A 115343-nucleotide genomic window follows, 5' to 3' on the forward strand; every position below is an offset into this window, starting at 1 on the left:
GGCGGCCTTAACGATCACACCTGGAGCGTCATCGCAGACCCGAGCAGCACTAATCTCGGCAGCCTCGCTATTGACGAAAACACCGGTGAGTGGACATACGAGATCGACAACGGCGAGAGCCAGGTACAGCAGCTCGGTGTCGGCGAGACCTTCGAAGAAGAATTTACCGTCCAGGTCGATGACGGCCAAGGCGGCATCACCACTGAAACGGTCACCATTACCATCACCGGCACCAACGATGCCCCTATCATTGACGGCGGTGTAAACACGGGTGAACTGTCGTATCGTGAAGAGCGTGTCAGCGGCGAAGAAGCAACCAGTGGCAACAACGCCCACTTTGCCTCGGTCAGCGCCCAACTTAGCGCCAGTGACGTCGACCTTGATGACGAAGCTAGCCTGAGCTGGTCTGTCACTGACCCTAATGGCAGCTACGGCACACTCAGTATTGACAGCAATGGCGTCTGGACTTACGACGTCAACAACGATACCGCCAGCAAGAATGCACTGCGGAACCTGAAAGAAGGTGAGACACGGACCGAAACCTTCACGGTAGAGGTAAGTGATGGTCATGGCGGCAGCGACACTCAAACGGTAAACGTCACTATTGTCGGTACCAACGACATCCCTAATATTACGCCTGTGTCTGCTAAAAAGAATATCAGCGAAGATGGCGACAGCATCTCCAAGACCATCAATGTCAAAGACTACGACCAAAGTAGTGGCGTTAATCATGACTTCGCACTGCAGGACAGCCAACAAGTCGGCGCGAGTAAGAACTACGTTGTGCAAGGACAGTTTGGCACCCTGACGCTCAACAGCGAAACAGGTAAGTGGACTTACAAGCTCGATGGTGAGCCCGGTAACCGTGACGCCGATAGAATCAATGAAGGCAGTTCTGTTACTGAGAAATTCCCCTTCACAGTCACCGATGAAATGGGTGGAACTTCAAAATATGAGATCAAGGTCACCGTTAAGGGCTCTAACGATGCGCCCGAGCTAAGCGGCTTTGAGTCGGCGATTGACGCCAACGTTACCGAAGACACCGCTGATAGTGCCAACGGCAACTTCAGCGTCAGCGACGTTGATCATCAGGATGTCTCGACCTTTAAGGTTAATGGCCAGTCCCTAGCCAACAGCGGCGACACTACGATCGATGGCCAATACGGCGTGCTGACCATCTCTGCAGCAGATGGCACCTGGTCTTACCAACTCTATCAGCCTGGCGATGCCGGCTACGACCGCGTGCAGGCACTTAGCCTCGGCGACACCCCTGTCCAAGAACACTTCGACATCGTTGCAACCGATAAGAAAGGAGGCACCGATAGCGATACCCTAACGATCACCATCGAAGGCACCAACGACGCACCGATTATTACCGGTACAACAACCGCTGAGCTGACCGAAGATCACGCCAACAGCCAGGCATCAGGAAACCTGAACGATGGTGATGTCGATCTATCCGATAGTCATAGCTGGGCTGTTGAGCAAGCCGACGGCAGTTTCGCCACTAACGGTGAGGGCCAATACGGTTCGATTTCAATCGATGCCGACGGCAACTGGAGCTACAACCTCGACAACGGCAAGGCCAGCACCCAGAGCCTTAGTCAAGGTCAAGTCGAAACCGATAGCTTCAAGATTCAGGTTACCGATAACCACGGCGCGACTTCTACCATTACAGTCACCGTCACCATCACCGGCACCAACGATGCACCGTCGATTACCGCGGCCAGCGATACCCAGGGCAGCGTGACAGAAGACAGTGCCACTGGCGGTTCCGCAATCACCGATAGCGGCCAGCTCTTCGATGGCGATGTCGACCAAGACGCGTCACTCAGCTGGAAGGTGCTCAACCCTAACGGTCAGCTCGGCAGCCTGTCGATCGACGGCGACGGGGAATGGACTTTTACTCTCGATAACAGCGCGGCGCAGTATCTTGCCGAGGGTGAGAAAGCCGTCGACAACTTCCGTGTACAAGTCACAGACCAATACGGCACTCGCTCCGAGGTTACCGTTTCTGTCGATATTATCGGCACCAACGACGTGCCAAATATCGCCGGTAAAACCGTTGGTTCAGTGGTCGAAAGCTACGACAACAGCGAAACGGGCATCGCCAGCGGCAAGCTCAAAGCCATCGATGCCGATATCGCAGACAGCCACCAGTGGCAATTCAAAGACGGTGCTACTGCTCTCGGTCTCGCAACTCAGGGTACCTACGGTAGTATTTCCATCGATCCCGATACTGGTCGCTGGCAGTACGACCTGGATGATAGCGACAGTGACACCCAGCAGCTGGCTGCAGGTGAGAAGGCGCAAGAGACCTTTACTGTTGAGGTAAGCGATGGTCACGGTGGTTTCCGAGAAGAAACCATCACTATCAATATCGCCGGCAGTAACAGTGGGCCAACCGCCACCAACAGTAGGGGCGAAGTGACAGAGAACAGTGCTCGCCACACCTCTGGCACCATGGACCCCGGTGATGCCGACTCGATCGACAACCACTATTGGAGCCTCAACGGCACAGACAGTACCGGCCGTTATGGTGAGTTAACGCTCAACGTTGATGGCACTTGGAGCTACCTGCTCAACAACAGCTATGCGACCAACAGCCTAAAACAAGGTGAGACCGTCGACGAAGTGTTCACCGTCACGGTAACCGATGAGAAGGGGCTCTCCTGCGAGCAGAGCATCACCATCACTATCACCGGCACCAACGACGCGCCGAGAATCACCGGTGAACTGTCGAAGTCACTTTCCGAAGATGGTGCCGTTAATGGCGCAGGTAAGTTGGCGGCCGGCGGTACTGTGTTCGATAGCGATATTGATCACGGCTCAAGCCTTACGCTTTCCTCAAATGCCGACAGTGGCAATATCGGCCAGTTTACCTTTAATGCTACAACCGGCGTTTGGGGCTATCAGGTCGATCCCGCCGATGTGCAACAATTGGCCCCCGGCGAAAGTATCACTGACACCCTCTGGGTCACCACAACCGACGAGCACGGTGCCACGACCACCCGCCCTGTCGAAGTACAGATCAACGGCAGCAACGATGCGCCGACCATCAGTGGCGGCCAAAATAACGGCCAACCTTGGGAGATTTCGGAGGGCGCCGCTAGCCTCAACGGTACACTCGTTGCCAACGATATCGATAATGGTGATACCCCCGAGTTTGTCCCGACGGTCTATCAAGGAAGCTTCGGCCAATTTGTCCTGCAGAGCGATGGCCAGTGGGAGTACCAACTCGACAATAGCCTCAAATCAACCGAGCAACTCGCCGAGGGCGAGGCGCGCCACGAGAGCTTTACCGTCATTGCTGTCGACGACTATGGTAAGACAACCACACAGGTCGTCGAAGTCACCGTAATCGGTACCAACGATGCACCGATCCTCTCGGGCAAGAGCGAAGCTGCCGTCGCAGAAACGCTCTACGAAACGACCTCCGGTAAAGTCTTCAGCAAAGATATCGATCATGGCGACGACATTGAAAGCTGGAATGTCAGCAACACCGTCGACAATGTTGATCAGAGCCAAACGAGCGTTGCCGGGAGCGCCCTGGTCATTCAAGGCACTTACGGTACGCTGACGCTTCAGCCTGACGGTAGCTGGCATTACCGCCTGGATCACAATGATCAAGACCTCAAGAACCTGCAGCCTGGTGAGCAGGCTGTCGAGTCCTTCGTGGTCACTGCCAACGACGGTAGTGATAATTCCGAGCCACACACCATCAACATCAACGTCACCGGAACCGAAAACCGAGGCGCAGGTGGTGGCGGTGATGGTGAGCCTGGTGACGTCACACACAATATCGTCCAAGACAATACAGAAGAAGGGGTCAAGACACAGACCGGCGAGAGCAGCCTACTGATCAACGGCATCAGCAATGTCGACGACGCCAATGTTGTCATCAACAAGGGGGGTGCCTTCGGTCGCATTGAGTTTGATCTCAATAGCAATACCTGGAAGTACGTGCTCAACGACAGCCTGTTGGTCGAGAGTCTCAACGACGGCGATGTCATCGTCGAGCGCTACACCATTAAAGTCAATGACGGCACTCAGATCCACGACATCCCGATCGAGATCACCATCACCGGTACCGCCGACCAGCCATCTATCGAGTCGGTCAATGGGCTTGAGGGTGATGTCACCGAAGACAGTAACTTAAGCACCAGCGGTCAAGTATTCAGCAACGATGTTGACTCAGCGGATAGCAGCCAGTGGGCATTCAAGACGGATGCTGGCAACGTCAGCACCGCCTCTGGTACTTACGGCGAAATCACCATTGGCAGCAACGGTAAATGGCAATATACCCTCACCGATAACGACAACCCTGCGATTCAGGCATTAGACCCTGGCCAGCAAATGACCGAGATTTTCACGGTCATTGTGACTGACGGTAATAACAATCAGTCTGAGCAGACAATCACCGTTGTGATCAACGGTAGCAAAGACCCCATCATCACCGATGACCTCAGCTCTGTTATCGAAGCTAACGTTGTTGAAGACGGTAGCATTGTTCAGACAGGTATTATCGACCTGCCCGTCAAAGCCAGTGCCGCACAATACACGGTTGAAGATAGCCATTCTGAATACGGTAATTTCACCTTCAACCCGGACGATAATAGCTGGAGCTACACACTCGACAACAACGACAACCGTATCCAGTCCCTCGGCGAAGGTGAATCGCTCTCAGAAACCTTCCGTGTCTACTTGATCGATGAGTTCGGTCAGCGAGTACTCGATAAAAATGGTGACGAGCTCTACCACGATATCGCTGTGGAGATTGAGGGTAGTAACGATCTCCCTGTCGTCAATGGCACTAGCACGGCCAGCTTCGGCGTGGATAACCGCAGTGTAGGAGGTGAGGTTAAGGCAACTGATGTCGACACTACCGATCAACTCAGCTGGTTTACCGACACTAACAATGGCAACACAGCCCTAGGCAACCACGGCCAGCTAACTCTCGGTAGCAACGGTCAGTGGAGCTATACACTGAATCCTGGAGCGCTAAGCGGCCTAGGCCAAGGTGAGTCAGAAACCGAGACCTTTACCGTCTACGTCAGTGATGGCAGCAAAGATGGTAGCGGTAATACCGTCTATGTCAGTAAGGAAATTGAGGTCACCGTCGTAGGCGACAACAAGGTGCCTGTGATTGTCGGTGACGCTGGCGATGCAAGCAACTTTAGCGGTGCCGTCTTCGAGGATGCCAACGGCTCCAGCCAGAGCACTATCGCTAACGGTAAGGTCGTTCTACAGGACCAAAACGACAACGATGTACTCAGCTTCAATCCCGCTAGCACCAAAGGCACCTTTGGTACCTTCAGCATCTCTGCTAATGGTGAGTGGGAGTTTGTTCTCGATGCGGGTAGCGAGCACGTCAACGCGCTGAGAGAAGGCGAGATAAAAACCGAAACCTTCATTGTTCGAGGGCAAGACGACAAAGGTGCCACCACCAGCGAAACCATCACAATCACCATCACCGGTAGCAACGATGCGCCAGAGGTTAGCGGTGAAAGCAGCGCCTTGATCAGTGAACACGACGGCGCGGGTATCAACGGTACGCTAATTGTCTCTGACCCCGACAACAACGACACTGCCAACTGGAGTGTTAGTGATGCCGGAGAATACGGTATCGTCAGCGTTGATAGCAATGGCACTTGGCACTATGAGATTAATCCAGACCATGCTGTACCCAATGGCCTAGCTAAAGGTGAGACATTACAAGACACAATTACCATCAAGGTCACTGATGGTTCTGGCGAGAGCGTTGAGCACAGCATCGTCGTCACTATCACGGGTAACAACGATGCGCCCGATATTACTGGCGTGCTTACCGGTACTATCAATGAAGATGCCGGTACCATTACAGGCCAGCTCGATAACGGCGACAAAGATATCAACGACACCGGTGACCTCTGGGTCATCAATGACACCCCCGCTAACAGCGACTGGGGGACAATCAGCATCGATGATAACGGCAAGTGGGCGTTTACCGTTGACAACGATCATGCTCAACAGCTCGGCGAGGGCGAAACCAAAGTCTTAAACTACTCCGTGTCGGTAACTGACCCACACGGCCTTACCAGCACCAAGACTGTCTCTGTCACCATTACCGGCAGTAACGATGGCGCAATAATCGCGGGCGATGATAGCGGCAACGTGCAAGAGGACACTGGCTTAGCCGAGACGAAGCTACAGGCAACTGGTCAACTCACCATCACGGATGCCGATAGCGGCCAAGCTGTGTTTAATACCACCGTCGCGAACACGGGTAGTTATGGAAACATCACCATCGGCGAGAACGGTGATTGGACTTACCTAGCCGACAACAGCCAAGCTGCGATTCAGCAGCTTGCCGAAGGTGAAGAGTTAACCGATACTGTCACCGTACTCTCTGCCGACGGCACCGAGCACACCATCACCGTGACGATCATCGGCAGCAACGATAGCGCTATCATCGAGGGCGAAAATAGCGCCAGCGTACAAGAGGACACTGGCTTAGCCGGGGCGCAGCTACAGGCAACTGGCCAACTCACCATTCAGGATGCCGATAACGGTCAAGCTGTGTTTAATACCACCGTCACGAACACGGGTAGTTATGGAAACATCACCATCGGCGAGAACGGTGATTGGACTTACCTAGCCGACAACAACCAAGCTGCGATTCAGCAGCTTGCCGAAGGTGAAGAGTTAACCGATACCGTCACCGTACTCTCTGCCGACGGCACCGAGCACACCATCACCGTGACGATCATCGGCAGCAACGATAGCGCTATCATAGAGGGCGAAAATAGCGCCAGCGTACAAGAGGACACTGGCTTAGCCGGGGCGCAGCTACAGGCAACTGGCCAACTCACCATTCAGGATGCCGATAACGGTCAAGCTGTGTTTAATACCACCGTCACGAACACGGGTAGTTATGGAAACATCACCATCGGCGAGAACGGTGATTGGACTTACCTAGCCGACAACAACCAAGCTGCGATTCAGCAGCTTGCCGAAGGTGAAGAGTTAACCGATACCGTCACCGTACTCTCTGCCGACGGCACCGAGCACACCATCACCGTGACGATCATCGGCAGCAACGATAGCGCTATCATCGAGGGCGAAAATAGCGCCAGCGTGCAAGAAGACACTGGCCTAACCGGGACACAGTTACAAGCAACCGGACAACTCACCATCTCCGATGCCGATAGCGGTCAAGCTGTGTTTAATACCACCGTCGCGAACACGGGTAGTTATGGAAACATCACCATCGGCGAGAACGGTGATTGGACTTACCTAGCCGACAACAACCAAGCTGCGATTCAGCAGCTTGCCGAAGGTGAGGAGTTAACCGATACCGTCACCGTACTCTCTGCCGACGGCACCGAGCACAGCATCACCGTGACGATCATCGGCAGCAACGATAGCGCTATCATCGAGGGCGAAGATAGCGCCAGCGTGCAAGAAGACACTGGCCTAACCGGGACACAGTTACAAGCAACCGGACAACTCACCATCTCCGATGCCGATAGCGGTCAAGCTGTGTTTAATACCACCGTCGCGAACACGGGTAGTTATGGAAACATCACCATCGGCGAGAACGGTGATTGGACTTACCTAGCCGACAACAACCAAGCTGCGATTCAGCAGCTTGCCGAAGGTGAGGAGTTAACCGATACCGTCACCGTACTCTCTGCCGACGGCACCGAGCACAGCATCACCGTGACGATCATCGGCAGCAACGACATTGCCACTATCGGCGGTGATACCCGCGCAGAGGTGCAGGAAGATAATGACGCCAGCACCCTTGAGCTCACCACCTCTGGCACCCTAAGCATCAACGATGACGATGTTCGTAACGGTGTTAGTGAGGCGCGATTTAACCCGCTGGATATCACCACCAGCCTAGGGGTTTTCATTCTACAAGCGGATGGTAGCTGGAACTATACCGCGGACAACAACCAAGCCGCCATTCAGGCACTGGGGGAAGACGATAGTATAGAAGAGCGCTTCACCGCCGTCAGCATGGATGGTACTGAGCAAGAAATCGTTATCACTATCAACGGCAGTAACGACGCTGCCAGCTTCAGTGTGAGCCAAAGCCACAGCACCCTTCTTGAAGACAGCAACCTCGATAGCGGCAACTTGACCACCGAGGGCGTGATAAGCGTCAGCGATGAAGACAGTGACGAAGCACAGATGCGTGCCGAAACTTATCAAGGTCGCTACGGTAAATTAAGCATGGAAGCCGACGGCCAATGGCGCTACGAGGCTGACAATACGCAAGCCGACATCGCCGCACTTGGCAACAACCAACAACTCAATGACAGCATCAAGGTACTCAGTGCCGATGGCAGTGAGTTTACAATCGACATTCTCATAGAGGGGAGCAACGACGCCCCTGAGATCAGCGCTATCAGCCAACAGACACTCAACCTGAGCGGCCTAGTGGGTGGCGACGATACATTGACAGGTCAGCTGGAGGTCAATGACGCGGAATCGGATACCCTCTCCTACAGCTTGGACGACCAAGGGGCGCAGGTAATCGACGGGCAATATGGTCAACTGAGCATCGACAACAGTGGCGCTTGGAACTATACCGCCTACAGTGATACTAACGACACTGGCAGCGCACAGACCTTCGATAGCGAGGTATTTACCATTTCGGTTTCCGATGGCACCGATACCAATAGCGTTGAGCTAGAGATTCAGTTAATCGACAGTACACCGGTCAATTCGCTGAAGCTGAACGGTTTCAATGCCGAACAGAGCACAGCGGCCGATGACAATGCCACTCTGCCGAGTCAAAAGCTGCTCAACCCGATGGTCGATGACGAAGACAATCTCGATGATTTATTAAGCGGTTTCGCCACCCCATCCGAAAGCATGGATAACGGCGATACCAGCGCGACAAACCAGGGTGGTGCGGACGACATAGGTTATGTCGATCTCAGCCTCACTCTACCTGAGGAGGACAATAACCTTATTTAACAATGCGCGATCAGCCGAGCGTGAGTCTCTCATCGCCGGCTGACATTATTGAAATTTGGTTGGAACTAGTTACCCAATGAATGACGCCTTAGAAAATTCTCACAATAGCGACAACAGCTGGCGCGTACCGCCACAGCTTGGTGGGGAGGATTATTTGCTCGATGGGATTTTAGCTCTCTGTAAGCTATATGGTCTCAGTGCCTCTGCCCAACGTCTCACCGAGGGCCTCCCCCTCGTCGATGGACGCCTTAACCTCGAGCTCACCGCACGTGCCGCCAAGCGCGCCGGCCTCGGTATGCGACTGATGAAGCGGCAGCTCGCTGCTATCGATCACCGTACCCTGCCAACAATGCTACTCATGCGCGATGGTACCACCGCTATATTGACCGCTATTGATGACAAGGGGCCGACAGTACTCGACCCCGTCACTCAGGGTAGAATCGAGATCGACCTCGAAACACTCACAGAGCAATACAGCGGTTACTTCTTTGCGACACGCACCCTGTTCGAATATAAGTCGCATGCCGACAGTGTCGCCAAGCAACAGCATCAACACTGGTTCTGGAGCACAATCGCAAGCTCCTGGCGCATCTACCGTGATGTCATCATCGCGACTATTCTGATTAATTTCTTCGTGCTGGCCAGCCCACTGTTTGTGATGAACGTCTACGATCGCGTGGTGCCAAATAATGCCATCGATACGCTGTGGACCTTTGCCATTGGTGCCACCATCATTTTTAGTTTTGACTTCCTGTTAAAACTGTTACGTACCTACTGTATCGATATCGCCGGAAAAAAAGCCGACGTACTGCTCTCTGCGCGTATCTTCGAGCAGGTGCAATCGATCAAACTCAGCCATGGCCCACAATCTACCGGCTCCTTCGCCAAGAATCTCGCCGACTTCGAGAGCGTCCGTGACTTTGTTACCTCAGCAACGATTACTACGCTGATCGACCTGCCTTTTGCCCTCATGTTTCTCATCATCATCGGCCTCTTGTCGGGCTCGTTAGTCTGGGTGCCGATCGCCGCCATCGCGATGATTCTACTCTACTCGGCTATTATCACCCCGACCTTACAGCAGTCGATCCAGAAGACCTACGGTGCTTCTGCAGAGAAGAATGGTCTACTAATCGAGACCCTATCTAACCTGGAAAATATCAAACTGCAGCAACTCTCTAGTCATCACCAACAACGCTGGGAGCAGGCCAGCGGCGACATCGCACACTGGAGTATGCGCTCACGTTTTCTCGGCCAATCAGCCTCCACCGTGGTCAGCTTCATCACTCAGATGTGTACCGTGGTAATCGTGCTCTGTGGCGTCTACTTTATTTCCGATGGTGACCTATCAATGGGCGGACTGATCGCCGCCGTGATGCTCGCCGGCCGCGCCATTTCACCGATGGGGCAGATATCCGGCCTCATCACCCGCTACCAGCAGGCAAAGACATCGTATAAAGGGCTCTCCGATATCATGGCGATGCCGCGAGAGAGCAGTGACGACGCAGCTTATGTCAGCCACCCTAGTCTGAGCGGCCAGATCGAGTTGAAACAGGTGTTTTTCAACTTCCCAAATCAACCGCAACCCTTCCTACATGACCTCAACATCAGCTTTGCAGCCGGCAGTAAGACCGCGGTCATCGGACAAATCGGTTCAGGTAAGTCGACCTTGATGCGCTTACTCACCGGCCTCTACGAAGCCTCCGCCGGCAGTATCATGCTCGATGAGCTTAGCATCGACCAGATCTCTCCGTCAGACCTACGCAGTGGCATGGGTTGCATGACGCAACAGAGCGAACTGTTCAGTGGCAGTATCCGCGATAACATTGTCGCCGGGCATCGTCACGTCGACGACGAAGAAATTTTACGCGTCGCAGCACTGGCTGGCGTCACCCGCTTCACCGCAGAGGGTGCCTCCGGTCTCGAACGCCCAGTCGGTGAGCGAGGCGCCCTACTTTCCGGCGGCCAACGACAGTGCGTCAACCTCGCCAGAGCGCTACTCAACGACCCCAACATCCTTATTCTCGATGAGCCAACTGCGGGCTTGGATAATCACAGCACTGCTGCCTTGATTAACAATTTAGAGCAGGCAGCAGTGAATAAAACACTTATTTTATTCACCCATAATATGTCGCTATTACGCCTAGTGGATAACATTATCGTGCTCGACCGAGGTCGTGTCGCCATCAGCGGGCCCAAACATCAAGTGCTCAAGCAACTCAAAGGGGAGGCTGACAATGTTTAACCGACTAAAACGCTCTCCCAATCAGCAGAGCGCCTTTGATCAAGACTTACCTTATATGTCGCAGTCGAGTGCCGCTGTCTTGATTAAGACACCTCGTGGCGGTCGCTGGATCCTCTACTGTATCGCACTCATGTGCGTCGTCTTAATCATCTGGGCCGCCTGCACTCAGGTGGATGAGGTAACTCGCGCTGAAGGTAAGGTCATCCCCTCCTCAAGGGTGCAGGTTATCCAAAATCTCGAAGGGGGTATCCTCGACGAGCTTTATGTTCGCGAAGGGCAGCACGTCAAGAAAGGCACGCCGCTACTCAACATTGAGGACTCCCGTGCCGAAGCCGCGGTTATTGAATCAAACGTTGAGTATGAGGCGTTGATTGCCGCCGCCGCAAGATTAGTCGGCGAGGCCAACAATACGCCTCCCTCCTACCCAAGTGGCGACAACCCTCGTCTACAAGGCTATGTTCACGCCGAAAAGCAGCTCTATAGAATCCATCAAAGAGAGCTCGCTAACGAAAAGATCATCGTACAACACGCCATCGATCAAAAGCAGTTTGAGATTGAATCGACCCAGCAAACCATTCAAGACTTAACCACGCAGCTGAATTTATTACATGAACAGAAGCGTATTAATAAACCGCTTGTGGCCATCGGCGCTGTTCCTCGCCTAGAGTTACTCACCCTAGAGCAACAAATCAGCAGCCTTCGCGGTGAGTTGAACCGAGCTAAAAATGCTATTCCAAGCCTCAGCTCAGCGCTCAAGGGCGAAAAAGAAAAACTCAACGGTGTCGAGGTCAGGTTCCAAGAGCAAGCGCAAGAAGAACTGACACAGATACGTGCCAAAGTCGCTATCGCTCTTGCTGGACAGACGTCACATCAAGATCGGATTGCACGCACCTCGATTAGCGCTCCCTTAGACGGTACAATTAAAAAAATCCACATCACGACGCTTGGCGGTGTTATTCAGCCTGGTATGACGCTGATAGAAATTGTTCCCGATGGCAAAGATATAATTGTAGAGGCGCATGTTAAACCATCCGATATTGGTTTTGTTCACCCCGGCCTTGCTGCGCGTATCAAGATCAGCGCTTATGACTTTGCCACCTACGGCGCACTCGACGCTGTTGTTGAGCATGTCAGCGCCGATACCATCGTGGATGAACAAGGCAATAGTTTCTACATTATTCGCTTGCGAGTGGCCAACAACACGATGATGAATAGCGATGGCAACCTACCGATCATCCCTGGTATGCAGGCCACGATCGGTATCAATATCGCCAACCGCAGTTTGCTAAGCTATATATTTAAACCTGTTTTACGGATGTTAAAATGAGTTATTCCCTTGCACCCAAGGTGCTTGCGACATTAAAGAACCTCGGTAAAGCCCTCACCATCGCGGCTCCCTGCCTGCTGGCAATGAATAGTAGCCAAGCCAACACACTGGAAGAGGTGGTTTACTATACACTGGTCAGCAACCCCGAAGTCAGGCAGCACTTCTTCAGCTACAAGAGCGCCGTCGACGAGGTAAACATCGCCAAGGGTGGGTTACTGCCAACCCTCGACCTGATCGCCACCGGCGGTTATGAATCAACCAATAATGATGACCGCCCCGACGACCTCAATCAGGACCGCAACAACCTCACCCTGCGTTTAGTTCAGCCGATTTGGCATGGCGGTGAAAACTACCACAACATCGACCGCACCACTGCCGACGCGCTGGCCGAGCGCTACAACCTCATTGCCGAAGCAGAGCAAACTGCGCTGAAGGTCGCCGAAGCCTATCTCAACGTCTTAGAGGCAAACGAGAACGTGGTTTTGGCAGAGCAAAACCTGGCTTTGCACAAGGTCACCGCCAAACTGGTTAAAGATAAGTACACCGCTGGCGCTGGTGATCGCGCTGACCTGATTCAGATTGAGGGCCGTATACGTCGAGCTGAAGCCAACTTAACCACTTCCAACAACTTATTGATGAACGCCCGCTCCGACTATCTCGCCTTGGTCGGTGACTTCCCCATCAACCTCACTATGCCGGCTCAGAACATCAACTACCTGCCTAGCGAGCGTATCGAGGCGATTAAAATCGCCATCGACAACAACCCGCTAATTAAGCTTTCTCACTACGATGTGAAGGCCGCGGAAGCCCAACTAGCAGCGCAAAAAGCCCGTTACTACCCTAGCTTTGATCTTGTTGCCGAGGCCAATCATAACTATCAAAACAACGGTTACTCTGGCCGAGAAAATGATCAACGTGTTCTCGTCGAGATGCGCTGGAATCTGTTTAATGGCCTGCGCGATCGCAACGGTGTCAGCGCCGCCAAGTCGAAACGACAAACTGCCGAGTTAATTAGCAACTCTGCCCGCAGACAGGTCATTCAACAAATCGAGCAAAGCTGGGCCAGCTACGTCACAACGCAAAAAAATAGACGCTCACTGAAAGATTATGTCGTTTCCGCTAAAGAGACAGAGCAGCTTTACAACGAACAATTCAAAGTGAATCGACGCACCTTGATCGACCTACTCGACAGTCAGAACGAGCTATACGCCTCTCGACAAAGTTATCTCGCCGCGGATTTCGATAATAAGAAGTCAATCTACCGCATCATGTCGGCACTGGGCGTCTTATTGGAGTCACTAAATATTAATGCCGAACAAAGCATCAACGCAGAGGTCTCTGAGAATGAGCAGTAAACTTCTTTTAGGTCTTTCGCTGTTTCTTCTTGCCAGCTGTGCCGAGCACATTGTGCCCGAAGATTATCAACCTGCAGAAGATTATGGTGTACGCGGCCTACCAAATAGCGATCAGCCAATTCGTCGTCCATATAGTGTAGGTAAGATACTCCCACCACAAAACGCCCTAGCCGATGATGACAGCGACGGCGTCATCAACGGCCGAGACCAGTGTGCCAACACGAGCATGAGCGTGCAGATCACCAATAACGGCTGCGACCTCTTCGACCATACACTCTACCAAGCCAAGTACTCGGCAAATTTCAACACTGCGCAGGCAAGCCTCTCCACCTCCGATGCCAAACGGCTGAAGAGTGTCGCCGAGGAATTCAACGATAGCAGTTCTCAATTCATTTTGGTGGTCGGCCATACCGATGCTAGTGGGCACTCGGCAAGCAACCAGACATTGTCGATAAAACGTGCTGTTGCCATCGCTGAGGTGCTGCATAATCGCTATCACGTCCCACGCCAACAGATACTCATTTCTGGGCAAGGCAACAAGATGAATATCGCCACGAACGACACAGAGGCTGACCGGGCAAAAAATCGCCGGGCCGACGTCCTGTTTACCGACCACAAAAACCTTGAGCGCTTTAAGTGGGACATATGGTCCGTCGACAATCAAAGCTTATATGACACCAGTGTCGATAGTGACCAGCAACAATATAATGTCATCACCTTTGATGAGGCAGCACAATAATGTTTCGACAGCTATATCTATACCCTCTCCTACTTGCCCTCACTCTGTTAAGCCAAAATAGCCTAGCAGGCACCACCCTGCGTATTGGCTACCACAATTACGATGAACAGCGTCTGATGGGAGCCATTAGCAAAGAACAGTTTCGCAGCGAGGGTATTAAGGTCAGGCTCGTCCCCTTTCAAACTTATCATGATTTACGTGATGCGATGTTTGCAGATGAAATCGATATGTACTGGGGATATACCGGGCAAACAGCGATCAACGACCTTTATATGCCCCCCCCTTACGATCAAAATCAGGTGTACCAGGCTGTAAAAGAATTTGATAGCCATAGCGGCTTCACCTGGCTCATCCCCTCTCAACTCGACAACCATTTCACCTTGCTGGTGCGGAACACCAACAACAAGACAAACGATATCACCACCATTAGTGACTTGGCGAAAAAAGCTAATAAAAAGAGGCTTGATATCAACGTCAGCTACACTTTCCTCGAAAAGCGTATCGACAGCTTAGAGTACTTAGCAGATTTTTACGGCAGCAACATCAATCGCTTCAATAGTAAGGCCTTCGATAACGTCGACGAAATTTATACCCAACTACGCGATAGCGTCACCGATATCGGCCTGGGCTACAACAGCTCTTTTCAGCTGGATTTCTACTCGTTGCGTGCGCTTCGAGATGATAAAGGCTTCTTCCCGCCTTACCAAATGGCACCCGTGATCAAAGCTGACTTTCTAAAGGCCCACCCAGAGGTCGAAGTACCGTTAGACGACATCAGCCAACGCATGAACACCCACTTGATGCGCTATCTGCTACAGCGCTGGAAAGTTGATCAAATAGGCCTCCGATCCACCGCAAAAGAGTTCGTTTACGCCGATGATATTTACCCCAACGCGGGTAGAGGCACTGCAAGCTCGCGCCAATAGTAACCCCTCTCCTCCTTACCCCCACCGTAAAGGTGGGGGAGAAAAACTCGTGCCAATTTAACCCAATCGGCCTCTCACAACTTACAAAAAAACATAAAAATAATGCTAGATTTAACGCTTACCCAATATATCCTTATCGGTCTCGTCTTCATGTGGAGTGGATTTGTCCGCTCCGGCCTCGGCTTCGGCGGTGCGGTATTAGCACTGCCCTTTTTACTTCTAATCGATGACCGCCCCCTCGTCTACTTGCCACTGATCGCCGTACACCTTCTAGTCTTCTCCGCGGCAACGGTGATCATTCGACACTTCAAGAAAAATAAAATAATGATGGGCAATACCGCTAACGCTTCCGAGGGCAACATAGACTGGAACTACTTAAAGTTTGCCTTCTCAATCATCATTATTCCCAAATTGATTGGTGTTTTCGGACTGATCACACTCCCCAGTACGGTCATGAGCTTGATCATCTTCGTTATCGTCTGCTGCTATTCTTTGAGTTATCTATTCAATAAACCGCTTGCAAGTCACAACCGTTGGCTTGATATTCTCTTTCTCATGCTAGGCGGTTATATCAGCGGCACTAGCTTAATTGGCGCTCCCTTGATCATTGCAGTCATCGCCAATCACGTTAATAAATACCAGCTACGCGATACCTTGTTTGTGCTCTGGTTTGCTCTCGTCTCCATAAAAATGTCGATGTTCATCTATCTGGGCGTCGACCTTCATTTAATACAGCACCTTTGGTTACTGCCCTGCACACTCGTAGGCCACTGTATCGGCCTACACTTCCATCAACGCTTATTAGAAGGCAATCAAGTTGTCTTCTACCGCGTCTTAGGCAGCGTCCTGCTGGTTATCAGCCTCATCGGTATTTACCAGCTATCTGTCAGTAACGCACTGGGGGCATAGAAAGGTTACAAGGCGCGCTAGGATGGCAACAAAAAGCCGACATTATCGTCGGCTTTTTATCATTGCTGAATTGAGCGAGTCGTTAATATTACGAACTCGTGTCAACGGTCACCACGACACGGCGATTCTTCTTACGATTTTCAGAGCTGTCGTTTGGTACAATCGGATCAGACTCACCAACACCTGAGGCATCCATTCTGGAGGCATCAACACCGTAGTTCTCGGTGAGATAATCTGCAACCGCCTGCGCTCGTTGCTCAGATAATGTCTGGTTAAACGCCGCTGCACCCGAATCATCGGTATGACCGACTAACGTCACTTCAGCATCAGGATGCTCCTGCAATAAGGCACCAAGCTCAGCGATCTCACTACTGTAATCATGCTTGATCTTACTTGAGGAAAGCTCGAACTCCACGTTGAGCGACATCACAATAGGCTCAGGCGGCACATCACAACCCGTACTATCAACCACGGCACCCGGCGCCGAGTCTAAGCACTGGTCGACCGAGTTGGCCACACCATCCATGTCGTCATCACCATCAACGACCGGCTCTGCCTTAGGGCTCTGACCAAACAGATAACCCAAGCTTAACGTAGCCGCAGTATCGACCACACCACCACGAGCATCAAAAGCACGTGCATCAGCACGCATAAAGAAGCCAGGTGTAAAGAAGTATTTAGCACCTAGACCCAAGTTTATTTGCTCATCACGATCCTCACCGCCAACCTCATAGTCGTAACCATGATCACCGACACCAGCAGAGACATAAGGCTGAAAAGCGCCATTTGAGAAATAATAGAGTCCATCAAGCCGATAGTTATCGAGATCAGCATCGCCCCCCCAACCATCACCGTCGCCATCTTGAGAGCTCTTAAGATAGTTTAACTCCGCCTCCCAGCTCTCATTGAAGCGATAGCCTAAACCTACATTATAATGCTTATCATGATCGAGATAGCGGTCACTATCAGCAGAATAAAGACCGCCACCAGCTGACACGCTGACGCCTGCAGTTGAGGCAATCTCGGCATGGGCCTGCAGCGCAAGACACAACATGTTTGTTGCCACAGCTGTGGCTAGTAATAATTTATTCAACGTTAACACCCCTTCTCAATAAAGTAGAAGGTCTTGGGTTGCGCCAGCTTTGGCTACAACTCAACACCCACGATCTAGCACTGTGCGCCCACTACATCAACAACGATGAGCGTATCGATCAAGTTCCTCCATAGGCGTTAAAAATTGATCAATTTTTACGCACAACTACAGCGCCCAACGAAAAGTTAAGTACAGTTTTAATAAATCGTCAACTTATCACCGAAGGTTCTATGGCATTTAGGCGAAGAAAGAGCATAAATGACTATATGAGTAGCTTGATACTCACCAGATAAGGGGATAAAAAAAAGCCCGATCTCCTGCTGAGAGATCACTAACACAGTCATCCTTGAGACTTGTTTTGTTACAAACAAAAAAGCCGCTCCCTTACGGAAGCGGCTTTTTAAGCTTTAAAACAGCTTGATCTATACGATTAGATCGAAGATTCTGCAGTACCGCTAGCGTCAACAGTGACAATAACACGGCGATTTAGCTTACGGCCTTCAGCGGTGTCATTAGACGCTACAGGGTTAGATTCACCCTTACCAACAGTGGTAATACGTGATTCATCGATACCGTAGTCACTGACAAGCTTGTTGGCTAATGCATCAGCACGCTGCTTAGAAAGCTTCTGGTTGAAAGCTGCCGCGCCTTTAGAATCAGTATGACCTTCAATAACGATGTTACCGGTAGGGTAAGCTTTCATGACAGAGGCTAGATGCTCAATCTGACCATCGTACTCAGGGTTGATTACATCCGATCCGAAGCCAAACTCCATCTGGATATCTTGGATAATTGGCGTATCTGAAGCAACAGCACAACCGTGCTCATCAACACTCAACTCTGCTGGTGTATTCGGGCAGTTATCAGCATCGTTTACAACACCGTCGTTGTCATCATCTAGTGGAGCAACAGCTACTGGTGCTGGCTCAACGTAAGTAGACTTAGCTTCTTGGCCAAATAGGTAACCAACACTCAAAGTCGCCGCTGTATCAACAACACCGCCACGGGCGTCAAAAGCACGAGCGTCAGCACGTACGAATAGGCCTGGAGTGAAGAAGTACTTAGCACCTACACCAACGTTGATTTGCTCGTCTTTATCCTTGCTGATGTCTTTGTAGTCATAGGTGTTCTCGCCTACACCAGCAGATAGGTATGGCTGGAAGCGGCCGTTTGAAAGATAGTAGATACCATCAAGGCGGTAGTTGCTTACATCGGCACTGCCTCCGTCAAAGTTACCCTTACCATCATGCGAAGACTGCATATAGTTTAACTCGGCTTCCCAGCTCTCATTGAAGCGGTAACCTAAACCTAGGTTGTACTCTGTATCGCTGTGGAGCATGCGCTCTTTGTCAGTAGAGTAAATACCAACACCGCCAGAAACAGTGACACCAGCATCAGACGCAATATTGTCTGCCATTGCACCTGCGGACATTGCGATTACATTGGCACCAATTACAGCTGCTAAAATTGACTTTTTCAAACTTCTTCTCCATGGATACATCATCGTTATGATAGAGCACCGAACAAAAATCCAGACTCGGTAAACTTTATGGGCGTTACGTTAGCAAAAATTAATAATAATTACATGTTTGAAATCAACTTCACGATGGATGCAGTGAACTTTCTGGTTTAACTAAGTTTTCCATTCAGAGAGGTAAATAAAAAGCAATAGGGCAGGCACTACTGCGTAGATGAATAGTGGTTTTCACCTACAAAAATAGACAGACGGTGTTTCAAAGTTTGACAAGAAATCAATATTTATATTTAAACTATAATTTCTAGAGAGACCACGAAACACCATTAGTAGAAAAAAGAAGCGAAAGTTGAGAGCGAGAGTAGCGTAGGCTCTCTGCTCTGTACATCGGCGGTGCTTCGAGGCTAACACCAAGCATACTGTTAGCGATTAAGTTTCAATAGCGCCAACCCCATCACCACCTTTAAGGTGTCAACTAGCAGCTCTAAGAGCTCATCTGGGATACCGCTTCCCAGTCACGCCAAAAAGCAGAAGTCAGCCTTATCTTACGGCCAATATCTTCTATAACCCCCCCCTGCTTAAGCTCATACACTGCCTTGTCCGCTATCTCGCTCTGCACTGCATCCGGTTTTATACCGCGTTGACGAAAGGCCGTCTCAATACGCTCTGATGGCAGATGCGGCCCGGGTTTATTCAACATATCAAGTACAAGACATCGACAATAATCATCATGTAGCTGCCAACGATCGGTAAAGCTGGCAGTGAATGACTTAATTTCAGCTGTCTCATGGCTCAAGGCAAAATAATCAACATAATCTTCACAGTCAGTCAGATTAAAATCACCCGACAGCACTGAGCGAATTTTTTCCGTTGCCGATATATCGAGCGTTAGCTGGTGTAACCAAGGCTCTAAAGATTTTAATAAGCAATAAACATCATGTTCTCTTGCCGTCAACTCTAAGGTGGACGAAGGCAAATAGGGCTTTAGTGCCTCATGATCGAGAAAATCCTCAGCCCCTAGTGCAAAGTTCACTAAAACAGGCTGATCATGGCAGACAATATTATGCGGGCAAATACCACCGTGAAAGATCCCCTGAGAGTGTACATAACCTAACGCTGAAAGTAGCGCTTTATACCATTCAAGGATGATCGCAGGCGACAAATTGCGATCCACTTGCGCAAGGCTCGTAGCATCAATCCAAACACGAGTAATGTAGAAGCTACCCTCATTATCCAAACGATCAAAATCGATGACTCGCTCAATATTCGGATGATAGATACCCAGAAGAAGCCTATATTGCTGCTCCAAGTGCGCCTGATACTCGTCGGCACTCTTGTAGATATTCATGCCACAATTAAACCGCCCCATCATGTGCTGCGCCTGCCAGAACTCCGTGTTGTTGCCCACAGCCAGCTTCTCACATAGACGATAGCGGTGATCGACAACACTGCCTGGCTCCAGCATTAGCACTTGCTCGCGTAAATCAACCGACTGGCCTGTTATCGCTGCCGCTAGATATAGCCTTAGCTCATCAAGCGATTCACTGTCACTGACAAACCACTGACCGACCTTACGCACACCATTTAACAACTCACCAAAGACCTGGCGAAAGCCTGCCAGATCCTGCGCATAAGTGGCGTTATTGTGAATAGTAAGGAACTCAACTTCGCCGTCTTCTGAGATAAATATTTCCGAGGCCTGCCAACAGCCAACTGTGCAGCCTCGATGATGAATTTGTTGCAACGCACTAGCCGCACTACGCACAACCTCCATTCGGTATTGTGGCTCGGCGAGAATCAGCTGCTCTAACGACTTCCCTCGAGGCATACGAATGGGTAGCACCAGCTGCTCACCATCATCTAATAAAGGGGCGCAATACGGTACACCGCTGGTGCCCGCCAGCTTCTGTAAAGTATTAAACTCTTGCTTAATACGCAGCTCTACTCGATTGCGCTCCACGCTGTCAGCAAACTCAGAGCGCACCACAATTTTCAGAAGCCAAGGCAACTCCAAATTATCATTAGGGTAGTCCGCCAACCATACTTGAAAGCCCTCTTGCTGAAACAGCTGACTCTTCTTTGAAAAGTCTTGTACCTGCTGATTTCGCTGTTTCACTAGATCAATCTGACCAATCATCTCCAACACTCGCCGGCGTTGACTCTCATTAATACGATGCTGGTACTGACTGTTCACCCCTTCAGCCGCGGTCAAACTCGCGACAACATCATCGATGCTATAAACGGCATAGTCTGAAGGCTTTATTAATTCAATACCCGCCCCCTCATGGCCGGTAACAAAAACACCACCTTGGCACCAAGGCGCATGCGCTCCATAGGGCATCTTTTTCTTTAAGCGGCCAGCCAATACCCGAGCAATATAGGAGGCCTTAGATAAATAATTTTCACTACTCCGACCATCCAGCAGCCAAACATGATGGCCTACCTCTAACGTACCAACATAGCCCTTAACATCGATGACGTAGATAGCCCATTCGCCGACGATCAGCGCATCAACCTCCATAATTTGACCGTTACGCGTCGGGATATCAATATTGGTCATCACGATATAGCTCGCAGGCAACTGCGCAGCCAAGTACTCAAACGCCCATTTTTCAGAGGCGTTGACGGGCTTTCCAAACTCTATATGCTGGGCCAAAGTAAACCTCTATCTTATTGTTATCATTTATAATCTAGCGGAGGACAAGAAATTATTCCTGCATCAACCGTAAGTTCATATCAAAAGTAACACCCAGCAAGATAAAAAGAAACTCAAGGTAGTGAAGTTATCAAAAGAGTTATTACTTTAGCCATAAAAAAGCCCCGTACACGCCGTGTACGGGGCTTATTAATACGCCAGATACTAGTCTAACTTTATACCTAAGCGTTCAAATACAGCCTTATCCGGAAAGCCATCAGCAATTAACCCCACACTGGCTTGATAATTTCTGACCGCCTTACGTGTTCCTGGCCCCATCACACCATCGATACCGTTAGTATCAAACCCTTTGGTCGTTAATTTGCGCTGTAGAGCCTCTATGGCACTAATTTTGATCACTGCATCCTTCGCAGGCGGGTGCACCAGATCGCCCCCCCCAACAATGCGGTCAGCCATATGCCCCACAGACAGAGCATAAAACTCTGAGCGGTTCCATTTCATAATGATATCGAAATTCTTATACAGCAAAAAAGCGGGGCCAGTGTGGCTAGCAGGTACAATCAAGAAGGCTTGCAGCTCCGTATCTGAGAGCGCTTTTCCATTACTCATGGTCAAACCCAACTTTGACCATTGCTCTACACTGCGAGCATACTTGCGACCTGCCAACCGGTAGTCAAAATCTTTCGGGAGCAGAACTTCTCTCCCCCAAGGTTGCTGAGGCTGCCAACCCAACCCATTTAAGAAGTTTGCTGCCGAGGTCAATGCGTCAGGCACACTATTCCACAAATCGACCTTACCATCGCCATCGCCGTCGACACCGTAATTAACATAGGCGGAGGGCATGAATTGGGTATTACCCATCGCCCCAGCCCATGACCCGCGCATCTGCTCTGGTGGAATATTAAACTTATCCATCAATTTTAGCGCCTGCATAAGCTCATCACCAAAATAGCGACTACGCCGAGGGTTGCACGCCAAGGTCGCAAGAGAATCAATAATGGGCATCTTCCCTAGGTAACCACCATAGTTGGTTTCCAACCCCCAAAAAGCAATAATATATTGCCCTGGGACACCGTAACGTACAGTCAGCTCACTCAATAACTTACGGTGTTCACGGTAAAGGTCTATTCCTTTCGTAAGCCGTGTATTATTCACTCTCCCATAAAGGTAGCCATTAAAACTCTGGGTAAACTCCGGTTGCTTCTTATCGAGTTTGATAACCCGCTCTACGTGTTTTGCCTTACCCAAGGTCGCATCAATCAATTCAGCACTATAGCCTTCATGGGCCGCCCGTTGAGAGTACTGATCAATACAAGAGGCAAAATTATCATTCGCGAGCACTGTTCCTGCCGATGCCAATAGCAGGGCTGTCGAACCCAGAGCAGTCAGTATTTTTGATGGTAACACCTTAACAAACATCTAAAATAAAACCTCTATTATCAAAATCTTGTATAAGCTTTGAAATCACTATCTCATGTTAATCATGGGTAAAGAAATCCCACGACATTCGCTTAGGCTATCATATACAGCCACCACTCTTGACGCTACGCTGACGATTATCCGATTCCTATCAGACTCACCTCCAATGACTTGACGCAAGTTAAGGTAAGATCCGTTATCAACTATTGTAAAAACTTAGCCACATACCGACAGCTAGCGCAGGACTGATAGCCCTCCGCTCTCGACCATGCTAACCCAACCTCTACCAGAAGTTCTGCATACCCCTTCCCACGCATTGAAAAAGGCACGTAAGTGTGATGAAAGTCACAGCGATTATTAGTCAGCAAAGAATACTGCAACTCCGCCACCTTGGAGCCATCGATAATAACAAATCGCTGTTCCTCTGGCCGATGCTCAACCCTCATCAAGTGCCCTGAATCAGTCTTCGAATCACTCATCAAAAACTCATACTCTCTCAGTTAAGATCAATTTCTCTGCTTAAATCACCACACCATGCTGCAATAAGCGCTCTGTCAGCACTTTGTCGATATTATCTAGGTCACTTTTATCCAACTCGATTAGAGCTAATTGATGCTTTTCATAACACGCCTTCTTCTCCATCTTAACCAACATCGCCTGACTACTTCGTTGATCTCCCCAGAACTCCAAGTAAAGGTGGTACGCAGGCAAATAAAAATCACTCAAGATCTCCTCCCCTCCCTGCACCGACAACGGTCGACCAACCGCATGAGCGAGCCCTGAAAGATATAGCCAGTTATCGATAATGGCATAATCACTGTTAGCCATTGAGTGACCGTCCATCGCAGTGCACGGGCTTGCCTGATACCGGGCTGGAGCAAGCGCCTCTAGCGACTTAATAAAGAGAGGGTGCTGCCTTATTTCACCTGGCCACAAGACATAGAGACCTTGTTTACTGGTTTTCTGCTCCGCGCCTAATTGACGCCCGAGTGCTGTTGGCTGCCAACCGGCATCGTGTTTTTTTAGCCAATTTAGCTCATGCAGCAAGCTATTAATCTGCTTGCCACTAAGACCGCTTTCGCCGGCCAATCTTGTCGCACTAAACCGCCGTTCATCCTGAAAGCGTGCCAACGTAGGATGATCAATCATTTTTTTCGGCCACACCACATACTGACCGTACTTTTCACTTTGTCGATAATGACCGCCTTGAAACTCCCCTTTGGCAGTTAGCTGCCAGTGCTCTCCCTCACGTTTAAGCCAGCCCTTCTCTAATAACAATGCAAATAGCTCTCGTGACTCCACGCCCAGCATCGCGGCCAGCTTCGATGTCGATAACACCTCGCTCTGAGACGTATCAGCCTTAATACCTCCCTTGTCTCCCACTGAATCTACCATCGCCCCCCCTTCATACTGCCAGCATCCCTTATCAGATACTGACTATAAACCCTGCAAGCCAAAACAGACTATGCTCATTGATACAATATCACCGAAATAGTAGGTGCCGTAAAATTTGACTTCATGGGACACTCGCCTATTATGCGCCAATCATCCTCAACAGGACTCAATACCAATGAAGAAGCTTGCCCTTATTCTAGCCCTTAGTTGTGCTATCACCGCCTGCGAGCAGGAAAAGGCGCCCGCTAGCAGCCTCGAGATAGGAGGACTAATAGCACCTGCGCCAAACTTCCAACTCGAAGCGGGGGATAACATCGTTGTTACGGTACAGGATATCAGCATCGCTGATAAAAAAGCGATCAAGCTCGACCAACAACATATTAACAATATTACTAGCTGGCCGGTGCAATATAACCTAACTATCAATAGTGAGCTTCTACACGAAGATCATAATTATAGTGTTTCCGCGCGTATCACCAATAAAGATAACCAGCTCGTCGGTATTACAGACAGCAACTGGTCGGTTACAGCAGAAAAGCCTCAACGAGATGTCACCGTCATCCCTATCGCAACCCGTAACAGCGCTACGCAAGAGAAGCGTAAGTTCCACGCCGAGTGTGCAAACAGCAACCTAATCACTTCTTTTGGTGATAACTTTGTCATTCTTTATAATGAGGGAACACCGATCATTCTCAAACAGGTACGCTCAGCTTCCGGTGCTCGTTATGCAAACAATGATAACGAGCTGTGGAATAAGGCCGACAAAGCGACGATCACGCTCTCTGGTACAGAGCTCGGCGAGTGCACACTTGAACCTGTAGAGTAATAGCTCCTGCACATAACAACAGCGATAAGCCCTTCGCTGTTGCCCTCCTCCCAGCATATCAATATTTCCTGCCAGTCTTTTAGCATCAATAGGTGACAGCTCAGCTGTTTGCAACACCATAAACTTTGCTTAAATGGAGCGAGTGTTTAAGGTAGACACATGCCCTACCACTACAAATTATATTGCCGAAAGAATTTTCATTAAGGACTGATCATGAGTAATGCCATCCTCGCCCAACAAGCCAGCCAGAAATCAATGCAACACGTACAAGCAAAAGACAAGTCTGCCTGGCTTTCATTATTTACTCACGATGCCGTTGTTGAAGACCCTGTCGGTAAATCTCCCCTAGACCCCAGCGGAGAAGGACAGCAGGGCATCGAGGCTATCGCATCATTCTGGGACAATATTATTGCGCATGGCGATATTCGATTAGAAATCAAGCATTCTATCCCTGCTGGTGATGAGTGCGCGAACTTTGTGCATATTGAAAAAACAATGGGAGATCTGCATATAAGCAATGACATGATCGTCGTCTACCGGGCCAATGCAGCGGGGAAAATATGTTCGCTCAAAGCATACTGGGAATACGCTGCCGTCGAGCAACAAATCATCGAGAAAATGGCGGAGCATTAACTTAAGAATATTCATATATTACTGCACTTGCAAGCCAATGAGGTGCAGTTTTTACAAATTAAACTCTCCCTTTACAAAAACTCTAAACTGTCACATCATTGTCATAGGTTTAGTTAAATAATAACCATAAATAACAAACCAAGCGTCTACCGGTGTAAACGCAATAACAGAGGAGGAGAAAAGCGAGGCTGCTGAGAAATCGAATACTATAGACCACTATTCTGGGGATTAGATCTATGGCTAAACGAGCCCATGCAAAGCGCAACCACCAACGTCACAACACCGCCCACTCAACACAGGAATCACGCCGTAAGAGCCACCGACGCAATAATAACATCGTCGAGTTACATGCTTCCAACATCAATACCGCTTACAGCCCGCAGCGCAGTGATAGCCCACTCACTCCACGCACACTCGCGCAACAGCAATACATCAAAGCAATTCATCGCAACACCCTGACTTTTGGCACCGGCCCAGCAGGTACCGGAAAGTCATACTGCGCTGGCGCGCTAGCGGCGCAAGCATTAGATACAGGTCAAGTTGAACGTATTATCATCACACGCCCGGCAATTGAAGCAGGCGAGCAACTCGGTTTTCTGCCCGGTACTGCCGATGATAAGTTCTCCGTGTATATTGATGCCTTCCGCGATATTCTCAACGAACGACTCGGTGCAGGCACCGTCGACTACTGCCTACGGCATGGCCGTATTGTCGCCGCACCACTTGCTTATATGCGCGGAAAAACCTTCGATGAAAACAGCTTCGTCATTCTCGACGAAGCGCAAAACACCACTCCCGCTCAAATGAAAATGTTTCTCAGTCGTATCGGAGAGGGCTGCAAAGTTGTCGTTAACGGTGATATCGCCCAGAGCGATATTCGCGGCCTATCTGGCTTGGCCGACGCTGTACGGCGGCTTAATGGCGTCGCTAACGTAGCCACTCATCAGTTTAGCCGCGATGATATTGTCCGCAGCGGCTTAGTTCGCGATATCATCGACAGCTACGAAGACTAACCCTAACGGCGCCGCCTATGGCGGCGCCAAACAGAATAAAACAGCCCCATTACTCCCCTTCTTTTTCTCCCCCCCTTTCTGCTGAGAGAAGATTAATAGCACAAGATATTTGTAATATTTCAGCTATTATTTTATCTTGTGAATTGTTAACTTATTTACAGAAAGACTAACGATAAAATCGAGGCTTAAGCATGGCTGACCGAGCTCTCCGGCAATTAATTCGCCACCTTGACCTACATCGCATTAATGCCAACCTCTACTCAAGTACAGGTAACGATGACAGCCTCGGCCGCCTCTATGGCGGTGAAATCCTCGCGCAAGCTCTAGCCGCCGCAGATCAAAGCGTCGATGGCGACCTCAACTGTCACTCTCTCCATGGCCACTTTCTGCACCTCGGAAAGCCCGGCATACCGGTGCAGTATCACATAGAGAGACTACGCGACAGCCGAAGCTTCAGCACCCGCCGTGTCACAGCCAAACAAAGTGGTCGCGCTATTTTTAGCGCTATGATTTCCTACCAAATACCTCAACAAGGCTTTGAGCACCAAACCGCCATCGACATCGAAGACTACCCTCAGCCAGAGGGCTTAGCCAGCTGTGAAGAACGTTATCAAAGCGCCCTACCTGAAGAGTTCCAAGGCATCTATGGCTGGCCAATGGAGTTCAGGCAAGTTAACCCCGTGGACCTTCTCAAACCTAACGCAGCCACAACACAGCATGCAGTATGGTTCAAGGCTCCTGTCAGTAATAACACCCCGCCCGCCCTACACCGACAACTTATGCTTTATGCCTCAGACAACCCCTTATTACTGACGGCTCTGCGACCGCACGGACAGACCAACTGGTCTCCTAACATGCAGGTTGCCAGTCTTGATCACGCCATTTGGTTTCACCAACCTTGTCGTGCCGACCAATGGTTATTATTCGTATTAGATAGCCCACGAGCATGCGCAGGCAGAGGTCTCGCCCAAGGCCATATATACAATCAGGCCGGCATGTTAATTGCCTCAGTCGCTCAGGAAGGTGTTATGCGCCATATCGAATAATAAGCAGACTTTGATCAAGATTAAATAAACATAAGCCTTCCCTATATTGATTTATGAGCCGTTAACACTAACAATGCCGCTATTGTAAACCAGTCTCTTCAATCACTATATCAAGGTCGCTATCGATGCTTTCACAAACAATGATCGATTCACTGAACAAGCAAATCAACCTAGAGTTCTACTCTTCTAATCTTTACCTGCAAATGAGCGCTTGGTGTGAAGATCAAGGCTACGAAGGTGCAGCACTGTTCATGCGTGCCCACGCCGATGAAGAGATGGGACACATGCGCCGTCTATTCACCTACATTAGTGAAACTGGTGGCATGCCAATATTAGGCTCTATTGAAGCCGCTCCCAGCCAGTTCGAGTCACTGAGCAATCTCTTTCAGCTCACTTATGAGCACGAGTGTATGATCACGCAAGAGATCAATGACTTAGCGCACACAGCTTTCACTAGCCGTGATTATTCAACGTTTAACTTCCTGCAGTGGTATGTCTCCGAACAGCATGAAGAAGAGAAGCTCTTCAAGTCAATCGTCGACAAAATAGCCCTAGTCGGCGAAGACGGAAAGGCGCTATTCCTTGTCGATAAAGACCTAGCGGAACTTGCCAGCTCTGGTAGTGATAGCATCATGACCGCAGCCTAAACTAAAGTCCTGCAAGCTTTAAAGCGACAAAAACGGCTGCTTCTGCAGCCGTTTTTGTTTTTGCTAGTAGCCAATACTAGCGAATATGATCATTATATGCCCAGTGCCTGACAGCGACTGAGAAGGATATTATTAACATTTGTCTGCAGCTGCTCGATCCTTCGTCCACGCTCGCATTCCCACTTCGTCACCGGATATTGCTTATCCCAGGCCGACATCATTTGTCGCTGCCTCCTACTCATATTATACCTAGGGTAAGCCTGTTCCATGTAAAGGTAGCTTCTGGCAATAACACCACGTGAGGCTTCTGGTGGCTGCACCTTACGCTTGTTGATGCGCATATCACAACTGCCGAAACGGCTATTAATCGTCGGCAGCATTTCAAAATTATAGTTAGAGCGCGTTGCATTGACAGCTCCCACTGCTGGATAGAGGTTATACATATCCGCTTGCATATACCGATACTCTTCACTCATCTTCGAAGCACACTTCCGCCCTTTGAATAACTTCCCTTTACTATTGACACACTGCGCATCTCCCTCACGCCATTCACTAAAACTGCGACCAAAGTTCTCCGCGGGAACCACGTGCTCCCACTCTACTCGTGTTGCGCGCTTGCGATGTTTTATCGTAGTAAATCCTTTTGGTAATTTAATATTTTTCTTCGAATCAAAGGGCGCATCACAATATATAGTCCGCCGCTCCGCCGAGCGCTTATAAATCTCCCTCTCAAGGCTCTTCTTGGCTTTATTAAATGATTGATTAACAGTGTTACCATGTCCAGCCATGGCTAATGGTGTGGAAACGCTAAAGACAACAACTATTAAAGATAACAATGATACACGGGGTTTAACTACCTTCTGTCCAGCCATACAACTTCTAATCGCTATAATAGATAAAAAATCATATTATAACGAAATATATATAGCGCGATAAGAGATAGCGTGACTAGATCACATTTGAAAGAATTAGCTAATCATCGTCGTAGAGCTACAACGATAAGAGCTTAAAGATAGCAGGGGTTAGAGACCGTCAAGATCCCCTTTATTCGCTATATCTGCTCGCTCCCTGATCAACAGATAATCCTCATATAAATTCTCTAAATTAAATAGGCTACGCCCTGCATCATCAACATGCGGCCAAAATACCGCATACAACTCTGCCTGTGGATTAAATAAATACAGTGACATACCATGACTAACATTATAGCTATTTTCCGGGCCATCGTTGGATATTACAACCTTCATAGCTAAACTACGCTCAAACGCAGCCTTGCTCCCATCCGAATCCACTCCTTCTGGCGCCCTCAATCCGACTATATCCGCACCAAAATGGGCAACAAATCTCGCCATCTTTTCCACGCTATCACGCTCTGGGTCAACACTATAAAAAAGCACACCTACATCATCATACTCCTCGCGATCAACAAGACGTTGCTTAAGGCTTTTTATCACTGCTAATGACGATGGGCAAAGATCAGGACAATGTATGAAACCATAAGAAAGTATGTTCCAACGTCCTAATAAATCTGCGTGGTCGAAACGATTACCCCGGTGATCTTCGAGAGTAAATTGCTGTAAACTCATCGGAGATGAAAGAAGGCGCCCGCTACTTAATGACAAGGGCGAAGATGACAACACATTCATTAGGGGGGCAGAAAGCAGCAGCAAAAAAATGATCATAGCGAGCGTAATAAGTGCTGTTTCTCTACCAAGCATAACTCCCCCTAATGACAAGATAAGAATGAGCTATCAACAGTAATAGCGATAGTTCGTCCCTACGAGAAACTTATATTCGTTAAGGAGATGCGAGGAACAGTAAACGGTTTACGAAAGTATAATCTGCCTCAATCGCCATCATGCCGATAAAGATAACGATGGCTAGCAATGGCAAAATCAACATGACTTTTACCGCTAACCGCTCCCACTTAACATGCATAAATACAATCACAATCAAGCCGGCCTTTAACAGCATAAAAAATAATATTAACGTCCACCTCAAGCCGCCTTGCAAGTGGTAATAGTCAACCAAATATGACAGGGTGCTCAAAAAAAACAATAGCACCCAAACCTTTAAATAAAGGCCTATCGAATGCTGTTTCGCAACCCGTTCTGGTTGGCTAGACATTTTTCACCTCACTGTTACCAGAGATAAAAGAGCGCAAAAATAAATACCCATACTAAATCGACAAAATGCCAATATAGACCAACTATTTCTACGATAGAATAACCCTTTTCTTCATAATGGCCTGTCGCAACTCTTCTTGCGACAAAAAGCAAATAGAGAACCCCAGCACTGACATGTAATCCATGAAAGCCCGTGATCATAAAAAAGGTCGCACCAAACTGCTCTGCGCCCATTGGGTTACTCCATGGGCGAACCCCCTCATCCACAATAAGCTTCGACCACTCAAAAACTTGCATACCTACAAAAGAAGCGCCTAAAAGTGCCGTCACTAACATCAAGACAGTTGTTTTCTTACGGTCACCACGATAGGCATAGTTAACTGCCATCGCCATACTGCCGCTACTACTAATTAAGATGAATGTCATGATAGCAATCAACAGCAATGGGATATGCTGCCCCGCAACCAACAAAGAGAATACCTCGCTGCTCTGTGGCCAAGGAGCAACGGTCGACATACGCACATTCATATAACCAATAAGAAAAACACTAAAAATAAAGGTATCACTCAGCAAAAAGACCCACATCATCAACTTGCCCCACGGCATGTTGAAAACTCGGCGATCTGCAGACCAGTCCTCTACGACGCCTGGCCACCCCTCTTCTTTCGCAGGCGGTGATGCCTCATCACTATCTTCAATATTCATGCGAGCTCCTAAAAACCACACCAGGCAGCAATTCTATTGTAAGTCTCGGGATCGGCTGTTAACAGAGTAAATAGAAATAGCCACAACAGTAAGAGATAATGCCAATACCAAGCACACAATTTTAATTTTAATGACAATACTTCACGACCTTCCGCATGCCCGGTAAGAAACAGCACGCGCAGCAAAGCCAGCAGCCCCCCAATTAAGTGCAAGGCATGCAACGCTGTTAATAAATAAAAATAACTATTTGCAGGGTTAGATTCAATAAAAAAACCCTGCCCTATTAAGAGCAACCAAACCTGCCACTGGCCGAGTACAAATAACAATGTACAGAAGATAGCAGCACACAATAAGAACAACAGTTCCCCCTCCGCGGCCACTAATGCGCGCCTTGCTGTCAGATGTAAGAGCAAGCTCGCGAGCATGAGTAGCCCGCAATTCACCCACAACAGAAAAGAGTCACTCAACGGCGACCACGGATCTGCTGCCAAAGCTTGAAAGTCGCCATACTGCGAGCGCGATAAATAAGTAATCGTCAAGAGGAAAAACACGACACTAACGACAGTGATAAAGAACATTAACGCAGTACGAGCAGATCTAAACCATTGACCATCAGTACTCTGATTCGCCGCTATCGACTGATCGAGCCAAGGCTTTTCAAATAACGCTTTAAATATCAGCACCTGTCGCCTCCATTATTAACCTTCGGCCTTCATCTGTGCTCCCCCCATCATACTGCCATCGTCCATCTCAACCTCCTCACGCGGTAGGTTTTGCGGTATAAAGTCAGCCTTCACCCCTGGGACACTATAATCATAGGCCCATCGATACACGATAGGAGAGGCTACCCCCCAGTTTCCATGCCGCGGTGGAGTAAACTCAGTCTGCCACTCCAACGTTGTCGCCCCCCATGGATTAGCACCTGCCTTACGCCCCCTTGATAAGCTATAAATGATATTAACGATAAATATTAGCTGCGCTAGACCAACAATTAATGCTGAAACAGTAATATTGGCATTCAAGGCAGCAGCCGAGTCGGGAATAAAATCCGTTGCCCCCATAGCATAGTAACGACGTGGCACACCAAGAAAGCCTAGGTAGTGCATCGGTAAATATATTGCGTAAGCCCCTAAAAAAGTGATCCAGAAATGAACTTTGCCTAGACCAGCATGCAAAAACCTACCACTAACCTTAGGAAACCAGTGATAAAGTGCCGCAAATAGCACCATAACCGGGGAAACGCCCATAACCATATGAAAATGCGCTACGACAAAGTATGTATCAGACAAGGGCAGGTCAACAACCACATTACCAAGGAACAAGCCTGTCAGCCCGCCATGCGTAAAGGTAAATATAAAACCGATAGAAAACAACATTGGAGTTGTTAAATGAATATTGCCCTGCCACAAAGTCAGTACCCAGTTATACACTTTCAAGGCAGTTGGCACCGCTATAATTAGCGTCGTCGTAGCAAAAAAGAAACCAAAATAGGGGTTCATACCGCTCACATACATATGGTGTGCCCAGACAACGAAACTCAAGCCACCAATAGCAACAATAGCCCAAACCATCATACGGTAACCAAAGATATTTTTTCTCGCATGCACGGAGATAATGTCTGAAACCATACCGAAAGCAGGGAGAGCTACAATATAGACTTCTGGGTGACCAAAAAACCAAAACAAGTGCTGAAACAGCACGGGACTACCACCACTATAATCCAGAGATTCTCCAAGTGACACGATGGCAGGCATAAAGAAACTCGTTCCTAGCGTCTTATCTAACATCATCATAATGGCACTAACCAATAGCGCAGGGAATGCTAACAGGCCTAGAATAGTCGCAACAAAAATACCCCAGATGGTTAACGGCATTCGCATTAAAGTCATCCCTTCGGTGCGAGCCTGCAAAACCGTTGTGACATAATTAAGCCCTCCCATGGTAAAGGCAACGATAAAAACAGCCAACGATAGCAACATAAACACAATCCCAAGATCATTACCCGGCGTACCGGGTAATATTGCCTGCGGAGGGTATAGTGTCCATCCTGCACCAGAGGGCCCCCCCGTGACGAAAAATCCAGCCACGAGAATTATTACTGCTAATAAATATGTCCAGTAGCTCAGCATATTCAGGAAGGGAAAAACCATATCCCTGGCACCAATCATCAGCGGTATTAAATAGTTGCCAAAACCACCAAGCAATAAAGCAGTCAGCAGGTAAATCACCATAATCATGCCGTGCATAGTGACAAACTGTAGGTATGCACTGGGCTCTATAAACGAGAAAGTATTAGGAAAGCCTAATTGCAGTCTCATCATTCCCGATAAGACAAGCGCTATTAGCCCGACCATTATCGCAGTGATCGAGTATTGAATAGCGATCACCTTATGATCTTGGCTCCAAATGTATTTTGCTGCGAAGCTTTTATGAGTATTGGCGTCATCGCTGCTACTGCGCACCGGCTTATCGCTCATCTCACCTCCCCGACATTAACCGCGTCATTTGGTAAAAGGACAACCTTCTTTCTTGACTGCTGTACAGAAAAAACATCTTCATCCTTTGTGACGACAGGCAGTGTTGTAATATAGGCCACCACATCGTTGATCGATTCTATCGTTCGCAATGTCTGAGCCATCAGCACCATTTGATGCCCAAAGACATCGCCCTCTTGACTCCCTCTAACGCCGTTTTTAAAATGCAGAAGCTGTCGTTTAAGGTAGTCACCATGCTGACCGGATAGTCTCGGTGCTCGCAAGGCTACCCGCCCCTCGCCTGTACGACCATGACAGTCACTGCAATTACGGAATAAAGAACGTCCCTTAGCGATATCTCCAGGGCTATGTAACACAGCGGCCTGCGTTGGCAACGAGCTGATATAGGCCGACACATCATTGATATCTTTCTCCGCCGTCAATATTGCTGCCATCGCTGCCATCTGCCGCCCATAACTGTCTCGCTCATCATTACCGCGAATATGCTGACGATAATAGCGAAGCTGCCTCTTCAAATAAGCTACCGACTGGCCTGCTAATTGTGGCGCCATCAGCGCAGGATTGCCCTCACCTCTTTCCCCGTGGCACGCCATACATGCCGCATATATCAGTTGCCCTTTCTCTCTATCGGCATCCCTCTCAGCAAACACTTGACGGCGATACTGTGCAAATGTCGGTTGCTCACTTAGCCAGCGCCGATACCCCTCTTCTGAATCAACGACAATGTGTCCACGCATTGTATAGTGAGCCATACCACATAACTCTTCACACAACAGCTCAAAGCGCCCTAAGCGAGTCGGTGTAAACCACAGGTAGGTGGATATGCCGGGCACCAAATCCATCTTCACGCGAAACTGTGGCACAGCAAAGTTATGCAATACATCCTTAGAGCGTAATAGCACCTTCACCGGCTGACCGAGCAATACGTGCAACTCGTTACTCAAAATAAGCACATCGTCTTGACCGTTGGCATCCTCTTCATCAATACCAAACGGATTACTCTCATCGATAAAGGCAATAGCTGTCTTACCGAGCAAACCATCCTTTCCCGGAAGCCGAAACCCCCAGTGCCATTGCTGCCCAAGCGCCTCAACAACTTTTGCCTCTTTAGGTACACTGACAAACTGCTGCCAAACCCATAAGCCCGGCGCCAACATGACAGCAATGCCCAGAGCTGTGATAACGGTTAGCCAACCTTCTAGTTTTTTATTCTCAGGCTCATAGTGCGACCGACGCGCTTTATTAAAGCGAAACTTATATACGACATAGGCAAGAAAACAATTAACTGCAACAAAGACAACGCCCGTCACCCAAAGTGTAATGTTAATCGTGTCATCAATGGCGCCCCAGTTTGAGGCTATCGGCGTCAACCACCACGGGCTAAGGTAGTGAAATATGAGCGATACGAATACTAGCAACAGAATCACAATGGCTATCGCCATGGTATCCTTCCTCTAGGCCTGCGTAGAAATAAGCAGCTAAACGTTATCCTGCCCTGTGCCACAATAAAGTGATAAAGGCAGAAAATTTATTGCCAGCTGAGGGTTAATAAAAAAATTATGGGGAGATAAAAATCATTTATTTCTCAGCTTCTATTAACATAGACTACTATAGCGAATACCTCCTCATCACCTGGGCGCATTTATCCAAGTCAAGGTTCTCTATATACAATATAAAACCTCTTGTTAAAAATACTAAGGGCTAATAAATTACAGGAATCATAGTGGCTGATCTTCTTTATAGTGTTTTTAGATACTCAATCATTGACAGGCACTGCTGCTCACTAAACGCCTCTCCTATGACGCCGTTGTCCTGCTGATAATAGGGTTTATCAGGGCGGTACTGCTCACTAAAGACATGCCCGGTATTACGGTTCCCCGAAATCATCGTATCAAGAATAAAAAATCCATCCTCATCGTAGTGCTCATTACGAGTAAGTGTTCGTTGACCACGCTCAGCAATGTCTTTCGGCTGCATTAGCCCCACGCTCTTCTCATCAAAGCGCAGCCCTCCTAGCTGAACAAACCTTGGCCGCTCACCACCCGCCGGGCATAACAAGTCACGTAACGACGCCACTGAACCGTTATGTAGATAAGGTGCCGTTGCCCAGATACCGTCAAGCGGTCGAGCTTTATATTGCATCTTCGCCTGTAAACAGTTGGGCCGCTCCCCAGACCACTTTAATTTTAACTCAGGGTCTGTAATTACCTCACGGCGATACCAAGCCTCAATTGTCTGCTCAACCAGCGAACCTAATGCGAGCGCAAAGCTGATATTGCCACCGTCATTCAAGGTAAAAAATACATTCTCACCTTTTTTACGCTCCCACCAGGGCTGCTCAACTTCTCCCACCAACAATGTTGCCGGCTCTGGTGTGCACAGTTGATGTTTAAGGCCGAGAGCTGGCAACTGCTCCATCGCACCTACCTTTTCGGTACCTGCCGTATCAACATTTCGCTCGACTAACACCCTTGCCGTTTCAGCATCCGTACCCAACTGAGCTGTTTCAATCATTTTCAACTGTAAAACGCTATGATTTGTAACCTTCAATCGCCCGTCTTGACGATAACGAATAGGCGAAAAGTACTCTTCATTCCAGAGACTAGGATCAGACAGCACCGGCAAATGACATTCTTGGCAGCGTTCAATATAAAGCTGCCTTCCCTCTGCCAGCTTTTCTTCATCTATATCGCCCAACGGCCATCGCGGATGCCGCAAGCCACTAAAGCCCTTCTCCTTGCTGGGCTCAGCTCCCGACAAGCGTTGCTCAATCCAGATGATGTTATCCATAGCCACTGACGAGTCGAAGCGGTTTTCTGCCATCGATGATGTCACGTCTTGGTAGGCCCCCACCCCCAATGCCTCACCAACATTACGCACCAGCGGTTGCATAATAGAGCCATTATATTGCGCCCAGTTGAACCAAGACGTTGTCCATATGTGCGGAAAATTGACTGGAGCTACAATAGGTTGGTAATTAAAGGGACGATGAATATTACGCGAAAAAACCTTATTGCCAATACGATTCAAGGCATCCAGCCGACCAAAACCTTCTTCCACCTGAATAATATCTTTAGTTGTTTTTAACTCGCCGACAACTGCCACCAGCTGTCGGGCTAATGCCAATCGAGTCGCCGGGCGATCTTGTTGCTTTAACACCTTAGACGCAAAGCGCTCGAAGCGCGCACTACCGTAAGGGTACAGTTTGCTCGACAACGCCGTCTGACCCAAAGCTGCGCCAATGCTTTGCCTCAACAGACCTAAATCAACATTGCTACCGGCCCCTTCGATGACGAACTCAACACGTCCATTACCATCATCTGCAACAATATGGCCGGTATGGCAGGCCGCACAAGTGAAACCTACCGCCTCTGTCCGAAGCTCCAACCCTGGCAGTCGCTGTGAGGAAACCTTGGCAAAGCCTATCGGTAAGCCATCGGGGTTATGCTCAACATGTTCTGGACTGCGAATAAAACCTAAGCGGAGCAAGTAGTCATCGGCAGCTAGACGCGGCTGCTCAGCCCACAGTAACGAAAACGGTGAGTCTGCCGCTACCTCTAAGTGAATAAACCAATCATAGGGTATCGGTAACGAACGAGTACCTTGGCTAAGGTGGTGGTAACGGCGAGTATTCACGTTGGCCTGGTCAGGTTCATGATTCCAATTTTGCTCCAGCCAACGCTGTTCGATCCAAGCGCCATCCTCTGCCACCACATCCAAGGCAGGCAATCGCGGCGGCGTTAACCCCTGGATCACAGCCTGCGTAGCATCGCTACGATAATAAATAAAAGCTAACACAACGAAAGTAAATAATACGACGACTAATAACAGACAACACAGTCTGCTGTAATTAGCTGCTTGAACGCCACTCATCCTAAGCTCCAACACTGAATCCCTATCATTCTTCTTATTCTATTACGCGGCACTTGGCCGCATTATCACCACTATCTTTTGGCGTTAGAATGCCACGGGCAAGTCTAGCCCATCTTCACACGGAGGCAAACTAGCCAAGGCAATTTAAAAGCACTATATTGGCTTCTCACGGTCGGTTGATGAACTCGACCCCTCCTGCCATAGATTCACTGCTAGGTTAGCTATGAAACTTGATCGAACCGACAAAAAAATCCTTCAGCTGATGCAAAGTAGTGGTCGTATCTCAAATCTTGAGCTAGCCGATAAGGTTGGGCTTTCTGCCTCCCCTTGCTCTCGACGCGTCAAGCAGCTCGAAGACAGCGGTTTCATCGACCGACATGTCACACTATTGGACAGTAATAAACTCGGGCTCAAGCTAACTGCAATGGTGAGCATTAGCATGGACAAACATACGCCTGAACGCTTCGAAAACTTCGAGCAACATATCCATCAATACCCCGAAGTGATTGAATGCGCACTAATTACCGGCCAATCTGCCGACTATCTACTCAAAGTTGTCGTGCCTGATATGGACTTTTACCAACAATTTCTACTGGGCAAGCTGACACGTATTGAAGGGGTCACCGGCGTACAATCTAGCTTCGTCATGCGCAAAATAAAGTCGACGACTGAACTTCCCCTCGATCACGTCACATAAAACAGCAGCCCCTAGAGCTTTAGCTCGTCGCCAGTAAAAAATGTGTTCGCGCGGTAGCAATGGGCTTGTCTCGTGTCTGCTGCCAAGTCGTAATACTAACGTTCACCACCTTGCGCCCCTGGCGGACCAAAACACACTCGGCAAAACTATCCTCATTGCGCCCTGGACGCAGGTAATCCAATGAGAAATCGACAACTTTTGGCGTATACGGCGTCTTCACTTTAAACATCACACAGAGTTGTGCCGCGACTTCCATAAAGCCACCAATAACACCGCCATGGATTGCCGGCAACATCGGGTTACCAATATTGTCCTCGCTGGCAGGCAGATGAAATAACATCTCATCCCCCATTTGAATACAGCGGACTCCCAACAGTTTGGCATAGGGTGACTGATCAATTAGCTTATTAATATCGCCTTCGGACAAAGCTTCGAGGATCGCAGTAGAGGCAGCAGAAAGAGCGCTCATGACTTGGCCTCCCCTGCGGCTTCTAGGTGTTTATAATCAGCACGCATAAAGGTGGCAGATGTGTGCGCAATAGGCCGCTCCTCCTCCCCGGGGTGATAAGCGATGCCTCTGCAAAACAGCAGCTCATTCGTGTCTCGATACACTTCCGCCGCCCCAATAATGTCTAAACCCGGTGTTGCTGCTCCCATATAATCGATACGCAAGTCGAGAGTCGGACATATCGCCTGGCCTTCAACGCCTAACATCGCCGCAAAGCCACAAGCACTATCCATTAACGTTGTTAATGTCCCACCGTGAACCACGCCAGATTTGGGATCGCCGACCATCTCTTTCAAATAAGGCATGCGTAATACCAGCAAACCAAAATCGGCATCTTCCACTGTCATTCCAAGCACCATACAGTGACGTATATGGGGGAATAACTCCTCTATCATCTGCCTATATTTATTCATCTTTTACTTCCGTCATACATCAGCTTCAACCATCTATAGCGACAAAGCCACACAGTCGAGCAAATACAGATCTATTGTTTAATGACACTTAGCATAGTGACAACACTCGCAAATGTATACAGAGACAACACTAGGTGAAAGCGTTCATGGTGTTTTCCGTGCCATTCTAGCCTACAATAGCCCAATCAAACCGCTGTCTGAGTGTTTAAAAATGCCTAAAAGATTAACGACTAGTCCTATAAACAGGCGCCGCCTAGCGCCGATCTGCTTAGCTTCTGCAATAACACTATTAGGTACTGGCTGCGCTGATTATAGCTTTACGGTTAACGATAATGTGGTTTACACCCCCCCCACACTGTTCAGTGATTTTACCGTCAGCGACCCACAGTTAAAAAATTGTCTACAGCAAAATATTATCGATCAACAAGTTACTGCTGCCGAGCAGCTCACTACACTCAGTTGTAGCAACGCGAATATCCATGACCTTGCGGGAATAGAACAGTTCACCCAACTACAACAGGTCAACCTTAACAACAATGCCATTGCCGACATAGCACCTCTTGGTCAGCTTAAGGAACTGACGCTTTTGCTGCTTAACAGTAATGAAATAGTGAGCATAAGACGCTTACTACAGCTGAAAAAACTCGATCGTCTCGAAGTCAAAGACAACCCCAACCTAACTTGCCAGAAGGCTTGGCCCAAGCAAGTAACAACTCTACGTCTCCCCGAGCAATGTGACTAACACTGTATCAGTGCAAGAACATTAGCCCCATCCCTTGACCTTGGTGCCTAACGACCTGCACAGGGATAGTCTCGCCATGACCGCCCGTCATCCGTACTGTGATTTCGGCTCTTAGTGGCGGCAGGGGGTGCCTGCCCGTACGAACAAACAAGCCACCCTCGGAAATATCAGTCGCCTCTGCAATGTAATCACCGTAACCCGGTATACACACTTCAACACTTGCCTTAAACGGTCTCCGTATATCGCGCCTACGCTCACTCATAGTGCCCCCCTGAATTAACACGATTAAATTATTTACAACCGCAACCTTGCCTACAACTCTCTACGTAGCTCACTCTCAATAATACTGAGCTTGAGTAGTTCCTTTAGCATAGCCAAAGGCAACGCTCTCTGCTCTGCAGCTGTTTGATCGCAAGAAAAGCTCAAGTCAACCACTACGCACTTTGCATTAGGGTTTTAAATAGGGTGAAATGTAGCCTATCCATCGTCACTTATTGATTATCATGTCCGCACAACCATTTAAACAAACGCTATACGACGTCATCTTCGGCACCAACACGCCCGCCGGACGCCGATTTGATGTCCTTCTTATCAACGTCATCATCGCCAGCGTTCTGTTGATCATGATTGACTCAATACCGACGCTCAACAAACAGTATCACAGCTATTTTTACCTGCTGGAGTGGCTCTTCACTCTATTGTTTCTCGTAGAGTATCTTGCAAGACTATACTGCTCCCCCTTCAGAAAAGCGTATATTTTTAGTTTCTATGGCATCATAGATTTACTGTCTATTTTACCGAGTTTTATTGGCCTATTCATTCCAGGTGCCCAACACCTCACCATATTAAGATTAATACGCGTACTCAGAGTGTTTCGGGTGTTAAAACTCATGCGTCATGTCGATGAGGCTGACACCTTAATGATGGCGATTACGCGCTCCCGCCGAAAAATATTTGTCTTCTTTACCTCTGTGCTGATCACCACCGTTATATTCGGCTCATTACTCTTCGTCATCGAAGGCCCCGAGCACGGTTTCACATCAATACCTAAAAGCGTTTACTGGGCTATTGTCACCATCACGACAGTCGGTTATGGCGACATCTCACCACAAACCCCTCTCGGTCAAGCGCTAGCCTCTCTGATTATGATCACAGGCTACGCTATCATTGCTGTTCCCACCGGCATTATCACCGCAGAGCTCAGCCAAGAGATTCATATCAAGCGCAGTCATTCCATGTGTCCAAACTGCAACCGGGGCGGCCACGAAAGCGACGCTGAGTACTGCAAACACTGCGGCAGCGCTTTGAACATCTTGCGTGATAAAGATGATCAGTAATGATAATAACTTGAGGGGGCATTAAACGATAACGAACAGGTTATCTATAATAGGAGGCGGCAACTGGCTCTATATTAGGCTGTCTTGCGAATATAGTAGAAGTATTTGCCATTTTCTGCCTTCGACGATAACAGCTCATGGCCGAGGAAATTACAAAACTTGGGAACATCACGCTCCGTCGACGGGTCTGTAGCGATGACCTCCAACACTGCTCCACCCGCCATATCACGCACCTGGTTGTGTAGCATCATTACTGGTTCTGGACAATAGAGTCCACAGGCGTCCATTGTTACATCTATCTCAAAACTCATCGCCAATATTCCCATTTATCTCATTAAACGCTTGCTGGTTAATCACGTTGACCGTCTCAGTTTCGGCATCGAATACAATATTTGCCTCACCAGCTTCGAGCGAACTGCGTAGCTGCAATTTACGCTGCTCTAGTGACATCGCTACCGCACCGTAATCGGTCCCCTCACGAGTCACAATCTCATCAAGCAAAGCATCGAGAGCATCACTCGACAGTTGTTGGTAGGGTATCTTCACATCGGCCTCAGGAGTAACAGCTTACCAATCATTATACGCAATATTTGTCGGCGACACGACTCAGCAAACTCTAGATCTAGCTGAACGACAATAGCTTATTGTATGCAAGAGCCGAACGCCCCTGGTAAAGCGCTCCATACTAAGTTCGCAGACCAAGAGCCTTAGCATGAAAACGGAGGTGATCCTCTATAAAGCTGGCAACAAAATACTCGCTGTGATCATAACCAAATTGGCTACGATACTCGACAGGGTAAGCAGCCTTCTCCGCAGCCTTAAGAAAAGGGGCCGGGGTCAGCTGCGACAACAAATGCTCATCACTGCCGCCCTGATCAATTAACATCGGCAGCTTAGCAGTCGTCACCGTGAGCAACTCAGTGGCATCATAACTCTTCCACCGCTGCCGCTCATCTCCTAGGTACTCAGTAAATGCCTGCACCCCCCAGCCGACATGAGATGGCGACAATATCGGCGAAAAAGCCGAGACACTCTTATAACGTGAAGGATCTCTCAAGGCTGCAACCAAGGCGCCATGTCCCCCCATCGAGTGACCGGCAATAGCGGTAAGAAGTGGGTTTACCGGGAAATTCATATTAATCAATTGCGGCAGCTCTGAGACAATATAGTCGTACATCTTATAATGCCGAGCCCAAGGCTCTCTACTCGCATTCAAATAAAAGCCACCTCCTAGACCAAGCGTAGGGCTGCTACTATCGGCCACTTGGTCACCACGTGGACTCGTATCGCAAACAACAATTGCCATACCCAGCTCACTGGCAATACGCGCCGCCCCAGAACCACGAATAAAATCGGCATCACTGCAGGCAAAGCCAGGCAACCAATATAAGACAGGGACACGCCCTTGTGACGCCTGTGGCGGCAGATATATCGAGAAGCTCATTTCACAATCACAGACGAGGGAGCTATGACTAAAACGCCGCAACCAACCAGAAAACAGACAACTCTCACTCAGGGGACGAAGAAAAGATTTAACGGAGGTAACCGCCGGCATAATGTACTTCCTACTAACGCATCAATAATGGTCGTGTATTCTAAGATTAGCCATTGATTATATGCCCTCACAAGCCCTCAAGTCAGATATATTTAACCAGCAAACGACAATAATGCGCTTTATTAACAAATAGCTAATAGGTTAAGCAAATACTACGTCGCGTCGATAATGACCCCTTTGTTATAACAGTCTATACTGGCAATCTGATATAAACAGCAAGGTAGACCTAGCATGAGAGAGCAGCTCGTATTTACTTTTGTCGGCAACGATAAGCCAGGGCTTGTCGAGCAACTATCCACCACTGTCGTCGATGGAGGGGGTAACTGGGAGGCCAGCCATCTGGCACATATGGCGGGAAAGTTCGCCGGTATCGTCAAGGTCAGTGCTGATAAAGGAGCGATTGATGCCCTCTGCTCTGAGCTACAAGCACTAGAGCCGCTAGGGTTTAATATAACCATCGAGCGAACGACTCATGTTGAAGGCTCTCCAGAAACTTATCACCGTGACCTCAGCATCCTCGGTAACGATCGCCCCGGTATTGTATTGGAGATATCCAAGGCCCTCGCCGCTCGGCAGATCAATATTGGCGAATTCTCCAGCCATATTACTAGCGCACCCATGGCAGGCATTCCACTGTTCGAAGCGATGCTCGACATTGCCATCCCGAGCGACATCGCTCTGGATGAACTAAATGACTGCCTCGAGGAAATCGCCAACAACCTCGACCTCGAAATCAACATCGAAAACCAATAAAGCTAATTATTGCAGCGAGACAAAAAAATAGCGCCATGGTCAACCATCGGCGCTAGATCTTTTGCTAACTTTCTCGCAATAGACGCTTATCGCTTTCAATTAAAGAAACGCCTAAAAACACTCTTAATACCGACAAGTAGCGCCGCCAGTAGCATTAAAATAACGACGAGTAGTAAACTCATGGTGAAGAATTCAAGCATCTCCTCTGGCTCGACATCCCAAACCGAAATAGCTGCCCAGACAAAAGTAATCGCCGCGACAATGGCGAGAAAAACTGTTCTTAAGTGACGGCGTTTTCGCCGCTTGAGCAAAGCTAGCTGATGATCGAACGCTTGCCTCTCAAGATTACTCTTTACCGCCGGCTTAGTATTATTACGCGACTTCAGCTGATCATTATCGTTCATTACACTCTCTACCACCAAGGGACTACTACTTGCCAGTGTAACCAAAGTCATCACCGTGAGCAGCTACTTTAGCAAAGAAAATGACGCCGATGCTAACACAGCAGCCCTTCCTGTTCCCACTCACAACGCACTGCCATATCACCACTAAATGGCTCGTGACACATACGCTGAGATTCCCAGGTAAAGGTATGGGTACCCGACAACTCAGTCTCTAAGTGAACGGTTGCCGACACCCAATACATCTGCTGTAACAGTTGTTCAAACTCAGCTAACCAACGCTCCCATTCATATTCGATAGCACGATATGAAGCGCCAAAATGTACAACCTCTGTCGCACCCGAAGCATCGCTACCACCACGACTCAATGAGAACATCTCACGCGCAATCATCGGCATGTCCTGCAGTACCGGTAGCGTCATCATCGCCTGATGATTGGTCTCTTGACGCCTCATTCCCTCCTGACTCAAGGGGTCGACAGCAATATCTTTGATACACCCGTAGACAACTGATTCTTGATCCATGAAAGCCTCTAAATAACCCTGTTATTGATCCGTGGGGACCACCAACCCCTGACGCCTTAAATACTACAGCAAGCCACGATTAAATGGGAATAGCCCCAACCGAGGTTAAGGCGAAGCTGCGACCTATGCACGTATATCGATCTCGCAAGCAATAGCTTCACGAGAACGCGACGATTACCTCTGTGCGGGAACAACCGGCGTCACACTATTAACAGCGCCATTCTGACCACGTTGACGCAGCATATGATCCATTAACACAATAGCCAACATTGCCTCTGCTATCGGTGTCGCACGGATGCCGACACAGGGGTCGTGACGACCGGTGGTGATCACTTCCGCCTCATTACCCTCAATATCAATTGATTTACCCGGCACTAAAATACTCGACGTCGGCTTCAACGCAATATGAGTGACAATATCCTGACCAGAGGAGATACCACCGAGGATTCCACCGGCATTATTCGACAAGAAACCCTCCGGCGTAATCTCATCGCGATGCTCACTACCACGCTGTTCAACCACGTCAAAACCACTGCCAACCTCAACGCCCTTAACAGCGTTGATACCCATCATAGCGTGGGCAATTTCAGCGTCGAGACGATCAAACACCGGCTCACCAAGCCCCGGTGGAACGTTGCTGGCCACGACGGTGAGCTTCGCCCCTATTGAATCGCCACTCTTACGTAACTGATTCATAAACACTTCCATCTCTTCGATCTTGTCAGCATCTGGACAAAAGAAGGGGTTATCGTTGACGATAGACCAATCTACCTTATCGATCTTTACCGGCCCCAGTTGCGAGAGATAGCCCCGCACTTCGATACCATGAATATCTCGCAAGTACTTCTTCGCAATCGCACCCGCAGCTACCCGCATCGCCGTTTCTCTGGCCGACGAGCGGCCGCCACCGCGATAATCGCGAATGCCGTACTTCTGTTGGTAGGTATAATCAGCATGCGCAGGGCGAAACTGATCCTTAATTTTACCGTAATCCTTCGAGCGCTGATCAGTGTTCTCAATGAGCAGGCCAATCGAAGTCCCGGTTGTTTTACCTTCAAAAACACCTGAGAGGATTTTTACCACATCAGCTTCACGACGCTGAGTGGTAAATTTCGAGGTACCAGGCTTACGACGGTCGAGATCCACTTGAAGATCCTCCTCCGTAATATCTAAGCCCGGCGGGCAACCATCGACGATCGCCCCCAGCGCGAGACCGTGACTCTCACCAAACGTGGTGACGGTGAACAACTTACCAATGGTATTACCCGACATATCTTTATCCTAAATCTTATTCGAACAACCTAACCACGCGACGACCAGCCTTCACTGATCGCTCGGTAGTAGATAATAATCACATTCCAAGCTTAACGATAGCCTCACCGCTACTAACAAGAGAGATCATTGCTGACTAATAGTCGCACGGCGCTGCTCAAGGGCGGCAGTAAATAGCTCTTGATAGGTCTCGAGCTCCGCGGAGTTCAATACGAAGACGCCAAAGCCTCCGCGCTGAAAGTTCACCCACTCAAAGTAGATTTCAGGGAAGATAGCCTCGAGTGTCTCGCCACTATTCCCCACCTCAACAACCAAAATCCCTTCCTCACTAAGGTATCGTCCTGCCTCGGCTAATATTTGCAGAGTAATATCTAAGCCATCCTCTCCGCTCGCCAACGCCATTTTCGGCTCGTGGTGAAACTCGGGCGGCATATTGTCAATATCTTGCTGATCCACATAGGGCGGGTTGGTCACGATAACATCGAAGACATCCTCACCCTCGGTCAACACCGAAAACAGATCTGACTGATGCAGCTGCACCTGCTCTTCGAGGTGATGGTAAGCTATATTCTGCTTGGCAATAGCCATCGCATCCTCGGAAAGCTCGATCAGATCGACGGCTGCCTCAGGGAACTGGGCCGCTGCCACCATGCCAATGCAACCGCTACCTGCGCAAAGATCCAAGACCCTCTCTATCGGTCGTTCACCGCTATACCAAGGTTCAAAGCCCGCTTCGATCATTTCCGCTATCGGTGAGCGCGGAACGATAACGCGTTGATCAATTAGAAACTCAATTCCGGAGTACACTGCCTTGCCGGTCAAATAAGCAACAGGGATACGCTCGTCAATACGACGCTTAAACAAAGCCAAGATGCTCAGGCGCTCTTCAAGAGTCAACACAGAATCGATAAACTCTACGGGCGCATTCGCGGGCAGATGTAAGGCATGATAGGAGAGTATCGTTGCCTCTTCCCATGGTGTCGGTATACCTTGACCATAGAACACACCCGCCGCCTCAAACTGACTACAACCCCAACGGATATAGTCTTTTAGGCGGATCAATTGGGCCGCCACCTGCTGTAAATCTTCCACCGCTTATAAACCTCTATAGGACACGCTAGTATAATACAGGGATTATATCATGCGTTTACAACCAAGGGCTGGTAAACGCAATACAGCGTCCGGCGGGACAAAATACTGTGCTAGCGCGACGTTTACTGGTACTATCAGCCCCCATTTTATCGTCGCTTCAGATAACAACATAAGAGGCGGCCACTACTCTAGGCCTAGTTACTGGTAACCTAACCATGGAAAAAGCGTTCGCCCAAATTATTACCGCCGTCGGTGAAGATCTAACACGCCCCGGCCTGGTCGACACTCCCAAGCGTGCCGCCAAAGCTTTCGAATTCTTAAACAAAGGCTACCACCAAAATATCGATGAGGTAGTCAACAACGCTCTGTTTCCCTCGGATGCTAGCGAGATGGTCATTGTTAAAGACATTGAGCTGTACTCAATGTGCGAACATCATCTCTTGCCGTTCATCGGTAAAGTGCACGTCGCCTATATCCCCAACGGCATGGTATTAGGGCTATCGAAGGTCGCTCGCATCGTTGATATGTTCGGTCGCCGGATGCAGATACAAGAAAACTTGACCACACAGATCGCCGAGACCATTCAGCAAGTCACTGGTGCTGCCGGTGTCGGTGTCATCGTCGAAGCCAAGCACATGTGCATGATGATGCGCGGTGTCGAGAAGCAAAACTCTGTGATGAAGACCTCCTCAATGCTAGGCTGCTTCAGGGACAACCAGGCCACTCGCGCCGAGTTCCTCACCCTTGTCAAAGACTAACCAACTAAGCCAAGGTCAGCCAGAATAACGACGTTCCCCCATCAGGAGAGAACGTCGCAAAGCTTTACTTTGCTAGCTTGCGTTGCTGCTGTTCACGCAACTGCTGCTTTCTCTGCCGACGCTCGGCCACCACCTTCTTCGCCTCTGCGCCGATATGGTGCTCCCCCCTTTGCTCTGCCAACTCCAGTTGACGCTGACGCTCCTCAAAGCGCTGCCGCTGCTCTGCGCTCAGCTGATCGTGACAGTGATGACAACTGACTCCGCGCTGATAACGACTATCTTGCTTATCTTGCTCGGTAATAGGCATGCGGCAACCGCCACATGAGTCGTACTGCCCTTTTTCTAGGTCGTGATTCACCGAGACCCTATTATCAAAAACAAAGCACTCGCCCTGCCAGAGGCTCTCACTAGTTTCGACCTCTTCGAGGTATTTGAGGATGCCACCCTCTAGGTGATAGACCTCTTCAAAGCCCTGTTCTTTTAAATAAGCGGTTGATTTTTCACACCGTATTCCACCAGTACAAAACATAGCGACCTTCTTATTCTTCGAGGGGTCTAAGTGCTTTGCAACATAGTCGGGGAACTGGCGAAAACTATCAGTCCCAGGATCTAGTGCACGCTTGAAGGTGCCAATACCCACCTCGTAACTATTACGCGTATCGACGACCGTCACTTCGGGATCACTGATGAGTGTATTCCAGTCGCTTGGCTTCACATAAGTGCCGACGACCTGCAGCGGATCAATCCCCTCAACCCCCATGGTGACAATTTCTTTCTTGAGCTTCACCTTCGTTCGATAGAAAGGCATGGCACTCTCGTAAGACTCTTTAGATACAATGCTTTCAAGCCCCGATGTACTCTCAAACCACGCTAATAAAACATCCACCGCGGCACGGGTACCGGCTACCGTGCCGTTAATACCCTCTGCCGCAAGCAATAAAGTGCCGCGTATCTCATGCTTTTCCATTAAAGCCAGTAAAGGTTGACGCAACTCGGTAAAGTTCTCGAGGCGCACAAACTTGTACAGGGCACAGACCACTATCTTTGACATAACAACTCCTTGCTGACCGGAGCGTAAGTCCGGCGCAATAGTATTTTTAAAGTATATTAAGAGACTAGAGAGAGACGAGATTTAGACTGCAGTAACCGGCTCCGTTTCTGCAAAGCGACGCTCTAGATACGCCATGATATCACTCGATTCATACATCCACTCAATACCTGCCTCACTCTCAATACGAAGACAAGGCACCTTCTTTATTCCTCCGCCAGCCAACAACTCGGCAGCAAAGCCTTCCTCTTTCGCATCGCGCAACTCAATCGGCAGGTTAAGGCGTGTGATCACCCGACGCACCTTTACACAAAAAGGACACGCGTGATATTGGTACAGTGATAATGACTGGCAGGCAACATCAATCTGCGCCTGCTCTTTTGCGTCTCGCTGAATAGGCTTAGGTTGAGTAATAGCATTAACCAAAAGGATAATAGCGCCAAGCACCTTACGAACAACAGTAAAAAACATGGTAGACACCTATATACCGCTGCCACCCTGCATAGGTTGAAGAACCTAGCGAGCAGCAAGCTGTCAAAATTCTGAGAAATAATCATCGAGGGGAGATTCTACCCCTCTAAAGAAAACAGCGCTAGCGCCCATTCCAGCGTACATCACGCTCTTCAATGCTGCCGTTGATAAATTGCAGATTAATGTAGGCCTTGCCGTTACCGCGGGTTACCGCATAGATCGCGATATAGCGATCATGATCTACCTGTTTAGGTAACTGAAACAGGCTATAGAACTGACCACGATCAGGCCCATAGAGCATCGAGTAGCCAAAGACCTCGTTCGCCCAGTCAACAGAGCTGCCACAGCCTCGCCCCTGACATTGATAAATACGCTCCCCCCCCAACAGGACAGCACTCGCCTCAAAAGAACGATATGCATCCTCCGCGGTATGCGAAGTCGGCAAACGATAACTAATATCTTCAGCGTCACCAATCAACAAATCAGCGGTCCTCGCCCGCAAGCCACCGTTGACCGTTTGAATAGCGCTCTTCAGCAACCAAACCTCATCATCACTGCGCTGATTATAATGAACAATGACCGAGCGCGGGTAACGCTCCAGCAGTGGATTATCTTTGCTCCCTTCAATATCTCCGGCTATTGCCGAAAATGACAGCAAGCTAATCGCGATGCAAAAAAGCTTGAATACGTGCTGCGATATCATGTGCCTGTTTCTCCATATGAAAATGATGTCCCCCTTCCATAACAGTGTACTGAATACTGGGCCAAGACTCGAGCAAGTCGATAAATTCTTGATGAGCTCCGAAGCCCTCTCGAGCAACAAGCACCTCCACAGGTGCCTCGATAGCGGAAAGAAAACTTTCGATGTGCGCTGTGGTTAGCTTAAATGCTGAAGCCGCCAGTAACCTTGGATCATTACGCCAACGATAGCGACCATCATCATCCAACCTATGACCGCGTTTAACGATTCGTGTTGATGCGGCACGATCAAACCCTGTCGCCTTACTACGTGCTTCAATCATATCGAGTAAGTTAGCGTAACTTGGCACTCTTTTTGTTGCCATTACACGAATTTCATCGATATGCTTGCGCAGCTGCTTCGCCGCGTCGGCTGCCTCCACAGGCATAGGCACCAAGCCATCTAACGCCATTAACGACTCCACTCGATTTGGCTGAGTTGCGGCTAACAGCATCCCTATCATCGCACCACGCGAGTGCCCCAATAAGTGAAACGACTCCCAGCCTAAGTGATCAGCCAGCGCCAAAACATCGGTTAAGTCATCCCATATATTATAAGCTGCCGGCGCACGTCGATGATCGGAATAACCATGACCGAGCTGATCAGGAATCACAAGATCTACTCCTGTCAGGTTCGGTGCGATTAACTCAAAACTCGCCGCATTATCGAGCCAACCATGCAGGGCAATAAGACGCACCCCATGCCCCTCGCCCCAGCGTTGATAAACCACGGTCTGTTGATGATGTTCAAACTCACCCTCACTCATCAATGGCGCCAGCGTACTGAAGCTATCTCCATCGAAAAACGCATCTTGCAGCACCGCCGGTGTTGGCTGATTATTCTTGTCTTCCACCAAATAGTCCTCTCTTATTTCTCGATCGCTATAACACTAAGCCCGATAAGAACCCAACAGCGTGCAGCAACCCACCGCCACAAGGTCTGTCTCGAGTAGTACCAGGGTCGAGGTATCCATCACCGGTAACGCACTATCCCCTCGCCTTGGCTGACCATCGACCAATAAGCTAATTAAATCGCTGACAAACGGATTATGCGTGATCAACATTAACGACTGCAGCTTAGGGTACTGCTCGACATAACCGTACAACCACTCGATCACCTCCCTCGGGTTACCATCTGGCGTAATCAGCTCACAATGATCTTTCGGCACGCCACCTATCACAGACAGCACGCAATCCGCCGTCTGCTGTGCCCGCAAGTATGGACTCACGATCAAACGCTCAGGCTTTAGCGCCAACTCGTTGGCCTCCAGCAAACGGCCAGCCACTTGGCTTGAAAGCTTCTGGCCACGTTCTGTCAGAGGCCGCAGCTCATCGCTCGGCGCATCCCAAGCAGCCTCACCGTGCCGCATAATAGCAAGTCTCACAACCCCGCCTCAGCTTCGTTGTTAGCAATGGCAAACACAACATCCCCCTTCTGCTCAGCCGACATCATCGAGTTGATCACCGCAGCGACTGATTCACCACCATGAATGACAGCGTATAACCCCTGCACTAGCGGCATATAGACATCGAGTTCATCTGCCTTATGCTTAACAATTTTCAGGGTATTTACACCTTCCGCCACCTGTCCTAACTCGGCGACAATCTGCTGCAAGTTTTTACCTTCACCCAGCGCATAGCCGACACGATAATTGCGGCTGAGCGGCGACATACAGGTGACGATCAAATCACCAACGCCGGCCAACCCAATAAACGTTAATGGGTTAGCACCCATATTCACCGCAAAGCGACTCATCTCAGCCAACGCCCTGGTCAATAAGAGACCGATAGTGTTCTGGCCCAGATCCATCGCTGCTGCCATACCGGCCATAATCGCATAGATATTCTTCAACGCCCCGGCCAACTCGACCCCGTAGAGGTCCTCGCCGCCATAGACACGGAAATACGGTGTATGCAGCGCTTTCTGCACCACTTCCACCAATTCTGCGTCCTCACTGGCGATAACCGTCCCAGCCAACTGTCGTGCGGCAATCTCTTTGGCCAAGTTTGGTCCACTCATCACACCGAGGCGGACATTCGGGATCTCTTCCTGAAGCACCTGACTCATCAAGTGAAAGCCCTCAGCTTCTATCCCCTTTGTTGTAGAGATTAGCAACGCACCCGGCGCGATCACCTTGGCCAAACGGCGTGCGACATCTCGACTTGAACTACTCGGTATACACATAAAGACAAGCTGGCAACCAGTAACAGCAGCTTCGAGGTCTGTGCTCGCAGTCACCCGTTCCGACAACTTACAACCTGGCAGGTAACCGCTATTAAAATGCTCTTCATTGATTTCGCGCGCGCGTTCCGTGTTACGCAACCAAATGACCGCACGGTGACCGTTTTCTGCCACCATATTAGCGATCGCCGTACCAAAACTACCGCCACCAATAATAGCGATTCGGTACTTCTGCTTTAATTCTGTACTCATAAAACTCTTACTCTGTTTGCAACATCAGCCGCCGAACAATTAACGACACAATAGGCCTCTATTTACTGCACGGTCAATAGGAACACTTACTGACTATAGATAGAGGCCAATAAAAAGGGGAGCCAAGCTCCCCTTTTTAAAACACAATATTAACGGCGATTACTTACTCAGCTCAAGCAGTAGTTTATTCAGTCGACGCACATAAGCCGCCGGATCTTCTAAACTACCACCCTCAGCAAGCTGAGCCTGATCAAACAAGATATTAGCCAGTTCAGCAAAACGATCTTCGTCCTGCTCGACATCAAGCTTGGTCACCAGTGGATGCTCGGGGTTAATCTCGAAGATTGGCTTGCTCTCTGGCACCGCCTGACCCGCTTGCTCTAACAAGCGTCGCATCTGCGCCCCCATATCTGCTTCACCAACAACAAGACAGGCCGGTGAGTCAGTTAAGCGGCTCGTTACCCGTACCGCCTCAACCTTATCGCCTACAGCGCCTTGAATGCGCTCAACGAGATCCTTGTTATTGCTAGCAAGCTCTTCAGCAGCCTTCTTGTCTTCTTCACTATCAAGCTCACCTAGATCAAGGGCACCCTTACCAACATCTTCAAACTGCTTGCCATCGAAATCGACTAGATGACCCATCAACCACTCATCGACACGATCGGTCAATAGCAACACTTCAACGCCTTTCTTACGGAAGACCTCAAGGTGCGGGCTGTTTTTGGCGGTAGTGAGGTTTTCTGCTGCGACATAATAAATCTTGCTCTGCCCCTCTTTCATACGCTCAACGTAAGCTTCGAGGCTCTGATCTTGTGCGCTACCCTCGCTAACGGTGGAGGAGAAACGGAACAGCTTGGCAACCTTCTCACGATTATTGAAGTCTTCCGCTGGCCCCTCTTTCAATACCTGACCGAACTCAGCCCAAAACTTGCCGTAAGCCTCTTCGTCATTCTTCGCCATTTTTGACAACATATCTAGAACACGCTTGGTTAAGGCGCTCTTCATGCTATCGACAGCTGGATCCTGCTGTAGAATCTCGCGAGAAACGTTTAACGACAGGTCGTTAGAGTCCACCACACCTTTGATGAAACGCAGGTACATTGGTAGGAACTGCTCCGCCTCGTCCATGATAAAGGTACGCTGTACGTAGAGCTTCAAGCCACGATCGGCGTCGCGGTTATACAGATCAAAAGGCGCTTTAGCTGGAATATAGAGCAAGCTGCTGTACTCCAACTTACCCTCAACCTTGTTGTGGCTCCACTTCAGAGGCTCTTGGAAGTCATGGCTAATGAGCTTATAGAACTCATTGTACTCCTCATCGCTAACCTCACTGCGTGAACGTGTCCATAATGCTGTTGCATTATTAACTACCTCATCAACAGGCTCTGCAGTCGTCTCTTTTGCATTACCCTCATCATCATACTCAGGTTGTGGCTGTGACTTCATCACCACGGGCAAAGCGATATGATCAGAGTACTTCTTGACGATGTTACGGATGCGGAAACCTTCCGCAAACTCTTTCGCATCTTCCTTCAAGTGCAGAACGATGCTTGTGCCACGCTCAGCACGCTCGCAACTTTCAATACTGAAATCCGCCTCACCGGTAGATTCCCAGTGTACACCTTCACTAGCAGGACTACCTGCGCGGCGAGTATAGACATCGACCTTGTCAGCGACGATAAAGGCTGAATAGAAGCCCACACCAAACTGACCAATCAGCTGGGAGTCTTTACTCTCATCACCACTGAGCTTGCTAATAAACTCGGCGGTACCTGAGCGGGCGATGGTACCAAGGTTAGAAATAACCTCGTCTTTATTCATGCCGATACCATTATCGCTGATAGTAATGGTATTCGCTTCCGCATCATGATCAATACGAATCTTGATATCTGCATCCTGCTCAAGAAGTGCAGCATTCTTTAATGATTCGAAGCGCAGCTTATCGGCGGCATCAGAGGCGTTAGAGATAAGCTCACGTAGGAAGATTTCTCGGTTCGAATAGAGAGAGTGAATCATCAACTGCAGTAACTGCTTGGCTTCAGTCTGAAAACCTAACGTCTCTTTGGTAGCTTCGGTCATCGGGGGCTCCATATTGGGCTAGTGAATAATGTTATGCCGCTGACGAGATAAACACTCATTTAATGGCTTTGCGGCAGGTTCTATCTGCTATATGGGGCAGTTTTTTTCGTAATTCAAGCACCAACATATAAATCTTTCTCACCTAAAGGCATCAAGCCCTCCTCTGTCTACAAGCAACGGCTTACGATAGAATGACCTAACAGGCGAACATAGCACCTCCAGTACCCCAGAATGCAATAACAAGCATTCTCATGCAGTTCTCGGCTCGATATCACTAAGAGCCCCTAACAAAGGCCGGTAATTTTTGAATTCCCCCTCAAACACAACCATTCGCCGCGCCGTAACAATCTGCCTGGCTGCAGTATCCCTCGGGACTCTAAGCGCCGCAGCCAGCAAACATATCACCCCTGTGGCTGGTGCCGCCACAATCGCCTCCGTTCAATACCTCGTCTGCCTCATACTGACCCTGCCATCTATTCGCCATCACGGCAGCAACAGCCTACACACCCAGCGCCTACCACTACACTTATTACGTGGCCTCAGTGGCGCGCTGTGTTTCTTTATCTATTACACCTCAATCGAGCATATCCCTCTCGTCGAGGCAACCTTACTACGTAACTCAGCCCCTTTATGCGTGCCTCTCGTGGTGCTAATCATGCTAAACCAGCGCATAGCCCGGCAGCGCTGGATCCCTTTGATCATTGGCTTTATCGGTATCGCCATCGTCCTGCGCCCCAGTGATGGCAGCCTGAACCTCTACCACATTCTCGGCCTAGGCGCCGCCCTATGCTATGCGCTTTCGATGGTTAGCACCCAAATGCTCTCGACCACGGAACCCAACCACCGCATACTATTCTACTACTTCACTATCTCTCTCGCCTGCCTGCTGCCCTTCAGCATCGGACATTGGCGTGAGATCCCACTCTTTGCATGGCCTTGGCTCATCTTCATTGGTGCAGCTCTCTATCTTAGCCTCCGCCTCTATACCTATGCCTATAGTCTTGCTGATGCAGCAATCCTTTCACCCATCAGCTATTTCTCGGTTGTTGGTGCCGGCATCATCGGTTGGGCCGTCTGGGGGCACAGCCCTGACCCACTCTCCGTTATCGGTATTCTTCTCGTCTGCACCGGCGGTATTAGCGTCATCCTCATCGGCCATGTAAAGAGTAAAAAAATAAAGGGGCTGCCCTCCAACGGTGGCTGCACTAACGAGTAAAGGCCGCTTTCAGCAGCGAAGAGGGCTATCGATAGATAAGTGTTAGCGGTATGATAATGAATATTATAATTATAAATGCCCGGATGCCTGCCATGAGAACACCCCCTTCTAGGACAATAATTGCACTCAGCCTACCGTTATTATTCATGATCAGCACCGGCTACTTCATCAGCCAAAATACTGGCAACCCTGATCATCAAAGCCTCAAAGCCCTACAACGTGGAGAGTTACTAACACAGCAAAAACGCTATCCTGGGGCAATTAAACAGCTAACCCTAGCCGCTACTAGCACCTCACAATATGCCGAACAAAGCCACCAGCGATTGCGTCAACTGGCCAGTATTGAGCACCTGCAGCAACTGTCGATCAAAGAGTTCACCGCACTCAGTCGCTCATTGATCGAATATGCCGACAAGCAACCCTCATCAACGTTCTCACTCCTACAGCTCTGGAAGTATGGCGGCAGTACTGAGCTCTCCATTGAGCAACGCCTCATACTGTCTCAATTAATCGATAGCCAACAACAGCTCGGCGCCAGCAAATCAATCAGCTCAACACGCGTATCTGAGCGCTACACCGATATCTATGAGCAACGGTTAACACTCAACGCCAATGACCATATTGCTGCGCAGAAACTCGTTACTCTCTACTACCAACAGCGAAAGATGTCACAAATGATCGATCTACTGCAGCAGCATCGCAATCATTTGGGCAGCAGCGAAGCGGCAGGAATCCTCGGTCAACTTTACCTCAACGCCGACAACAAAGGTGCGGCCTATCAATATCTTGCCGCTTATAGCCAGCCTCGGCTAGTTCGCCTTGAAAAGGCTAAAAAACAGCTTTCTACCCCGCCCTCTCCACAGCAACTAAAACGTTATCACGATGCTCTTTCCATCACACCCGTTGCCGAAAAGCTAGCCAGACTCCTAGTCACCCTCGCCAACACTGGTCAGCCACAACAACGCCAACAACGGCTCGATCAGGCCGATAAGATTTTAGCGATCATTCATCAAGAAGATGACATCAGTGAGTCCAATACGACTGACGCCTCATGAGCCTCTAGCTGCCAACCAAGCAAAATAGTCACGGCACAAAAAAAGCCGAGACTGCATCGCAATCTCGGCTTTGTAACCTGCGTACTTTCACTACAGAATATCAAGCAGCTCCACATCAAAGATTAAAGCGGCACCCGGGGGAATAGAGGCGCCGGCGCCGCGCTCGCCATAAGCTAGATTACTCGGTATATAAAGACGCCATTTAGAGCCAACCGGCATCATCTGTAACGCTTCCGTCCAACCCGCTATCACGCCATCAACAGGGAATTCAGCGGGCTGATTTCGCTCCACTGAGCTATCAAAGACAGTACCATCGATGAGAGTGCCGTGGTAGTGCGTACGAACGGTCGATGTGAGTGCTGGCTGAGCGCCTTTACCTTTCACGATAATTTCATATTGTAGGCCGCTGTCGAGCACCTTAACGCCATTGCGTTTAGCATTCTTCAGCAAAAACTCACCGCCCTCACTCGCAGCGCGATCAGCCTTTTCATTGGCAATGACCTGTAACTTAGCCTGAATAGCTTCAAATGCGGCGTTCAGATCCTCACTCGACAAGACGCTCGCTTCAGCATGAAAAGCTTGTTCCATGCCGACAATCACTGCCTCGAGATCAAGGCCCTTAATCTGAGTTTTTACCAGATGATCACCAAATTGGCGCCCTAAACCATAGCTAACTTTTTGTTCGTCTGTGCTTAGTGTTAGTTTGTTCTCGGTTGCCATTACTGGTCATCCTTTTAAATCGACATGAAATAATTTGCGCGAACGATAACAGAATGATGTAGCAGAGGCTATGACTTATCCCGCAAGAGATTTTGCCGGGTAACACTTTCAAGATGATAGTAGCAAAATCTACGCCAAAAACACTCAATCGACGTGTAGAGAGGTAACAGTAGTAGGGCACGTAACATTTACAGCCAGCCTCAATATGGCCAATCACTTTCGGTTAATCATGCTCACCATCACAAAGCTCATGATCGTAGAGCAACTGCAACGCCGCACACTCCCCCTCACCCTCAGCCGCACACTGCTGTGACATCTTTAGCAGTTGCTCCTGTAGGTGAGTCAGTCGCCGTAACTTCTCATTAACATCTTGTAGCTGCCTCTGTACCAGCTTTTCAGCACAGTGCGGCTCATCTTGCGACGCCTCGGTTAACTGCAACAGCTCCCGAATCGAGGCTAGCGAAAACCCTAGGGCACGACTATGCACGATAAATTGCAGTCGCTGCCGCTGCTGTGAGTTATAGCGTCTTTGATTGCCTTCCGTCCGCAGCGGCGCCGTCATCAGTTCCTGCGTTTCATAATAACGAATTGTCGCTACTTTACAGCCACTTAGCCGCGCCAATTCGCCGATAGAATAAAATTGCCCCATCTGGCTTGAACCTCTAGCTACTAGAGGTTTTATAGTATCACCAAATGGCGATAGGCGGAAAGCCGCCTGCCTCGCTCAATACAACCAACACCCATACAAACGAGGTAAAGGTCATGGCCGGTTGCTGTAACCACGACACCAAATTCGACGGTCTCTCTCCACAATACAAACGTGCATTGTGGTGGGTCATCGCCATCAACGGCATTATGTTTTTCATTGAGATCTTTGCCGGCATCAGCGCCAACAGTCAAGCCTTACAGGCCGACGCGCTCGATTTTCTCGCCGACACTGCAACTTACGCGATCAGCTTGCTCGTTATCGGCAAATCGTTGCAACTACGCTCTAACGCCGCCTTATTCAAAGGCTTTAGCCTGAGTCTAATCGGTTGTTGGGTACTACTCTCGACACTCTACCGTGTCTTCGTCACCAATAGCCCCACCGCCCTTACCATGGGCAGCATCGGCTTTCTCGCCCTCGCCGCCAACCTCGCCAGCCTAGTAATTTTAATGAAGTATCGCGATGGTGACGCCAACGTCCGCTCGGTATGGTTATGCAGCCGCAACGACGCCATTGGCAACGTTGCCGTGATCGTCGCCGCCGCCATGGTTTGGGGCAGCCAGAGCGCCTGGCCAGACCTTATTGTTGCAGCAATCATGGCCAGTCTATTCCTCAGCTCTTCGTGGCAAATTATTCGCCAAGCCTTAGCTGAGAAGCGCACCACCACCGAGCACGCTGAACACCTCACCTAGATCGCCTTGCACTACCTAACCAGGTAGCCATTGCCGCGCCACTATACGGGCTGCGGCTCACGCCACATCAAATAGAGTGTTGGCGCCCCAGGCACGGGCACCAACTCTCTGATCACCTCAAAACCGTGTCCACGGTAAAAAGCAAGATTGTCCTGCTTCGAGTTTTCCAGATAGGCTCCGACCCCCTGTTCATCAGCCTTGCGCAAAGTATGAGCCAGCAACAGCGACCCCACCCCCTGACCGCGTGCCGAGATCTGAGTGGCAATCGCAAAGAGATAGTAATGGGGCTCTTTCGGGTGATGCTTCTCCATCGCCCGACCTACACGCAACACACGCCACAGGGCTCTAAACCCATAGAGGCGGAAACCACGCCAGAGCGCTGATAGGTCAATCGGATCACCCACTTGCTGCCCCGGCCCCTGCCACAATGTCGCACCAGCACCTTCACGCTGTATAAAGCTCAAGTTCAAATCCATATAGCTTTCAGTCAACAGCTCGAAAACATAGCCCGCTAAGCAAGGCTTAGGGGACATCCAGTTAAACATGGGATCGTCGCTAAACCCCTCACTAAAGATATCGATCAACTGTTGCTGCTGCGCCTGCTGCGCCCGATCAACCTCCCTTGAAAACATCACGCTCCCCTCTACAACATCGTTATTATTTCGTTATTAACCTGCCATGGTGCCCTCAGCTCCAGCTACATACAAGAGGCACACAAAAAAGCCGCTCACTAAGAGCGGCTCCCTGACGAATGACCTTTGTCCGTTATAGCTCGAAGTTATAGGCCAGTGATAGACCCACAGTACGGCCAGGTATCATCACCGCCTTGCGGAACTCACTTTGCACATCACCGAGGAACGGCACATACTCATAGTTAGACGACCGCGCTAAACGCTGCTCATCCGTTAGGTTTTTCACCCAAAGCGTAACATCCCACTGACCGTCTACTGCACGTAAACCGGTATAGAGATTCAACACGCCATAACCGTCAATGTCGCCGTCCTTCAATAGATCATATTGGCGTTCACCCTGGTATTTGTAGAGCCCTCGCAGGTAATACTCGCCTAAATCGCCGACCGCGAGTGCGTACTCACTATTTAAACTGATCGACCACTCCGGTTCAGGCGCCAGCTTATTGCCACCAATGTCACACATGGCCACGCTGCCAACATCCGTCAGATCCAGTGAGGATGCATCGACACAGGGGCCCTGCTCACCACTGTCGAAGGTAGCGTCGACATAGGAAGCACTACCGCCGATATACCAATTATCAGTAGCCACAAAGCTGACGTCACCTTCTAGCCCCATTACAGTGGCATCGCCGTTGTGGCTGACACCACCTTTAACGTTATCGATAGCGCCTTGCCCGGTTACATAGACAACCGATTCGTTATAGGCCTGAAAACCATCAAAGACCTGATAGTAAGCTGATCCATTGAGCTGTAGGCGCCCTCCCATCAGCATCGTTTTCACCCCTAACTCAATGGTATCAGAGGTCTCCTCATCGAACAGCAGCGCATCATCGTTTAACTGATCCGGCGTGATGGTAATACCGCCGGGGCGATAGGCACGATTATAAGCGCCATAAACCATGACGCTTTCACTGAGGTGTTGCGAGAGACGCAGCGTTCCCGTCAGCGCATCACTCTCCTTGTTGACGTATTGCTCGTCAAGCAGAGAGAGGTACGGCGCTGAGCTCAAGTCGAAAGGGGCAACATAAACATCGGCACGCTGATTACGCTCAAGCTCTTGGTAGCGCAAACCAATCTCCAAAGCAGTGCTATCACTAAGGTGCAATGTGTTGTGGGTAAATATCGCCTTAACAGTCGTCTCAATTGGGATCTGCGTCGATGAAGCCTTCACGCCGCTATAATAGCCGTCGTAATATGTATAAGATTTCAAATTTTCATAGTAAAAACCTGCAATATAGTCCCAGAACTGGCCTTCTGCATTAGCGACTCGGAACTCCTGCGTCTTGGTATCATAAGTACTGTTATTGTTATTGGCGACAGTCGGCGCGCCTGGCGGCGACCCCAACACGCTATCGTCACGTATATCATCCTGCACATTATCCTGCTTACCGCTCACCGAGGTGAATATATGGCCAACGGCCTCATAATTCATCTCTAACGTCGTGAGTCGATTCAACGCACTGGTCACTACTTTGGTATCACCAAGGGCGATACGGTCCTCTTTATCATACTGCCCGCGATCATAAGCCGGATTGAGTACGCCTTGCGCAGCCACTAGACCGAGACCAAGGTTTTGCAACATAGTCGCATAGCCTGGCATCGAGGGATCTAAAGCTTGTAGTTTCCCACCAAGATACTGTGCCTGAGCTGCAGCACTCGGTAGCACGCCCTCCCCTAATTGACCAAACACCGCCTCCGGCTGCTCGTGTTCCGAGCGTAGGTAATCATAGGTCAACGTCGCATCGAAACTATCTGTCGGTTGAAACTTGACGCCTATACGTCCCGCCGAGCTGCGATGGCCTTCTTTTTGACCGTTCTTAATATTCTTGATTTCCTGGCCTTCGTTGTCGTCGTAGACGCCAGCAACACGTATCGCTAATTTATCACTACTAATGGGCAGGTTGAGCGCGAACTGACTATTGCTACCACCGTTATCACTAAAGCTCTGCAGCAGGCGACCATCTGTTGCACCAATCTCAGGTTTCTTACTATAGAGGTGAATTGCGCCACCAGGCGAAGTATTGCCCTGCAAAGTCCCCTGAGGCCCCTTGAGGATTTCCACCTGTTCAATATCATAGAGAGCCTGGAAAGCGACATTGGTGCGCACTGCCATATCATTCCAGTAGACATCTATCGGGGCAGAGCCGGTCGAGTTCGAGTCGACAGAAATACCTCGCATGGCAATCGCCTGCTTGCGACTATCAGCCTTGTCCATCGTTAAACCGGTGGCAACCTCTTGAATTTGCGAAAAGTCTGTAATCGCCAACTCGTCTAGTGCTGAGCTTGAAATAGCGCTGATCGAACCGGCGACATCCTGGATGCTCTGAGCGCGCTTCTCACCGACTACGATAACCTCCTCCAAGACGAGAGAGTCCGCCATCGTCATGCCTGCGATAGTCGAACCTGCTAAGCTAACCGCAGCCGCCAATAAGGATTTTTTTAAGCATATTTTATTATTATTGATCATGTCCATTCCAAGTTGTAACAGTGACTTCATTCTCCTCTTGAACCTTCGAGACAATGGCGATGCTAATCATCTAGTCGAATCAAGCATCAACCCACAAATCCATCGCGAAATCGTCATCAAGAACTCTGCAGACAAAGGAAAATATAATATTATTTTTCTGTTTATTATTAATATCTATAAGCTAACGCTAACAACGACACTATGCTAATGCAATAGAAAAATAAGGATATTTCTTATTAATGATATAAAAAAAAACCCGCTGATAGACACAACGGGTTTTTCTGTTAACAACATTTTTAATGTGCTCAACGACTACTTGAGCACCTCTTCCATGAAGTCCATACTTGCTTGATGGACGATAGTTCGGCGATGATTCGCCCATAACTCTTCAATTTTGTTTGAGTTCAGTCGCTGCCTATCAACAAAGACTTGAGATTGCAATTCTCCCGTCACATTCGCCGACGGACACTTGGCAAAAACAAACTGATTGCTGAGAATGTTCATATAGGCACCCGCCTTACTCGACGGCATTACAAAAATCAGCTGTAGACCAAGCTGCCCTGTCAGGTAGTTGATTACCTCACGAGAGCGAGTCTCATCCATGCGCGAAAAGGCCTCGTCAACAAGTACCATACGCAAATGATTTTGCCCCTCCCTAAAGCGAAAGGCCGAGGTGACCGCCGCCGAGCGGATAATATAAAAGGGCGTCTCTGACTGACCACCGGAACCTGTGCCGTATTGGCTGAGCGCAATCGCCTCCTTACCCTCCGGGTTTTTGTAAATTTCATAGCGACGATAGTTACGATAATCAGAGATACGGGCCAACTCCTTCATCGCCCGCTGCTCATCTTCGTCCAGTAGCATAGAGACCATGCGCTGCAAGACATCACGGCTCTTCGCCGTCAGTTCTAGCTGCTCAAGATCGATACCATCTCCCAGCTGCGGCTGCTCAATAATCTCCTTGAAGAAGCGGAAGTATTCCTCAAACTCTGGCACCCAAGTCCAATCAAATTGATAAAACTCACGATCCGCACCAAAGCGATGCCCCTCCAGCTCCCCGTTGAGCCGCACCAAGACCTGCTCACCATCGCGAACTGCCTGATAGATAGCATGACAAAGGTTCGTCACGAAGGTGGTATTGAAACTCGCCTTAATGGTCGTCAGCTGAGCATACTTCTCGACCAAGACATTATTCTTCAGCTTGTTCTTCTGCGCATCGAGGGCCTGACGTAGACCGACCACACGACCGAACAACTTGATACCGTGACTTTGACTGTGATCCATCTCGAAGACGATAGCGTCAACCGCCGGGGCCGCCATGTTCTGCTCGTTGATACTGCGTTCTATGCTCGCAAGTTGCTGGTTCAGTGCGATACGATCCTGCTCTAGCTTCTGCTCCAGCAACTCCGCATCCACATCGACTGCCTGTTGGTCGGCATCCTCCAGCACGGCGTCATAATCGAAATCAGGCCAGATTGCCGTGATCGCCTCCAGCGCCTGCTCACACTGCTCGGCCACCACCTCAGCCTCTTCCTGGTTGTGATCATACTGCCCAAGACTCTTCTCTAGCTTGGTCAGACGCTCCTCTAGACCACCGGCTTGCTGCAACAACTGATGTTGCTCAGCACGTATACTTAAGCGCTGCTCCTCGACGGCGGCCACCTGTTCTTCAAGATCGGCACACTCGCTAAGATCAAGTCCTGCCAGCTCGCTCTCGACCTGGCCTAGCTGACGCTGGCAATCAAGTAACTCAGCCACAACCTCGCCATAACGGTGGTCACTCAAGTTATCAATCAGCTGTAATAGCTCCGCTACTTGCTGGTAATCGGCATCAAGGCCTGACAGTTCTGCAAGTAAATCTTCGGCCTCATTGCGCTGCGCCAAAACTGCACGCTCCCGCGCCGCCGTACCAAAGACGAGGTCGGCATCACTGATATCACAACGGAACATCGCATAGTTACCCGAGGCCATACCATCTTGAGTCACACCACGACGCGTCATTCGCAGCGCCTTCTCATCCTCAACGCGCTCTACACTGTGGTAGCTGGCGGTCAGGTAATATTCGGCAATCTTATGCTGGAACGACATGGCCCGAACGATTGAGTTCTTGCTCACTTTGCCTAGGCGCTTGTAATCACTCAGCACCCGCTCACCCTGAATCACCTTGGCGTTATTACGACGCCCTGGCAGCGAACGAACGATGCGAATTGCCTCCGCCTCGTAGCCCAGCTCAACAATAATACCGAACCGGTTGCCGCCGATGTAGCCCTCGATAGAAGACTGCCAATCACTATCGAGAATTTCGATGTAATCACACAACACCCTGGCATCCGCTTCGGGACAAAATTTGTTAATCGCCGCCAATGCCTGCACCACAGACTCAGGGTAGTTCACCTGCGCCGCATTAAGGCGCTCGATCTGATGCTGCTTACGCTGATATTGCTGGCGCTTATTTTCTACTGTCTGCTGGCGACGCAACATCAGTTGCTGCGCACTATCACGTACCGATAGCGCCCCTTGCCCCTCCGTGGTTGGCAGATGTAGCGCCTTGACGAGCGCATAATGCGAGGCATCAGAGTTTAGCGCCTCATCAAGATGTTTCTCGAGCCCGTCAAGGCCGACCCAGTCACGCGCCACTAGGCCGTGAATATCCAGTTCAGCCAGTGACTTTGTCTTATTCACCGCCAACAGACCATCGATCACTGCGTTTGAACTAAGACCGGGCAGTGCCATCGCTAACGAGGTATGACGTACCACCTTCGCCAGCTTCTCGGCCGCCTCAATGTTCTGGCGTAGACGATGGTCCTGCTTAATCAAATCGGTGGCCAACCGTGTCAGGCTTTCACCTAGTGACTTTTGCTGTTGCTCGGCCTGATCTTTGTCACGCAGTACATCGACACCCATGCGCCGTGCATTCAACTCATCGATCTGCTTCTGCACATCGCGCTGACGGCTCTCAAAGACTTGCTGCTGCTTCTTGTTGCCCTCAATCTGTTGGCGTAACTCCGCCTGCCGATCTTTGGCCCCGACATAGACTTTCTGCTCTCGGTTATAGCGCTGCTTAGCCTGAATATAACCGTGTGTTTTCTCGTCGACCCAACGATGAATGTATTCTTGGCTGTTCTGCTCTGCCTTGGTCAAAAGCTCAACACGGTGGTTCAGCTTGCCAGCCTCCCCCTCCATCGCATTGATATTCTTCATCAACCCCGAGACCGAGCGCAACGCCTCGCCCTGGTCTTTGGGCTCTAAAATCTCACTGGCAACAAAGGCATGTATTCCTCTGCGCTCAGGCTTATAAGCCATAAAGCCCGAAAACGCCTTGGCTGCAGCAAAGGCCTCATCCTTTGAAACCGCATCAGCCTTGCCGCGCAGAGCACCGTAGAGACGACAGAGGTAGCTGCGCTTGGAGTCATACTTCTCCACGACACCATCACCAAAAGAGAGCGCCAGCTTCTTGTGCAGGTTCGACAACTGAATAATATGTTCGCCGTCAGCGTGATTTTCATAGAAATCACTCAGCTGCAGCTCACTTTCAGTGACGATAAAAAAGCTGTTATCTACCAGGCGAGCCTGACGACTAATACCAGCACCATCAAGGGCTGCTCTCACACCAATAACTGCAGTAAACGGCGCTGAGGTCTCCCCCTTGGTCGGGTGGAAAACCGCCGCAATATAACCATCGCAACTCCAGGGGCGCGCATAGCTACCATCATCACAACCCAGCACATAAGAGGCCAGTGTGCGCATCTGCTTACCACCGCGACCACGCTGAGAGGTCTCCTCCTGGCCAGGGTTGTAGGAGAAAAGATTGTCGTAGGCCGCCGTCATAATCGTCTGCAGCGCATCCGCCGCCGTCGTCTTACCCGAGCCGTTACCGCCGGTAAAAAGGTTTACCGGGCCCATCTCAAACTGCTGATTAGGGATGCCACCCCAGTTGATAAAAACAAATCGCTTTAAAAACACTACGCATCACCTTCTTGTTGATCGTCATCCGCCAGTACTTCTTCGCCTTCAACATCTTCAGTTTCTGGCGCTGCGGCAAAGACTGATGAATGCAGCTCAAACTCTTCAAAACCGCTTTGCTGCTGGGCCACCTCGACCTCTCCCTGGGGTGGCTCACTCTCAGGCTCCACCAACTGCTTCGCCTTCGCTTTTGCCTCATCTTGCTCGATCATCTCGACGACCTCAGTTTCGGCGAGCTGCTGCAAGTCGTCAGCCAGCGACTCTAATACCGCCTCACTGACAAAGCTGACGATAGAGGGGCGAATTTTCACCCAGCTATCACTGCTTTCGCCCTCGTCCAACAACTGAATCAAGCGCATACTACGCAAACGGGCAAACAATTTCTTACGCTCTAGCGCGTTCTCCGGCAAACTACGGTTGAGTAGGTTCTTCATGGTAATACTGACCGCTTCGATAGGCACCGAGACCTGGCCTAACTCGTCGATCTGGCCCTCCCGCAGCGACTTATCGTATTCCGCCCGCAACACCAGCACGAGGGCCACCTCAGCCTGATTCAAGCGCGACTTTAACCCTGCCAACGGTCGATCGGTATCATCGGCCAAGCCGGGCACTTCAGAGCCTGGTGGAAAGGCTAAGACATATTGAAACTGGCTATCGTGCAACAAGCGCACACCCAACACCTCAAGGTAGTCCTCCACTAGCAAGTGCAACCGTAGATAGCGATCATAGAGGTCACGCTCTATATTGCTGTCATCGCGATAGATAACACCGCGATCAAGCAGGCGGATCACTAGTTCAGAAAATTCTCGCTGGCTAACGTTAGCCGTATCCAGCTGTTGTTTAATCGCTTCTAACACCGTTTAATCCTTGTTAACCAGCTCTAAATAAAAGTTACCCTGACGGCCGATATAGCCTTGCAGAGCGTTAAATTCGACAGTATCAGCGGCCGAACCTTCTTCGTCTTGATAGCTAATACGGAATTCATAGTCGCTGCTGCGCTCATTAATCGCCGCCACCTCTATCGCCCGCATAGCATTCAGTAGGCTACGCGCATCGTTACTCACCGGCAGCTCAGAAATATCCACCTTATTACCCCGGTTAAGCTCCGCCATCACATACTCACGTATATCGTGATTGTCGACGGCAAAAGCACGATCGAGCACTTGGGTAATATGCAGCTCTCGCATGTCATCTACCTCAACATCGAAGGTCTCCATCACCTCGGTGCGCAAGCTTTGCTTCTCCGCCACCTGACGTAACTTAATATCGGCTGGGTCAACAAGGTTCGTAGAGATAGGCGCAAAGTTATCCGCCAAACGATCGAAAATAGCGTATTGATAGTGTTGATCGAGCGCACCGAGCTCCCGGCAAACACTCGCACAGTCGTTACCACTCTGCTGACTCATATAGCTCAGCTGACGAATGATAATATCGGCCCGACGTGTAAAGCTCTGCAGTGCTTGACGCAGTGCAGGCAGCATCACCGCACTCGCGCGCTCAAGACGACCAGAAATGGTATCTAAGACGTAAAATAACCAAGACACGTCGTGCGGCGCGGTATCGGGAGGTAAGAGCTGACGTAAGCGCTTTTCCGCTGTTGCCTTAAAGCTGCGGCTACGGTGTTTTACCGCCGTGATCAGCGCGGCAATCTCTTCGCGATACTTTTCCACGTTATCAGCAGATAAACGTACGGCGATATCAGGCTGGAAACGACTCTCCATGAAATCGAAAAACTCACCGGCGGCACAATCCAACATTGATTGCGCCTCAACTTCACGCACCAGCTTGCGCTTGCGATCATCAAGTTCAGCGATAACGTCGGTGAAATCACTGATAATACGCTCGGAGTATTGCAACGAATCCAACAGATCATGAATATCGCCCGCCTCACAAAAGGCGCTGAGGGCATTGCGGGTATTACGCGTGTTACGGTGGTGCGTACGCAGTCGTTCACCATCCCCCTCGACGAAGGGTTGGGTAAATTGACGGCCCTCCCTCGTAAACGCGTAGCTCGACTGCATCGTCGCTTCATCCAGCTGTTTCTGCAGCCAGCCACACTCTATCAACTGGTTGGCGACCCAATTGGCCTGTTCACGAGCCGTCTTAAAGCGGCCACCACCGTCATCCTCAGACTCGAGCAACGGCGCCCTCGCCGCGGCCTCCTGAAAGATCTCAACCAGCAGATCCCGGTTAACAACCTGACCGTAGTCGGCCAAGTTGCCATAAAGACGTTGATAGAGCAGCTTTACGCACTCTACCACCACCTCTCGGTACTTACTGGTAAGCGGTCGAAAGAAATCGAGCCTCTGTTGATCGAAAAACATAGTCAAAGCCACTATCCACAGGCGAAACCTGACATGCTATCGTTGAGCACTAGGCTTGTCTATCCCCCGTGACTTTTGAGGGGGGCTCTATCGATAATCATTGACCTAATCTAAAACAACAGAGGCCGATAACGACTCCCGTTATCGGCCTCTGTTAAGCCTTCAAAGCACGCTTGAAGATCTATTAGATCCGCTCAATGATCAACGGCAAATCATCCGCAGGCTTGGGCAGTGGAATACGCTGCAACTTAGGGTCAAAGCCATCGGTCAGGCGAAAACGGTATTGTTTAAGGAAGTGGAACAGAAACACCTTGGTTTGCATTAACGCGAAGTGCATACCGATACACTTGTGAGCACCACCACCAAAGCCCATGAAATTAAAGCTGTGACGCTTGTGTTCCTTCCGCTCATCACCAAAACGATCGGGGTTAAACTCTTCAGGCTTATCCCACCACTCCGGCATCATGTGGCTGTACATCGGCGCGATCATCAACACAGTATTCGCTGGTACGCGATGGCCGCCGATCTCTGTCTCACGGATGGTGCGACGCTGCATCATCATCACCGACGGGTGCATACGCAAAATCTCTTTCACCGTATTATCCAGCAGCGGCAGGTTATCTAGATCCTCATACTCAATTTCTTCCTTATCCAGCGCCAACACCTCTTCACGCAGGCGTTGCTGCCACTCAGGAGACTTACCAACCTCATACATCACATGGCTCAGCGCACTGGTGGTGGTATCATGCGCAGCGAATAACAGGAAGCTGATATGGCGACGTACCTCTTCATCAGAGAACTCGTTACCGTCGGTATCTTTTTCCTGAGAAAAATAGGTCAACATGTCAGTGCCATCGCTATGGCGACGCTGCGGCACTAACTCGCCAAAGAATTCCTCCAAATAACGCTCACCAGCCTTGCCCCTCGCAAACTTAGTACCGGGAATCTCTTTTTTAATCATACCCATTAGACCATCACCAACATCGAGGAAGGCCTTGTTGATCTTGTCTGCGACAGGCCCCTTACCATCGATGCCGATAAATGTCTGACAAGCAACATCCAACAATAAAGCTTTTATCTCTGGTACAAAGTGGAAGTTCTTTATCTCACCCCACTCACTCGTGGTCTGCTTAATCTGTGGACTCATCACCTTCAGGTACCCCTTCATCGCCGGGGTTTTGAACGCGGTCTGCATAATACGGCGCTGGTAGCGGTGCTCATCTCCATCTTGCAATAGCAGTGCACCGCCATAGAAGTTCCCCAAGCTATTGTTGTAACCCATTCTCGAGGAAAAGTTTTTCTCTGTATCGATGAAAATTTGCTTGTAAAGCTCTGGCCCCAATATCAACAACCCCTTCACACCACCAAAACCTATACGCGAAACCGGTCCGTATTTCTTATAGTGCTTGTCCATCGTGCCATAGAAGTCTTTCACCAATGACAAGGTCATACCGATCAACGGTAGACCAAAAGTACCTGGAATATGGGTCAGATTAAGGTTGTCGGGCTCTTCTTGGTAAGCTAAATCGGCAATCTGTGGCATGTGGGGCTCCAACGGCGCTGGGCGCTCTATTATTCTCAGTCTCGACGAATCGACACCTAAGATGACAAGTTTAGAAACGCAATGATACATATCGAACGTTCGATTAACAAGCTATATCGATCGCTTGATATGTAAGTAGGGAAGACATACCATAAGCACAACACAACAAGCCTTTTTTCACCCCTCTACCAAGGGGATATCAACGAAGTCAGTCACTAAGGAGACCACCTTGAGGAAGGTTGATCATGATGCGCGACGCCAAGAAGTCGCCATCGCCGCCGCTCACATCATCGCTGAGCAAGGTTTAGAAAGCCTAACCACACGCAACCTCGCCAAGGCCATGAGTTGCTCAATAGGCGTACTCTCACATTACTTTGCCAATAAAGATGAGATCGTCATTGCCGCTCTCAGCTGGGCCGATACGCGCATCGAGCAACGGTTTAATAACGCTATTGCCAACAACACTAGTGTCGACGGTTACAGCCCCATTATTATGGGTGCCCTACCGCTCGACGCTGAGAGTGACATGGAATGGCGGGTACGACTCAACCTCGCCGCCTACACCCTCACTCACGAAACGCTGCGCCAAACACAGACACAAATGCGTAAAGAGCGTGAAGAAAAGATCTTAAATTTAGTCAGCTCCCTACAAAATGCGGGTCTCGTACGCACCGACCTGACCGCCAACATCATTACTCGCAGCGTCATCGATTTCATCACCGGTGCCGCCTACAACTTATTACAGATCCCCATGGAGCAACGAGAGGCACGTATCTCCTTCATTCTTGATTACATCAACGCTTTACAGGCCTAACCGTTACTCGTATCTTCAGTAGCCTCTTTTCATTCGATTACAGCCTACTGAGAGCAACGACGTGAAATTACAATTATTATTAACCGGCGACGAACTGCTCAGTGGCGATGTCGTTGACACCAACTCCTGCTGGCTGGCCGATCGCCTCAGAGAGCAAGGGTTAAGCATTTACCGCAAGACAACAGTGCGCGATGACCTCGATTGCCTCGTTGACGAGCTCACAGCCCTGAGCCAACAATCTGACGTACTCATCGTCAACGGAGGCCTCGGCCCTACCGTCGACGACTTGACCGCGCAAGCGCTTTCCATTGCCAGCGGCCAGCCTCTCAAGCAGCACCCACAGGCCCTCGCACACCTCGAGCACTGGGCTACCGAACGCCATTTAGAGCTAAACCCCGCCAATCTAAAGCAGGCACTTCTGCCCGCCGACGTCGAACTAATCCACAACCCAACAGGGACCGCCCCCGGCTTTAGCTGTCAACTCAACGGCTGCTTAATCCTCTGCACCCCAGGAGTGCCTAGTGAGCTCAAGTGTATGTTCGATGACTCCATCGCCGAGCAACTCAGCCAGTTACACAGCCGCAGCTTGGCCAGCACCGAGCGCATGCTCGTCTTTGGTATCGGTGAAGCCGAGCTGCAGCAGCTGATTAACGATCAATTAAACGACTGGCCCACTGCGTTAACACTGGGCTTTCGAGCAAAAATGCCAACACTCGAACTAAAAGTTAGTGGCTCTGACGATTCACTCAAGTCGCATTGGATCGACAAGCTGAAGAAACTACTGGGAGAACACATTGTCGGAGCCGGCGACAGTAACGTGGCTCGCGAGGTCATTGCGCTGTTAAAACAAAAAGGCTGGACACTCAGTACAGCAGAGTCTTGTACTGGCGGACTAATCAGCAGTTTACTGACCAGCAATAGTGGCTCCTCTGCGGTCTTTGGCCATGGCTTCATCACCTACAGCAATGTTGCTAAGCAACAAATGATCGGGGTTAATGCACAAACTATCGAACAGCATGGAGCCGTCAGTGAGCAGACCGTGCGCGAGATGGTCAGCGGCGCCCTCGCTCAAAGTGGCAGCAATCTTGCCGTGGCGGTCACCGGCATCGCCGGCCCCGATGGTGGCAGCAAAGAAAAACCTGTCGGCACGGTATGGGTTGGTTGGGGCAGCGCAGACCACATCCAGAGTCAACTATTCTACGTGCCTGCAGCGCGAGGCTATTTCCAACACATCATCGCAACAGTTGCTCTCGACCTCATCAGACGCCGCTTACTCGAAAGCACAGAGACGCCTAACTACTTTAAACGCTATCAACCGCGCTAATCAATGAGGTGACAGCTGCAGCAAGGCGTTAGCGTCTCGCTGGCGTCCAAGCCCAGACCATCGTCACGGCAATAGGCTCTTTCCCTTCTGCATCAGTCACTTTGCAAGCGACTGTCGTCTCACCTTTAGGCTCGGTATTCATCTGCACTACCTGTTCGTCAGTCAACCAAGCCTCCGCTCGTAGATCACCCACGGCACGCTTGAGGTAATCAATATGCATACTCTTCAATACTGGGATCGAATCCGCCGAAACATTAAGCCCTACTATCGCCCCTGTTGCACTCTCACTAATCAGCCCCATTGCCACCGCGTGAACGCTACCAATATGATTTTGCACGCGTTTACGATTTCGCACATGAACAATACTTCGCGTCGGTGTCATTAGCTCGAAACGCAATTTCGCGGTACCAAAAAACTTCACGACTCGAGCAAAAATAAACGACAACGCCTTGCTGCGTAAAGCTTCTGGCAGCTTCTGACAACGCTCGTAAATCCCACGCAACATACTTTTTTTAAATGAAGACGACACCACTTTAGTTAACCCCCTAACAATCTGTTTAAGATAATCATAACGGATCAACAGAGAAAACACTGCAACAATGATGACGCCGTCAACAATAATCACTATCAGTGACCGACATGATCACTTACGACTCTCTTAAACCACGATTTCCGTAATAAGTCACTTAACGATAGCCCCTACAACATCACATCGTAGCAAGTCGATTTCGCCCAATGGTTTCTTTACGATGACCTTATCGGTATCCTTAGCCGACAGTAAAGGCACGCCTCTCTAAAGGCGACCAGGATTACTAGAAAACACAGCTTTAACACTATTTATCAAACTGTTATTTAAGGCTTAGCACCACATGGCGAGTTCAGCAAAACCTCAACACACCCCAATGATGCAACAGTTTTTTCGCATCAAGGCCAAACACCCGAACGAGTTATTGTTCTATCGCATGGGCGACTTCTACGAACTCTTTCACGATGACGCCAAACTCGCCGCCGAATTATTGGATATCACCCTTACCGCACGAGGCAAAGCCAATGGTGAGCCAATCCCCATGTGTGGGATTCCCTACCACAGTGCCGACAACTATCTTGCCAAATTAGTTAAAGCCGGCGTCTCCGTGGCCATCTGCGAGCAGATCGGCGACCCCGCCACGACCAAGGGGCCAGTAGAACGAGCTGTTGTTCGCGTTGTCACCCCTGGTACAATCAGCGATGAAGCGTTGCTCGATGACCGCAGAGACAACCTATTAGTCGCTATTGACCGCTGCGATGAAACCTATGGCATTGCCGTGCTGGATATCGGCAGTGGTCGTTTTCAAGTCTCCGAATTCATTGGTGATGATGCCCTACAAGGCGAGCTACAACGCATCAACCCCGCCGAGACCCTCTACAACGAAGACAACATCGACGCCAAGTTACTCGAAGGTTGTTCCGGCTTACGTCGCCGCGCGCCATGGGAGTTCGAGACAGAGACCGCACTCGAAAATCTCACCAAGCAATTCAACACCAAAGACCTCAAAGGCTTTGGCTGCGACGAACTCACCGTTGCCATCAACGCCGCCGGCTGTCTGCTCGATTACGCTAGAGAAACACAACGTACAGCGCTACCACACATTCGTCGACTCCTTCTAGAGCTGCGCGAGAACAGCGTCGCCATGGACGCCTCAACACGGCGCAACCTAGAAATAGACACCAACCTGAACGGCGGCCGTGACAACACGCTAATGTCCGTCATGGATTGCTGTAAGACAGCGATGGGTAGCCGCTTACTACAGCGCTGGCTCAACCGCCCACTGACCAACATCGAACAATTAACACAGCGCCAACACGGTATATCGAGCTTATTAGAAGAGTACCGGTTTGAACCCCTACAATCACAACTCAAAAACGTCGGTGACATGGAGCGAATTCTGGCTCGTGTGGCGTTGCGCTCCGCTCGTCCAAGAGACCTTTCTCGACTCAAGCAATCACTACTCTGCCTTCCCGACATCCAAAGTCTATTGAGCCCGCTTAGCTCCACAATTATCGAGCAAGTCAGCCATGATGCCGGCGAATTCCCAACGATCAGTGCATTGCTCAATGACGCTATCATAGATAATCCACCCATGGTCATTCGCGACGGTGGCGTTATCAAAGAAGGTTACGACGGTGAACTTGATGAGCTACGTAGTTTAAGCAGCAACGCCGGCGACTACCTCTTGCAACTAGAGCTACGTGAGCGCGAACGCACCGGTATCAACACACTAAAAGTTGGCTTTAATCGCGTACACGGCTATTACATCGAAATCAGCCGCCTACAATCCGACAAAGCTCCCGCCGAGTATATCCGCAGGCAGACACTGAAGAATGCAGAGCGTTTTATTACCCCCGAGCTCAAAGAGTTTGAGGACAAGGCGCTCAGCGCTAAGAGCCGTGCGCTCGCACGCGAAAAGAGCCTTTATGAGCAGATCATCGACCAGCTCAACGCTCAGCTTGCCGAATTACAAGGTTGCGCCCAAGCCCTCTCACAGCTCGATGTACTGTGTAACCTTGCCGAACGCGCAGAATCACTGCAACTATGCCAGCCAAAGCTCAACGAAAAGCGTGGCCTAGACATCCAGCAAGGTCGTCATTTAGTGGTGGAACAGGTACTGGAAACGCCTTTTATCGCCAATGACCTACGGCTCAATACAGATCGACACATGCTGATCATCACCGGGCCTAACATGGGCGGTAAATCGACCTATATGCGTCAGGCAGCACTAATTACGCTACTTGCTCATATTGGCAGCTACGTTCCTGCAAGCCATGCCGAAATTGGTATCGTCGATCAAATCTTCACCCGAATCGGCTCCGCTGATGACCTTGCTGGCGGTCGCTCCACATTCATGGTGGAAATGACTGAAACCGCCAATATTCTCAATAATGCCACTGCCAAAAGCTTGGTATTGATGGATGAGATCGGCCGCGGAACCAGCACCTTCGACGGCCTTTCGCTGGCCTGGGCCTGCGCCAGCTATCTCGCTGAAGAAAGTCATGCACTCACCTTATTTGCCACCCACTACTTCGAGCTCACCGAGTTCGACAAACTTGTCAGTGGCGTTGCCAATATCCACCTCAATGCGACCGAGCACGACGATAACATCGTCTTTCTACACAGTATTGAGGAAGGGCCAGCTAGCAAAAGCTATGGGTTACAAGTTGCCAAACTTGCCGGCATACCACACCAAGTTATCGCCCAAGCGGGGGAAAAGCTTCATCTCCTAGAAAACGGTGACGCGACAACAACAAAGACACATGTTATAAATGAGCCCGCTATTGAAATACCGCCATCAAAGAGCAGTACGCCAATACAAAGCGATTTATTTGCTAGCTATCAACCCCATCCTGCTATCGATAGTATCGCCGACCTCGACATAGACGGGTTAAGCCCGCGCGAAGCGTTGAAGCAGCTCTATCAGCTTCAGGATCAGGTCAAAAACACTTAAAATTTGTAATCGTCATCGAACACTCATATTGTTACGGTGAATAATTAGCGTAGACGGCTGACTTTGTGTAAACTAGCGCGCAAAATTAGCTCAGCTAACCTGGAGAGAGAGGCTCAATAACAATGACATTTGTTGTCGGCGAAAACTGTATTAAATGTAAGCACACCGACTGTGTAGAAGTGTGCCCTGTAGACTGTTTCTATGAAGGCCCTAACTTCCTCGTCATTCACCCTGACGAGTGTATCGATTGCGCCCTGTGTGAGCCCGAGTGCCCTGTAGACGCCATTTTCTCAGAGGATGAGCTCCCCGCTGATCAAGAGGTATTCCTCGAACTCAACGCTGAGCTAGCCGATGTATGGCCAAACATCACCGAGATGAAAGATGCTCCAGCCGACGCCGAAGAATGGGCCGGTGTAGAGAACAAGCTACAGCACCTTGAGCGTTAAGCAGCATCCTATAGGCTACCTCTAACGACGAGTAGCGCTATACAAAAAAACCGAGCATCTCGCTCGGTTTTTTTATGCCCCCTTTTCTTATAGAGTGGCTATTCTGTTAGCTGACAATTACAGGCTAAAAATCGAATCACTTGATAGCCCCTGTTTCTCTAAAATATCACGCAAGCGCTTTAGAGCCTCAACTTGAATCTGTCGCACTCGCTCACGAGTCAAGCCAATTTCCCGCCCCACTTCCTCTAACGTGCTAGCTTCATAGCCACGCAGACCAAAGCGGCGAGCAACAACCTCACGCTGCTTCTCACTTAACTCTTCCAACCAATCACCTATGCTATGACGCATATCGGTATCTTGTAATAGCTGTGCCGGGTCAGAGACATGTGTATCAGGAATTGTATCCAAGAGCGACTTATCAGAGTCTGCACTGAGCGGTGTATCAACCGAAGTAACTCGCTCATTCAAACCCAACATCCGCTTCACATCAGCAACAGGTTTATCGAGCAAATCGGCTATCTCTTCAGCTGAGGGCTCATGATCAAGCTTCTGAGTAAGCTCTCGCGCCGCACGCAAATAGACATTGAGCTCTTTAACCACGTGAATAGGCAGGCGGATGGTACGGGTCTGATTCATAATCGCCCGCTCAATAGTCTGCCTTATCCACCAAGTCGCGTAGGTTGAGAAACGAAATCCGCGCTCTGGGTCAAATTTTTCTACCGCTCGTATCAAGCCTAAATTACCCTCCTCAATAAGATCCAGTAACGTTAGCCCGCGGTTGACGTAGCGCCGTGATATTTTTACCACTAACCGTAGGTTACTCTCAATCATTCGCTTACGGCCAGCCTCCTCCCCTCGCAGCGCCATACGGGCATAGCGCACCTCTTCTTCTGGAGTAAGTAACGGCGAGAAACCAATTTCATTCAAATATAGCTGAGTAGCGTCTAGCGACTTATCCGCCCTCGACACAGGCTCCACCCGCCCCAATGCCGCCTTCTTGGCAACAACTTTCTTAGCAACTGTTTTTTTTGCGACGGCTTTCTTAACGACTGCTTTCTTAGACGCCTTCTTTCCCTTTCCCGCTAAGGATTTTCTAACACCCAGCTTTACATCCTGAGCCTTAGACGCCTGTTTCTTAGCTTCCGTCACTGCCAGCATCGCATCAAACTGTTGATCATCAATATGATCTTTTCCATGTACTTCCATCGCCCTAACCCTGTCAGTTTAGTTTATTGGATTAACCCACATCCTGTGGTGTCGTACTGTCACATTTGGCGCTGCTACGCTACGCCATGTTAAAGGCCAATATCCTAATCAACCCAGAACCCCTCTTGGCAGACAAAGACAGCACCGACATTACATTACTTCTTATTCTTCTTACTTCGGTAACATCGACAGTGGATTGAGTGGCTTACCATTACGTCTAATCTCAAAGTGCAACCTAACTTCACCTCCTGCACTAGCCCCTGCCTCTGCAATCTTTTGCCCCCGTCTGACCGTATCACCCTCCTTAATCAAGAGCCTACGATTATAACCATAGGCACTAAGGTAAGTTTCATCATGCTTTACTATGATCAAGTTACCGTAGCCTCTTAAGCCACCTCCAGCGTAAACGACTTTACCGGACTTGGCCGCTAGTACAGAGTCCCCCAATTGTGCCCTAATATCAATACCCTTATGAGAGCTCGAAGCTGCAGCAAACGCCTTGCTAGGTTTTTCTTTAATTGGCCACAACCAGGATTCATAACTTACCGGTGACATCGGCTTGCTCTTTTTTGACGTCTTTTTGGGCTCGGCAACTGCCACGTTAACACGCTGTCCAGATGTTTTTTTTACCACCTTTTTGGGGCGTTCCCTTTGGTTACCTAACGAACCATCTATGCCCTTGATGCGTAATTTCTGCCCAGGATAAATACGATAATTATTATCGATAGCATTAGCAGCCGCCAACCTTCTATAGTTGATACCATAGCGCCATGCTATTGAATACAAGGTTTCTCCGCGACCAACAATGTGAAATCCCGGCTCCGTTTGAGCGCCTATAGATTTGTTATAAATTGGCACCACGGGACTGTTACCCAAACACCCACTTAACATTAAAACGAGCACCAACAAAGGCAAGCGTACAGCGAGAAGAATTGTCATATTACAGCCCTGCTCATCGTCATCAGCATACCTCGTTTAGAACCTAGCATTCGCTATCACCCTATAATATGTAGGTCTAATGGGACTCATAAAAAACCTAAATTATTCTATGCCGTGCGACATCTCTTACGGACACCAAGAGCAAACACCTTCACTCTGGAGCAACGTTATCGGCCTCCTTCCCCCCTAGTTTCTCTAAGATCAATACAATCACTACCGCCGAAATCATCAAAGATAAACAGCCAACTAACTGCGCAGACTGCCCGGCCACTTGCTCAAACTGTCCCGGTAAGACATTGACCTGCACCAACGGTTTCTCAATACCATGTGAGTTGGTATACATCTGCACAACTTCCTTCCATGGCCAAACCATGTAAAGGGAGCCCGCTATAAAACCCGACAACAATGCTAATACGCGCTGATAGTAGTGTTCTAATAGCCAGTTGAGCAACTTCACAAAACTCAATAAACCGACAATACAACCTGTACCAAACGCCGCAATACTCGAGAAGTCCAGTATTCGTACAGCTTCTAAGACCTGCGCGTAGACGCCTAATAGCAATAAAATAAAACTGCCGGAGATGCCTGGCAATATCATCGCGCAAATGGCGATAGATCCGGCCATGAATAAGTAACCGTAACCAGCAACAACCTCAACAGGCCGTAACTGAGCAACAATAAGAGCTAACAAAACCCCTACCAACAACAGCACGATAACCGAGGGGCTCCAACGCGTAATTTGCCGTAGCACAAAGAGGCTTGACGCCAGAATCAAACCAAAAAAGAAAGACCACACCAATAAGGGCTCCGACTCTAGCAAGTAAGTAATCACACGAGCCAAAGACAGAATGCTCAGCGTAATACCTGCAAAAAGGGGCAATAAAAAGCTCGCATTAACATGGCGAGACGCGGCAACTAAACCGTCATTTTTGAACACGGATATTAAACTCAAACCAAAACGACTCAAACTCTGTAGTAGAGTTGAATAGATCCCTGTGATGAAAGCAATGGTGCCTCCCGATACGCCAGGGACCACATCAGCTGCCCCCATCGCCATGCCTCGCAAAAACAGACCAATATAGTGCTTCATCCAACAAACCTTAATTGCATAGTGCTAACCTACTGTACCCGATAATAAAGGAACAAAATTGACGGGTTCTACAATATCTTGCTCTAACCCCTCTGCCGTTCTCTTGATCAGGATAAGCTGCTGAGCATCACCTCCTACAGGCATGACTAAACGACCACCAACAGCTAATTGATTCGTTAATTCTTCAGGGACTGTTTCAGGAGCCGCAGCAGAAAGAATGGCATCAAATGGTCCATGCTCTGACCAACCGAGACCACCATCAGCATGCCGGAAACGGATATTGTAAAGCTTCAACGCTTGGGTACGCTGCCTTGCCTTCTGTTGCAACGGGCGAATACGCTCAACGCTATAGACCTCATCCACAAGCTGCGCCAATACTGCGCTCTGGTATCCCGACCCTGTGCCTACCTCCAACACCTTATTCGGACGCCCATCTGCCACCAACAACTCCGTCATCTTAGCCACAATATAGGGTTGTGATAGCGTCTGGTTGTGACCAATAGGCAGCGCACTATCCTCATAGGCTCTATGTGCTAAGGCCTCATCTAAGAAAATATGCCGAGGTGTATTACGCATCACCTCCAACACTGCCTCATCTTTGATGCCACGTTGCTGCAGCCGACTTATCAGCCGCTCTCTCGTACGCATCGACGTCATGCCGATACCAGTTAAATCCACGATCGCACCCCCCAGTACTTATTATAGTTTTAGTGATTAAAGTGGCTTATCCGCCACTACAAGCTCCCTCAATAACGACGTAGCATAACAACCCGACGCTAAATTGAATTGCACAACAAGATCGTCACCTTCAAATTGCCAAGACAATTGTTGTGCAGACATCCGCATCGCCCGACGCTGCTGATCTAGACCTATCGCCTCCAGCCCCTCTGTTAAAGCAGGATATTGATCAACTACTACACGCTCAAGTTCTGCGGTGAGATCACTTGAAGGTAACTTACCACGTCCCCACAGCGGTGCTGACAAATGCACATCATGAGTCAACAATCGCTCCTCCAGCACCTCATCCATCAGCTCTGGAATAAAAAAGCTATTAGATCCCGCCAACGAAACAACATCCCCCGGCTGCCAAGACGCCCATGAACCCTGCCTTACACGCTCATCCAAAACGCAGTTGTAAAGATAAGAGCGTGCACTGGATATCGCTAATGAACGCAGTTTTTTCTTTAATTTTCGTCCGGCAAATAGATCGCAAGCGGTCTGTAAATTCGCCCGTTCACGTCCAAAACGTTGCGCACCGAAGTAGTTTGGTACACCTTCACGGGCAATTCGCTGTAACTGCCCTTCAACAATAGCTCTATCGCCCGTCACATCACGAAGGCGAATAATAAAACGATTATGGCGATGAGCACCTATACGTAACTTTCTATTATGACGCGCTGAACTCAACACTTGAGTAGTATCATCATTCAAGGCTGCAACCTGATCATTAAGCTTGCCTGGTAAGTGCACACCAAACCACTGCCTTGTAACTGCATGACGATCTTTCAGGCCACAATAGCTTACCGATTTAACCGGTATGGAAAAATAATCCGCTAAACGTTGCTGTAAAAAACCGGTATTTTGGTCCTTTTTTTCGATATAAAGATAAAGGTGCTCACCCTCGCCGCTAGGGCTAAAACCTAGTTCCTCTTCAACAATAAAGTCTTCAAAAACTGATTTAAAGCGCGCCTCGATAGCGGGCCCGCCATAAGCCATAGCAAACTGTCGTTGAAAGTCCATTACTTCTGCAGCCATCACAAAACCCTAGTTAGTAAAACAACCGCATGAGCTGCAATACCCTCTTTACGGCCAGCAAAGCCTAGCTTCTCTGTCGTTGTGGCCTTAACATTGACGAGGTTTTCTGCACACTCTAGATCACTAGCCACGAGCGTACGCATTGCATCGATATGAGGCGACATTTTCGGCGCCTGAGCTACAATAGTCATATCGGCATTTCCCAATTGATACCCCCTCTGCTTAATGAGCGAGAAAACATGGCGTAAAAGCTCCCGGCTATCGACCCCCGAGTAACTATCATCAGTATCTGGAAAATGCTTGCCTATATCTCCGAGCGCTACCGCACCAAGCAGGGCATCACACAACGCATGCAACAAAACATCCCCATCTGAGTGAGCCTCCAAGGCCTTTTCATGCGCGATCCTAACACCGCCAATAATAACCTTATCACCTGCACAGAATCGGTGAACATCGTAGCCATGACCTATTCGAATCGTCATCTAAAGCCTCTCGCTAGCAATATAAAAACGTGCCAAATCAATATCTTCTGGCCTAGTTATCTTAATGTTGCGGCAATCACCCTCTACAAGAACGGGCTCAACCCCTTGATACTCTAACGCTGAGGCCTCGTCAGTCACTATTCGCCCGGTCATCAGCGCCTGCTGTAGCGCAGAAAACAGAGGCTGAAAACGGAACATCTGCGGTGTTTGCGCCGCCCACAAAGCCGAACGATCTACCGTCTGCCTAACAGTGTTTTGCAAACTTGCCTTCTTTAACGTATCCGCAACCGGTATGGCCAATAAGCCACCAGAACCCTCTTCCTGCACCCTATGCTCCAAACGCGTTAGCGACGCACTATCCACACAAGGGCGTGCCGCGTCATGAACCAGCACCCAAACATTCGATCCAGCTCGATCCTGTATGAATTCTAGCGCGTTAAACACAGACTGGGCCCGCTCACCGCCACCAATCACAGTATTCACTCGAGGGTCTTGCGAAATACTCAATTGCGACCACCAGCGATCACGCTCTGCAACCGCCACTACAACCTGAGACGACGGACGCCATTGCAGCAAACGCGTAATACTATGCTCAATGACACAATATTCGTCTATCAGAGCATACTGCTTCGGCTTATCTGCACCAAAACGACTACCGATACCTGCTGCCGGCACCACAAACCAGTAGGCAGACGCCTCTTCCACAGCACCCACAGCCGCCATTATCGCTCACCACTTTTAGGCTCAACAAACCAGAAGAAGGTCTCCCCCTCTTTAATCATGCCAAGTTCCATTCGAGCCTTTTCTTCAATGGCGTCAACACCTCGCCGATAGTCGCCAATCTGTGCCGACATCAGACGATTACGCTCTTGATCACGAAGGTTCTTCACCTCGAGAAGCTGAATTTGGTGCTGAAGGGTCGCTACCTGCGCGTAACTACCAGGCCCGACCCAAAGGCGGAACTGAAGCACAACAAACACAATAGCCAAAACGAGATATAAAACACGCATGATAAGACTCTAAATTCCTACATCAAATCGAGGGGAAACGTAGCCAATGTAGCAAATTAAGAGGAGAAAACATACTGGCGCACAGGACGTACGCCAGCTACATCAAAGTCCTTACGACTTAAACTCTTTACGGCCGCGATAAACAGCCTTATCGCCTAGCTCTGCTTCGATGCGCAGTAGACGATTGTACTTAGAAACACGGTCAGAACGACACAGTGAACCAGTCTTAATCTGACCTGCGCTCGTGGCTACAGCCAGGTCAGCGATCGTAGTGTCTTCAGTCTCGCCTGAGCGGTGAGAAATGACGGCAGTATAACCTGCATCTTGCGCCATCTTAATCGCATCCAGCGTCTCTGAGAGTGAACCAATCTGATTAAGCTTAATAAGAATAGAGTTGCCAATATTCTCATCAATACCGCGCTTTAGTATCACTGTATTGGTAACAAACAAGTCATCACCTACAAGCTGAACCTTCTCACCTGAAAGTCGAGTATGCTCGGCCCAACCATCCCAATCACTTTCGTCCATGCCATCTTCGACAGACAAAATAGGATACTTATCAACGAGCTGATCAAGATAAACAGCGAATTCAGCAGGAGTAAACTTCTTGCCTTCACCCGCAAGGTCATAACAACCATCGCTATAAAACTCAGAGGCGGCGCAATCTAAGGCCAGCGTAATATCAGTACCTAGCTTATAACCCGCCGCGGCTACAGCCTCAGAAATAGCCTCTAACGCCGCCTCATTAGAAGGCAAGTTAGGCGCAAAGCCACCCTCGTCACCAACAGAAGTGCTGAGGCCACGATCAGACAGCACCTTCTTCAGTGCATGAAAAATCTCTGCACCTTGACGCAATGCCTCCGAAAAGCTCGGCGCACCAACAGGCTGAATCATGAACTCTTGAATATCAACATTGTTGTCCGCATGCTCTCCGCCATTGATGATATTCATCATCGGCACAGGCATCGTATACTGACCTTCACTGCCATTCACCTGCGCAATGTACTGATAAAGAGGAATGCCCTTATCAGCAGCCACGGCTTTAGCTAGCGCTAGAGAAACAGCTAAGATAGCGTTAGCACCTAGAACACCTTTGTTGTCAGTACCATCGGCATCAATCATCATTTGATCGAGACCACGCTGGTTTTCTGCTTCTTGGCCAACCAATAAATTCTTAATAGTACTGTTGATGTTTTCAACCGCGGCCAAAACACCTTTACCGGAATAGCGAGACTTGTCACCATCACGTAATTCTAGAGCTTCACGAGAACCGGTTGATGCACCTGAAGGCGCACAAGCACTGCCCACTGCACCACTAGAAAGAATGACATCAGCTTCAACGGTAGGGTTACCGCGTGAATCTAATATCTCAAAAGCCTTAATATCGGCAATAGTACTCATCAAGTTGCTCCAAAATTGCTCATTGTTATCATCGAAACGCATCAAATGCGTCATATTTACGTTCTAGTCGATAATTAGCGGCTCAAAGCCCTTTACCAATTCATCAACAGCTTTCATTCTCAATAGAAATGGTTCTAACTTATCGAGCGGCAGAGCGCATGGGCCATCACACATTGCTGCGCTAGGGTCTGGGTGGGCCTCGAGAAACAACCCCGCTAAACCTTGGCTCATGCCAGCCTTACCCAAATCAACCACTTGTTGACGGCGGCCACCGGCACTGTCCGCCCGACCACCCGGCGTTTGCAACGCATGCGTAACGTCAAAAAAGACCGGAAAACCTGTCGCCTTCATCTGACTAAAGCCCAGCATATCAACAACCAAGTTGTTATAGCCAAAGCTGCTGCCTCGCTCACAGAGAATCAACTCCTCATTACCTGCTTCGACACACTTGTTAAGAATGTGCTGCATTTCATGGGGGGCAAGAAATTGCGCCTTCTTAATATTAATCACGGCATCAGTCTTCGCCATTGCCGCCACCAAGTCGGTTTGACGCGACAGAAAAGCCGGTAACTGAATGATGTCACAGACCTCTGCAACAGCTGCAGCTTGATATGGCTCATGCACATCGGTAATCACCGGAACACCAAAGGTCTTCTTAACTTCTTCAAAGATGCGCAACCCCTCTTCTAGGCCAGGACCACGAAAAGAGTTAATCGACGAGCGGTTAGCCTTATCGAAGGAGGCCTTAAATACATAGGGGATATCTAGCTTGCTACAGACCTGAATATAGTACTCGGCGATCTGCATGGCCAAATCACGCGATTCAAGGACGTTCATTCCACCAAACAAAACAAAAGGCAGATCATTGCCAATACGAATATCGCCAACTTTAATTACACGCTGCTGCACAGACTGAGACATATAGAAAACTCTTTAATGAAGATCAAATGATCAAATTAAGCTTTAGCCTGCTTAATCGCCGCACCAATAAACCCTTCAAAAAGCGGGTGCCCGTCACGCGGCGTAGAGGTAAACTCAGGATGGAACTGGCAAGCGACAAACCAAGGATGCTCAGGCACCTCTACGACCTCTACTAAACTATCATCCGCCGACCAACCACCTATGCGCAGGCCCGCTTTCTGTAGGCGATCCACATAGTTGTTATTAACTTCATAACGATGACGATGACGCTCAATAATCAAGTCTGAGCCGTAGGCTGTACGAGCTAGCGAGTCCGCCACCAAGCGACACTCCTGGCCACCTAAACGCATGGTGCCACCAAGGTCTGAATTCTCATCGCGTGTTTCAGTCGAACCATCACTGTTTTGCCACTCTGCAATCATAGCGACGACAGGGTGCGCGGTCTTATTGTTAAACTCGGTGCTGTGCGCCTCGTCTAGGCCTGCAACATTTCGAGCGAACTCAATAACCGCTGACTGCATACCGAGGCAGATACCAAGGTAGGGCACCTTGCTTTCACGCGCAAACTGAACAGTACTGATCTTACCTTCTACACCGCGATCGCCAAAGCCACCCGGCACTAAAATAGCGTCTTTACCCTCAAGCAGAGCTGTGCCATCACGCTCAATATCTTCAGAGTCGATGTAGTCGATTTTCACCTTAACTCGGTGCTTAATGCCCGCATGCTTAATAGCTTCAATCAATGATTTATAGGCGTCGAGTAGTTCCATATACTTGCCGACCATCGCGATACGAACTTCACCCTGGGGATTAAGTTCAGCCTCAACCACTGCATCCCACTCGTTCAGGTCCGCCTCTGGGCACTCTAAACCAAATTTCTCTACAACGATCGCATCAAGCCCCGTCTCAGAGAGCTGACGCGGAATGCTGTGAATGGTTTTGGCATCTGCCAACGAAATAACCGCGCGCTGCTCTACGTTAGTAAATAACGCGATCTTACGACGCGAAGCCTCATCGATCTCAACTTCGGAGCGACACACCAAAATATCAGGCTGAATGCCGATAGAGCGCATCTCTTTCACTGAATGCTGCGTTGGCTTAGTCTTTGTCTCGCCCGCCGTTGCAATGTAAGGAACGAGAGTCAGATGCATAAATAGCGCTCTATTTGCACCGAGCTCTACCTTCAGCTGGCGAATAGCTTCGAGGAAGGGCTGTGACTCAATATCACCTACGGTGCCGCCAATCTCAACCAGCGCAACATCCGCGCCCGCCGCACCTTCGATAACACGACGCTTAATCTCGTCAGTAATATGCGGGATAACCTGTACCGTACCACCTAGGTAATCGCCACGACGCTCCTTACGCAGTACCGTCTCATAGACTCGGCCTGTGGTGAAGTTATTACGACGCGTCATCGTAGTACGAATAAAACGCTCATAGTGACCTAGATCCAAGTCAGTCTCTGCACCATCGTCAGTAACAAAAACTTCACCGTGTTGAATAGGGCTCATGGTCCCCGGATCCACATTGATATAGGGATCTAATTTCAGCATGGTGACTTTGAGGCCACGCGCCTCCAAAATCGCCGCAAGGGATGCGGAAGCCACACCTTTACCCAAAGAAGAAACAACACCGCCAGTAACAAAAATATAATGGGTCATGCAAAGCCTTTTCAAAGCTAAAACTCGGAGACAGGAGGCCATGAAATGGCCTAGTAAAGATGGGCGCACAGTCTACCAGAAAGCTCAATCGGGCTCAAATAAGTATTAGCCTACAGTCACGCTTTATAGGCATTATTGCAGACACCAAAGACACTCGAGCTGCTGCATGTCGAAGCCTTCCACTCCTCCCTCGCATAAATAAAGGTCAGCCACAGCAATCAGCTGTTCGCCCGCATACAGTAGCGGCACTGTCTGACGAAACCAAGGCGGCACCCCAGCTTCCTGCAGTAACTTCTTTACGCTCCGCCCGCCCTGCCTTGCAAGCGGTCGACAACGCTCTCCTCCACGGCGGTTAGTTACACGCCAAGACGATGTATCCAGCAGCACCTTGCTTTCGATGCTAAACACACCCTGCGGTAACTCAGCAGTAAACGGCAGTTTATCAACGACATAACTAAAATCATCCACCGCTTCACTTACGGCGTTATCCACAAGGTATAAGCCACTAGCGAAGAGCTGAAAACAGTACTCCCCACCATCGAAGCAACAACCTGTCGCCTCACCTTTTACCGCCGCGATAATCTGCTTCCAATCAATCGCACGCGGCAGACTCACCCCCACTGCACGGCACCACGCACCAATCACCAGCTTACACTTCGGCGTTGTGAGCTCTCGTAGGCTGGCCAAAGGCAACCACTCTCCCCAGCGCGACACCTGCAGTATCGCTTTTAGGTCTTGCAAGGCATAACCCTGTAACAAGTCATCCGCCTCACGGCACCAGTCAGCACTACGCATGACGCTCTCGCGATAGCCAGGCCAACGCGACGCAAGCGTAGGCACTACTGAGTGACGCAAATAATTTCGACTGTAACGCTGCTCTTCGTTGCTCTCATCCTCAACCCAAGATAAACCATATTCATTAGCATATTCTTCGAGCACTTGACGCGGCAGCGATAACAACGGGCGAAAGACTTCACAACCATAAATATTGACTCGGCGCTGCATTCCGGCAAGTCCAGCAGGACCCGAGCCTCGCAGCAAGCGAAACAATACGGTCTCCACCTGATCATCAGCATGATGCCCTGTCACTAACAAATCGCCTGCAATCAGCTGGTTCGAAATAGCGCTGTAGCGCTTGTGCCTTGCCTCTGCTTCGACGCCACGACCATCATTTTCCAATACCACAGACAAAGCTACGCAGGTTATCCCTAGCGCCGCAGCAGCCTCCTGACAGTGTTGCTGCCACTGCATAGCATTCGGGCTGAGGCCGTGATTGACATGCACGGCACATAACTCTGGGCGCGCTGTTTTAGGAAGGGTCTGAACGTAGCAAGAAAGGGCGTGCAGTAGGACGGCAGAGTCAAGGCCGCCACTGAAGGCGACCCAGATACGGCGACAGTTATCAACCGGTTTACAGACACGAACCAGTTCGTCTGCAAGCGTTGTACTGGCGCGCTTCGACAAGGTTTAGTCGTTACCGTAGGACATTAAACGAGTGTAGCGATCTTCAACCAATTGATCGAGGGACTTATCCTTCAGGATCGCCATCTGCTCAATAAGATAACTCTTGATACGTGTCGCCATCTCTTCAATGTCACGATGTGCGCCACCAAGCGGCTCATCAATCGTTCCATCGACAACACCAAGATCTTTCAATACATCAGAGGTAACACCCATCGCCTCAGCGGCAAGCGGCGCCTTCTCTGAAGTCTTCCAGATAATATTAGCGCAACCCTCTGGTGAAATAACAAAGTAAGTTGCGTACTGCAACATCACTAGGTGATCGCCAACACCAATACCAAGAGCACCACCAGAACTACCCTCACCGATAACCACGTTAATAATCGGCGTGCGCAAATCAGACATCACCTCAAGGTTCTTGGCAATAGCCTCACTGATACCGCGCTCTTCGCTATCGATGCCTGGATAGGCACCCGGTGTGTCAATTAGAGTAACGATAGGCAACTGAAAACGTTCTGCCATCTCCATCAAGCGCAATGCTTTACGATAGCCTTCAGGCTTAGGCATACCGAAGTTACGTGCCACCTTATCCTTTACACTACGCCCTTTTTCCTGGCCAATAACAACCACTGGCATGCCGTCAAGACGAGCGAGACCACCGACAATCGACTTATCATCACCAAAGTGACGATCACCGTGCAACTCATCAAAATCAGTAAAGATCAGTGGAATATAATCTTGCGTATAAGGGCGCTGTGGATGGCGAGCCACCTTGACAATATCCCACGGTGTTAACTTTGAATATATCTCTCGTGTCAGCTTCGCGCTTTCTTCACGTAGAGAGTCGATCTGCTCAGTGATGTTTATGTCATGATCGCTACCGACCAAACTCAGCTCTTCGATTTTCACTTCAAGCTCAGCGATAGGTTGTTCAAAATCTAAATAATTCGGGTTCATTACTATTCTTTCTAGTAGGTCTAAACTCAACTGCCGGTTACACAACCCCTGACAGTCACACAAAATTATGGTTGCTTACCATACTGCAATAGCCTCATCTAGTCGATAGTAAAGCCCCTTTCGCAGACTAATAAACATAGAACTAATCAACATTTAACCCCCTAACAATGTACTCAGCGACAACAATGACAGAGCCCAAATCAGAGGGTTATGAGGGCAGCGCTAACCATAATACACACTCACTTTATCCATACCGAAGCGTTCGCCGAGGCGCAGAAGGCTCTCGTCATCCGGCACCACGCGCCAAACTTCATCTAACGCCAATCTCGCCGACGCCCCACGCCCCTGATAATCAATAATGACCGGGCTGCCCGGGTAACCCTGCTCTGTCGGCTCAGAACGAGTAATGAGATGCTGCAGCTCACTGACAAAGCCTGGATGAAACTCACGATGCTCTATCGATACCAATACACCCTTGGCGTGACGCTGCCTCGCTTCGACAAAGGTTGAGATGCTCTTTGCCCTCACCTTCTGAGATTCGGAATAATCATCATAGTTAACCACGCCCTCAATGATAACAATCTGATCTTTGACTAATTTGTCGCGATAGTCGGCAAAGCAATCGGCAAACACTGCCACCTCAATACGCGCACTACGGTCATCGATAGTAACGAAGCCAATATTATCGCCCCGCTTACTCTTCATCACGCGCAGATCAACAATAAGCCCCGCCATTTGCTGCGGGTGCTTCTCTGGCCGCAGGTCGACAATACGATGGCGGACAAATTTACGTATTTCATGCTCGTAATCATCGATAGGGTGACCTGTCACATAGAGACCAAGTGTATCGCGCTCTCCATCAAGCCGCTCGCGCCCGGTCCAATCCCGCACATTTCTAAATTCGCCGTAGGGATCGTCACTCGTTGAGCTACTAACCACATCCCCAAACAGGTCCATCATTCCTGCGTCGCTGTTATTACGACTCTGCTCAGCCGCCTTAACAGCTTCCGGTAACGCAGCAATCAGCACCGAGCGAGGCACGCCTAGCTGATCGAAGGCGCCTGAACGTATCAGCGCCTCTAGCGCTCGCTTATTCACCTTACGTAGGTCGACCCTGGCACAGAAATCAAACAGGTCAGTAAATGGCCCCTCTTTACGCGCCTCAAGTAAACTTTCAACGGGCCCCTCACCCAAGCCCTTTATCGCTCCTAAGCCGTAGACAATGCGTTCTTCATCATCGACCGTGAACATATACTCGCCTACATTGACATCCGGCAGCACCAGCGGCAATTCCATGCGCCGGCACTCCTCCACAAATATCACGATCTTATCGGTGTTTTGTAATTCCGAACTCATGGTCGCCGCCATAAACTCGGCGGGATAATGGGTTTTCAACCAACAGGTCTGATAGGAAACAAGAGCGTAGGCTGCGGAGTGCGATTTGTTAAAACCATAGCCAGCAAACTTCTCCACCAGGTCAAAGATCTTCATTGCCAAATGGCCATCAATACCTTTTTTGACCGCACCTTCTTCAAAAATAGCCCGTTGCTTCGCCATTTCCTCTGGCTTCTTTTTACCCATTGCACGACGCAACATGTCGGCACCACCAAGGCTGTAGCCCGCCAGCTCCTGCGCGATCTGCATCACCTGTTCCTGGTACAGGATAATGCCGTAGGTCGGTTTTAGGATGGGCTCAAGACATTCGTGCTGATACTGCACATCGGGGAATGAAATTTCTTCCCGGCCGTGCTTACGGTTAATAAAGTTTTCCACCATGCCTGACTGCAGCGGCCCCGGACGAAACAACGCCACAAGTGCGATAATATCCTCAAAACAGTCTGGCAACAGGCGTTTTATCAAGTCCTTCATGCCCCGAGACTCCAGCTGAAACACCGCTGTCGTCTCCGCCCGCATCAAGAGCTCAAAGGTTTTTTTATCCTCGAGAGGAATAGCCATTATATCGAGGGGCTCACCACCGCTACGTTGAGTTCGGCGATCTATCATCCTCACCGCCCAATCGACAATAGTCAGCGTCCGCAACCCCAGAAAGTCGAATTTAACAAGGCCTGCATCCTCAACATCACCTTTATCAAATTGCGTAACTAGGCCGCCACCTTCATCGTCACAGTATAGCGGCGCAAAATCAGTCAGCTTGGTCGGTGCGATAACCACACCACCGGCATGCTTGCCAACACCACGTATAGTGCCCTCAAGCTTCTTTGCCATAGCCCAGATTTCACCAGCGGCACTGTCAGTATTAACGAAGTCCCGGAGAATCTCTTCCTGCTCAAATGCCTTACCCAGCGACATACCTACTTCGAAGGGAATCATCTTTGACAGTTTGTCCGCAAGGCCGTAGGGCTTACCCTGCACACGCGCTACGTCACGCACAACCGCCTTCGCCGCCATCGTACCGAAGGTAACAATCTGACTTACCGCATTACGACCATAGTTGTCTGATACATACGAAATAACCTTATCCCGGTTATCCATGCAAAAGTCGACATCGAAGTCGGGCATGGAAACACGCTCTGGGTTGAGGAATCGCTCAAACAGTAGATCGTATTCTAGCGGATCGAGATCGGTGATTTTTAACGCATAAGCCACCAATGAGCCAGCACCCGAACCTCGCCCAGGCCCAACGGGAATTTCGTGATCCTTTCCCCACTGGATAAAATCCATAACAATAAGGAAGTAACCAGGGAAGCCCATCTGCAAGATAATATCCAGCTCAAAGCGAAGGCGTTCGCGATACAGCCGCTCTCTCTCAGGGAAGTCGGCAGCCGCTCTATCGAAAAGAAAGTCTAAGCGCTCATCTAAGCCTTCGTAGCAAATCTTTCGAAAGAAAGTATCTGTCGCATCCCCTTTGGGAATCGGGTATTCAGGCAGAAAATACGTGCCGAGCTTAGCTTCGGCAGTACAGCGACGCGCAATCGCAATGGTGTTGGCAATAGCACTGGGGATATCCGCAAAGAGCTTGCACATCTCCTCACTACTGCGCAGATATTGCTCATTAGTGTAACGACGCACACGCTTAGGGTCTTCGACCATATCTTGGTCATGGATACAGACCCTGGACTCGTGCGCCTCGTAATCTTCCGCATCCAAGAATCGTACATCGTTCGTTGCAACAACCGGAATCGAGCAGAGTTTAGCGAGTTCGACGGCGGCATGTACGTGCTCCTCATCATCCACCCGCCCCGTACGCTGCAACTCTAGATAATAACTATTAGGAAATACCGACGACCAATAATCGGCGTATTCACGAGCAGCCTCTTTATCCCCATTTAATAGCGCCCGACCTACGTCACCAAACTTGCCACCACTCAAGGCAATTACACCTTCACAATGATGCTCAATCCACGATTTCTGTAGGAAGGCCTGCCCGCCCACCTGGCCTTTCTGATAAGCCAGTGAAATTAACTCTGTCACATTGCGATAGCCGGTATCATTCTGCGCATAGAGAGTAAGCAGGTTATCCTCACCACCAGCCTCATCTTGCAATAGAAAGTCACAACCATAAATAGGCTTGATGCCGCCTGCCTGCGCCGCTTTCTGAAACTTAACTAAACCGTAAAAATTACAGTGATCGGTCACTGCAACGGCGGGCATCCCCAACTCAACCGCCCGGCTGATCAATGGTTTCAATCGCACCAAACCATCAATCAACGAATATTCACTATGCAACCGTAGGTGGACAAATTGGCTCATAAAAAGCTTCCGAAATTAAGAGGATTCTAGCGCGCGCTTTACCGGACCAAAAGAGCGACGATGCTCTATTAACACACCGTGCTCTGCAATAGCATCAAGGTGCTTTTTAGTCGGATAACCCTTGTGTCCAGCGAAGCCATATTCGGGGTGCCGCTTGTCCAGCTCAACAAGCTCACGATCCCTGGTTACCTTTGCCAAAATGGACGCCGCACTAATTTCAGCGACTTTACCATCACCTTTAATAATTGCTTCGCTCTGATAACGCCAAACCGGCGTACGATTTCCATCGACCAAAACACGATCAGGCTGTATCGGCAAAGCCTCGACGGCACGCGTCATCGCCAGCATCGTCGCCTGGAGAATATTGAGCTGATCAATCTCTTCAACACTGGCGCGACCAATCGCCCAGCTCAACGATTTTTGCTTAATTTCATCGAATAAAAGCTCTCGCTTTTTCTCGCTCAATTTCTTCGAGTCATTCAACCCATCGATAGGCTGGTCTGGATCTAATATAACCGCAGCTGTCACCACATCACCGGCCAACGGCCCCCGCCCCACCTCGTCGACACCGGCAGTTAAAGAGCCCTCGCGCGACGGCGAAAATAAATCATCACACTGCATGTTACACCTCGAGTAGCGCCAATAGAGCCTCTGCCGCCCTATCTGAAGCACCTTGTTTAAGTTGCCGATGGTAATCAGAAAATAAATTCACTAACGCGCCTATATCCTCTTCACCCTTTAACCGAGTCAACACCAAGGCAGTCAAGTTCTCAATATTGGCCTCGTATTGCAAAGCCTCAGGAATAATCGCCCTGCCCGCCAACAAGTTGGGTAATGCCACATAAGGTACTTTGGCTAGGCGCTTTAATATCGCAAAAGACATTCCGCCCATGCGATAACTCACCACCATTGGTTTTTTCAGCAACATGGCTTCCAGCGCTGTCGTTCCCGACGCCAGCAATACCGTATCTGAGGCCTCCATCGCACGATGAGAATCACCATCGATGAAGGTCACAACGCGCTCAATCTGCGTACGTTCACTTTCATCCATCTCTGCGACAATAGCTTGCAGCTGCTCTGCCCTCGCTGCATTCGCCATTGGCAATAACACCCTAAGCCCAGGCAGTGCTTCGCTGAGTTTAAGCGCCACACGCAAAAATAGCTCACCGAGAAACTTCACCTCCGAGCCACGACTACCAGGCATCAAGCACAGCACGCAATCATCATCTTTCAATGAGAACGCCCTTCTGGCACCAGCGGTATCAGGTAACATCGGTAATTGATCGGCAAGAGGGTGGCCAACAAATGTCACAGGAACGTCGAAACGGCGATAAAACTCCGCTTCAAAGGGAAGGAGCGTCAGCATCATATCAACGGCCTTCTTAATTTTGAAGACACGCTTTTGTCGCCACATCCAAACCGATGGGCTAACGTAGTGGGCTGTTTTAATGCCTACAGCACGCAGCTTTAACTCAATATTAAGCGTGAAGTCAGGAGAGTCGATACCGATAAACAAGTCCGGCGGATCATCGATAAAGCGCCGAACAATGCTTGCCCTCATTTTCAATAGTTCAGGCAGACGTTTCAAGGGCTCAACGAAGCCCATTATCGACAGCCGCTCCATATCAAAGTGAGAGACAAAGCCCTGTTCGATCATCAGCGGCCCACCAACACCTTCGCAAATAAGGCCTGGATGATGTCGACGCAAGGCAACAATGAGGCCTGCTCCGAGAATATCACCAGAGGCCTCACCGGCAACGATAGCAACTCGCAGCGGTCGTCGCTGAAGCTGCGACATTAACGCACAATACCGCGAGTAGAAGAGTTCAGAGAGTCAATATAAAGCTCGACTTCTGGGTTCTTAGCGACCATCGGCCGTAACTGCTGCAGCGCTTCGTCGACGGTCAGTCCCTGTCTAAAAGTAATTCTGTATGCTTGTTTAATCGCCGAAATAGCCTCTTTAGAAAAACCTCTGCGACGCAGACCTTCGGAGTTAATCCCCTTCGCTTCAGCAGGCGCCCCCATCACGGTCGTATAGGCCGTCACATCTTTCGCCACGCCACTACCCATGCCAACGAAGCTGTGTGCACCAATCTGGCAGTACTGATGAATTAACGCGTAACCCGCTACAATCGCATGATCACCGACAACGACGTGTCCGGCTAGCGCAGCATTATTGACTAAAATTGTATGGTCGCCGATGACGCTATCATGACCGACATGTACGTAAGCCATGAGCAGATTATTATCGCCAATAGTCGTCTCTGACCTGTCCTGAATCGTTCCGCGATGTATCGTCACTCCCTCACGGATCACGTTATTATCGCCGATAACCAGACGAGTCTCTTCGCCTTTATACTTCAGGTCAGGTGTATCATCTCCGATCGTTGAGAATTGATAGATACGGTTATTTCTGCCGATTTTAGTTGGGCCTTTCAACACGACATGAGATGAGATGACAGAGCCTTCACCAATTTCAACATCCGCCCCAACGATAGTCCACGGGCCAATCTCCACACCGTCGGCTATCTTCGCACTAGCATCTACTATCGCTCTTGGGTCTATCACTATACTTTCTTCCGATCTGCACACATTATAGTTGCCGAGCTCGCCAGCTGATCGTCAACATAAGCCTGACACTCAAACTTCCAAATACCACGCTTATGCGAAAGAACCTGTGCTTTTAACACCAACTGATCCCCCGGTACAACTTGACGCTTAAAACGCACCTTATCGGCACCAACAAATAAATAAATTGAGTCGTCGGATGCCTTTTTCCCCATGCTTTTAAAACCGAGGATTCCAGCTGCTTGCCCCATCGCCTCAATAATCAACACCCCCGGCATAATAGCCGCATCAGGAAAGTGTCCATTAAAGAATGGCTCATTAATAGAAACATTCTTATAGGCCACTATCGAGTCGTCTTCGACTAAGTCGACCACACGATCAATCAGCAAAAAAGGGTAGCGCTGCGGGAGATACTCACGTATTTCAGCAATATTCATCATTACACTGTTATCCACAAAATCGAATCATCAGCTCTGCTGATTCAATAACAGAGCTTAGCTTATTATGACTTGGCGAGTGCTTTTGCACCCTTTTCTAAATCTTTTACTCTCTCAAATAATTTATCGAGCTGGCCAACTCGCACCGCACTCCTGCGCCAAGCAGGCGTTTCCAACATCGGGGTTCCAGAGGAATACGAACCCGCACTCTTAATTGACTTAGTCACCACTGTACGGCCGGAGATCTGAGCGCCATCAGCAATGGTTAGATGACCAGCAATACTCACACCACCCGCGAGAATACAGCGACGACCAATGTTAACGCTTCCCGCAATACCGACGCAGCCGGCGATCGCCGTCATATCGCCGATAACAACATTGTGCGCGATATGAACAATATTATCGATAATGACGCCGTTACCGATGACAGTGTCATCTAAAGCCCCTCTATCGATAGTGCCGTTACTACCAATGGAAACATTGTCACCAATAACAACACGTCCAAGCTGAGCAATACGTTGCCAGCCCGTCGCCTGCGGTGCAAAACCGAACCCATCGGAGCCAATAACAGCGCCACTATGAATGATACAAGAACGCCCTATTACCACATTGTGATACAGCGTGACATTAGCCTTCAACTGAGTACCAGCACCAATCGTCGTGCGCTCACCGACGAAACAACCCGCGGCAATGCTCACGCCATCAGCTAGGACAACTCCCGCCTCGATCACAGCGTGGGCCCCAACATGTACAGCGTCACCCAGCACCGCCGTCGAATCGACAACAGCAGTAGGGTGCACTGCAGGTTCATAGGCTGGTGCGTCATCAAACAGTACTGAGCACTTGGCAAAAGCTAAGTACGGGTCATCGACGACGAGGGCCGCCGCCGGGCAGCTAGCGAGATGTCGCTCTCGCACAATCACCACACCTGCTAATGTCGACTCGACTTGAGCTAGATATTTATCATCGGCTAAAAAGCAAATCTCATCGGCTGTTGCGTTTGCCGGTGAAGCGAGCGAGCAGATGAGCTTATCGCCATCGCCGTGCATCTCTGCATCGAGCAATAGCGATAACTGCTTTAACGTAAACTGTTTTGCAGCCATTAATTACTTGCTTGCGTTCAAGCGCTTAGTGATAAGCGAGGTAATATCAAACTCTGGGTCAACGTGAATAGCCGCCTGACGATCTAATAGCAGACCAATTTTTTCCTTCTTCACAACTTCAGTCATGATAGTCCGTACCTTGCCATCCATATCACGCATCACACTCGCATAGACAGCCTGCCCCATCTTCTTCAGCTTTGCCTCTTCGTGCTGAATATCGCTCATCTTACTATTGAAGTCGCCCTGTAACTTTTCTTTCTGGCTCTTACTCATCACCGCGCCATCTTTATCGAAACGCGCCTTCATCGCCTTCGCTTCGTCAGCCAATTTCTTAAGGGCTGCGGTGCTGCTCTTGTAATCGTCGCTAGACTGCATTGTTTTCATGCGTGTCTTTGCAACTTGCGTCTCAAAAATGGCCTTTTCTAGGTTTACAACAGCAATCTTACCCTGAGCAAGGGCAGCACTGCTCATAGACATAAAACCTACACAGGTAACCAAAACTAACGCAGTTGATTTAATAGTTTTTAACAAAGTTCACACTCCTAACAATTAATAAAATGGGTAACTACTAGAATGACTGTCCCAATGAGAACTGGAATACTTCTGTGTCATCATCCTCACCCTCATTGAGGGGCTTAGCCAAACTAAAGGTCAAAGGACCAAAGCCTGTTATCCAGGTTAAACCTACACCTGCAGAATAGCGTAGCTCAGCAAGATCAGGTTCTAGACAATTCTGCCCTTCATAACAGTCCGTGCTATAGACATTACCAGCATCTATGAAGAAAGCAGTACGTAATGAACGCTTATCTTTGACAAAAGGCGCAGGGAATATCAATTCCATACTACCTTCTACCAACACATTACCACCAAACGGATCATCATCGTCTAGCGGGTTACTCGTATAGTACTCCCCATCCTTAAGGTAGCCACACTGCTTACCATCTTCGCTACAGGTTACTGCATATTGCTGTGCCGGGGTGCTGCGCGGGCCCAGGGTATTATTCTTGAACCCTCGCACCGAGCCGAAACCACCGGCATAGTAGTTCTCGAAGAACGGCAGGTGCTCAGTACTACCGTAACCGTCGCCATAACCGAGTTCACCGCGGAAGCGCAATGTAAAGGTCTTACTCAATGGCACAAAATACTGACCATTATAGGAGATTTTATAATACTGCAGATCACTTCCCGGAACCGCCACATCAACAGACAGCGACTGAGAGTGGCCACGTGTCGCCAGCTGACCACGGTTCAAGGTGGACTGCGACCAACTCGCGCTCATTTTGAACAGGTCATATTGATCGCCATAGAGGTCAACAAAACCACCCGGCCCCTCATCTGGCTGGAAGTATGCGTCATCAACACCATCGTGCCAGATGTACTTATCTTCGTCAGGAGCATCATCACTTGCATCGGGGTTGGGGGTCCAATAGCCGTTGGTACCATCAATCGCACCTGGGCTACGAGTAATTTCCTGAACCGCGTAATCACCCGTCGTAATATGTGTATTCTGATAGCCGAGGCTAAAACCGAGACGTTCATTCTCTTTGATTGGGTAACCAAAGTTCATCGAGGCGCCGTAGCTATTGGTGCTGTAGCTGGCGACGTTGATCTCTTCTAAGTTGGTCTCACGGTAGTAAACGCTAAAGCCACGACTCACCTGATCTTCGGTATAGTAAGGGTTAACATAGCTATAGCTCGCTGTGCGCTGGTAACTACTGAAGTTAACCCCCACACCGACACGGTTACCGGTCCCCATAAAGTTGTTCTGCTGAACATTGGCACCCAAGATCATGCCGGTGCCCTGCGCGTAACCAATACTGGCACCGATGCTACCTGATGGCTGTTCTTCTACCGAGTAAGCGACATCAACCAAATCATCACTACCTGGTACGGGCTTGGTATCGACAGTAACGCCCTTAAAGAAACCTAGCTGCTCAAGCTTATGTCGACCCTGTTCAATCTTTGCTGTCGAGGCTGCAGAGGCTTCCATCTGCCTCATTTCACGACGTAATACTTCATCTTTTGTCTTGGTATTACCACTGAACGAGATCCGGCGCACATAGGCCCGCTTGCCAGGATCGACAAAGAACTTCAGGCTAACCGTCTTATCTTTTTCGTTTATATCAGTAATACCGCGCACTTTGGCGAAGGTATAGCCGGCATTACCCAAGCGTTGAGTGACGTATTCCTCGGAACGCGTCACCAGCGCCTGCGAGAACACCTGCCCTTTCTGAACGATGAGGAACTTATTCAGCTCCTCCGCGGGAATAACCAAGTCACCCGACAATTCAACGTCATCAACCGTATACTCATCACCCTCATCAACATTGATGGTGATATAGACTGATTTACGATCTGGTGTGATAGAGACCTGCGAGGACTCAAGACGATAATTAATATAACCACGATCAAGATAATACGACTGCAGGGTTTCTATATCGCCCTGAAGCTTTTCTTTGGAATACTTATCATCACCACTAATCCACGAGAACATGCCCGAGCTTTGTAGCGTGAAGTTATCAAGTAGCTCTTCGTTACTGTAAACCGTGTTGCCAACGATATTAATATGGCTAATGCGTGCCACACTGCCTTCATTGACATTAATATGAACAGAAACACGGTTCCGCGGCTCTTGCTGCACCTCAGTCTCAATCGTCGCATCGTAACGCCCCTGGCTCACATACTGGCGCTGTAATTCTAGACGCATCCCTTCAAGGGTCGAGCGCTTCAACACTTTACCCTCAGCGAGCCCTGCTCCCTTCAAGCCTTCAAGCAAGGCATCGGTATCGATAGCCTTATTGCCTTCAATGCTGATATCACTGATTGATGGCCGTTCGACCACCTGCAGTACTAACACATCACCATCGCGACCAATCTGGATGTCGTCAAAATTACCGGTCGCAAACAACATTTTTGCAGAGTGGCGTAACAACTCAGAATCAACATTGTCACTTACGCTTAACGGTAACGTAGCAAACACACTACCGGCAGAAATTCTCTGCAAGCCCTCTACCCTGATATCAGAGACAACAAACTGTTCGGCCCAAGTTGGTGCCGAAATAACCGCAGCCAATGCTGCCGCAATACTACTTTTTTTCAAATATGCCATGTTATAAACAAGTTCACCCAACATAAGTCATTAACGCCGACAGACAAAGAAGCGTCTACAGCCGCATGATATCATTGTAAAAAGCTAAAACCATAACGCCTAATACCAACGCCATTCCCACCTGCATGCCCACGACCTGCACACGTTCCGGCACTGTTTTTCCTGTCACAGCTTCGATACCGTAGTACAAAAGATGACCACCATCCAGCACAGGGATCGGCAACAGATTCAAGACACCCAAACTAATACTGAGTAAAGCAAGAACACCGATATATTGCTCCAAACCGGATTCTGCAGAAGTAGACGCCACTTTAGCAATGGTAATTGGTCCACTCAAGTTTTTTGACGAAATCCTACCCGTAATAAGTTTTCCTATTGATTCTAACGTAAAAACACTCATATCCCAGGTTTTATTGCCTGCCTCTACCAAAGCAGAGAACGGCGAGTAACTATAATGACGCCAATAGTTATCAGGCAGCCTTAACCAAACCCCTGCCTGACCGATGATCTTCCCCTCTTTTACCTCAACGGCACTTGGCACCAAGGTGAGCGTGTGCCGTTCACCCTCTCGGCTCACCTCAACAGTCACCGGGTGCCCAGCACTTTTTTCAATCATAGAGACCCAGTTTGCCCAACCCTCGACAGCCTTACCATCAACACTTTCAACCAGATCACCTGCACGCAACCCCGCCTTAGCGGCAGCCGACCCCTCACCTACCTTATCGATCAGCGCAGGAACAGCAGGACCACCCAACTCAACCCCCAAGCCCTTTAGCAAGTCAGGCTCTTCGATTTCACTGAGCCAGCGTTCAATAGGCAAAGTAGAGTCATAAATAAGATCAGAGCCAGGGTATTTTGCCGCAATACTTATCTCCCCCGTATCTCCTATACGATAGAGGAGCTGTTCCATTACTGCACGCCAGGTTGGCGTTGGCACGCCATCAACAGCAACAATCTCTTGCCCTTCAACAAGGCCCGCAACAGCAGCAGGCAGTCCACCACAACCGACTTAACCACGGGGGCAATACCTGTCACCCCGGATAAGAAAACGAACCAATAGGCAGCAATAGCAAGAATGAAGTTCGCCAACGGCCCCGCCGCTACAATCGCTATCCTCGCCCAGACAGATTTTCGGTTAAAAGCGAAAGGCAAGTCCTCGGCATCAACCTCGCCTTCACGCTCATCCACCATACGCACATAACCACCGAGCGGAATCATCGCCACGGTATACTCTGTCCCACTTTTATCAAACCAGCTAAATAAACTCTTACCAAAGCCGATAGAGAAACACACGACCTTTACACCACAGCGTCGAGCCACCCAAAAGTGGCCAAACTCATGGATAGTAACCAGAATGCCGAAGGTCACTACCCCCATTATGATCATTTGCATCGAATCAGCCAAAGCCAACTCCCCTTGTTATATTAAGCGGTGGAGGATAATTGTTCTGTCGCCATGCGTCTAGCAACATTGTCCGCCTCGATTAAAGCCTCAAGACTATCTGACCCAAACTGAGGCGCAGAGTTCAACACCCGCTCGACCAAAGCCGCAATCCCCATAAACGACAATTCTTCACGCAGAAAGGCCGCTACTGCCACCTCATTTGCCGCATTTAACGTCGCACAAGCACTACCCCCTACATTAAAAGCCTCTGCAGCCAAACGCAGACAGGGGAAACGCTCGAGATCCGGCGCTTCAAAGTCAAGCCGAGAGGTCGCAACCATGTCGAGCGGCGACACTCCCGAAGCAATGCGCTCAGGCCAAGCCAGACCATAAGCGATGGGTGTACGCATATCAGGGTTACCAAGCTGCGCAATGACAGAACCGTCGACATACTGCACCATCGAATGAATAACGCTCTGCGGATGCACTACAACCTCCACCTCCGCCGGCTCCACCGAAAACAACCAACAAGCCTCAATCAGCTCCAAGCCTTTATTCATCAGCGTCGCCGAGTCAACAGAGATTTTCCGCCCCATCGACCAATTAGGATGGGCACATGCCTGCTCAGGTGTCACCTTAAGCATTGCCGAAGCCGAACTCGTACGAAAGGGACCACCAGAAGCAGTCAACAAGATCTTTTCCACCCCCAAGCTCTTGCGACTTTCACCGCGATAACCTGCCGGCAACGACTGGAATATTGCGTTGTGCTCACTATCAATAGGCAATAACACGCCACCATTATCTGCGACCGCCTCCATCATTAAGCGACCCGCTACAACTAAGGACTCCTTATTAGCTAACAACAACCTCTTGCCAGCCTTCGCCGCCGCCAACGACGGCAACAACCCTGCCGCACCAACAATCGCCGCCATCACGATATCGACATCATCGTGCTCCGCAACAGCAACAAGCGACTCAACGCCACTCAACACCTTCGTAGGACAATCACGCGGCAACAACCCACGTAGCTTTATCGCCAGTTCTTCTTGTCCGACAACGGCATAGCAAGGCTGAAAGCGTACGCACTGTCTTGCCAGAAGTTCGAGCTGAGAATGCCCCGTTAAAGCAAAAACCTGATAGCGATCAGGGTGCATGGCAACCACATCAAGGGTGCTGACTCCGATAGAGCCAGTCGAACCCAACACCGTCAACAACTGCAAAAGATTTCTCCTATACCGGCAGCTGCTGAGTCAACAGCATCAAGCCCAAGACAAAAACCGGAGCACCGGCACTAAGCCCATCAATTCGATCAGCGATACCGCCATGCCCCGGCAAGATATTACCACTGTCTTTGATACCTCGATGACGCTTTACCATACTTTCCATCAGGTCTCCCAGCGCCGAAGAGAGCGCAGCCGATAGCGACAACAACAACCACGGCAGCAACGCAATACCACCCGACACTCCGAACTGGTAACAAAGAAAGGCGACCGCAACACTCGCCAGCATTCCCCCAGCAAAGCCTTCAACTGTTTTCCCCGGGCTCACAGCAGGCGCCAACTTATGCTTGCCCAACGCTTTGCCGGCAAAATAGGCTCCCGTATCCGCCGCCGCAACCAACGCAACCAAATACAATATCAACGCCATCGCATTACGCTCGTAACTCAATAGCGCCAAGGCCAACCAACTACCCAACACGACAAACAAGCCCATCGCGCTTCGCATGAATGTCGTCCCCCAGAGGATACGGCTAGACGGATACCCCATCACCCAAAGCAAAGCAACCGCCCAAAAACCCACCACAACAGCAAGCAGCGTCTGCCCCGACAACGAAGCCAAGCCACTGGTTACATCGAAATAACTAAAGAAAACTGATAACGCTCCCCCCACCAAGACAAGATATAGGTAGCGATAAAGACGCCTCTGCAAACCGGCAAGATTAGACCACTCCCAAGCCGCAACAAGAACAACCAAGGCAAAAAACGCCACTTGAAAGGGGTTGGGCAATAACAGCACACCCAAAAACACCAACACCATTACAACCGCACTCATGATTCTCTGCTTAAGCACGATCACTCTCCTCACTCACCTGCTCACTCGTCTTGCCAAAACGTCGCTGACGAGAATTAAATTCCACAATAGCATCCTGCAACTCCACCTCACCAAAATCGGGCCAATACGTATCGGTGAAATATAGCTCGGCATAAGCGCACTGCCATAAAAGAAAGTTACTAATCCTTAGCTCCCCTCCTGTACGAATTAACAAATCAGGCTTCGGCAGATCCGCAAGACTAACCCTCTGCCCCAGGAGTTCCTCATCAATATCAGCTAGAGCAACCTTTCCTGCTACCACATCTTCCGCGACAGACTTAGCCGCCTGGGCCATATCCCACTGCCCGCCATAATCCGCAGCAATAACCAGCGTGCGACCATCATTCATTTCCGTCAACTGCTCTGACTCACGCATTTGCCTCTGCAATTTATCCGAGAAACGCAACCTACTACCAATAAAGCGCAGCCGAACATTATTCTTGTGTAACTCCGGAGCCTCTTTGCTCAGGTACGACGAAAACAGCGCCATCAACGCCGCCACTTCATGCTTTGGGCGCAACCAGTTCTCACTACTGAAGGCAAATAGCGTCAATACATCAACACCCAATTTGTCGCAGGCACTCAACACACCACGAATAGCCTCGACCCCGGCTTTGTGACCTGCAGCAGCCTTTAGTATGCCCTGCTGCTTCGCCCAACGATTATTGCCATCCATAATAATAGCAACATGCTCCGGCGAACTTTTCGCAGCGCCCGCTGACAACGCCCCCACATTCTTCGTCATACAACTTTTCCACTAGTAAGACACAAAAACCGCCATTAACCTATCGATTAATGGCGGTCTTAGGAGTATACGCCCAACCTAAACAGTTAGATTTCCATCAGGTCAGCTTCTTTCTGCTTTAACGCCTTATCTACCTGCGCAACGAAATCATCGGTAATCTTCTGAATATCATCCTGCGCCTTGCGCTCTTGATCTTCACTGATTTCCTTGTCTTTCTGCAGCTCTTTAACATCACCCAAAACGTCGCGGCGAATATTACGTACCGACACCTTAGCAGTCTCCGCCTCCTGTCGCGCCTGACGAATATAGACCTTACGAGTTTCCTCCGTCAACATAGGCATAGGAATACGAATAAGATCACCATTGGTCGCCGGGTTAACACCGAGATCCGACTTCATGATGGCCTTTTCAATCTCAACAACCATTGGTTTCTCCCATGGCGAAATCGCGAGGGTACGCGCATCTTCAACCATGATGTTGGCCACCTGAGAAAGCGCCGTATCCACACCGTAATAGCTCACGGTAATTCCATCTAAAATGCTAGGGTGGGCACGCCCCGTACGTATCTTATTAAAAGCAGCAGAGAGTGCTGTAATACTCTTTTCCATGCGCTCTTTAGCATCTTGTTTAAGATCGTTAATCACGAAACCTTCCCCTTAATCTGTATCGTATTTGTTAATCTTGCAATAATAGCGAGGAGGGGAAGAGAACTCTACCCCACACGACAAATAAGCCTTAATTTACCTTAACTTTGCGTACGACTAACCAAAGTACCTTCACTACTGCCAACCACAATATTCAGCAGCGCGCCGGGCTTGTCCATCTTAAAGACACGGATAGGCATGTCGTGATCCTCGCATAGACAGATAGCCGTTAGATCCATCACACCCAACTTGTTGGCCAACACCTCGTCATAACTCAACCAATCGTAGCGTGTAGCTGTTGGATCCTTCACAGGATCAGCCGAGTAAATGCCGTCAACCTTGGTCGCCTTCAACACAATCTCAGCATCCACCTCGATCCCGCGCAGGCAAGCAGCCGAATCAGTGGTAAAGAACGGGTTACCCGTGCCCGCAGAGAAGATCACGACATTACCCTGCTCCATATAGCGCATCGCAGCACGTCGATCATAATGCTCCACAACGCCGCTCATCGGAATCGCAGACATCACTCGACTTGAAATATTGGAGCGCTCAAGGGCATCACGTAACGCCAAAGCGTTCATCACTGTCGCCAACATCCCCATATGATCGCCGGTAACACGATCCAACCCCGCCTCACTCAAGGCGGCACCACGATAAATATTACCGCCACCGACAACGAGACCAACCTGAACCCCAATCCCAACAAGCTGACCAATTTCCAGCGCCATTCGATCAAGGACGGCCGGATCGATCCCAAACCCTTGATCACCCATCAGGGCCTCACCACTAAGCTTTAACAAAATGCGCTTGTACTTCTTGTCACCGACCTGACTTTGGCTCATATCGACTCCTAACCGGGATACTATCTAAAATTGGGGCAAAAAAATGGGCGGCTAAGCCGCCCATCGGGTCTTACTTTGAAGCCGCGAGCTGTTCGGCAACTTCGGCCGCGAAGTCAACTTCTTCGACAACGATACCATCACCCACTTCGTAACGAACGAAGCTCTGGATTTCAGCACCACCTTGAGCCGCCAACTTACCAACAGTCAACTCAGGGTTTTTAACAAATGCTTGCTCGCTCAAGCTGATCTCAGAAAGGAACTTCTTGATACGACCACCAATCATCTTCTCGACAATTGCCTCAGGCTTGCCAGCCATATCAGGCTGCGCCTTGATGATCTCTGACTCTTTGGCGACAACTTCTTCAGAAACGTCTGCAGGCGCCACAAACTGTGGGTTAGTTGCCGCAACATGCATGGCTATATCACGAGCCAATTCAACATCACCACCCTTCAAAGCAACCAATACCGCAATACGATTGTTTGAGTGAACATAGCCACCGACAACATCTGCATCGACTGCATCGATACGACGAACACCAATATTCTCACCAATCTTTTGCACAAGCGCTTCGCGTGCTGACTCAAGATCACCCGCCATCAACGCAGCAACATCAGTCTGCTTATCAGCAAGCGCCTTGTTAGCAACAGTATCAACGAAACCAAGGAAAGCTTCGTCACGAGCCACAAAATCGGTCTCACTATTCACTTCGACGACTTGCCCGTACTTGCCATCCTCGGCAACACGAACAGCAACAACGCCATCAGCAGCAGTACGACCAGCTTTCTTCGCCGCCTTCATGCCACTTGACTTACGCAAGTCTTCAATCGCCTGATCAATATCACCATCAGTCTTCTTAAGCGCCTTCTTACAGTCCAGAAGCCCTAGACCAGTACGCTCACGAAGTTCCTTAACCATTGCCGCAGAAATTGCTGCCATTAACCTATCCTCAACAGAGTTGTCAAATTCACGCCCCCCTTCTCCGGGGCGGCGAGAACCTCAATATTCGATTCAAAAAAGGGGGCCACGCCCCCTTTTTTGCTCACCTAGCTCAATAAAGTCAACGACCCTATATTAGCCAGCTTTCTCTTCGCTAGAAGCTTCCTCTACGAACTCGCTCTTAGCGGCTTCGCCAGTCTCGTTTTGGCCTTTACCAGCAACGATTGCGTCGGCCATAGTCTTAACATAAAGACGAACAGCGCGTAATGCATCATCGTTTGCAGGAATGACGTAATCAACACCATCTGGGTTAGAGTTGGTGTCTACGATACCGATAACAGGAATGTTCAACTTGTTAGCTTCAGCAATCGCGATGCGCTCGTGATCAACATCAACAACGAACAGCGCATCAGGCAGACCGCCCATATCCTTGATACCACCGATAGAACGATCAAGCTTCTCCATCATGCGCGTACGCATAAGGGCTTCTTTCTTGGTCAGCTTATCAAAAGTACCGTCTTGAGCCTGAGTCTCAAGCTCACGCAAGCGACGGATAGACTGACGAATAGTCTTGTAGTTGGTCAACATACCACCCAACCAACGATGACTTACGAAAGGCATGCCTGAACGCTCAGCTTCTTCACGAATCGCTTTACCAGCGGCGCGCTTAGTACCAACAAAAAGAACCTTGTTGCCATTTGAAGACATGTTCTCAACGATAGCTAGCGCTTCGTTAAAAGCAGGAACAGTGTGCTCTAGGTTGATGATATGAATCTTGTTACGTGCACCGAAGATGTATTTACCCATCTTTGGGTTCCAGTAACGGGTCTGGTGACCGAAGTGTGCACCAGCCTGTAGCAAGGCGCGCATGCTAATAGTTGTAGCCATAATATTACCTAATTGTATATCCGGGTTATTCCTCCACGTGCCCCATCTTTCAACCCTTACGGGCACCCAGAAAGAGTGTGCCGACACGTGTGTGACGTTTTACCGTTCAATGACGGCGGTGCGCTTTATACCATAACAAGGCCAAAACAGAAAGATTTTCTTTACTATTGGAGCTACGAACAAGCAATTAACCATCTCTAGCGCCCGCCTGAAACAACCGAGTATCACGCCTATCACGACTCCCACCAATTGCGTACATTGAACACTTCTCATACTTTCATTAATCTAGAGAGCAAAATTAGGTTACAATAGGCTACAAATAAACGTAGTGATTATACCCACAGCCGACGAGCACTGCAGCTACAGGCATTTGCATACTGACCTCAGGGCAACGGCGTGGCACTTATTTAGCTACATAGGTTTTAGCAACACAGAGCAAACTTCCATGGCTGTCATCATCAAAACTCCTGAACAAATCCAAAAAATGCGTGTCGCAGGTAAGCTGGCCGCCGAAGTTCTTGAAATGATTGAACCCTTCGTCAAGGCTGGCGTCAGCACCGGCGAGCTCGATACCATCTGCCACAAGTTCATGACTGAGGAGCAAGGCTGTATTCCCGCCCCGCTAAACTATCACGGTTTCCCAAAGTCGATTTGCACCTCAATTAATCATGTCATCTGTCACGGCATCCCATCCGATAGTAAGTTTCTCAAGGACGGTGATGTCATCAACATTGACATCACCGTCATCAAAGACGGCTATCATGGCGACACCAGTAAAATGTTCTATGTCGGCGAGGTCAAACCTTTCGCCAAGAAACTCACCGAACGCACACAACAGTGTCTTTACAAGGCCATTCAGATCGTTAAACCAGGTGTTACCCTCGGCGACATTGGCTCTATCATTCAGAAACATGCCGAGAAACGTGACGAGAACGGTGTCGCTTATACGATCGTGCAGGAGTACTGCGGGCACGGCATTGGCGAAGGTTTTCATGAAGAGCCGCAAGTCATGCACTTTGGCAAACCTGGTCAAGGGCTCACCCTCAAGGAAGGGATGATTTTTACTATCGAGCCCATGCTCAATGCTGGCAAACGACACTGCAAACTCAACAAGAAAGACGGCTGGACCGTCACTACCAAAGACGGCAAGCTATCCACTCAATTTGAACATACCATCGTCGTTACCCCTGATGGGTGTGAAGTGTTAACAGCACGCGAAGAAGAGCGCGATATCTTCACCGGCAGCGCCGTGTTTCGCCAGGACTAATCCTGCAGCCAATGCTTGCCCGCCACGGGCAAGCCCCCCAACACGTACTCTCACCGTCTGCCTAACACAATACGAACGAGACCATGACCAGCACTCTTATCGATATCCCCGCACTAAGCTCACAACTACAACAACAAAGCTACGCTGCACCGCTGTTGAAAGACGCTATTGCCACGGGCAGTGAAACGCTCCATCAACGCTTCATGCAGGGCGAAGATATTACTGAGCTGGTTCACGCACGCGCCGATATGATTGATCAAGTGCTAGGGCTTGCCTGGCGCCAACACGGCCTCTCCGAGACGACAATGACACTGGTCGCCGTTGGCGGCTACGGTAGAGGTGAGCTACACCCGCAGTCCGATGTCGATCTACTCATATTATTAACAAGCGAACCCGAAGGCACTGCGAAGCAGTCTCTCGAAGAATTCGTCACGCTACTCTGGGACCTTGGCCTCGACATTGGTCACAGCGTGCGAACAATCGAGGAGTGTGTCAAACAGGCCGAACAAGATATCACCATCGTCACCGCACTAATGGAATCTCGCACTATCTGCGGCAACAACGAGCTTCACCAGCAGATGCTAAACGCTACCGCCCCCAGTGAAATATGGAGTAGTCGTGACTTTTTCCAAGCCAAGCACCGAGAACAAGAAGAGCGACACAATAAGTTTGCTAACACCGAGTACAACCTAGAGCCCAACGTCAAATCCAGCCCAGGCGGGTTGCGGGATATCCAAGTCATAGACTGGGTCACCAAGCGTCACTTTCACACCAACGACCGCGCGCAACTGGTGGCTAACAACTTTCTCACCGCCGAAGAGTTTCAGATCTTAAAGAATGGCCGTAACTTCATGTGGCAGGTACGCTGGGCGCTCCATTTGACTGCCAATCGCCCCGAAGATCGCTTGCTCTTCGAGCACCAAAATCGCCTCACCGAAATATTCGGCTTCACAGAGGGTAACGAGCGACAAAACATTGAACAATTCATGCAGCGTTACTATCGCTGGGCCATCGCTCTCTCAGAGCTAAACGACTTAATCATTCAGCACTTCGACGAAGCCATCATCCAGGCCTGCGGGCCCGATGAGATTATGGAGATTAATACCCGTTTCCGCGTCCGCAACAATTTCATCGAAGCGGCCAACGACACGGTCTTTCAAAAAAACCCCTCCGCGCTTCTTGAAGTCTTCGTGCTACTCGCTAACAACCCGCATATTTCTGGCGTAAGGGCGACCACAATCAAACTCATTCGTGATGGCCGCCACCTGGTCGACGATGAGTTCCGTGCTAACCCGCGTAACCGCCAACTATTCGCGGAGCTCTTGCAGGGTAAACACCTGCTCGCCACCGCCTTACACCGCATGAAGCGCTATGGCATACTGGGGAAATACCTGCCGGAGTTTGGGCAGATCATCGGTCAAATGCAGCACGACCTATTTCATATTTATACCGTCGACGCCCACACTATTCAGGTCGTGCGTAATATGCGTCATTTTGGTTATCCGGAATACCAGGACAAGTTTCCTCTTGCCTCTTCAATACATAAGCGCATTGAGAAAGTCGAGCTTCTCTACACCGCAGGCCTCTACCATGATATCGCCAAGGGCCGAGGCGGTAACCACAGCGAGTTAGGCCAAGAGGATGCTCGCCGCTTCTGCCTCAATCACTATTACAACCGCTCCGATACCAACCTTGTCGTCTGGCTAGTCAAACACCACCTCACGATGTCTTCTGTGGCTCAGCGCAAAGATATCTCTGACCCTGAGGTTATCGCGGATTTCGCCCAACTCGTTGGCGATCAGCGACACCTCGACTTTCTCTATGCCCTGACTGTCGCCGACATTAATGCCACCAACCCCTCGCTCTGGACCAGTTGGCGAGCCGCATTAATGCGTCAGCTCTACTTAGAAACTAAGCGCGCCCTACGCCGCGGTTTGGAGAACCCCATTGACAAAGAGGACATGGTTGAAGACATCAAAGAGCGCGCTATTCGCCTGTTAGAAGACAGAGGTTTCGATTCCGACGAAGTCATCGAGTTGTGGGACCAACCCGGTGACGATTACTTTCTGCGCCACTCGCCTCGTGAAATCGCATGGCACAGCGAAGCCATTGCCGCACACACGAATGACGACCAACCCCTCGTCATCATTGCCGACACTTTGGACAAGCTCTATGAAGGAGCCACCCAAGTATTCATTCGCACCCGTGACCACAAGCAACTCTTCGTCAATGCCGCTTGCTGCTTTGAGCAGCTCAACCTCAGTATTCAGGATGCTCGTATCATCATGACGGCATCGGGTTTTTGCATGAATACCTTCATCATTCTCGAAAACAACAACGAGCCTATTGGCGACAATCAAAAACGCCTCGAACAGATCAAACGTGCCATGAGAAAGGCGTTGCACAACGATGACTCTCAGATTGATAACCAAAATCGCTACATTCCCCGTCAACTCAAGCATTTTAATTATCCCAGCCACGTCACGATTACCACTGACACGCTGAAGGAACAGACTGTTATCGAGGTAATGACACCGGATCGGCCCGGCGTACTCGCTCATATCGGCATGATCTTCGCGGAATTCGACATGACACTACAAAACGCCAAGATATCAACGCTTGGCGAGCGTATAGAAGATGTCTTCTTCATTACTGATAGCCGGCAAAAACCTATCGAAGACGCAGAAATCAGCCGCCAGATTTGTGAGCGCCTACGCCAAGAGCTCGATCAATATATCAACGACTAACAAAGCGGTCGCCCTTCACTACCTAGGGGGGCGATTAGCAACAAAGACGATAACAACCTATGAATAATCACCTAACACAGCTACACCCATACCCTTTCGAAAAGCTGAACGCATTAAAGTCAGCGGTCACAGCCAACGAGTCACTCGAGCATATCCCACTCTCCATTGGCGAACCCAAACACCGCCCCCCCGCCTTCGTGCTCGACAACCTAGCCAACAACCTCGACAAAGTCTCCGGCTATCCCTCGACGGCCGGTATCCTACCGCTTCGTCAGGCCATTGCGACCTGGGCCAGCCAACGCTTTGAACTAAAGGCCAATAGCCTAACCGCCGAACGGCATGTACTCCCCGTTAATGGCACTCGGGAGGCGCTGTTCGCCTTCACCCAAGCCGTCATCCAACGTAGCGACGACGCCATCGTGATGATGCCCAACCCCTTCTATCAAATCTATGAGGGCGCCACGCTGCTCGCAGGTGCCACCCCCTACTACCTGAACTGTCTCGAGGAAAACCACTACCAGCCTGATTACGACGCTATTCCAGAAGCCATCTGGCAACGTACTCAGCTGCTGTTCATCTGCAGCCCGGGCAACCCGACCGGCGCCGTTGCCGATATGGCTACGCTAAAAAAATTGATTGCCTTAGCTGACCGCTACGACTTCATTATTGCCAGCGATGAGTGCTATTCCGAGCTCTACTTTGATGAAACACAGCCGCCAGCTGGCCTACTCGGCGCCTGCGCTGAACTCGGCCGCGATGACTTCCGTCGCTGCACGGTGTTTCACTCGCTCTCTAAGCGCTCCAACCTTCCCGGCCTGCGCTCTGGCTTTGTCGCCGGAGACGAAGGCATTATCAAACCATTCCTGCAGTATCGCACCTACCACGGCTGTGCCATGCCCCTGCACCATCAACACGCGAGTATTTGCGCCTGGAATGACGAGCAGCATGTCCAACACAACCGGGCACTCTATCGCGAAAAATTCACCGCCGTACTCGCTATACTCGGCGATTTACTCGACGTCGAACATCCTGACGCCGGTTTCTATCTCTGGGCAAAAGTGGGCAGCCATGAGGGGAGCGATACCGACTTCGCTCAGCGCCTATTTGCCGAGCAAAATATTACAGTGCTACCCGGCAGCATGCTCGCCCGTGAGAGCCACGGCTGCAACCCCGGTTGCGGTCGTATTCGCATGGCGCTCGTCGCCGAACTCGAACAATGCATCGAAGCCGCCGAGCGCATCAAAACCTTCCTCGGAGCCCCGCGATGAGTCAGAGCATTACTCCGAAGAAAAACCTGCTAAAAGCAGAGCGTGTCGATTACATCTTGCAGACTCTGCAGGCCATGTACCCCGAGCCTCCCGTCCCCCTTGATCACAGCGACCCCTACACGCTATTACTCGCCGTCTTACTCTCCGCGCAGTGCACGGACGCCCGCGTCAACACGGTAACCCCAGCACTCTTTGCCCGTGCCGACAATCCCTACGACATGGCTAAAGTGCCCGTCGAAGAGATCAAGGCAATCATCCGCCCCTGTGGCCTCTCACCACAGAAATCGAAAGCGATCTCAGTACTGTCAAAGATGCTTGTCGAGCAATATGACGGTGTTGTCCCCAACGACATAGAGGCGCTGGAAACACTGCCAGGTGTCGGCCACAAGACCGCCAGCGTCGTCATGTCGCAGGCTTTTAACGTCCCCGCCTTCGCCGTCGATACGCATATTCACCGCCTCGCCCAACGCTGGGGGCTCACCAACGGTAAGAGCGTCCAGCAAACCGAAAAAGACATGAAACGTCTATTCCCTATTGAAAGCTGGAACCATTTACACCTGCAAATTATTTACTACGCCCGAGAGTTTTGTAGCGCCAGAGGCTGCGACGGCCGCGTCTGTAAAATCTGCACCACGTGCTACCCATTACGCAAGCACCCAAAGAAGGTGTTAAAACCTTGATTTGACCCTCGCGCTCAGGCATTCTTCGCCCATTCTTACAGACAGTTTATACAGACAGTTTCGACAGACATTATGACAACACTTTTTGGTATTAAAAATTGTGACACGGTGAAGAAGGCCCGTAAGTGGCTGGACGCACACGATATAGACCATCAATTTCACGATGTTCGCAGTGACGGCCTCGAGTCGCAGCAACTGCAACACTGGATTGATAGCGTCGGCTATGAGACATTGGTCAACAAGCGCTCCACCACGTGGAAGCAGCTCCCTGACAGCGACAAAGAGCAGCTGTGCGCCGATTCAGCATTAACCCTCATGCTCGCTAACCCAACGCTCATTAAACGCCCTGTTCTCGAGCTTAACGACGGCGTCCATGTAGGCTTTAAAGACGACCTGTATCTCGCCTACTTCGAATTGAACTAACCACCATTATCAATGACAAGTCGACGTATAGCGGCCAGTCATCTCACTCTTACTTTCGACAATAAAAAGGGATTACTATGAGCAATTCTATTTTCAGCCTAGGTCTCGGTGTTGGCACCCAGAACAACAAGGGCGAGTGGCTTGAGGTTTTTTATCCTCAGCCCATTCTAAAGCCCACCAATCACAGCCTTATCGCTTTGATTTGCAAAGCGGTCGGTTATGAAGGAGGCAATCAGGCAATCACTCTAGCCAAGGCACAGGTTGCCAAGCTCGCCGACGAGCTCTACGAGGCAGAGGAAAAAGCTCAGGCTAAAATTGCCCGCACCTTAGCCGAGGGCGATCAACCTGTCGTCGTCACCATATTGGAAACCGACGAGGCGCCAACCAGCGTGCCAGAGTGCTACCTCAAGCTGCACTTACTTTCCCACACGCTTGTTAAGCCACACGGTCTGAAGCTTGATGGTATGTTTGGCGTACTGCCGAATGTCGCCTGGACCAATAAAGGGGCCATCGACCCTAGTGAGCTCACTCAGGCCCAGCTCGAAGCTCGTTGCAAAGGCGATATCATCGACGTGCTCTCAGTCGATAAATTCCCCAAAATGCTTAACTATGTCGTCCCGGCTGGTACCCGCGTCGGTGACGGTTCACGTGTACGCCTAGGCGCCTATCTCGGCGAAGGCACCACGATCATGCATGAAGGCTTCGTCAACTTTAATGCTGGAACCGAAGGCCCCGGCATGATTGAAGGTCGGATTTCGGCAGGCGTTTACGTGGGTAAAGGGTCTGATCTCGGCGGTGGCTGCTCAACCATGGGCACGCTATCTGGTGGCAACAGCACAGTCATCAGCGTCGGTGAAGAATGCCTTATCGGCGCCAATGCAGGTATCGGCCTACCGCTGGGCGATCGCTGCACCGTTGAAGCCGGGCTGTATATTACTGCCGGCTCCAAGGTCAACGTTCTCGATGATCAACGCCAGGTCGTTAATTCCGTTAAGGCGCGTGAGCTAGCAGGCCAGTCTGACCTACTCTTCCGCCGTAACTCGACCAACGGTGCGATTGAAGTACTCACCAACAAGTCGGCTATCGCACTCAACGAAGAATTGCACAGCCACAACTAAGCTGCGGCGAGCTGCCTCTCCGGGGCAGCTCTCTTCTTTGTCACGCCATTCTCACTGACCTGCCTTCATCGATCTATTCTCATCGATCTATTCTCATTAACCCCCCTCCCTACCCTGCACTTCTTCGAGCACAGACAATTAAACTGTCTAAAATCTACTCTATTGACGCGGCGCAAGATGCCTTGATTTAACCCTCGCATCACTTGCCAAGCAATTGATCGCGCAGGCTCGCTCATCAATAATGAATAATGATTGTTCAATTAAAACGAAGGGTAATAGCATGCGTTGGCGTGGTGGTAGGAAAAGTGACAACATCGAAGATCGACGCAACCAAAGTCGCCGCCAAGCAGCAGGCGGTTCGCTC

General features: G+C 49.8%; 99 protein-coding genes and 1 pseudogene (1 of these 100 running past the window's edge). 31 read left to right on the plus strand and 69 right to left on the minus strand.

Annotation, left to right across the window (positions count from 1 at the left end; translation table 11 throughout):
• The 7 genes from EDC56_RS06775 to EDC56_RS06805 all read left to right on the plus strand — a co-directional run.
• Positions 1-8970 (plus strand): VCBS domain-containing protein (locus tag EDC56_RS06775; protein WP_148059340.1); only part of this gene is annotated, 8970 nt, incomplete at its 5' end.
• Positions 8971-9046: 76 nt separating this feature from the next.
• Positions 9047-11212, plus strand: coding sequence for a type I secretion system permease/ATPase (locus tag EDC56_RS06780; protein ID WP_123711806.1), 2166 nt, complete (start codon positions 9047-9049; stop codon positions 11210-11212).
• Positions 11205-12539: an HlyD family type I secretion periplasmic adaptor subunit gene (locus EDC56_RS06785; protein ID WP_123711807.1), complete on the plus strand. Its 1335-nt coding sequence runs from the start codon at positions 11205-11207 to the stop codon at positions 12537-12539. The genes EDC56_RS06780 and EDC56_RS06785 overlap by 8 nt, the downstream gene beginning before the upstream one ends.
• Positions 12536-13894: a TolC family outer membrane protein gene (locus EDC56_RS06790; protein WP_123711808.1), complete on the plus strand. Its 1359-nt coding sequence runs from the start codon at positions 12536-12538 to the stop codon at positions 13892-13894. The genes EDC56_RS06785 and EDC56_RS06790 overlap by 4 nt, the downstream gene beginning before the upstream one ends.
• A complete protein-coding gene (locus tag EDC56_RS06795) occupies positions 13884-14633 on the plus strand; it encodes an OmpA family protein (protein ID WP_162844111.1) in 750 nt (249 codons plus the stop codon). Before EDC56_RS06790 ends, EDC56_RS06795 begins: the two co-directional genes overlap by 11 nt.
• On the plus strand, positions 14633-15559 hold the full coding sequence (locus EDC56_RS06800) for an ABC transporter substrate-binding protein (protein WP_123711810.1): 927 nt from the start codon (positions 14633-14635) through the stop codon (positions 15557-15559). Before EDC56_RS06795 ends, EDC56_RS06800 begins: the two co-directional genes overlap by 1 nt.
• A gap of 102 nt (positions 15560-15661) precedes the next feature.
• On the plus strand, positions 15662-16468 hold the full coding sequence (locus EDC56_RS06805) for a sulfite exporter TauE/SafE family protein (RefSeq protein ID WP_123711811.1): 807 nt from the start codon (positions 15662-15664) through the stop codon (positions 16466-16468).
• Positions 16469-16556: 88 nt separating this feature from the next.
• Here the strand turns inward: EDC56_RS06805 and EDC56_RS06810 are convergent, their stop codons facing one another.
• From EDC56_RS06810 to EDC56_RS06835, 6 genes are all read right to left on the minus strand, one after another.
• Complete coding sequence (locus EDC56_RS06810) at positions 16557-17561, minus strand: OmpA family protein (RefSeq protein ID WP_148059341.1); 1005 nt, start codon at positions 17559-17561, stop codon at positions 16557-16559.
• A gap of 430 nt (positions 17562-17991) precedes the next feature.
• Positions 17992-19041, minus strand: coding sequence for an OmpA family protein (locus EDC56_RS06815; protein ID WP_162844112.1), 1050 nt, complete (start codon positions 19039-19041; stop codon positions 17992-17994).
• Positions 19042-19519: 478 nt separating this feature from the next.
• The gene (locus EDC56_RS06820; RefSeq protein WP_123711814.1) at positions 19520-21691 is read right to left on the minus strand and encodes an NERD domain-containing protein kinase family protein; all 2172 of its coding nucleotides are present in this window, start codon (positions 21689-21691) and stop codon (positions 19520-19522) included.
• Between the two features lie 204 nt (positions 21692-21895).
• On the minus strand, positions 21896-23110 hold the full coding sequence (locus tag EDC56_RS06825; protein ID WP_123711815.1) for a lytic murein transglycosylase: 1215 nt from the start codon (positions 23108-23110) through the stop codon (positions 21896-21898).
• Between the two features lie 203 nt (positions 23111-23313).
• Positions 23314-23589 carry a GNAT family N-acetyltransferase gene (locus EDC56_RS06830; RefSeq protein WP_211333597.1) on the minus strand — a complete coding sequence of 92 codons (276 nt, stop codon included), beginning with the start codon at positions 23587-23589 and terminating at the stop codon, positions 23314-23316.
• A gap of 40 nt (positions 23590-23629) precedes the next feature.
• Complete coding sequence (locus EDC56_RS06835) at positions 23630-24505, minus strand: hypothetical protein (protein WP_123711816.1); 876 nt, start codon at positions 24503-24505, stop codon at positions 23630-23632.
• Positions 24506-24680: 175 nt separating this feature from the next.
• Here EDC56_RS06835 and EDC56_RS06840 point away from each other — a divergent pair, with 175 nt between their 5' ends.
• From EDC56_RS06840 to ftnA, 5 genes are all read left to right on the plus strand, one after another.
• On the plus strand, positions 24681-25331 hold the full coding sequence (locus EDC56_RS06840) for a YbaY family lipoprotein (RefSeq protein WP_123711817.1): 651 nt from the start codon (positions 24681-24683) through the stop codon (positions 25329-25331).
• 213 nt (positions 25332-25544) lie between these two features.
• Complete coding sequence (locus EDC56_RS06845; protein ID WP_123711818.1) at positions 25545-25964, plus strand: nuclear transport factor 2 family protein; 420 nt, start codon at positions 25545-25547, stop codon at positions 25962-25964.
• 236 nt (positions 25965-26200) lie between these two features.
• Positions 26201-26977, plus strand: a complete 777-nt coding sequence (locus EDC56_RS06850; protein ID WP_123711819.1) for a PhoH family protein — start codon at positions 26201-26203, stop codon at positions 26975-26977.
• Between the two features lie 191 nt (positions 26978-27168).
• Positions 27169-28023 (plus strand): acyl-CoA thioesterase, encoded by an 855-nt coding sequence (locus EDC56_RS06855; RefSeq protein ID WP_123711820.1) that lies wholly within the window; start codon positions 27169-27171, stop codon positions 28021-28023.
• A gap of 125 nt (positions 28024-28148) precedes the next feature.
• Positions 28149-28670 (plus strand): non-heme ferritin, encoded by a 522-nt coding sequence (gene ftnA / locus EDC56_RS06860; protein WP_123711821.1) that lies wholly within the window; start codon positions 28149-28151, stop codon positions 28668-28670.
• 92 nt (positions 28671-28762) lie between these two features.
• Here ftnA and EDC56_RS06865 read toward each other — a convergent pair whose 3' ends face one another.
• The 8 genes from EDC56_RS06865 to EDC56_RS06900 form a co-directional block, all read right to left on the minus strand.
• Positions 28763-29542 carry an endonuclease gene (locus EDC56_RS06865; RefSeq protein ID WP_123711822.1) on the minus strand — a complete coding sequence of 260 codons (780 nt, stop codon included), beginning with the start codon at positions 29540-29542 and terminating at the stop codon, positions 28763-28765.
• 150 nt (positions 29543-29692) lie between these two features.
• Positions 29693-30388 (minus strand): SCO family protein, encoded by a 696-nt coding sequence (locus EDC56_RS06870; protein ID WP_123711823.1) that lies wholly within the window; start codon positions 30386-30388, stop codon positions 29693-29695.
• 79 nt (positions 30389-30467) lie between these two features.
• The gene (locus EDC56_RS06875; RefSeq protein WP_123711824.1) at positions 30468-30797 is read right to left on the minus strand and encodes a cytochrome C oxidase subunit IV family protein; all 330 of its coding nucleotides are present in this window, start codon (positions 30795-30797) and stop codon (positions 30468-30470) included.
• 14 nt (positions 30798-30811) lie between these two features.
• The gene (locus EDC56_RS06880; RefSeq protein ID WP_123711825.1) at positions 30812-31501 is read right to left on the minus strand and encodes a heme-copper oxidase subunit III family protein; all 690 of its coding nucleotides are present in this window, start codon (positions 31499-31501) and stop codon (positions 30812-30814) included.
• 8 nt (positions 31502-31509) lie between these two features.
• Complete coding sequence (locus EDC56_RS06885) at positions 31510-32184, minus strand: cytochrome c oxidase subunit 3 (protein ID WP_123711826.1); 675 nt, start codon at positions 32182-32184, stop codon at positions 31510-31512.
• A 15-nt stretch (positions 32185-32199) separates the two neighbouring features.
• Positions 32200-33978, minus strand: coding sequence for a cytochrome c oxidase subunit I (locus tag EDC56_RS06890; protein ID WP_123711827.1), 1779 nt, complete (start codon positions 33976-33978; stop codon positions 32200-32202).
• On the minus strand, positions 33975-35438 hold the full coding sequence (locus EDC56_RS06895) for a c-type cytochrome (RefSeq protein ID WP_123711828.1): 1464 nt from the start codon (positions 35436-35438) through the stop codon (positions 33975-33977). Before EDC56_RS06895 ends, EDC56_RS06890 begins: the two co-directional genes overlap by 4 nt.
• Before the next feature lie 295 nt (positions 35439-35733).
• Entirely contained in the window at positions 35734-37869 is a 2136-nt protein-coding gene (locus EDC56_RS06900; RefSeq protein WP_123711829.1) for a di-heme-cytochrome C peroxidase, read from the minus strand.
• Positions 37870-38092: 223 nt separating this feature from the next.
• Between EDC56_RS06900 and EDC56_RS06905 the strand changes: the two genes are divergently transcribed.
• Positions 38093-38566, plus strand: coding sequence for an Lrp/AsnC family transcriptional regulator (locus EDC56_RS06905; RefSeq protein ID WP_123711830.1), 474 nt, complete (start codon positions 38093-38095; stop codon positions 38564-38566).
• A 19-nt stretch (positions 38567-38585) separates the two neighbouring features.
• On the opposite strand, the gene EDC56_RS06910 is transcribed toward EDC56_RS06905, so the two are convergent.
• Positions 38586-39035 carry a PaaI family thioesterase gene (locus tag EDC56_RS06910; RefSeq protein WP_123711831.1) on the minus strand — a complete coding sequence of 150 codons (450 nt, stop codon included), beginning with the start codon at positions 39033-39035 and terminating at the stop codon, positions 38586-38588.
• The gene (locus EDC56_RS06915) at positions 39032-39487 is read right to left on the minus strand and encodes a PaaI family thioesterase (protein ID WP_123711832.1); all 456 of its coding nucleotides are present in this window, start codon (positions 39485-39487) and stop codon (positions 39032-39034) included. The genes EDC56_RS06910 and EDC56_RS06915 overlap by 4 nt, the downstream gene beginning before the upstream one ends.
• Before the next feature lie 211 nt (positions 39488-39698).
• Between EDC56_RS06915 and EDC56_RS06920 the strand changes: the two genes are divergently transcribed.
• Positions 39699-40229: a leucine-rich repeat domain-containing protein gene (locus tag EDC56_RS06920; RefSeq protein WP_162844113.1), complete on the plus strand. Its 531-nt coding sequence runs from the start codon at positions 39699-39701 to the stop codon at positions 40227-40229.
• Between the two features lie 7 nt (positions 40230-40236).
• Here the strand turns inward: EDC56_RS06920 and EDC56_RS06925 are convergent, their stop codons facing one another.
• Positions 40237-40491 (minus strand): PilZ domain-containing protein, encoded by a 255-nt coding sequence (locus EDC56_RS06925; protein WP_123711834.1) that lies wholly within the window; start codon positions 40489-40491, stop codon positions 40237-40239.
• A gap of 241 nt (positions 40492-40732) precedes the next feature.
• Here EDC56_RS06925 and EDC56_RS06930 point away from each other — a divergent pair, with 241 nt between their 5' ends.
• Positions 40733-41566: an ion transporter gene (locus EDC56_RS06930; RefSeq protein WP_123711835.1), complete on the plus strand. Its 834-nt coding sequence runs from the start codon at positions 40733-40735 to the stop codon at positions 41564-41566.
• Positions 41567-41640: 74 nt separating this feature from the next.
• On the opposite strand, the gene tusA is transcribed toward EDC56_RS06930, so the two are convergent.
• From tusA to fghA, 3 genes are all read right to left on the minus strand, one after another.
• Entirely contained in the window at positions 41641-41877 is a 237-nt protein-coding gene (tusA, locus tag EDC56_RS06935) for a sulfurtransferase TusA (RefSeq protein WP_123711836.1), read from the minus strand.
• The gene (locus EDC56_RS06940; protein WP_123711837.1) at positions 41867-42112 is read right to left on the minus strand and encodes a YheU family protein; all 246 of its coding nucleotides are present in this window, start codon (positions 42110-42112) and stop codon (positions 41867-41869) included. Before EDC56_RS06940 ends, tusA begins: the two co-directional genes overlap by 11 nt.
• Positions 42113-42251: 139 nt before the next feature.
• Complete coding sequence (fghA, locus tag EDC56_RS06945; RefSeq protein ID WP_123711838.1) at positions 42252-43121, minus strand: S-formylglutathione hydrolase; 870 nt, start codon at positions 43119-43121, stop codon at positions 42252-42254.
• Positions 43122-43352: 231 nt separating this feature from the next.
• Between fghA and EDC56_RS06950 the strand changes: the two genes are divergently transcribed.
• Positions 43353-43874: a glycine cleavage system transcriptional repressor gene (locus EDC56_RS06950; protein WP_123711839.1), complete on the plus strand. Its 522-nt coding sequence runs from the start codon at positions 43353-43355 to the stop codon at positions 43872-43874.
• A gap of 95 nt (positions 43875-43969) precedes the next feature.
• On the opposite strand, the gene EDC56_RS06955 is transcribed toward EDC56_RS06950, so the two are convergent.
• The 4 genes from EDC56_RS06955 to prmB form a co-directional block, all read right to left on the minus strand.
• The gene (locus tag EDC56_RS06955; RefSeq protein ID WP_148059342.1) at positions 43970-44278 is read right to left on the minus strand and encodes a hypothetical protein; all 309 of its coding nucleotides are present in this window, start codon (positions 44276-44278) and stop codon (positions 43970-43972) included.
• A 92-nt stretch (positions 44279-44370) separates the two neighbouring features.
• Positions 44371-44799, minus strand: coding sequence for a hypothetical protein (locus tag EDC56_RS06960; RefSeq protein WP_123711841.1), 429 nt, complete (start codon positions 44797-44799; stop codon positions 44371-44373).
• Between the two features lie 174 nt (positions 44800-44973).
• Entirely contained in the window at positions 44974-46071 is a 1098-nt protein-coding gene (gene aroC, locus EDC56_RS06965) for a chorismate synthase (RefSeq protein ID WP_123711842.1), read from the minus strand.
• 126 nt (positions 46072-46197) lie between these two features.
• A complete protein-coding gene (gene prmB / locus EDC56_RS06970) occupies positions 46198-47163 on the minus strand; it encodes a 50S ribosomal protein L3 N(5)-glutamine methyltransferase (RefSeq protein WP_123711843.1) in 966 nt (321 codons plus the stop codon).
• A gap of 215 nt (positions 47164-47378) precedes the next feature.
• On the opposite strand from prmB, the gene folE reads away from it, so the two are divergent.
• Complete coding sequence (gene folE / locus EDC56_RS06975; protein WP_123711844.1) at positions 47379-47921, plus strand: GTP cyclohydrolase I FolE; 543 nt, start codon at positions 47379-47381, stop codon at positions 47919-47921.
• A gap of 64 nt (positions 47922-47985) precedes the next feature.
• On the opposite strand, the gene trhO is transcribed toward folE, so the two are convergent.
• From trhO to htpG, 7 genes are all read right to left on the minus strand, one after another.
• Positions 47986-48972 carry an oxygen-dependent tRNA uridine(34) hydroxylase TrhO gene (gene trhO / locus EDC56_RS06980; RefSeq protein ID WP_123711845.1) on the minus strand — a complete coding sequence of 329 codons (987 nt, stop codon included), beginning with the start codon at positions 48970-48972 and terminating at the stop codon, positions 47986-47988.
• An 81-nt stretch (positions 48973-49053) separates the two neighbouring features.
• On the minus strand, positions 49054-49440 hold the full coding sequence (locus tag EDC56_RS06985) for a glutathione S-transferase N-terminal domain-containing protein (RefSeq protein ID WP_123711846.1): 387 nt from the start codon (positions 49438-49440) through the stop codon (positions 49054-49056).
• A 121-nt stretch (positions 49441-49561) separates the two neighbouring features.
• Entirely contained in the window at positions 49562-50143 is a 582-nt protein-coding gene (locus EDC56_RS06990; RefSeq protein ID WP_123711847.1) for a DUF4892 domain-containing protein, read from the minus strand.
• Entirely contained in the window at positions 50100-51032 is a 933-nt protein-coding gene (locus EDC56_RS06995) for an alpha/beta fold hydrolase (protein WP_123711848.1), read from the minus strand. Before EDC56_RS06995 ends, EDC56_RS06990 begins: the two co-directional genes overlap by 44 nt.
• Positions 51033-51068: 36 nt before the next feature.
• Positions 51069-51563: a phosphohistidine phosphatase SixA gene (gene sixA / locus EDC56_RS07000; RefSeq protein ID WP_148059343.1), complete on the minus strand. Its 495-nt coding sequence runs from the start codon at positions 51561-51563 to the stop codon at positions 51069-51071.
• Positions 51560-52612 (minus strand): NAD(P)H-dependent glycerol-3-phosphate dehydrogenase, encoded by a 1053-nt coding sequence (locus EDC56_RS07005; RefSeq protein WP_123711850.1) that lies wholly within the window; start codon positions 52610-52612, stop codon positions 51560-51562. Before EDC56_RS07005 ends, sixA begins: the two co-directional genes overlap by 4 nt.
• Before the next feature lie 159 nt (positions 52613-52771).
• A complete protein-coding gene (gene htpG, locus EDC56_RS07010; RefSeq protein WP_123712824.1) occupies positions 52772-54691 on the minus strand; it encodes a molecular chaperone HtpG in 1920 nt (639 codons plus the stop codon).
• A gap of 304 nt (positions 54692-54995) precedes the next feature.
• Between htpG and EDC56_RS07015 the strand changes: the two genes are divergently transcribed.
• Positions 54996-55907, plus strand: a complete 912-nt coding sequence (locus EDC56_RS07015) for a DMT family transporter (protein WP_123711851.1) — start codon at positions 54996-54998, stop codon at positions 55905-55907.
• Positions 55908-55999: 92 nt separating this feature from the next.
• Positions 56000-56962, plus strand: coding sequence for a hypothetical protein (locus EDC56_RS07020; protein ID WP_148059344.1), 963 nt, complete (start codon positions 56000-56002; stop codon positions 56960-56962).
• A gap of 90 nt (positions 56963-57052) precedes the next feature.
• Here the strand turns inward: EDC56_RS07020 and bamJ are convergent, their stop codons facing one another.
• Together bamJ and EDC56_RS07030 are read right to left on the minus strand one after the other, a co-directional pair.
• Entirely contained in the window at positions 57053-57682 is a 630-nt protein-coding gene (gene bamJ / locus EDC56_RS07025; protein ID WP_123711853.1) for a BamJ family beta-barrel-assembly machinery protein, read from the minus strand.
• A gap of 223 nt (positions 57683-57905) precedes the next feature.
• Positions 57906-58331: a MerR family transcriptional regulator gene (locus EDC56_RS07030; protein ID WP_123711854.1), complete on the minus strand. Its 426-nt coding sequence runs from the start codon at positions 58329-58331 to the stop codon at positions 57906-57908.
• A 113-nt stretch (positions 58332-58444) separates the two neighbouring features.
• Between EDC56_RS07030 and EDC56_RS07035 the strand changes: the two genes are divergently transcribed.
• Positions 58445-59080 carry a cation efflux transmembrane domain-containing protein gene (locus tag EDC56_RS07035; RefSeq protein WP_123712825.1) on the plus strand — a complete coding sequence of 212 codons (636 nt, stop codon included), beginning with the start codon at positions 58445-58447 and terminating at the stop codon, positions 59078-59080.
• Between the two features lie 41 nt (positions 59081-59121).
• Here the strand turns inward: EDC56_RS07035 and EDC56_RS07040 are convergent, their stop codons facing one another.
• The 6 genes from EDC56_RS07040 to EDC56_RS07070 all read right to left on the minus strand — a co-directional run bounded on the left by EDC56_RS07040 (position 59122) and on the right by EDC56_RS07070 (position 70069).
• Positions 59122-59712 carry a GNAT family N-acetyltransferase gene (locus tag EDC56_RS07040; RefSeq protein ID WP_123711855.1) on the minus strand — a complete coding sequence of 197 codons (591 nt, stop codon included), beginning with the start codon at positions 59710-59712 and terminating at the stop codon, positions 59122-59124.
• Between the two features lie 133 nt (positions 59713-59845).
• Positions 59846-62269 carry a TonB-dependent receptor gene (locus EDC56_RS07045; RefSeq protein WP_123711856.1) on the minus strand — a complete coding sequence of 808 codons (2424 nt, stop codon included), beginning with the start codon at positions 62267-62269 and terminating at the stop codon, positions 59846-59848.
• Positions 62270-62551: 282 nt separating this feature from the next.
• The gene (locus EDC56_RS07055; RefSeq protein ID WP_123711858.1) at positions 62552-66202 is read right to left on the minus strand and encodes an ATP-binding protein; all 3651 of its coding nucleotides are present in this window, start codon (positions 66200-66202) and stop codon (positions 62552-62554) included.
• Positions 66202-67059 carry a DUF4194 domain-containing protein gene (locus EDC56_RS07060; RefSeq protein WP_123711859.1) on the minus strand — a complete coding sequence of 286 codons (858 nt, stop codon included), beginning with the start codon at positions 67057-67059 and terminating at the stop codon, positions 66202-66204. The genes EDC56_RS07055 and EDC56_RS07060 overlap by 1 nt, the downstream gene beginning before the upstream one ends.
• Before the next feature lie 3 nt (positions 67060-67062).
• Positions 67063-68526: a Wadjet anti-phage system protein JetA family protein gene (locus EDC56_RS07065; RefSeq protein WP_123711860.1), complete on the minus strand. Its 1464-nt coding sequence runs from the start codon at positions 68524-68526 to the stop codon at positions 67063-67065.
• A gap of 184 nt (positions 68527-68710) precedes the next feature.
• Positions 68711-70069 carry a cytochrome P450 gene (locus tag EDC56_RS07070; protein WP_162844115.1) on the minus strand — a complete coding sequence of 453 codons (1359 nt, stop codon included), beginning with the start codon at positions 70067-70069 and terminating at the stop codon, positions 68711-68713.
• Between the two features lie 229 nt (positions 70070-70298).
• Between EDC56_RS07070 and EDC56_RS07075 the strand changes: the two genes are divergently transcribed.
• The gene (locus EDC56_RS07075) at positions 70299-70883 is read left to right on the plus strand and encodes a TetR/AcrR family transcriptional regulator (RefSeq protein ID WP_123711862.1); all 585 of its coding nucleotides are present in this window, start codon (positions 70299-70301) and stop codon (positions 70881-70883) included.
• Between the two features lie 61 nt (positions 70884-70944).
• Positions 70945-72207: a CinA family nicotinamide mononucleotide deamidase-related protein gene (locus EDC56_RS07080; RefSeq protein WP_211333599.1), complete on the plus strand. Its 1263-nt coding sequence runs from the start codon at positions 70945-70947 to the stop codon at positions 72205-72207.
• Positions 72208-72235: 28 nt separating this feature from the next.
• On the opposite strand, the gene EDC56_RS07085 is transcribed toward EDC56_RS07080, so the two are convergent.
• Complete coding sequence (locus EDC56_RS07085) at positions 72236-72832, minus strand: DUF4442 domain-containing protein (protein ID WP_211333600.1); 597 nt, start codon at positions 72830-72832, stop codon at positions 72236-72238.
• 244 nt (positions 72833-73076) lie between these two features.
• On the opposite strand from EDC56_RS07085, the gene mutS reads away from it, so the two are divergent.
• Both mutS and fdxA read left to right on the plus strand, forming a co-directional pair.
• Positions 73077-75689 carry a DNA mismatch repair protein MutS gene (gene mutS / locus EDC56_RS07090; RefSeq protein WP_123711864.1) on the plus strand — a complete coding sequence of 871 codons (2613 nt, stop codon included), beginning with the start codon at positions 73077-73079 and terminating at the stop codon, positions 75687-75689.
• A gap of 122 nt (positions 75690-75811) precedes the next feature.
• Entirely contained in the window at positions 75812-76135 is a 324-nt protein-coding gene (gene fdxA, locus EDC56_RS07095) for a ferredoxin FdxA (protein WP_123711865.1), read from the plus strand.
• Positions 76136-76252: 117 nt separating this feature from the next.
• Here fdxA and rpoS read toward each other — a convergent pair whose 3' ends face one another.
• The 29 genes and pseudogenes from rpoS to rpsB all read right to left on the minus strand — a co-directional run bounded on the left by rpoS (position 76253) and on the right by rpsB (position 107476).
• Complete coding sequence (gene rpoS, locus EDC56_RS07100; RefSeq protein ID WP_245980660.1) at positions 76253-77341, minus strand: RNA polymerase sigma factor RpoS; 1089 nt, start codon at positions 77339-77341, stop codon at positions 76253-76255.
• A gap of 171 nt (positions 77342-77512) precedes the next feature.
• Positions 77513-78127 carry a peptidoglycan DD-metalloendopeptidase family protein gene (locus EDC56_RS07105; RefSeq protein WP_162844116.1) on the minus strand — a complete coding sequence of 205 codons (615 nt, stop codon included), beginning with the start codon at positions 78125-78127 and terminating at the stop codon, positions 77513-77515.
• A gap of 304 nt (positions 78128-78431) precedes the next feature.
• On the minus strand, positions 78432-79370 hold the full coding sequence (locus EDC56_RS07110; protein ID WP_123711867.1) for a DUF368 domain-containing protein: 939 nt from the start codon (positions 79368-79370) through the stop codon (positions 78432-78434).
• Positions 79371-79394: 24 nt separating this feature from the next.
• A complete protein-coding gene (locus EDC56_RS07115; RefSeq protein WP_123712828.1) occupies positions 79395-80027 on the minus strand; it encodes a protein-L-isoaspartate(D-aspartate) O-methyltransferase in 633 nt (210 codons plus the stop codon).
• Between the two features lie 57 nt (positions 80028-80084).
• On the minus strand, positions 80085-81125 hold the full coding sequence (gene truD, locus EDC56_RS07120) for a tRNA pseudouridine(13) synthase TruD (protein ID WP_123711868.1): 1041 nt from the start codon (positions 81123-81125) through the stop codon (positions 80085-80087).
• A complete protein-coding gene (gene ispF / locus EDC56_RS07125) occupies positions 81125-81607 on the minus strand; it encodes a 2-C-methyl-D-erythritol 2,4-cyclodiphosphate synthase (RefSeq protein WP_123711869.1) in 483 nt (160 codons plus the stop codon). The genes truD and ispF overlap by 1 nt, the downstream gene beginning before the upstream one ends.
• Positions 81608-82330 (minus strand): 2-C-methyl-D-erythritol 4-phosphate cytidylyltransferase, encoded by a 723-nt coding sequence (gene ispD / locus EDC56_RS07130; protein WP_123711870.1) that lies wholly within the window; start codon positions 82328-82330, stop codon positions 81608-81610.
• Entirely contained in the window at positions 82330-82617 is a 288-nt protein-coding gene (locus tag EDC56_RS07135; protein ID WP_123711871.1) for a septum formation initiator family protein, read from the minus strand. Before EDC56_RS07135 ends, ispD begins: the two co-directional genes overlap by 1 nt.
• Positions 82618-82728: 111 nt before the next feature.
• Entirely contained in the window at positions 82729-84018 is a 1290-nt protein-coding gene (gene eno / locus EDC56_RS07140) for a phosphopyruvate hydratase (RefSeq protein ID WP_123712829.1), read from the minus strand.
• A gap of 63 nt (positions 84019-84081) precedes the next feature.
• Positions 84082-84927 (minus strand): 3-deoxy-8-phosphooctulonate synthase, encoded by an 846-nt coding sequence (kdsA, locus tag EDC56_RS07145; protein ID WP_123712830.1) that lies wholly within the window; start codon positions 84925-84927, stop codon positions 84082-84084.
• A 47-nt stretch (positions 84928-84974) separates the two neighbouring features.
• On the minus strand, positions 84975-86600 hold the full coding sequence (locus EDC56_RS07150) for a CTP synthase (protein WP_123711872.1): 1626 nt from the start codon (positions 86598-86600) through the stop codon (positions 84975-84977).
• Between the two features lie 132 nt (positions 86601-86732).
• Positions 86733-88064 (minus strand): tRNA lysidine(34) synthetase TilS, encoded by a 1332-nt coding sequence (gene tilS, locus EDC56_RS07155; RefSeq protein ID WP_123711873.1) that lies wholly within the window; start codon positions 88062-88064, stop codon positions 86733-86735.
• A gap of 3 nt (positions 88065-88067) precedes the next feature.
• Positions 88068-89018 (minus strand): acetyl-CoA carboxylase carboxyl transferase subunit alpha, encoded by a 951-nt coding sequence (gene accA / locus EDC56_RS07160; protein WP_123711874.1) that lies wholly within the window; start codon positions 89016-89018, stop codon positions 88068-88070.
• A 222-nt stretch (positions 89019-89240) separates the two neighbouring features.
• On the minus strand, positions 89241-92729 hold the full coding sequence (gene dnaE, locus EDC56_RS07165) for a DNA polymerase III subunit alpha (RefSeq protein ID WP_123711875.1): 3489 nt from the start codon (positions 92727-92729) through the stop codon (positions 89241-89243).
• 15 nt (positions 92730-92744) lie between these two features.
• Positions 92745-93350, minus strand: a complete 606-nt coding sequence (rnhB, locus tag EDC56_RS07170; protein ID WP_123711876.1) for a ribonuclease HII — start codon at positions 93348-93350, stop codon at positions 92745-92747.
• A gap of 1 nt (position 93351) precedes the next feature.
• Positions 93352-94527 carry a lipid-A-disaccharide synthase gene (gene lpxB, locus EDC56_RS07175; RefSeq protein ID WP_123711877.1) on the minus strand — a complete coding sequence of 392 codons (1176 nt, stop codon included), beginning with the start codon at positions 94525-94527 and terminating at the stop codon, positions 93352-93354.
• On the minus strand, positions 94527-95297 hold the full coding sequence (gene lpxA / locus EDC56_RS07180; protein ID WP_123711878.1) for an acyl-ACP--UDP-N-acetylglucosamine O-acyltransferase: 771 nt from the start codon (positions 95295-95297) through the stop codon (positions 94527-94529). Before lpxA ends, lpxB begins: the two co-directional genes overlap by 1 nt.
• Positions 95297-95737, minus strand: coding sequence for a 3-hydroxyacyl-ACP dehydratase FabZ (gene fabZ, locus EDC56_RS07185; RefSeq protein WP_123711879.1), 441 nt, complete (start codon positions 95735-95737; stop codon positions 95297-95299). The genes lpxA and fabZ overlap by 1 nt, the downstream gene beginning before the upstream one ends.
• A gap of 62 nt (positions 95738-95799) precedes the next feature.
• A complete protein-coding gene (gene lpxD, locus EDC56_RS07190) occupies positions 95800-96837 on the minus strand; it encodes a UDP-3-O-(3-hydroxymyristoyl)glucosamine N-acyltransferase (RefSeq protein ID WP_123711880.1) in 1038 nt (345 codons plus the stop codon).
• Between the two features lie 3 nt (positions 96838-96840).
• Positions 96841-97308 (minus strand): OmpH/Skp family outer membrane protein, encoded by a 468-nt coding sequence (locus EDC56_RS07195; protein WP_162844117.1) that lies wholly within the window; start codon positions 97306-97308, stop codon positions 96841-96843.
• Between the two features lie 97 nt (positions 97309-97405).
• Positions 97406-99946: an outer membrane protein assembly factor BamA gene (bamA, locus tag EDC56_RS07200; protein ID WP_123712831.1), complete on the minus strand. Its 2541-nt coding sequence runs from the start codon at positions 99944-99946 to the stop codon at positions 97406-97408.
• 55 nt (positions 99947-100001) lie between these two features.
• A pseudogene (rseP, locus tag EDC56_RS07205) lies at positions 100002-101338 on the minus strand (RIP metalloprotease RseP).
• A gap of 32 nt (positions 101339-101370) precedes the next feature.
• Positions 101371-102549 (minus strand): 1-deoxy-D-xylulose-5-phosphate reductoisomerase, encoded by a 1179-nt coding sequence (gene ispC / locus EDC56_RS07210; RefSeq protein ID WP_245980661.1) that lies wholly within the window; start codon positions 102547-102549, stop codon positions 101371-101373.
• A gap of 10 nt (positions 102550-102559) precedes the next feature.
• The gene (locus EDC56_RS07215) at positions 102560-103399 is read right to left on the minus strand and encodes a phosphatidate cytidylyltransferase (protein WP_123712833.1); all 840 of its coding nucleotides are present in this window, start codon (positions 103397-103399) and stop codon (positions 102560-102562) included.
• Entirely contained in the window at positions 103392-104165 is a 774-nt protein-coding gene (gene uppS, locus EDC56_RS07220; RefSeq protein WP_123711882.1) for a polyprenyl diphosphate synthase, read from the minus strand. Before uppS ends, EDC56_RS07215 begins: the two co-directional genes overlap by 8 nt.
• Before the next feature lie 86 nt (positions 104166-104251).
• Complete coding sequence (gene frr, locus EDC56_RS07225) at positions 104252-104809, minus strand: ribosome recycling factor (RefSeq protein WP_123711883.1); 558 nt, start codon at positions 104807-104809, stop codon at positions 104252-104254.
• Positions 104810-104910: 101 nt separating this feature from the next.
• Complete coding sequence (gene pyrH, locus EDC56_RS07230; protein ID WP_123711884.1) at positions 104911-105651, minus strand: UMP kinase; 741 nt, start codon at positions 105649-105651, stop codon at positions 104911-104913.
• Positions 105652-105721: 70 nt separating this feature from the next.
• On the minus strand, positions 105722-106588 hold the full coding sequence (gene tsf, locus EDC56_RS07235; protein WP_123711885.1) for a translation elongation factor Ts: 867 nt from the start codon (positions 106586-106588) through the stop codon (positions 105722-105724).
• Between the two features lie 135 nt (positions 106589-106723).
• A complete protein-coding gene (gene rpsB / locus EDC56_RS07240; protein WP_123711886.1) occupies positions 106724-107476 on the minus strand; it encodes a 30S ribosomal protein S2 in 753 nt (250 codons plus the stop codon).
• 445 nt (positions 107477-107921) lie between these two features.
• Between rpsB and map the strand changes: the two genes are divergently transcribed.
• The 7 genes from map to ypfJ form a co-directional block, all read left to right on the plus strand.
• Positions 107922-108743 carry a type I methionyl aminopeptidase gene (map, locus tag EDC56_RS07245; protein ID WP_123712834.1) on the plus strand — a complete coding sequence of 274 codons (822 nt, stop codon included), beginning with the start codon at positions 107922-107924 and terminating at the stop codon, positions 108741-108743.
• An 83-nt stretch (positions 108744-108826) separates the two neighbouring features.
• A complete protein-coding gene (locus EDC56_RS07250; protein ID WP_123711887.1) occupies positions 108827-111490 on the plus strand; it encodes a [protein-PII] uridylyltransferase in 2664 nt (887 codons plus the stop codon).
• Positions 111491-111549: 59 nt separating this feature from the next.
• Positions 111550-112758 carry a succinyldiaminopimelate transaminase gene (gene dapC / locus EDC56_RS07255; RefSeq protein WP_123711888.1) on the plus strand — a complete coding sequence of 403 codons (1209 nt, stop codon included), beginning with the start codon at positions 111550-111552 and terminating at the stop codon, positions 112756-112758.
• The gene (gene nth / locus EDC56_RS07260; RefSeq protein ID WP_123711889.1) at positions 112755-113438 is read left to right on the plus strand and encodes an endonuclease III; all 684 of its coding nucleotides are present in this window, start codon (positions 112755-112757) and stop codon (positions 113436-113438) included. The genes dapC and nth overlap by 4 nt, the downstream gene beginning before the upstream one ends.
• A 72-nt stretch (positions 113439-113510) precedes the next feature.
• On the plus strand, positions 113511-113861 hold the full coding sequence (locus EDC56_RS07265) for an ArsC family reductase (protein WP_123711890.1): 351 nt from the start codon (positions 113511-113513) through the stop codon (positions 113859-113861).
• Positions 113862-113938: 77 nt separating this feature from the next.
• Positions 113939-114979: a 2,3,4,5-tetrahydropyridine-2,6-dicarboxylate N-succinyltransferase gene (dapD, locus tag EDC56_RS07270; RefSeq protein ID WP_123711891.1), complete on the plus strand. Its 1041-nt coding sequence runs from the start codon at positions 113939-113941 to the stop codon at positions 114977-114979.
• 280 nt (positions 114980-115259) lie between these two features.
• On the plus strand, positions 115260-115343 hold the 5' end (the start) of the coding sequence (ypfJ, locus tag EDC56_RS07275; RefSeq protein WP_123711892.1) for a KPN_02809 family neutral zinc metallopeptidase. 804 nt of this gene lie beyond the right edge of the window; the window shows 84 of its 888 coding nt (coding positions 1-84); it begins with the start codon at positions 115260-115262; its stop codon lies beyond the right edge, outside the window.

This window comes from Sinobacterium caligoides, assembly GCF_003752585.1.
GTDB lineage: Bacteria > Pseudomonadota > Gammaproteobacteria > Pseudomonadales > Sinobacteriaceae > Sinobacterium > Sinobacterium caligoides.

Bases quoted from the DNA above. Each gene is read 5' to 3' on its own strand.
- EDC56_RS07110 (WP_123711867.1), bottom strand. From the start codon at position 79,370: ATGAAGCACTATATTGGTCTGTTTTTGCGAGGCATGGCGATGGGGGCA.
- EDC56_RS07030 (WP_123711854.1), bottom strand. From the start codon at position 58,331: ATGGGGCAATTTTATTCTATCGGCGAATTGGCGCGGCTAAGTGGCTGT.
- EDC56_RS06800 (WP_123711810.1), top strand. From the start codon at position 14,633: ATGTTTCGACAGCTATATCTATACCCTCTCCTACTTGCCCTCACTCTG.
- EDC56_RS07150 (WP_123711872.1), bottom strand. From the start codon at position 86,600: ATGACCCATTATATTTTTGTTACTGGCGGTGTTGTTTCTTCTTTGGGT.
- EDC56_RS06890 (WP_123711827.1), bottom strand. From the start codon at position 33,978: ATGAGCGATAAGCCGGTGCGCAGTAGCAGCGATGACGCCAATACTCAT.
- rpoS (WP_245980660.1), bottom strand. From the start codon at position 77,341: ATGGAAGTACATGGAAAAGATCATATTGATGATCAACAGTTTGATGCG.
- EDC56_RS06910 (WP_123711831.1), bottom strand. From the start codon at position 39,035: ATGAGCGCTCTTTCTGCTGCCTCTACTGCGATCCTCGAAGCTTTGTCC.
- EDC56_RS06870 (WP_123711823.1), bottom strand. From the start codon at position 30,388: ATGCTTGGTAGAGAAACAGCACTTATTACGCTCGCTATGATCATTTTT.
- EDC56_RS07040 (WP_123711855.1), bottom strand. From the start codon at position 59,712: ATGTTTTCAAGGGAGGTTGATCGGGCGCAGCAGGCGCAGCAGCAACAG.
- EDC56_RS06895 (WP_123711828.1), bottom strand. From the start codon at position 35,438: ATGGCGATAGCCATTGTGATTCTGTTGCTAGTATTCGTATCGCTCATA.
- truD (WP_123711868.1), bottom strand. From the start codon at position 81,125: ATGGCTGCAGAAGTAATGGACTTTCAACGACAGTTTGCTATGGCTTAT.
- rnhB (WP_123711876.1), bottom strand. From the start codon at position 93,350: ATGCAGTGTGATGATTTATTTTCGCCGTCGCGCGAGGGCTCTTTAACT.
- EDC56_RS06950 (WP_123711839.1), top strand. From the start codon at position 43,353: ATGAGAGAGCAGCTCGTATTTACTTTTGTCGGCAACGATAAGCCAGGG.
- map (WP_123712834.1), top strand. From the start codon at position 107,922: ATGGCTGTCATCATCAAAACTCCTGAACAAATCCAAAAAATGCGTGTC.
- EDC56_RS06930 (WP_123711835.1), top strand. From the start codon at position 40,733: ATGTCCGCACAACCATTTAAACAAACGCTATACGACGTCATCTTCGGC.
- EDC56_RS06990 (WP_123711847.1), bottom strand. From the start codon at position 50,143: ATGATATCGCAGCACGTATTCAAGCTTTTTTGCATCGCGATTAGCTTG.
- EDC56_RS07115 (WP_123712828.1), bottom strand. From the start codon at position 80,027: ATGACGTCGATGCGTACGAGAGAGCGGCTGATAAGTCGGCTGCAGCAA.
- tsf (WP_123711885.1), bottom strand. From the start codon at position 106,588: ATGGCAGCAATTTCTGCGGCAATGGTTAAGGAACTTCGTGAGCGTACT.
- EDC56_RS06780 (WP_123711806.1), top strand. From the start codon at position 9,047: ATGAATGACGCCTTAGAAAATTCTCACAATAGCGACAACAGCTGGCGC.
- EDC56_RS06845 (WP_123711818.1), top strand. From the start codon at position 25,545: ATGAGTAATGCCATCCTCGCCCAACAAGCCAGCCAGAAATCAATGCAA.
- ispF (WP_123711869.1), bottom strand. From the start codon at position 81,607: ATGACGATTCGAATAGGTCATGGCTACGATGTTCACCGATTCTGTGCA.
- EDC56_RS06855 (WP_123711820.1), top strand. From the start codon at position 27,169: ATGGCTGACCGAGCTCTCCGGCAATTAATTCGCCACCTTGACCTACAT.
- uppS (WP_123711882.1), bottom strand. From the start codon at position 104,165: ATGACGAAGAATGTGGGGGCGTTGTCAGCGGGCGCTGCGAAAAGTTCG.
- htpG (WP_123712824.1), bottom strand. From the start codon at position 54,691: ATGACCGAAGCTACCAAAGAGACGTTAGGTTTTCAGACTGAAGCCAAG.
- ispD (WP_123711870.1), bottom strand. From the start codon at position 82,330: ATGGCGGCTGTGGGTGCTGTGGAAGAGGCGTCTGCCTACTGGTTTGTG.
- EDC56_RS06905 (WP_123711830.1), top strand. From the start codon at position 38,093: ATGAAACTTGATCGAACCGACAAAAAAATCCTTCAGCTGATGCAAAGT.
- rpsB (WP_123711886.1), bottom strand. From the start codon at position 107,476: ATGGCTACAACTATTAGCATGCGCGCCTTGCTACAGGCTGGTGCACAC.
- EDC56_RS06920 (WP_162844113.1), top strand. From the start codon at position 39,699: ATGCCTAAAAGATTAACGACTAGTCCTATAAACAGGCGCCGCCTAGCG.
- EDC56_RS07045 (WP_123711856.1), bottom strand. From the start codon at position 62,269: ATGAAGTCACTGTTACAACTTGGAATGGACATGATCAATAATAATAAA.
- EDC56_RS07065 (WP_123711860.1), bottom strand. From the start codon at position 68,526: ATGTTTTTCGATCAACAGAGGCTCGATTTCTTTCGACCGCTTACCAGT.
- dapD (WP_123711891.1), top strand. From the start codon at position 113,939: ATGAGCAATTCTATTTTCAGCCTAGGTCTCGGTGTTGGCACCCAGAAC.
- EDC56_RS06850 (WP_123711819.1), top strand. From the start codon at position 26,201: ATGGCTAAACGAGCCCATGCAAAGCGCAACCACCAACGTCACAACACC.
- eno (WP_123712829.1), bottom strand. From the start codon at position 84,018: ATGAGTACTATTGCCGATATTAAGGCTTTTGAGATATTAGATTCACGC.
- EDC56_RS07020 (WP_148059344.1), top strand. From the start codon at position 56,000: ATGAGAACACCCCCTTCTAGGACAATAATTGCACTCAGCCTACCGTTA.
- dnaE (WP_123711875.1), bottom strand. From the start codon at position 92,729: ATGAGCCAATTTGTCCACCTACGGTTGCATAGTGAATATTCGTTGATT.
- EDC56_RS06835 (WP_123711816.1), bottom strand. From the start codon at position 24,505: ATGGTAGATTCAGTGGGAGACAAGGGAGGTATTAAGGCTGATACGTCT.
- lpxB (WP_123711877.1), bottom strand. From the start codon at position 94,527: ATGTCGCAGCTTCAGCGACGACCGCTGCGAGTTGCTATCGTTGCCGGT.
- accA (WP_123711874.1), bottom strand. From the start codon at position 89,018: ATGAACCCGAATTATTTAGATTTTGAACAACCTATCGCTGAGCTTGAA.
- EDC56_RS07265 (WP_123711890.1), top strand. From the start codon at position 113,511: ATGACAACACTTTTTGGTATTAAAAATTGTGACACGGTGAAGAAGGCC.
- fabZ (WP_123711879.1), bottom strand. From the start codon at position 95,737: ATGATGAATATTGCTGAAATACGTGAGTATCTCCCGCAGCGCTACCCT.
- bamA (WP_123712831.1), bottom strand. From the start codon at position 99,946: ATGGCATATTTGAAAAAAAGTAGTATTGCGGCAGCATTGGCTGCGGTT.
- bamJ (WP_123711853.1), bottom strand. From the start codon at position 57,682: ATGGCAACCGAGAACAAACTAACACTAAGCACAGACGAACAAAAAGTT.
- EDC56_RS06825 (WP_123711815.1), bottom strand. From the start codon at position 23,110: ATGTTTGTTAAGGTGTTACCATCAAAAATACTGACTGCTCTGGGTTCG.
- EDC56_RS07070 (WP_162844115.1), bottom strand. From the start codon at position 70,069: ATGCCACAGATTGCCGATTTAGCTTACCAAGAAGAGCCCGACAACCTT.
- pyrH (WP_123711884.1), bottom strand. From the start codon at position 105,651: ATGAGCCAAAGTCAGGTCGGTGACAAGAAGTACAAGCGCATTTTGTTA.
- EDC56_RS06785 (WP_123711807.1), top strand. From the start codon at position 11,205: ATGTTTAACCGACTAAAACGCTCTCCCAATCAGCAGAGCGCCTTTGAT.
- EDC56_RS06880 (WP_123711825.1), bottom strand. From the start codon at position 31,501: ATGAATATTGAAGATAGTGATGAGGCATCACCGCCTGCGAAAGAAGAG.
- EDC56_RS06960 (WP_123711841.1), bottom strand. From the start codon at position 44,799: ATGGATCAAGAATCAGTTGTCTACGGGTGTATCAAAGATATTGCTGTC.
- mutS (WP_123711864.1), top strand. From the start codon at position 73,077: ATGGCGAGTTCAGCAAAACCTCAACACACCCCAATGATGCAACAGTTT.
- EDC56_RS06790 (WP_123711808.1), top strand. From the start codon at position 12,536: ATGAGTTATTCCCTTGCACCCAAGGTGCTTGCGACATTAAAGAACCTC.
- EDC56_RS06805 (WP_123711811.1), top strand. From the start codon at position 15,662: ATGCTAGATTTAACGCTTACCCAATATATCCTTATCGGTCTCGTCTTC.
- fghA (WP_123711838.1), bottom strand. From the start codon at position 43,121: ATGCCGGCGGTTACCTCCGTTAAATCTTTTCTTCGTCCCCTGAGTGAG.
- EDC56_RS06875 (WP_123711824.1), bottom strand. From the start codon at position 30,797: ATGTCTAGCCAACCAGAACGGGTTGCGAAACAGCATTCGATAGGCCTT.
- EDC56_RS06795 (WP_162844111.1), top strand. From the start codon at position 13,884: ATGAGCAGTAAACTTCTTTTAGGTCTTTCGCTGTTTCTTCTTGCCAGC.
- EDC56_RS07035 (WP_123712825.1), top strand. From the start codon at position 58,445: ATGGCCGGTTGCTGTAACCACGACACCAAATTCGACGGTCTCTCTCCA.
- EDC56_RS06955 (WP_148059342.1), bottom strand. From the start codon at position 44,278: ATGAACGATAATGATCAGCTGAAGTCGCGTAATAATACTAAGCCGGCG.
- EDC56_RS06985 (WP_123711846.1), bottom strand. From the start codon at position 49,440: ATGTTTTTTACTGTTGTTCGTAAGGTGCTTGGCGCTATTATCCTTTTG.
- aroC (WP_123711842.1), bottom strand. From the start codon at position 46,071: ATGTCGGGTAATACCATTGGTAAGTTGTTCACCGTCACCACGTTTGGT.
- EDC56_RS06865 (WP_123711822.1), bottom strand. From the start codon at position 29,542: ATGGCTGGACAGAAGGTAGTTAAACCCCGTGTATCATTGTTATCTTTA.
- folE (WP_123711844.1), top strand. From the start codon at position 47,379: ATGGAAAAAGCGTTCGCCCAAATTATTACCGCCGTCGGTGAAGATCTA.
- EDC56_RS07250 (WP_123711887.1), top strand. From the start codon at position 108,827: ATGACCAGCACTCTTATCGATATCCCCGCACTAAGCTCACAACTACAA.
- EDC56_RS06830 (WP_211333597.1), bottom strand. From the start codon at position 23,589: ATGAGTGATTCGAAGACTGATTCAGGGCACTTGATGAGGGTTGAGCAT.
- EDC56_RS07135 (WP_123711871.1), bottom strand. From the start codon at position 82,617: ATGCGTGTTTTATATCTCGTTTTGGCTATTGTGTTTGTTGTGCTTCAG.
- ftnA (WP_123711821.1), top strand. From the start codon at position 28,149: ATGCTTTCACAAACAATGATCGATTCACTGAACAAGCAAATCAACCTA.
- fdxA (WP_123711865.1), top strand. From the start codon at position 75,812: ATGACATTTGTTGTCGGCGAAAACTGTATTAAATGTAAGCACACCGAC.
- trhO (WP_123711845.1), bottom strand. From the start codon at position 48,972: ATGTCAAAGATAGTGGTCTGTGCCCTGTACAAGTTTGTGCGCCTCGAG.
- EDC56_RS07195 (WP_162844117.1), bottom strand. From the start codon at position 97,308: ATGAGCAGTGCTGCCCTTGCTCAGGGTAAGATTGCTGTTGTAAACCTA.
- dapC (WP_123711888.1), top strand. From the start codon at position 111,550: ATGAATAATCACCTAACACAGCTACACCCATACCCTTTCGAAAAGCTG.
- tusA (WP_123711836.1), bottom strand. From the start codon at position 41,877: ATGAGTTTTGAGATAGATGTAACAATGGACGCCTGTGGACTCTATTGT.
- EDC56_RS06900 (WP_123711829.1), bottom strand. From the start codon at position 37,869: ATGAGTGGCGTTCAAGCAGCTAATTACAGCAGACTGTGTTGTCTGTTA.
- lpxD (WP_123711880.1), bottom strand. From the start codon at position 96,837: ATGGCTGCAAAACAGTTTACGTTAAAGCAGTTATCGCTATTGCTCGAT.
- EDC56_RS06925 (WP_123711834.1), bottom strand. From the start codon at position 40,491: ATGAGTGAGCGTAGGCGCGATATACGGAGACCGTTTAAGGCAAGTGTT.
- EDC56_RS06915 (WP_123711832.1), bottom strand. From the start codon at position 39,487: ATGAATAAATATAGGCAGATGATAGAGGAGTTATTCCCCCATATACGT.
- EDC56_RS07005 (WP_123711850.1), bottom strand. From the start codon at position 52,612: ATGAGTACAGAATTAAAGCAGAAGTACCGAATCGCTATTATTGGTGGC.
- nth (WP_123711889.1), top strand. From the start codon at position 112,755: ATGAGTCAGAGCATTACTCCGAAGAAAAACCTGCTAAAAGCAGAGCGT.
- EDC56_RS06840 (WP_123711817.1), top strand. From the start codon at position 24,681: ATGAAGAAGCTTGCCCTTATTCTAGCCCTTAGTTGTGCTATCACCGCC.